Annotated in this window: 76 protein-coding genes, 1 tRNA gene and 2 rRNA genes (1 of these 79 running past the window's edge); 43 read left to right on the top strand and 36 right to left on the bottom strand. The window is 29.6% G+C overall.

Annotation, left to right across the window (positions count from 1 at the left end; all coding sequences use genetic code 11):
* Both EDL80_RS04465 and EDL80_RS04460 read left to right on the top strand, forming a co-directional pair.
* On the top strand, nt 1-3243 hold the 3' portion of the coding sequence (locus tag EDL80_RS04465) for a hypothetical protein (protein ID WP_158406975.1). 594 nt of this gene lie to the left of the window's left edge; 3243 of the gene's 3837 nt are visible here — the last part of the coding sequence; its start codon lies beyond the left edge, outside the window; its stop codon occupies nt 3241-3243.
* A gap of 1262 nt (nt 3244-4505) precedes the next feature.
* Entirely contained in the window at nt 4506-6719 is a 2214-nt protein-coding gene (locus tag EDL80_RS04460) for a hypothetical protein (protein WP_158406974.1), read from the top strand.
* Nucleotides 6720-8116: 1397 nt separating this feature from the next.
* Here EDL80_RS04460 and EDL80_RS04455 read toward each other — a convergent pair.
* Entirely contained in the window at nt 8117-9196 is a 1080-nt protein-coding gene (locus EDL80_RS04455; RefSeq protein ID WP_158406973.1) for a 5-(carboxyamino)imidazole ribonucleotide synthase, read from the bottom strand.
* A 1875-nt stretch (nt 9197-11071) separates the two neighbouring features.
* Between EDL80_RS04455 and apaG the strand changes: the two genes are divergently transcribed.
* Both apaG and acnA read left to right on the top strand, forming a co-directional pair.
* Nucleotides 11072-11476 (top strand): Co2+/Mg2+ efflux protein ApaG, encoded by a 405-nt coding sequence (gene apaG / locus EDL80_RS04450; RefSeq protein ID WP_158406972.1) that lies wholly within the window; start codon nt 11072-11074, stop codon nt 11474-11476.
* Nucleotides 11477-12154: 678 nt separating this feature from the next.
* A complete protein-coding gene (gene acnA, locus EDL80_RS04445) occupies nt 12155-14782 on the top strand; it encodes an aconitate hydratase AcnA (protein ID WP_158406971.1) in 2628 nt (875 codons plus the stop codon).
* A 399-nt stretch (nt 14783-15181) separates the two neighbouring features.
* On the opposite strand, the gene gatC is transcribed toward acnA, so the two are convergent.
* Together gatC and prs are read right to left on the bottom strand one after the other, a co-directional pair.
* On the bottom strand, nt 15182-15511 hold the full coding sequence (gene gatC, locus EDL80_RS04440) for an Asp-tRNA(Asn)/Glu-tRNA(Gln) amidotransferase subunit GatC (protein WP_410521731.1): 330 nt from the start codon (nt 15509-15511) through the stop codon (nt 15182-15184).
* A 2002-nt stretch (nt 15512-17513) separates the two neighbouring features.
* A complete protein-coding gene (gene prs, locus EDL80_RS04435) occupies nt 17514-18470 on the bottom strand; it encodes a ribose-phosphate diphosphokinase (RefSeq protein ID WP_158406969.1) in 957 nt (318 codons plus the stop codon).
* 124 nt (nt 18471-18594) lie between these two features.
* Here prs and EDL80_RS04430 point away from each other — a divergent pair, with 124 nt between their 5' ends.
* On the top strand, nt 18595-19644 hold the full coding sequence (locus EDL80_RS04430) for an Mrp/NBP35 family ATP-binding protein (RefSeq protein WP_158406968.1): 1050 nt from the start codon (nt 18595-18597) through the stop codon (nt 19642-19644).
* A gap of 1272 nt (nt 19645-20916) precedes the next feature.
* On the opposite strand, the gene dnaN is transcribed toward EDL80_RS04430, so the two are convergent.
* The 8 genes from dnaN to rplM form a co-directional block, all read right to left on the bottom strand.
* Entirely contained in the window at nt 20917-22044 is a 1128-nt protein-coding gene (gene dnaN / locus EDL80_RS04425) for a DNA polymerase III subunit beta (protein ID WP_158406967.1), read from the bottom strand.
* An 81-nt stretch (nt 22045-22125) separates the two neighbouring features.
* Complete coding sequence (locus EDL80_RS04420; RefSeq protein ID WP_158406966.1) at nt 22126-22743, bottom strand: ribonuclease D; 618 nt, start codon at nt 22741-22743, stop codon at nt 22126-22128.
* A gap of 71 nt (nt 22744-22814) precedes the next feature.
* Entirely contained in the window at nt 22815-23618 is an 804-nt protein-coding gene (locus EDL80_RS04415; protein WP_158406965.1) for a response regulator transcription factor, read from the bottom strand.
* Between the two features lie 376 nt (nt 23619-23994).
* Entirely contained in the window at nt 23995-24624 is a 630-nt protein-coding gene (locus EDL80_RS04410; protein ID WP_158406964.1) for an XRE family transcriptional regulator, read from the bottom strand.
* Between the two features lie 1307 nt (nt 24625-25931).
* Entirely contained in the window at nt 25932-26453 is a 522-nt protein-coding gene (gene ppa, locus EDL80_RS04405) for an inorganic diphosphatase (RefSeq protein ID WP_158406963.1), read from the bottom strand.
* Nucleotides 26454-26684: 231 nt separating this feature from the next.
* On the bottom strand, nt 26685-27728 hold the full coding sequence (gene argC, locus EDL80_RS04400; protein ID WP_158406962.1) for an N-acetyl-gamma-glutamyl-phosphate reductase: 1044 nt from the start codon (nt 27726-27728) through the stop codon (nt 26685-26687).
* A gap of 8 nt (nt 27729-27736) precedes the next feature.
* Nucleotides 27737-28198: a 30S ribosomal protein S9 gene (rpsI, locus tag EDL80_RS04395; protein ID WP_158406961.1), complete on the bottom strand. Its 462-nt coding sequence runs from the start codon at nt 28196-28198 to the stop codon at nt 27737-27739.
* The gene (gene rplM / locus EDL80_RS04390) at nt 28198-28662 is read right to left on the bottom strand and encodes a 50S ribosomal protein L13 (RefSeq protein WP_196492734.1); all 465 of its coding nucleotides are present in this window, start codon (nt 28660-28662) and stop codon (nt 28198-28200) included. The genes rpsI and rplM overlap by 1 nt, the downstream gene beginning before the upstream one ends.
* 1259 nt (nt 28663-29921) lie before the next feature.
* Here rplM and EDL80_RS04385 point away from each other — a divergent pair.
* Together EDL80_RS04385 and EDL80_RS04380 are read left to right on the top strand one after the other, a co-directional pair.
* The gene (locus tag EDL80_RS04385) at nt 29922-31127 is read left to right on the top strand and encodes a TolC family protein (protein ID WP_230957199.1); all 1206 of its coding nucleotides are present in this window, start codon (nt 29922-29924) and stop codon (nt 31125-31127) included.
* A gap of 20 nt (nt 31128-31147) precedes the next feature.
* The gene (locus tag EDL80_RS04380) at nt 31148-31858 is read left to right on the top strand and encodes a DUF2497 domain-containing protein (RefSeq protein WP_158406958.1); all 711 of its coding nucleotides are present in this window, start codon (nt 31148-31150) and stop codon (nt 31856-31858) included.
* 1017 nt (nt 31859-32875) lie between these two features.
* Here the strand turns inward: EDL80_RS04380 and yajC are convergent.
* Nucleotides 32876-33238, bottom strand: a complete 363-nt coding sequence (gene yajC, locus EDL80_RS04375) for a preprotein translocase subunit YajC (protein WP_230957198.1) — start codon at nt 33236-33238, stop codon at nt 32876-32878.
* Nucleotides 33239-35361: 2123 nt separating this feature from the next.
* Nucleotides 35362-36627 carry a phosphoribosylamine--glycine ligase gene (purD, locus tag EDL80_RS04370; protein ID WP_158406957.1) on the bottom strand — a complete coding sequence of 422 codons (1266 nt, stop codon included), beginning with the start codon at nt 36625-36627 and terminating at the stop codon, nt 35362-35364.
* 173 nt (nt 36628-36800) lie between these two features.
* On the opposite strand from purD, the gene EDL80_RS04365 reads away from it, so the two are divergent.
* On the top strand, nt 36801-37559 hold the full coding sequence (locus tag EDL80_RS04365) for an outer membrane protein assembly factor BamD (protein WP_158406956.1): 759 nt from the start codon (nt 36801-36803) through the stop codon (nt 37557-37559).
* 1033 nt (nt 37560-38592) lie between these two features.
* Here the strand turns inward: EDL80_RS04365 and cyoE are convergent.
* The 4 genes from cyoE to EDL80_RS04345 form a co-directional block, all read right to left on the bottom strand.
* On the bottom strand, nt 38593-39480 hold the full coding sequence (gene cyoE / locus EDL80_RS04360) for a heme o synthase (RefSeq protein WP_158406955.1): 888 nt from the start codon (nt 39478-39480) through the stop codon (nt 38593-38595).
* 2 nt (nt 39481-39482) lie between these two features.
* A complete protein-coding gene (gene ctaD / locus EDL80_RS04355) occupies nt 39483-41039 on the bottom strand; it encodes a cytochrome c oxidase subunit I (RefSeq protein WP_158406954.1) in 1557 nt (518 codons plus the stop codon).
* A gap of 8 nt (nt 41040-41047) precedes the next feature.
* Complete coding sequence (gene coxB, locus EDL80_RS04350) at nt 41048-41824, bottom strand: cytochrome c oxidase subunit II (RefSeq protein WP_158406953.1); 777 nt, start codon at nt 41822-41824, stop codon at nt 41048-41050.
* A 1126-nt stretch (nt 41825-42950) separates the two neighbouring features.
* Complete coding sequence (locus EDL80_RS04345; RefSeq protein ID WP_158406952.1) at nt 42951-44198, bottom strand: aspartate kinase; 1248 nt, start codon at nt 44196-44198, stop codon at nt 42951-42953.
* A 379-nt stretch (nt 44199-44577) separates the two neighbouring features.
* On the opposite strand from EDL80_RS04345, the gene metG reads away from it, so the two are divergent.
* Nucleotides 44578-46098, top strand: a complete 1521-nt coding sequence (metG, locus tag EDL80_RS04340; RefSeq protein WP_158406951.1) for a methionine--tRNA ligase — start codon at nt 44578-44580, stop codon at nt 46096-46098.
* 1403 nt (nt 46099-47501) lie between these two features.
* Here the strand turns inward: metG and ubiE are convergent.
* From ubiE to hslV, 3 genes are read right to left on the bottom strand one after another with little or no spacing between them, the layout of a single operon-like run.
* On the bottom strand, nt 47502-48194 hold the full coding sequence (ubiE, locus tag EDL80_RS04335; RefSeq protein ID WP_158406950.1) for a bifunctional demethylmenaquinone methyltransferase/2-methoxy-6-polyprenyl-1,4-benzoquinol methylase UbiE: 693 nt from the start codon (nt 48192-48194) through the stop codon (nt 47502-47504).
* A gap of 15 nt (nt 48195-48209) precedes the next feature.
* A complete protein-coding gene (gene hslU, locus EDL80_RS04330) occupies nt 48210-49694 on the bottom strand; it encodes an ATP-dependent protease ATPase subunit HslU (RefSeq protein ID WP_158406949.1) in 1485 nt (494 codons plus the stop codon).
* Between the two features lie 2 nt (nt 49695-49696).
* Entirely contained in the window at nt 49697-50266 is a 570-nt protein-coding gene (gene hslV / locus EDL80_RS04325) for an ATP-dependent protease subunit HslV (RefSeq protein WP_158406948.1), read from the bottom strand.
* A gap of 1198 nt (nt 50267-51464) precedes the next feature.
* Between hslV and rho the strand changes: the two genes are divergently transcribed.
* Nucleotides 51465-52844 carry a transcription termination factor Rho gene (rho, locus tag EDL80_RS04320; RefSeq protein WP_158406947.1) on the top strand — a complete coding sequence of 460 codons (1380 nt, stop codon included), beginning with the start codon at nt 51465-51467 and terminating at the stop codon, nt 52842-52844.
* 132 nt (nt 52845-52976) lie between these two features.
* Here the strand turns inward: rho and EDL80_RS04315 are convergent, their stop codons facing one another.
* Nucleotides 52977-53237, bottom strand: coding sequence for a J domain-containing protein (locus EDL80_RS04315; RefSeq protein ID WP_230957197.1), 261 nt, complete (start codon nt 53235-53237; stop codon nt 52977-52979).
* A 179-nt stretch (nt 53238-53416) separates the two neighbouring features.
* Here EDL80_RS04315 and EDL80_RS04310 point away from each other — a divergent pair, with 179 nt between their 5' ends.
* The gene (locus tag EDL80_RS04310) at nt 53417-53974 is read left to right on the top strand and encodes a NifU family protein (RefSeq protein ID WP_158406946.1); all 558 of its coding nucleotides are present in this window, start codon (nt 53417-53419) and stop codon (nt 53972-53974) included.
* A gap of 936 nt (nt 53975-54910) precedes the next feature.
* Here EDL80_RS04310 and EDL80_RS04305 read toward each other — a convergent pair.
* Nucleotides 54911-56308 carry a hypothetical protein gene (locus EDL80_RS04305; RefSeq protein WP_158406945.1) on the bottom strand — a complete coding sequence of 466 codons (1398 nt, stop codon included), beginning with the start codon at nt 56306-56308 and terminating at the stop codon, nt 54911-54913.
* Nucleotides 56309-56591: 283 nt separating this feature from the next.
* Between EDL80_RS04305 and thiS the strand changes: the two genes are divergently transcribed.
* Both thiS and EDL80_RS04295 read left to right on the top strand, forming a co-directional pair.
* Nucleotides 56592-56798, top strand: coding sequence for a sulfur carrier protein ThiS (gene thiS / locus EDL80_RS04300; RefSeq protein ID WP_158406944.1), 207 nt, complete (start codon nt 56592-56594; stop codon nt 56796-56798).
* A gap of 249 nt (nt 56799-57047) precedes the next feature.
* Nucleotides 57048-57833 carry a thiazole synthase gene (locus EDL80_RS04295; protein WP_158406943.1) on the top strand — a complete coding sequence of 262 codons (786 nt, stop codon included), beginning with the start codon at nt 57048-57050 and terminating at the stop codon, nt 57831-57833.
* 774 nt (nt 57834-58607) lie between these two features.
* Here EDL80_RS04295 and EDL80_RS05190 read toward each other — a convergent pair.
* Nucleotides 58608-58970, bottom strand: coding sequence for a DUF2628 domain-containing protein (locus EDL80_RS05190; protein WP_158406942.1), 363 nt, complete (start codon nt 58968-58970; stop codon nt 58608-58610).
* Between the two features lie 1517 nt (nt 58971-60487).
* Here EDL80_RS05190 and gltX point away from each other — a divergent pair.
* The 4 genes from gltX (at nt 60488) to rsmD (ending at nt 65295) form a co-directional block, all read left to right on the top strand.
* On the top strand, nt 60488-61819 hold the full coding sequence (gene gltX / locus EDL80_RS04285; RefSeq protein ID WP_158406941.1) for a glutamate--tRNA ligase: 1332 nt from the start codon (nt 60488-60490) through the stop codon (nt 61817-61819).
* 1219 nt (nt 61820-63038) lie between these two features.
* Nucleotides 63039-63114 (top strand) — tRNA-His (locus EDL80_RS04280).
* A 403-nt stretch (nt 63115-63517) separates the two neighbouring features.
* Nucleotides 63518-64732, top strand: a complete 1215-nt coding sequence (locus EDL80_RS04275) for a SurA N-terminal domain-containing protein (RefSeq protein ID WP_230957603.1) — start codon at nt 63518-63520, stop codon at nt 64730-64732.
* Nucleotides 64733-64737: 5 nt separating this feature from the next.
* Nucleotides 64738-65295, top strand: a complete 558-nt coding sequence (gene rsmD, locus EDL80_RS04270) for a 16S rRNA (guanine(966)-N(2))-methyltransferase RsmD (protein WP_158406939.1) — start codon at nt 64738-64740, stop codon at nt 65293-65295.
* A 1440-nt stretch (nt 65296-66735) separates the two neighbouring features.
* Here the strand turns inward: rsmD and EDL80_RS04265 are convergent.
* Nucleotides 66736-67650: an AEC family transporter gene (locus EDL80_RS04265; RefSeq protein ID WP_158406938.1), complete on the bottom strand. Its 915-nt coding sequence runs from the start codon at nt 67648-67650 to the stop codon at nt 66736-66738.
* Between the two features lie 1047 nt (nt 67651-68697).
* On the opposite strand from EDL80_RS04265, the gene EDL80_RS04260 reads away from it, so the two are divergent.
* The 5 genes from EDL80_RS04260 to EDL80_RS04240 all read left to right on the top strand — a co-directional run bounded on the left by EDL80_RS04260 (nt 68698) and on the right by EDL80_RS04240 (nt 71581).
* Entirely contained in the window at nt 68698-68997 is a 300-nt protein-coding gene (locus EDL80_RS04260) for a TrbC/VirB2 family protein (protein WP_158406937.1), read from the top strand.
* A 292-nt stretch (nt 68998-69289) separates the two neighbouring features.
* Entirely contained in the window at nt 69290-69664 is a 375-nt protein-coding gene (locus EDL80_RS04255; RefSeq protein WP_330998024.1) for a TrbC/VirB2 family protein, read from the top strand.
* A gap of 273 nt (nt 69665-69937) precedes the next feature.
* Nucleotides 69938-70294, top strand: a complete 357-nt coding sequence (locus EDL80_RS04250) for a TrbC/VirB2 family protein (protein WP_158406935.1) — start codon at nt 69938-69940, stop codon at nt 70292-70294.
* A gap of 313 nt (nt 70295-70607) precedes the next feature.
* Complete coding sequence (locus tag EDL80_RS04245) at nt 70608-70949, top strand: TrbC/VirB2 family protein (RefSeq protein WP_158406934.1); 342 nt, start codon at nt 70608-70610, stop codon at nt 70947-70949.
* 287 nt (nt 70950-71236) lie between these two features.
* Entirely contained in the window at nt 71237-71581 is a 345-nt protein-coding gene (locus tag EDL80_RS04240; RefSeq protein ID WP_330998023.1) for a TrbC/VirB2 family protein, read from the top strand.
* 600 nt (nt 71582-72181) lie between these two features.
* Here EDL80_RS04240 and EDL80_RS04235 read toward each other — a convergent pair.
* Complete coding sequence (locus EDL80_RS04235; RefSeq protein WP_158406932.1) at nt 72182-72475, bottom strand: ETC complex I subunit; 294 nt, start codon at nt 72473-72475, stop codon at nt 72182-72184.
* 65 nt (nt 72476-72540) lie between these two features.
* On the opposite strand from EDL80_RS04235, the gene xseB reads away from it, so the two are divergent.
* Together xseB and mtaB are read left to right on the top strand one after the other, a co-directional pair.
* The gene (xseB, locus tag EDL80_RS04230) at nt 72541-72729 is read left to right on the top strand and encodes an exodeoxyribonuclease VII small subunit (RefSeq protein ID WP_158406931.1); all 189 of its coding nucleotides are present in this window, start codon (nt 72541-72543) and stop codon (nt 72727-72729) included.
* Nucleotides 72730-74211: 1482 nt separating this feature from the next.
* Complete coding sequence (mtaB, locus tag EDL80_RS04225) at nt 74212-75447, top strand: tRNA (N(6)-L-threonylcarbamoyladenosine(37)-C(2))-methylthiotransferase MtaB (RefSeq protein WP_158406930.1); 1236 nt, start codon at nt 74212-74214, stop codon at nt 75445-75447.
* 477 nt (nt 75448-75924) lie between these two features.
* Here mtaB and trxA read toward each other — a convergent pair whose 3' ends face one another.
* The 4 genes from trxA to EDL80_RS04205 form a co-directional block, all read right to left on the bottom strand.
* Nucleotides 75925-76248: a thioredoxin gene (gene trxA / locus EDL80_RS04220; protein WP_158406929.1), complete on the bottom strand. Its 324-nt coding sequence runs from the start codon at nt 76246-76248 to the stop codon at nt 75925-75927.
* A 96-nt stretch (nt 76249-76344) separates the two neighbouring features.
* On the bottom strand, nt 76345-77121 hold the full coding sequence (locus EDL80_RS04215; protein ID WP_158406928.1) for a TrbG/VirB9 family P-type conjugative transfer protein: 777 nt from the start codon (nt 77119-77121) through the stop codon (nt 76345-76347).
* 896 nt (nt 77122-78017) lie between these two features.
* Nucleotides 78018-79001 (bottom strand): pyruvate dehydrogenase (acetyl-transferring) E1 component subunit alpha, encoded by a 984-nt coding sequence (gene pdhA, locus EDL80_RS04210; RefSeq protein ID WP_158406927.1) that lies wholly within the window; start codon nt 78999-79001, stop codon nt 78018-78020.
* A 213-nt stretch (nt 79002-79214) separates the two neighbouring features.
* Complete coding sequence (locus tag EDL80_RS04205) at nt 79215-80066, bottom strand: alpha/beta fold hydrolase (protein ID WP_230957602.1); 852 nt, start codon at nt 80064-80066, stop codon at nt 79215-79217.
* A gap of 285 nt (nt 80067-80351) precedes the next feature.
* Here EDL80_RS04205 and EDL80_RS04200 point away from each other — a divergent pair.
* Both EDL80_RS04200 and rrf read left to right on the top strand, forming a co-directional pair.
* A 23S ribosomal RNA gene (locus tag EDL80_RS04200) occupies nt 80352-83140 on the top strand.
* Nucleotides 83141-83209: 69 nt separating this feature from the next.
* Nucleotides 83210-83324: ribosomal RNA gene (rrf, locus tag EDL80_RS04195) — 5S ribosomal RNA — on the top strand.
* 1761 nt (nt 83325-85085) lie between these two features.
* On the opposite strand, the gene guaB is transcribed toward rrf, so the two are convergent.
* The 3 genes from guaB to rpmE form a co-directional block, all read right to left on the bottom strand.
* Nucleotides 85086-86543 carry an IMP dehydrogenase gene (gene guaB / locus EDL80_RS04190; protein ID WP_158406925.1) on the bottom strand — a complete coding sequence of 486 codons (1458 nt, stop codon included), beginning with the start codon at nt 86541-86543 and terminating at the stop codon, nt 85086-85088.
* A gap of 189 nt (nt 86544-86732) precedes the next feature.
* Nucleotides 86733-87524 carry an NAD kinase gene (locus EDL80_RS04185; RefSeq protein WP_158406924.1) on the bottom strand — a complete coding sequence of 264 codons (792 nt, stop codon included), beginning with the start codon at nt 87522-87524 and terminating at the stop codon, nt 86733-86735.
* 19 nt (nt 87525-87543) lie between these two features.
* Entirely contained in the window at nt 87544-87771 is a 228-nt protein-coding gene (gene rpmE / locus EDL80_RS04180) for a 50S ribosomal protein L31 (RefSeq protein WP_158406923.1), read from the bottom strand.
* Between the two features lie 163 nt (nt 87772-87934).
* On the opposite strand from rpmE, the gene fabD reads away from it, so the two are divergent.
* The 3 genes from fabD (at nt 87935) to EDL80_RS04165 (ending at nt 91026) form a co-directional block, all read left to right on the top strand.
* Complete coding sequence (fabD, locus tag EDL80_RS04175) at nt 87935-88897, top strand: ACP S-malonyltransferase (protein WP_158407101.1); 963 nt, start codon at nt 87935-87937, stop codon at nt 88895-88897.
* 246 nt (nt 88898-89143) lie between these two features.
* Complete coding sequence (gene tmk / locus EDL80_RS04170; protein WP_158406922.1) at nt 89144-89752, top strand: dTMP kinase; 609 nt, start codon at nt 89144-89146, stop codon at nt 89750-89752.
* A gap of 56 nt (nt 89753-89808) precedes the next feature.
* Nucleotides 89809-91026, top strand: a complete 1218-nt coding sequence (locus EDL80_RS04165) for an MFS transporter (RefSeq protein ID WP_230957195.1) — start codon at nt 89809-89811, stop codon at nt 91024-91026.
* Nucleotides 91027-91689: 663 nt separating this feature from the next.
* Here EDL80_RS04165 and EDL80_RS04160 read toward each other — a convergent pair.
* The gene (locus EDL80_RS04160; protein ID WP_158406920.1) at nt 91690-92331 is read right to left on the bottom strand and encodes a Tim44/TimA family putative adaptor protein; all 642 of its coding nucleotides are present in this window, start codon (nt 92329-92331) and stop codon (nt 91690-91692) included.
* A gap of 116 nt (nt 92332-92447) precedes the next feature.
* On the opposite strand from EDL80_RS04160, the gene secB reads away from it, so the two are divergent.
* Complete coding sequence (secB, locus tag EDL80_RS04155) at nt 92448-92975, top strand: protein-export chaperone SecB (RefSeq protein ID WP_158406919.1); 528 nt, start codon at nt 92448-92450, stop codon at nt 92973-92975.
* 68 nt (nt 92976-93043) lie between these two features.
* Complete coding sequence (locus tag EDL80_RS04150) at nt 93044-93781, top strand: DsbA family protein (RefSeq protein ID WP_158406918.1); 738 nt, start codon at nt 93044-93046, stop codon at nt 93779-93781.
* Nucleotides 93782-94729: 948 nt separating this feature from the next.
* On the opposite strand, the gene EDL80_RS04145 is transcribed toward EDL80_RS04150, so the two are convergent.
* The gene (locus EDL80_RS04145; RefSeq protein WP_158406917.1) at nt 94730-95995 is read right to left on the bottom strand and encodes a M16 family metallopeptidase; all 1266 of its coding nucleotides are present in this window, start codon (nt 95993-95995) and stop codon (nt 94730-94732) included.
* A 922-nt stretch (nt 95996-96917) separates the two neighbouring features.
* Between EDL80_RS04145 and EDL80_RS04140 the strand changes: the two genes are divergently transcribed.
* Nucleotides 96918-98321: an NAD(P)H-dependent flavin oxidoreductase gene (locus EDL80_RS04140; protein ID WP_158406916.1), complete on the top strand. Its 1404-nt coding sequence runs from the start codon at nt 96918-96920 to the stop codon at nt 98319-98321.
* Nucleotides 98322-98427: 106 nt separating this feature from the next.
* Here EDL80_RS04140 and EDL80_RS04135 read toward each other — a convergent pair whose 3' ends face one another.
* Nucleotides 98428-99036, bottom strand: a complete 609-nt coding sequence (locus EDL80_RS04135; RefSeq protein ID WP_158406915.1) for a riboflavin synthase — start codon at nt 99034-99036, stop codon at nt 98428-98430.
* A 1747-nt stretch (nt 99037-100783) separates the two neighbouring features.
* Between EDL80_RS04135 and EDL80_RS04130 the strand changes: the two genes are divergently transcribed.
* The 9 genes from EDL80_RS04130 (at nt 100784) to EDL80_RS04090 (ending at nt 112535) form a co-directional block, all read left to right on the top strand.
* A complete protein-coding gene (locus EDL80_RS04130) occupies nt 100784-101167 on the top strand; it encodes a hypothetical protein (protein ID WP_158406914.1) in 384 nt (127 codons plus the stop codon).
* A 304-nt stretch (nt 101168-101471) separates the two neighbouring features.
* The gene (locus EDL80_RS04125; RefSeq protein ID WP_158406913.1) at nt 101472-102053 is read left to right on the top strand and encodes a hypothetical protein; all 582 of its coding nucleotides are present in this window, start codon (nt 101472-101474) and stop codon (nt 102051-102053) included.
* 572 nt (nt 102054-102625) lie between these two features.
* The gene (locus tag EDL80_RS04120; protein ID WP_158406912.1) at nt 102626-102892 is read left to right on the top strand and encodes a hypothetical protein; all 267 of its coding nucleotides are present in this window, start codon (nt 102626-102628) and stop codon (nt 102890-102892) included.
* Entirely contained in the window at nt 102847-103065 is a 219-nt protein-coding gene (locus tag EDL80_RS04115; protein WP_158406911.1) for a hypothetical protein, read from the top strand. Before EDL80_RS04120 ends, EDL80_RS04115 begins: the two co-directional genes overlap by 46 nt.
* A gap of 624 nt (nt 103066-103689) precedes the next feature.
* Nucleotides 103690-104130 (top strand): hypothetical protein, encoded by a 441-nt coding sequence (locus EDL80_RS04110; protein ID WP_158406910.1) that lies wholly within the window; start codon nt 103690-103692, stop codon nt 104128-104130.
* A gap of 608 nt (nt 104131-104738) precedes the next feature.
* Complete coding sequence (locus EDL80_RS04105; protein ID WP_158406909.1) at nt 104739-105656, top strand: hypothetical protein; 918 nt, start codon at nt 104739-104741, stop codon at nt 105654-105656.
* 2123 nt (nt 105657-107779) lie between these two features.
* Nucleotides 107780-108376, top strand: coding sequence for a hypothetical protein (locus tag EDL80_RS04100; protein WP_158406908.1), 597 nt, complete (start codon nt 107780-107782; stop codon nt 108374-108376).
* Between the two features lie 1189 nt (nt 108377-109565).
* Complete coding sequence (locus EDL80_RS04095) at nt 109566-109943, top strand: hypothetical protein (RefSeq protein WP_158406907.1); 378 nt, start codon at nt 109566-109568, stop codon at nt 109941-109943.
* A gap of 1758 nt (nt 109944-111701) precedes the next feature.
* Nucleotides 111702-112535, top strand: coding sequence for a hypothetical protein (locus tag EDL80_RS04090; protein ID WP_158406906.1), 834 nt, complete (start codon nt 111702-111704; stop codon nt 112533-112535).
* Nucleotides 112536-113167: 632 nt separating this feature from the next.
* Here EDL80_RS04090 and EDL80_RS04085 read toward each other — a convergent pair.
* Complete coding sequence (locus EDL80_RS04085; protein ID WP_158406905.1) at nt 113168-113413, bottom strand: hypothetical protein; 246 nt, start codon at nt 113411-113413, stop codon at nt 113168-113170.
* A gap of 24 nt (nt 113414-113437) precedes the next feature.
* On the opposite strand from EDL80_RS04085, the gene EDL80_RS04080 reads away from it, so the two are divergent.
* Together EDL80_RS04080 and EDL80_RS05035 are read left to right on the top strand one after the other, a co-directional pair.
* Nucleotides 113438-114025 carry a hypothetical protein gene (locus EDL80_RS04080; RefSeq protein ID WP_158406904.1) on the top strand — a complete coding sequence of 196 codons (588 nt, stop codon included), beginning with the start codon at nt 113438-113440 and terminating at the stop codon, nt 114023-114025.
* A 792-nt stretch (nt 114026-114817) separates the two neighbouring features.
* On the top strand, nt 114818-115343 hold a 526-nt coding region (locus tag EDL80_RS05035), incomplete at its 3' end, for a hypothetical protein (RefSeq protein WP_196587315.1).

Here is a 115343-nt window from a genome sequence, read left to right as displayed (position 1 = left end):
GAGGAAATGGATTTAACAAAATTGCAAAGTACTATTGGTAAATCTGTTCAAATAGTAAAACCCAATGTTAGTGATAATTATGAGTTCACAATTAGTCAGAATAGTAGTACTGGAGCGGTTTCTTCTACTGCGCCCAGTCAAAGTAGTAGTACTGGAGTAGGTTCTTCTACTGCACTTAATCAGAGTAGTAATATACAGTGTTTAAGTGGGTTAGAATTTCCAGGAAAGTTATATTATATAAAGAAATACGATAAGACTATTGGAGGACATAGATATTTCTGGGTAAGATTAAATAAAAAAAAGTTAGTACGTCATATATATGATGAGGAAGCAAAGCGTTATTTCCCATGTGATGATATGTTTAGCTATGATCTTGATAATGTGAATATGGAATCTCTTGTAGCATCTATTGAATCTTATGGTGATTATTACGTAATTCGTAATAGAGACAATAAACGTGGTGGAAGTATAAAGCGAAGTTCATGTTACGATAGTGAATTGTATTTCTATGTGTCTGAGTACTCTAAAGAGATTGAGGATGATAAGGAGTGTATATTTGGAAAAGTAGAATATTTTTCTGATAATGGTAAAAAGATCAAGCATTGCGTATATAAATATACAAGTGATGATTTTCAAACTTTTGGGCTCAGAAAAAATGTCAGTGAATTACAGAATATAGATGGTTTTTTTGTTAAAGAAAAAGAATTGGATGGTTTAGTAGAAGGAAATTTATATTTTCAAGGAATGTGTGTAGATCAGTTCCCTAAGTATGATTATAATGTACAAAGGTATGCAAATGGTGATGTAGAAAAACAATATGTACATGAGATAGGTAAATATGATCAGTGTAATTTTATAAAAATTGAAGCTTGGGGTGGAGGACAAGCTGGTGATATAGAAGATAATAAAGTTTATAACGGTACTTCTGGCCATTATACTCTTGGAGTGTTGAAGGCTAGTGCAGTTACAGGTAATAAAAAATTGTTTATATATGTTGGTGAGGGTGGAAGATTTCCAGGGCAGTATGGGGAAGATACTGTAGTAGGATTATGTGATGAAGGTGATCCTACTAAATGTGATATAGCGCTTGTAGCGCGTGGGTGTACTACTGGTGCATGCGAGAAAAGACATTCTTTTATTGATGATAGTATTGTAGTGCATTATAGATCTGCTACTGGTATGAATTTTCCGAAAGTTGTGGATAATTTTAGGGAACATAATAAGTTTATTCCATGGGGTAGCTCATATGATTTTCGTGATGGTACTATGGGTTTGTCTCGTAAAGATTGTGTTGGGCCTGTTAATTCGTGGGAAAAAAATTACAGTAAGTATCCAGGTACTGGAGGATGTGCACGTATAGGTAAATCTATTCAACAGGGTACAGATGGTATGGTGAGGATAACATGTGAACAGTGGAAACATGATAAAAGTGATACTAATAAATATGCTTATTATAATGGAAAGTTGTGTAGAACTAAGGTTGGTCAGCAAGAATGTGTAAAAGGAGTTTGTGTTTATCCTTCATGTGATAGTCAGTCTACTAAGTTTCATAAACCTATTGTTATGTTTGGTGATAAAGATTTATGTAAAGTTATTACAGTAGAGGATAATAAACAACAGTTGCTAAAAAGTATTGAGTCTGCAAAAAGTAACGTCAATATATCATATATAAATATGCCGTATGGGTTAAATAAGAGTAATCAGTGGTGTTATACTCAATATGATACTAATGGGCCGCAAATGATATATACACAAAATCATGATCATTATTTGATTATTGAAGAAAATAAAGACCAACAGTTACCTGTCTTATCGTGTTATATGTATAAGAATGGTACACAACAGGATGATGGGTTATATAGGTGTTGTTATGGTACGAATGATAAAAATATTTGTTGGAAGATTTCTGGTCATAATGTGATAAAAATGTTTGATTATGGTAGTTTGCCACAAAAGAATAGAAAAGCTTTTAATGAAGGGATTACTGCTTTGTTAGGTAAATCACCAAATACAGGTGATAGAATGTATATTTATGATGATAGTAAAAAGCAACTTTGTAGAGTTGGGACATATACAAATCATCAAGAATGCATAAAAGAAGTTAATATTTATGTTTTACGTAGTGTTTATGATCGTGATAGTCAAGATGAGTGTTGTAAAGATGATGATAAATGTAAAAATAGTAAATATTGTGGACCTTTCCCTATAGTTTCTAAGGATAATGTAAGTAATACTATACAACAGAGTCAGAGTGAAAAGATGTTATCTTGTTATATGGATCAAGAAGATCATTCATTATATAACTGTTGTAGTGATGTAAAGCAGAATGGACCTGATAGTACTTGCTGGAAGGTGTTAGGTAGTGATATGCTAGAAATGTTTGATTATAATAATATTGTTAAGAAAATATTTGGTAATGGATTGAATACTGGAACGCTGCTGGAAGGAAGAAATATGGGTTATGTAGGAAGTCAGGGAGCTTTGATCTTATCATTTTCAAGTAGCTGGGTGTCGTCTAAAAAACAAGAATTAAGGTATGCTTATGATGTAGAAAAAAATACATTTTGTCTTGATATTGCAGATGATATGAAAAATAAGGGGTGTTTAAAATCTGTTTCTATATGTGCTAAATCTGATAGTACTGTTGATAAGTATAATAGCTATCAGTTATCTTGCATTTCCACTAATGAAAATAATAGTGAGCTAAATATGTCTATTAATAATGTAAAAGATTGGACAAGTGATACTTGTGGTTTTGTTAATAATAGTATAGAACAAAAAATAAAAGACTTGGAAAGTCGTACCTTACCAAAAGGTACAGAAAAAAATGCAGGTATTAGAGTTTCATGTAGAGTGAAAGATGGAAAGTGTTGTTATTCGAATCAAGGTGATAATAGTTTTAGGTTTGAATTGACTAGTGATAGTAGTACCAATAGTGAACATGAGATGTGTGTGACTGATGAAAACATTAGCTTGTCGTGTTATGGTACCAAACAACCATTAGAAACCCAACAGTCAAAAAATCGTTATACATATCGTTGTTGTTATATTGATCTTCAAAATACTAGTAACAAACAACATGTCTGTTGGTCAGTAGCTGAAGAGGACTTATGGAGAATATTAGGGTTTTATAATATGTCACCGGAGAACAGGAAGAAGTTGAAAGATGCGGACAAGGAAAATAGGAAGAAAAATTTAGTACTAAAGAAGAGTGTAGCAGATAATGGGAAGCCTCCTAGATAGTATTAGTAATGATGTACAAGTTTAGAAGTTAATAATTTTAGTATTTTGTATAGTGCGTAATATTAGAATAATAATATCCAACTTCTGTGTAGATACAAAAATCAAGGTTATGGTATATCAAAATTATAACTTTCTTATAGATGAGTTAATCTTATTGAACTGTAAATAAATATGATATTAGGGTACATGATTATCCCCTATAATGGTATGACAAATAGAAGTTCTATAATGAGAATTAGAAAAGTTAGTTATGTGAAATAATGTGAGTAAATATTTGAATGTTGTATTATAACAAAGAGTAGTTATAATTTTGACATGGTAATCTTTAATGATATTTTATATAAAGTCTGATATGTGGTTGATAAGTATTTAATGACTACCACAGTAAATTTTTAGATTATCAAACTACTAGTAAAATTAAATAAGTGGATGTGGGAATGCCTATATATTTTTTTAACATCTAATAAGTGTTACTAATTTTCTTAAGCTTTTTATACTTATTAATAAGGCATATCTATCATTTTTGTGGTAATTTATTGCATTTCGTACATGCAAATTATATCAAAGTTAGTTTATAACATATTTATCTCTTACTGACTTTATAGGCAGGTTGTATATTGTAAAAGTGACTTAGTTGTTCTATAGATTTTTTGTAACTATACATTAGATGTTCGAAAAAGTAATAATATTGTTTTAGTATATTTGTTAAATGATAATTGTACGTGTAATAAATTTCGTTTCTTGAATAATTTGCTCAATAAGAATCAATGTCTTGAAGTTTAAGTGATTAATTTATGATTTTTTATGATGACATGTCCAAGTGATTGAGATTTCTATGTATTTTAATTTCATATGCCTGCATTTTTTAGCAAATGCATTCCTGAATCCCATATTACAGTGTTGTATCAGTGTCAATGATGGGATTAATTACTATTACTGGATTATATATAATTTTTTTGTGTAAGGAATATATAAATAGTGCAGATTTTTACTCTGTAATGAAAAAATATATAAAAATCAGTAGGATATTCTCCTTATTGTTGTGTTTTTATTGGCATAACATGTGTTTGATATATGTTTATTATGAACAGATGAATGGTTTTATTGTTTTACTACTACGTATATTGATAATTACGTAAAAAATATTTTATTGTTAAAATAAAAAATAGTTAATTTATTTATAATATTTATTGCAAAATATAGTTAATATATTAAAAATTGTATCTTAAAATGTCTTATTCTCTCTATTGTAGATATATTTTATGCATAGATATAATTTTACTATTGTGAAAAATTTAATATGTTTGTTTATATTGTGTGTAAGTAGTTTTAGTATTTGTGTTTTTGCAGGTAGTTACAGTACAGATAGAGAAACAAGCTTAGGTGGTAGACATTTAAAATTTGCAGATAATGAAGTGACAATAGACGATTTGCCTTATCGGCTTAATATTAAAGTTGGGGAATGTAAAGGAACAGATGATGGGTTACAGAACTTTATTGTCTACATTGATGAAAGTAACTTTTTTCGCCCACAATTATGTATATGTAATGTAAATTCATGTCGTAATCTTCCGATGGAGTCAGATTGGCATTTGAGTTGTAACGATCATGTAATATGTAAGGCAATATCACGTAGAGCTTATCCTGTCCCATTTTGTCAGGGTATTCTTGAGGGAAAAGATATGGTTAGGTTTGTTCCTGTTGAATTCTTTAGTCAGACGTTTTTTAATCCAGGGATTAGGGTAATAGAATCCAGAAATGATAGTATATATAAGGATGAGGTTTTTATGTCTTATAATGATTTTGTGAGAAGAAACGGTCGTACTGAATTTACTGGAGATTTTTATGGTTTAAAGGCTTATATGGTTGATAATAATAAAATATGTATTGAAAATCCTCAAGATCCACGACCACCTAAATGTATTCCTATACCAGTATTAACTGCACTGACATTAAGTAAATATAAGTATAATCAGATGAAAGTTGAATTTATTGGAACAGCTCCATTAGAGGAATATGTTGTTAAGGATAATATTGGTTTTATTATAAAGCCTAAAATTAACCTTGATAATCATAAGTTTTATTTGGAAGAAAATTCAAAGAAAAAAGTATTTCCTGTAAAAGATGAGTCTATAGGTAGCAGAATCAAATATAAACGTGATGATAGGGTGAAAGTAAAGTGTATAGATAGTGTTGGTAGCTTTAATGCTATTTTTGGATATATTCTGAAAACTCGTGAAGATGAATATGATAGATATATATGGCTTAGACCATTGTACAGTAGAATGGTTCGTTATGTAAAAATTAAAAACAAGCAATATATTCAGTGTGCTGATTATGAATATGATTTAAAAGACAAGATGCAGAGTTTCTTAGATGAGATATTTATAAATGAGGATGGGTATTATTTTTTTGCTGGTGAACAAAATGCTGATATTAAATTGAACATGTATACAGAAGATAATCCATGTAATAACTTAAAGAACTCATTTTATTTATATCAAGATCATAAATTAAAGTTAAGGTATAAAAAATCGTGGGAATTTCCTCCTGAAGTTTTAACTCAGTATTATACTGAACATGGTAGATTTGATGCTGATGTCATAAGATTTTTTAATGCGGATAACAAAGAAGAACTTTCTTTAGACGTAAAATTACAAAATGATCTAGAACTGTTAGATTATTATTCCATGGGAATGTGTGTTGATGATTTTAAAACCACAATATATGCTGCGAAGACTAACACATCAAGTAGTAGTTCATTTTTAGGGAATAAACGGAAAATTACTCGTAACAAAGATGTAGATGTGTGGTTATCTCATCCTGAACTTACTGGTGTGTATAATGTACCTAATAAATGTGATTTTATTAAAGTGGAAATTTGGGGTGGGGGACAATCTGGTAAAATTGATGATGAAAATGGTGAGAGTAAAGCAGGGGAACCTGGTGAGTATGTTATGGGAATGTTTAAAATAAAAAAATCTGATCAATATTCTGTCAAAATACATTTTGATGTTAATCAAAATGTTAACATTGATCAGTCTATAGGATCAGATTCTATTATTGAATTTTGTAAACATAAAAAACGTGATGGTAAAGATACAGAAATATGTGAAGTAAAGTTAACAGCAAATGGTGGTGGTAAATTGTCTGATGATAAAGTAAAAAACATTATTAGTAATCATGCTGTTCATGATAGGAACATGCTTTATTATAGAATAGTTGATAATCATAGAAATCGAATTTCATATAATATCCCTGTTTATAAAAGAGTGAGACTTATTCCATATCAAAATTTTGTGCAAGACATTTTGTTTGAGGAACTTAGTGGTAATGAGTGTACATCTGGAAAGTTATTGGAGGAAAATACTAGTAAGTATTTTGGAGCAGGAGGATGTGCAAATTTCAGTACTCATTCTACTGAAGAAGGTGCAGGAGGCATGGTAAAAATTACCTGTGAAGATTGGTATAGTTAAGACATGTAGTAATTTTATATATGCATTAATAAATTTAATTTTAGTATTTGTATAACATAGTTTATGATGAGATATGTAAATATTCTGTGTGTATTATCTTCTATTGTTAATGTAGATTTATATTCATTTTATTCTTTCGTAACAAGCTTTTTTAATGTGTATATTTTGTATATAGTTAATAATGTAGTATTATTATGGATAAAATGAATATTGTTTTTAACTAGTTTTATTGTGTTTAGATACTTGTGATAGCTGATAAATTTTGAGTTGATAAGGCTTAAGTTATGTATATGTTGTGAACCCTATCTATTATTTAGCTATTTTTTATCTTATATGTAATGGTTTGTAGTGTTTAGGGTTTGCAGCAATTAATAAATTTAATAGTAAATAAACTTGTAAGTTCTGTATATGTTGTGAACCCTATCTAATTATTATGGTTATTTTTTATCTTACATGTGATAGTTTGTAGTGTTTAGGGTTTGTAGCAATTAATAAATTTAATAGTAAATAAACTTGTAAGTTCTGTATATGTTGTGCACCCTATCTATTGTTTTAGCTATTTTTTATCTTATATGTAATGATTTGTAGTGTTTAGGGTTTGTGGCAATTGATAAATTTAGTAGTGAATAAAGCTTGTAAGTTCTGTGTATGTTGTGAACCCTATCTATTAGCTATTTTTTATCTTATATGTGATGGTTTATGGCAATTGATAAATTTAATAGTGAATAAACTTGTAAGTTCTGTGTATGTTGTGAACCCTATCTATTATTATGGTTATTTTTTATCTTACATGTAATAGTTTGTAGTGTTTAGGGTTTGTGGCAATTGATAAATTTAATAGTGAATAAAGCTTGTAAGTTCTGTATATGTTGTGAACCCTATCTATTATTTAGCTATTTTTTATCTTGTATGTGATGGTTTGTAGTGTTTAGGGTTTGTGGTAATTAATAAGTTAATGGTTGATAGAATTTAAGTTGTTATTATGTATTGGGGTTTAATTTAATAGCAGTTGAGCTTATCTTGATTGTTTTGTAGACCAACTAGGTATAGCCTATTGTTTTGATATAAAATGATTTGTTGGTAATGTTTCTTTCAATGCTTAATGTATCTTATTGTTCTATTATGTGTATTACAGTAGGTGTTTAGGTTATTAGTTGAGATTATCCAATATGGTCAAGTAATCATACTAAGTAGCAAGTGTATTATATATGTTTTTATTGAAGTTTAATTTAATGATATGTGTAGTTCGGGTAAATGAATTATTGTCTCGGTGAAATACTGCAAGTCTAGTGTATGAAACTTAAAGACATATTATATTAGTGTTCTTCTAAGAAAATTTTATATTGATTGGTACAGTACAAATCAGTTGATTAGTTATACTAGTTAATGTCCTAAACTTAGTATTGCAGAATATTGATATGTCCCATTTTTCTGTTTTTACTAACTTTATTTTTTCCATAGATGTATATGCTCTCATTTACCTGAGTGTTATGTTGATAGTATTTGTGTACATCTTCTCCTAGTATGTTATGCATGGTACATGGAAATAATAGCCTTACTGGTTGTAAAGGTAATCCACAAATTGCTCTTACTAACTGTTCAAATTGGCTTATATTACAAGCATCTAAACTCCAATGTCCAGAATTGTGAGGACGTGGTGCTATTTCATTTACTATAAGTTCTTGAGTATCTGTAATAAAAAACTCTACTGCTAATATCCCAACTAAATTAAGTGATTCTGCAATTTTTTTTGCAAATTCTTGTGCTTTAATACGAATTCCTTGGTCGATCTGTGCTGGTACAGAAGATCTAACAAGAATACCATTATCGTGATGGTTTTCTGCAATAGGGAAAAATTCTGTTTCTCCATGTATATTCTTTGATATTATAATAGAAATTTCTTTATCAATATTGAGAAATTTTTCAAGAACATATGTTATTTCCCAGTCTATATTGGATAATTTATTTAAATCATCTTGTTCTTTTATTAGGTATTGCCCTTTTCCATCATATCCTAATTCTGCTGTTTTTAGTAATGTTGGGTATCCAAGTTCTAGTATGGCATGTATTAAATCGTCATAGCTATTAATTACAATAAAGTCTGTAGTTGTAATACCTAAGTTTTTTATGTGTTGTTTTTCTCGTATTCTGTTCTGTGAAATGTATAAAGCCTGTATACCAGGGTGAACTTGTGTTTTTTGTTGTAGGGTATTTATAATACTACTTGAAATATTTTCGAATTCTAAAGTTGCTACGTTTATACTTGATGCAAATTCGAGTAGTTCTGCTGTGTTAGTGTGGTTATCTAATATAGTTATATGATTTGTGACTTGTGCTGATGGATTATCAGGATTGTCTGTTAATAAATGAGTTCTATACCCCAATTTTGTTGCAGCTGCAGATATCATTTTTCCAAGCTGTCCACCACCTAAGATTCCAATAGTTGAACCAGGGGGTATATATGAATTGTATGGCATAGATAGTAATTTTTTGTAATAACTAAGGTAATGATAATCTCGCGATAAAAAGTAAGTCAATTAAATAATGAAAGAGCAATTTAATATTTATTGAGAATATTAGTTATTATTGATGCCATAACTGTGTTTGGTTTGTGTAACTATAGATATTTGTAATTTTTGGATATATAGCTCTAAAATATTTTAGACTTAAAGTATAATAAGTTGCTTTATGAGTATTACTGATAATTTCTCAAGCTTTGTATGCTTGTTAATAGGGCAGACATGCTATTTTAATAGCGATTGCTACTTTTAGTATATACAAGATTATACCAAAGTTAGATTTATAACGTATTTATTTCTTAATAACTTTTGTCTAATGCTATGATCATAGTATTTGTTATTAAATTTAGTAAGAAAACTTTAATATAAAATATGGATTAATGGAAAACATATTTAGTATTTATTAGAGATGCTAATCATTATTGATGCCATAACTGTGTTTAGTTTGTGTAACTATAGGTATTTGTAATTTTTGGATGTATAGCTCTAAAGTATTTTAGACTTAAAGTATAATAAGTTGCTTTATGAGTATTACTGATAATTTCTCAAGCTTTGTATGCTTGTTAATAGGGCAGACATGCTATTTTAATAGCGATTGCTACTTTTAGTATATACAAGATTATACCAAAGTTAGATTTATAACATATTTATTTCTTAATGACTTTTGTCTAATGCTACGATCATAGTATTTGTTATTAAATTTAGTAAGAAAACTTTAACATGAAATATGGATTAATGAAGGATAATATATTTATTTAGTTGGAATACTCATCATTACTGTTTTTTCAACTGTATTTGATTTGTGTCACTATAAATATTTATACTTTCTCAGTCTGTGTCTCTAATATGTTATAATGGATAGACTGTAAAATATAATCAACTATCTACTGTGATAGCAATAATGTTGTTAAGATTTGTAACATGTCTTTGATATGAAAAATAAATTAATGAAGTTATAAGTATAGAGCAAGTCGTATATATAGTTGTAGAAGTGAGTGCTGAGTATATTGTGTAGTAGGCAATATACAATACAAGTACTTTAAATTATCAATGTTATAAAGTTTTGCTATATTGGGTATTTTATCAATTAATAGCTGAAGTATTTATTATTAAGAGAATGCCAAATATCAGTGGTAGATTTATATTTTGGTTCCATTATGATATAAGTATCATTCTTGAATATCTACATATAAGTTCTAAGAAGTAAATTAAAAAATATGTATATGATTCTCGGATGATTAAGAATTGTGGTAGTTTAGTAGAAAGTGATAAATTTAAACATTTTATAAATGTTATAGTTGGTTATTGTTAATACCATCTGTTTTCATTAGTGTTGTGCATGTTATTTTCTAATTATTACATGCTATAGTCTAAAATTATATTAATGTATACAATGCTATTGATGTGGCTGTCTGGATATATAGTATTGTGATATCACTAGTAATTCTAACTAGAGGATTAATTAATTGTTAAATAATACTAAAACATAATTAATAATGAATTAAGGATAATTACAGATTTATTGGCATTCTACTGTATTATGTTTTCTAATTACTTAATTTTATTTAAAGTTCCAATATTTAGTAAATGGTATGGTAATGTTTTAAGCTTAATAATAACCTTACTTGAGTAAGAAAATTAATTTACAATATGGCATCCATATTTTATAAGTATACTAAAGGGTGATATATCTAATATGGCCTTTTTGAAAATAAGTTAATTACTGAAAGGGTGATTTTATTGTTAATTGTTGGCTTATGGAATTCGAGTATTATTGTATATTGATGTATAAGTAAAATTAGTGTATCATCTTCATGTGACTAAGGGTTATTTATGACGCTGCAATATTATAGTATGACAAAACTTATTGAAGTTAAGGTTGTCCCAAGTTATTTGGAAGAGCAGTCAGCTCCTCATGAGAATTGTTATATATGGTTGTATAATATTAGGGTGAAAAATAAAAGTGCTTCTACTGTCCAACTATTGAGACGGAGCTGGAAGATTATTGATTCTACTGGTATTATTAATGAAGTAACAGGACTTGGTGTAATAGGTAAACAACCGGTTTTAAAACCTGGTGAATTTTTTGAGTATACTAGTGGAGCATACTTAAGTACTCCATCTGGTATGATGCATGGAGAGTATCAGTTTATGGACGAGGATGCTGCGCAGATTTTTTATGTGAATATACCTATGTTCTCTCTTGATAGTCCATATGTTAATACAAAACCACATTGAGCCTTAATGAAATAGGGCTTTCTATACTTACTTTTTATTTAACGGATAATTTAGTTAAAGAAGTGCTCGGGCTATTTACTAATTTATCTACCGGGTTAGATCAATGTTTAAGTGAAAATATTGTAAGTATTATTTATAGATATTACTATTATGAATTATATTATTGTCTATAAAGCATAATAATACTCATTAATTAGACATGAATTATTATTTTACGAGTTAATTTATATTGATGCTTGATTGTAAAATTATATTATTAAATGAATTAATTATGCGTTTTGTAAAAGCTGGCTTTATCAATAGTGGTATATGTTATTAAAAAGTGATATACATTATAATATTTAATGAGAAGTTTATAATACTATTAGGAGTATTAATCAAATCAATTATATTTTTTTGTACTAGTAGTGTATTTTCTAAATAAGTGTATATAATGTTTAAGGACAAATCTTGTAAGTGTTTCAATTGTGAAATTGTAGAATTGTTAGGAATATTAAACTTGTGAGTTTTCGTAATAAATTTAAGTTATAAAAGCTTAGTAAGTATGCTGTTAATTCTTTATAGGAAGTTATTAAGAACACTTTAATTTAAGAATTTGGTGATATATACTTAATGGTACTATTGGTATTCATGTATTAGTTATTTTAGATGAAAAGTTAAGTTATTGGAGTTTATAGCGTGGGATTTTTAAATTCTCTGAATTCACAGCAAAAATTAAATGTTGGTAAAAATTGTTATGAGTATTTTAGTATTAGAGTTGCATCTGAAGAGTTAGGTATTAATATTAGAAAATTACCATATTCACTTAAAGTACTGTTTGAAAATTTATTACGTAATGAAAATGGATTTAGTGTTAAAATTGAAGACATAAAAAAATTAGCTAAATGTGCTGATGAACATATAAATTATGAAATCAATTTTACACCTGCTCGAGTATTAATGCAGGATTTTACAGGTGTCCCTGCAGTGGTTGATTTAGCTGCAATGCGTGATTACGTAAAGGAAAATGGTGGTAATCCGGCTATAATTAATCCTAAAGTACCAGTTGATTTAATTATAGATCATTCAATTCAGGTTGATTCATATGGAACAGATAGTTCTTTTGATAAAAATGTTTCCATAGAAATGCAGAGAAATTTGGAAAGGTATAAATTTTTAAAATGGGGACAATATGCATTTAAGAATTTTCGTGTTGTACCTCCTGGAGCTGGTATTTGTCATCAGGTAAATTTAGAATATCTTGCTAAAGTTATATGGAATGATGGTAATTTAGTTTATCCTGATACTTTAGTTGGTACTGACAGTCATACTACTATGATTAATGGATTGTCCGTGTTAGGATGGGGTGTAGGAGGAATAGAGGCTGAAGCAGTCATGTTAGGTCAACCGATTACTATGTTGATTCCTGAAGTTATAGGGTTTAAGCTGGTAGGTAAGTTGTTGGAAGGTGTTACTGCAACTGATATGGTATTGACAATTACTAATATCTTGAGAAGTAAAGGTGTTGTAGGAAAATTTGTTGAGTTTTTTGGTGAAGGTTTAGATAATTTATCTATTGCTGATAGAGCAACTGTAGCGAATATGTCTCCTGAATATGGAGCTACATGTGGGTTTTTTCCAATAGATCATAAAACCTTAGAATACTTAGATATAACAGGACGTGACTTATCTCTTATAGATTTAGTAGAATCTTATGCTAAAGAACAATATTTATGGCATACTAAAGAGGAGCTAAGATATGATGATGAGATAGAATTTGATTTAAGTGAGGTACAACCTGTATTAGCTGGTCCGAAAAGACCTCAAGATAAGATTTTTCTTTCTCAAGTGAAAACAACATTAACAAGTTTAGGCGTAAAATCAACTAAAACTAATGAATCAGCAAAACATTTAAAGAATGGTGATGTAGTTATTGCTGCAATAACTAGTTGTACTAATACATCAAATCCAAATGTAATGATTGCGGCAGGACTTGTTGCACGTAAAGCTAATATGTTGAATTTAAAATCTAAACCATGGGTAAAGACTTCATTAGCTCCTGGTTCGCAAGTTGTAACAGAATATCTGGTCAAATCAGGATTACAAAAGCATTTGGATGCTCTTGGATTTTATTTAGTTGGATATGGATGTACTACTTGTATTGGAAACTCTGGTGCATTGGCTGCTCATATTGAAGAAGATATTAAATCTAATGATTTATTAGTTGCAGCAGTTTTATCTGGTAATCGTAATTTTGAGGGAAGAATACATCCATGTGTGCGAGCTAACTTTTTAGCATCTCCTCCACTTGTTGTAGCTTATGCTTTAGCTGGTACTGTTGATATAGATCTTACTTCTGATCCTATAGCTGTTGATGATAATGGTAACAATATTTATTTATCAGACATTTGGCCATCTAATGATGAAATTAATCAAGTGATACAGAGTACTATTGATAAGCAAGTGTTTACTAAGCGATATAAAAATATATTTAATGGAGGAAAATATTGGGAAGATTTGAAATATGTTGAGAGCGATATATATGAGTGGGATGTAGATAGTACGTACATACAAAATCCAACGTATTTTAAAAATTTGTCTTCTAGGTTAGATAATGGTGATGAGGTTAATATCAATAATGCAAATATTTTGGCATTGTTAGGTGATAGTGTTACTACTGATCATATTTCTCCTGCAGGTAATATTGCTTTACATAGTCCAGCTGGTAAGTTTTTATTGCAAAATAATGTTATGGTAGAAGATTTCAATTCTTACGGATCAAGGAGAGGAAATCATCATGTCATGACACGAGGTACTTTTGCTAATATTCGTGTGCGTAATGAGATGGTGCATAGTGAAGGTGGTTTAACTAGATATGTTCCTACTGGTGAAGAGATGTCAATTTTTGATGCATCACAACTTTATCAGCAAAATAATGTACCTTTGGTTGTTGTTGCGGGTAAGGAATATGGTAGTGGATCGAGTAGAGATTGGGCTGCTAAAGGTACTTTTTTTCTGAATGTTAAAGCTATTATAGCAGAAAGTTTTGAACGTATACATAGGTCGAATCTTGTTGGTATGGGAGTGTTACCATTAACATTTAAGGATGGGTGTACTAGGAAGACATTAAATTTAGTAGGTGATGAAGTCATCACGATTACTGGTAAAGTGGGTATAAATCAAGAGTTAAAATGTGTTATTTTTAGAAAAAATAGCACTAGTCAGAGTATTGATGTAGTTTGTAATCTTAATACTGCTATTGAAGTTGAATATTTTAAAAGTGGTGGTGTATTGCAGTATGTACTTATGAAAATGATAGCAAATTAAATAAATATTTGACGTTATAAGTACAAGAAAATTCTATCACTTATGGAACTAGTGATATAATGCAAAAGTAGTACATTAATGTTTTAGGTATTGTATTTTACATAATTATCTATTAGGTAAATTATGAAAAGTTTAGTCCATTGTATTTTAAGTGTTAATGATTCATTGGGAAGAAGTGCATTTTTGTATAAAGAAATGAGCGAAATGTAATGTCTTGATATTGCTCATCGTTAATATTATTCTTACGTAAAATAGCGTATGGTTAATTCGACTATAGTTAAGTAGGATAATATTCTGTGATATTGATTTGCAATGTTGTACTTACCTGACTGAAAATTATCTTCATTTTGGAGTTTTAGAACTGTAATAATTTATTGGTGAAATATTTTTTGTACGTTATTACTCAATTACTTTTGGTACAACGAAAAAATCTTGTTCTTGCTTAGGAGAGTTAGAAAGTACGGTATCCTTTATATTTCCATCATTAATAATATCCTGACGTAAAGGTAATGTATGACTGATGCCACCGTGGCTCATTGGGATAATATTTTCTGTATCAACTTGTGATATTGTATTGATCCAACTTAATACAGATTCTAATTCTTTTATATAGTAGCCTACCTCGTCATCACTGAGTTTTATTTTTACTAACTTTGCAACTTGTAACAGGTCATCTTTTGTTATCCTTTTTTGCTGTAAGTTATTATTCTTATCCTGGTTATTTATCAATTTCTTCCTTATTATTAAGTTGACAGTAGATGCTATAGTATATAGTTACTTGAAAATTTATCAATGGATAAAATTTGAATTCTTAATGTGTTATATAAATTGTAATGTATGATAAAAGTTAATCTTGAAATTATTTGAATATACAGTACTTTATTCTTACTTGTCTGTTTTGATTATTGTTGATTTTGTGGTTTGTTTATCAATTCTAATGTGTAGGTAATATTGGTATATATGTGTTTATTAATTAATCTATGTGATTAATTATAGATTGAGTCTATATAAACCAAGTTTGCATTTATAATGTAAATATGGGTAATTATGAAATAGCTATTATAGTACTTAATTGTTAAGGTATTTAATTATCTTTGTCTATTATATAGCTGTGTAATTATTTAAATTTATTAGTAGTAGAGGTTGATAAAGTTTTATTCTTTGAAGATAGAAGATTTTATGTTTGTTTTTGAGTAGGATATTAGTTTGGATATTTAGTTAGTTGTGTTGTATTTTATACCTCATAATACATAACTCACAAATGTAGTATCTATTAATTTATTTATTAGTGTATGCTAGGAAATAAAGTTATATATTAACCTTATGCTATACCAAACTTGCAATGTAAATTTTTATTACGTGTGTTGCTTGTCTGTTCTTGAAGTGATTTCTTATTAGGTCATTTTTGGACTGTTAAGTTAGTGATATGACGCATAATTATCAGTATATTACAATTGAAATGTTAGTATTATCTCATTATTAAAATAGAGAAGATTTTTTTTATTATGCTGACTATTCAATATATATCTTAATTTTATTGTATTGTGCTAGGAAAGCTTGTCATTTTTTGTATAGTTAGATAAGTGTTAAGATCCTAGTTCAATTATTCCGGAAATGTTAAACTGGTTGTTTATCATTACAATTAATCTCTCATGTCCTAAATGATAGATTTAACAATTATTTCAACCTGATATATTAGTTATTGAAGGTTATATAGATGTATTTCATGGTAGATATTTTTTATATTCCTTCTAGATTATAGATTTGTCTCTTATATACTAATGGCAAATTTAGCAGAGTTATACAACCTTATATATTGACTAGTTGATTATATAGTCATGAAGGTTATAGAGATGTATTTCATTAATGGGTATTTTTTATGTTCCTTCTAGATTATAGATTTGTCTCTTATATACTAATGGCAAATTTAGCAGAGTTATACAACCTTATATATTGATTAGTTGATTATATAGTCATGAAGGTTATAGAGATGTATTTCATTAATAGGTATTTTTTATGTTCCTTCTAGATTATAGATTTGTCTCTTATATACTAATGGCAAATTTAGCAGAGTTATACAACCTTATATATTGATTAGTTGATTATATAGTCATGAAGGTTATAGAGATGTATTTCATTAATAGGTATTTTTTATATTCCTTCTAGATTATAGATTTGTCTCTTATATACTAATGGCAAATTTAGCAGAGTTATACAACCTTATATATTGATTAGTTGATTATATAGTCATGAAGGTTATAGAGATGTATTTCATTAATAGGTATTTTTTATACTCCTTCTAGATTATAGATTTGTCTCTTATATACTAATGGCAAATTTAGCAGAGTTATACAACCTTATATATTGATTAGTTGATTATATAGTCATGAAGGTTATAGAGATGTATTTCATGATAGATATTTTTTATGTTCCTTCTAGATTATAGATTTGTCTCTTATATACTAATGGCAAATTTAACAGAGTTAAACAACCTTATTATTGACTAGTTGATTATATAGTCATTGAAGGTTATAGAGATGTATTGCATTGATAAATATTTTTACTATACTCTTCTAGATGATAAATTTATATCTTATGTCCTGAAATAAGAGATGTTATATAATTATTAAACTTTGTGTATTTTAGGGTTATTATTCTTGGGATAGGAACCTGGCTTACTTTTATAAACAATACATTTCTTATTAAATATGGTGTTTTTTCAGTCTATTGATTAATTAGATAGAGTATATAGTATGTAATTACTGATAAATTTATCTATAGATAACACTTTAACTTTTTGGGTATTAATAAAACAATGATTTATTGTGTCAGTTATGGTAAGTGTAGTTAATTGTGAATTAGCTATTTTGTCTAATGCATTGCCGGATAATACCCCATGTGTAATATATGCACTAACTTGTAAGGCTCCATTGTTTTTTAATGCTAATGCTGCGTTGCATAACGTGCCACCTGAATCGACTATGTCATCTACTATTATGCATTCCTTATTTGCTACGTTACCAATTATATTCATAACTTCAGATACACCGGGTTTGGTGCGATGTTTGTCTATTATTGCTATTTGAATTTCATTATTTAAATTGTACTGTTGTGCTAGTGTATGTGCAAAAGCTCTAGTTCTATTTAACGCTCCATAATCAGGTGATACAATAACTAGGTTATCTGTGGTACATTTTTGAATAATAGCATCTATAAAAATACTATTGGCACTTAAATTGGTAATATCTGTATCAAAGAAGCCAATAAGTTGATTTGAATGTAAATCAATAAATGTAATGTTGTTAGCATTGGTTGTTTGTAGTACATTAGCGATAACTTTAGCGCTTAATGCAGATACCATGTTGCTGTTACCTGATATTCTGTACATTATTCTATCTTGTCTAGTATAACAACAGTATGGGATTATTAGTGTAATTTTATTTGGGGATAATGCTCTTTTTAGTGCATCGATTAATAACAATAATTCTAATAAACTATCATGTGCTGGGGAAGTTATGCTATGTAGTAGTATTATATGTTTGTTCTTATTACCTTGAATTTCTTCTACTTCTACATTTAATTCTTGATCTGCAAATCTTGAAGTATGTGATTGAATGAGTCTTATATGTGTTAGCTCTGATATTCTTTTTGCTAAGTCAGTATTATGTATACCAGCAGATATTAACATTAGATAAGTTGCTCTAATTATATAAAAACGTGCATCGTGATAATATGTAATAGTGTAGAAAAAGTAAATAGGTATTTTTTATAGTATTATGATATCATAGAATAGTCTTTATTAAAGGAGAATAGTGATAAATCAGAATGATATATTAAATGTATTGTCAAAAGTTGTAGATCAGCGTAGCAATAAAAATATTGTGGAGCTTGGTTTAGTTTCTTCAGTATTAATTGATGGTAATAACATTACTTGTATTTTAAATTTAGTCGATGAATATCATGTTGTACAACGAGATATAATTGAAAAGCAATGTAAAGATGCTATTAGTCTTATTGCAAATGTCGAGTATGTAAAGATTATTCTTACTAGTACACGTACTGCTAATAAACCACGTCAAGGTGATCCTGTAAGTAAAATGTCTATTCGTGATGTCAAAAATGTAATACTTGTATCTTCTGGTAAGGGTGGAGTTGGAAAATCTACAATTGCTTTGAATATAGCGTTTGCTTTACTACGTAAAAAGTATAAGACAGCATTACTTGATCTTGATATTTATGGTCCATCCATACCACATATGCTAGGAGTTGCAGATGGTACGAATCCTGAGATAGATAGTTGTAATAGAATAATACCGATTGTTAGATATGGTCTTAAAAGCATGTCTATTGGATATCTTACTAGTAAGAAGGATGCTGCTATTTGGCGTGGTCCTATGGTGAGTAAGGCGATATATAGTTTAATATTAAATACAGCATGGGGAGAATTAGATTATTTAATTGTAGATACTCCTCCTGGTACAGGTGATGTTCATATTACCTTTTCTAGTAAATTTGATATTACTGGTATTATTGTAGTATCTACCCCACAGGAGTTAGCTATTATTGATGCAGTAAAAATGTGTGATATGATGAATAAGATGAAGGTTGGTATTATTGGTGTAATAGAAAATATGAGTTATTTTGTTGATACTACTTCTGGTAATAAGACTTATATCTTTGGTAAGCAAGGTGTACGTACTATGGCAGATACGTTAGATGTCAATCTTTTAGGGGAAGTACCAATATATCCTCAAATATGTAATACTGCAGAGTTAGGTAATCCTTTGATGCTTGGTCGTGAAATATGTGAGATTTATGATAGTATTACTAATAATATGTTGTGTATTATCAATGGTGTATAGTAGTATAATATTTTTTGTTAACAAATTTAAATTTTCTTAAGTATAAAAAAACGATGTTATTATATTTAGGTGAAGATATAAGTCAATGTGTGTTATACTTAACTGCTCTATAAGGTATAGTCGCGAGTTTTGCAAAATAATGAGTATTATAGGTAAGTATGATAACTTTGTTTATATTGTGTATATGATCGCTTTGAGGCAGTATGTATAAACACCGTATAGTAACACTGTGTAGAATAAGTATTGTTGGATAAAGTCATAACTCTACTTAGTGTTGTGTGTAAGATGACTTTCGGGGCAGTATATGTAAACAACGTGTAGTCATACTGTGTAGAATTAAGTGTTATTGGATAAAGTCATAACTCTACTTAGTGTTGTGTATACAATGACTTTCAGGAAGGTATATGTAAGCAATGTGTAATCATACTGTGAGAATAAGTATTATTGGATAAATGTCATAACTCTACTTAATATTGTGTATACGATAACTTTCAGGGCAGTATATGTAAACAACGTGTAGTCATACTATGTAGAATTAAGTGCTATTGGATAAAGTCATAACTCTACTTAGTGTTGTGTATACGATGGCTTTAAGGCAGTATGTATAAGCATAGTATAGTCGCACTGTGTAGAAAATATAAGTATTATAAAATCTGTTTGTGTTATAATATATCTAGTAATTCTAAAAAAAATGTGTATCACTTTATACATAATGTTTTTTAAGAAAAGCTATTATAGGGTAAAGCAATATTTTCCTATTGGTTATACGATTCTGTATATGTGATATGTGAGATGAAAAATGTAGTTTGAATCCTATTTTTGTATATGGGTGGTGTACAAGTATGAGTCAAAAATATGAAACTTGCTTGCTGCTGACTTTCAAATACACAATAAGTGATTTTTAGGAATTTAATGAAAAACAAAGAATATTATTGCTGATTGAACATTAATGGTATTCATGTATAGAGTCCATATAAAAGTATTTAGACTTTTATTACTGATATTCTTTGGGTGATATGATACATGACTTTTTGGTAAAAAGAATCCCATATTTATGAGTAAAGTATTCTATATAATATTATTTTAATGAAACTAATTTCAGTTATATGTTTTATAGTTTTGCTACCTTTTATGTTTACAACAGAATTATTAATGGCTGATATCAGTTGTAATGACTGAACTACTATATTAGTGAGAGTTGATTAATGTATTTTATAATGTAACAACATTACCATTGTAATTTTGCTAATAGAGAAAAAATATCTATACTGATTATATCCTCATTGGCATGATAATGTACATAGCATCATCGTTACTCTGTTCTTGTATTAATATGGCAGTGTTTGCATCATGAAAAGATAAGTGACATTTTCCTTTAATACAACATAATGCTTCCATTAAATACCTTGCATTAAGACCAATAGTGACTTCAGATGCAGAGTAAGTATCAATTTCTAGCTCTTCTCTTGCATCTCCTTGATCCGAAGATGCTGCACTAAGTATTAATTTATTATCAATAAACTTTAACTTGATTACTTTGACTTTATCGAAAACAACAACAGATACCCTATCTATTGCATTTGATAATATTTCAGATTCAATAACTACATTTTTATCATGGGATTTTGGTATTATTGAATTGTAGTTTGGAAAAATACCATCTATAACTTTGGATATTAGAATATATTCTTTGTACTCAAAACAGATCTTTCTGTCAGATAGACTAATCGATATTAAATCATTTCCGTTACCATGACCTATTATTTTTAGAATTTCATTTACTGTCTTTTTGGGAACTATGATGCCAAAATCCGATAAAATATTTTCTGTTTTATTTAGTTTAGCTAAGGATAGCCTATGCCCATCTGTAGCAGCGCAACATAGGACTCCATCGGACGTGTGTACATATACTCCATTTAAATTAAACCTACTTTCTTCTGCAGAGATTGCAAATTTAGTTTTGCCAAAAAGATTAACTAACTCAGATACTTGTAAAGTAAACTTATTTTGTAGTTCATTGTTTTCAATTACAGGAAATTTTTCTATGTCAACAACAGGTAAGAAAAATTCTGTACGACTGCATTCTATGGTGAGTCTTCCATCTTTGCCAATAGTAAACTTAATTTCAAAGTCATTAGGTAATTTTCGCACGATATCATAAAGAAGTTGAGCAGAGACCACTATAATTCCATCGGCTAAAACATTAGCACTAATTGAAGCGACAATTGAAATATCAAGGTCTGTAGATGTTAAGCTAATTTTCTGGTTGCATGCCTCAATCCTAACACAAGATAATACAACAATACTATGACGTTTTTCTACAATACTGTTGATATAAGACAATGCCTGCAAAAGTTTGTCTTTGCCAACACAGAAACTTAATGTAGCATTACCAATCATATTTTTGTTAATACACAGATATTGAAGTGTTATACAGATTAAACACTCACAAGTCAAGTATGCCTATCTTATTTATAATAATTAAGATGCATGACTGAATATATCAACATTATCCCAACCTAATAAGTCTAACTGGACTCGTGTAGGAAGAAACTCGAAGCAGGATTTTGCTAGTTCTTGCTTATTCTCACGTTGTAACATGGTGTCAAGTTTGCTTTTTAATGCGTGTAGGTGCATAACATCTGATGCGGCATAATTTAACTGTTCAGATGTTAGGGTTTCTTTCCCCCAATCTGATGACTGTTGTACTTTGTTCAGTTTTATACCTAATAACTCATTACAGAGCTCTTTTAAACCATGATGATCTGTGTATGTTCTAGCTAGTTTGGAAGCTATTTTAGTACAATAACATGGTATAGCCCATACGCCAAGGTAATAGCGTATTGCAGTAATATCAAAGCGAGCAAAATGAAAAATTTTGGTTATACTTAGGTCAGATAAAATTCTCTTCAAATTAGATGCCTGATATTCAGTTGAAGGAAACTTAACCAAGTGCACATTACCATTACCTTCAGATATCTGTACTAAACACAATCTATCCCGCCTACATACTAGGCCCATAGTTTCCGTATCAACGGCAACAGTGCCGCTAAATTCTAACCCGTCAGGTAAGTCATAATCATGTACAAAGATAGACACAATCCCCCCACATATAGGCGTATAACATCATATAGTTATTGTATCACGTATCAAAAACCTCTCAACTTATATTATGCTTCCTCAACATACTTTTTATCGATTTCCTGTCCATAAACCATATCATTGTTTGGTCCATTGTTCCATCTGTATCCTTCTTCTCCTCTATTATCATCATTTTCGTCATCATCAACGCATTCTTTTAAGACATAACCGCGTCCCCACACAGTTTCTATATAGTTCTTGCCGTTGTTAGCAACTTTAAGCTTTTTACGTAACTTGCACATGAAAACGTCAATGATTTTGTCATCTGATGGTTCATCTAGTTCCCTATATAGATGGGACAGAAACATTTCTTTTGTAAGAACAGTTCCTAGTCTAGAAGACAATAACTCTATCATTCCATATTCTTTTTTAGTCAGGTGCACTATTTCACCATTACATTCGACACATTTGTGGTCAAGATTGATAGCGATGTTACCAACGCGCACTATTGACTCAGGGTGTCCTCTGGTGCGACGTACAATAGCCTTGATTCTTGCAAGTAATTCGCTTTTGTGAAAAGGTTTTGTCACATAGTCATCTGCTCCATAGTACAAGCCTTTAACTTTATGTGATACTGATGAAATACATGACAATATGAGAACAGGAACTTTAATACCAGATTCACGTAGTTTTACTAGAATGTCGTATCCATCTATTTTACCAGGGAAATGTATATCTAATATAACTATATCATAGTCATCATTCTTTGGAATGATGCTACCATAACAATCTTGGGCAGAAGTCATAGTTTCACAAAAATGTCCTTCTGAAGATAAAGAAGCTTCTACTGCTTTTGCGCATGCAATATCATCTTCTATTAATAATATACGCATAAATACCTCTAAAAATCCAATAATCCATAATTTAAATATATAAAGCACTTAGCCTAATCTAAAGACATAATCAACCTATAACAACTAAATATTTCATCAAAAGTTAATACATAGTGTTACTATGCTGTTCAAGTATAATAGTAAATTACATGTAATATACTTTGCGTGTGTTGCATATATAACACAAATTACACTCAAGACTATTAGAGATATTATAGTAAATACACCTAATTTTTCTTAATCGGTAAAATATTCTACTGATTATACATAAACACAAGTTAATACTTTATTAATAATAAAAATAATAATTACAATAACTATTATATATTAATAAGCACACATACACTAATATAAAAATTTCAATATGTTGTATATTTCACACTGATCTGGCATACCAAATGATTCTACCTAGTATTTCCATATCTTCTAAATGACATTCATACGAGGAATACTTTTTATTGTCAGAAACGACATGTAACTTAATTTTTTGGCTATCTTTTAAATATTCTAGTCTTCTAATGGAAATTCCTACTGAGTCTACAATGACAAATAAACCTGCAGGATGAGGAATTTTATCGCTTATATCTACCAAAACGATGTCTTGATTCATTAATGTTGGGATCATACTATCTCCTTTTACGTAGTATATGCGTAGGTCTTTCATATTAGGAGTCAGGTTAATATTTGAAGAAAGATATAAATTGACATCTCCAGAAGATGAGATCTTACCATTCTCTAATTCCAAATTGTATACAGGTAATATGTTGGTATTACCTTGTCCACAAATGTAAGTATCATCACTAATTAAATAAGATAATGATACATTTAATACTTTTGCTATTGCCATTAATTTCTTAGATGTTGGATTGGTTGATTTACCACTCAATATGTCATATACGAAAGATTTGCCAACTTCAGCCCTATGAGCAAGTTCACGTGCATTTATTCCCATTTTATCCATTTGATGTTTCATTCTAGTAACGATTATACTATTATTTGTTTTCATAAATTCCTCTTATAGTTAATATTTATACATTTTTGTACAGTTTAAAGTGCATAAACTCAAGTAATAATTGAACAGTTCATTCACGATGACACCAAATTATCAAATTATTAGCTATAAGAACCGTATAAAATACAATTATAATATAAAAAGTCTTTGTTATGCATCTAATGGTTGTAGGAGTTGAATTAGAAATGATACAGAATGAAATTTATGTGTATAATAATCTAATGTTAAAAAATTATATCAATACTATAAACACAATGCTTTATGATAGTAAAATGGTTAATGATTAATTGGGGAATATTATAAGTTATGTTGTAGTACTAAGATAATAAATTATATACCATATTCAATATTTCACATTAATTCATATCTATGCTAATGCAGTATTTTGTAACAATATTAATAATATGTTAGACATATTATGTACCACATTATGATAGTAGAAAATTAATTATGTGCTACGTTGAGGTTTCATATGAGTGCATATCTGTGCTAATGCAGTATTTTGTGATGATAAAATAATATGTTGGGCATATTATGTACCACATTATGATAGTAGAAAACTGATTGTGTGCTACGTTGAGGTTTCATATGAGTACATATCTATGCCAATGCAGTATTTTGTGACGATAAAATAATATGTTGGGCATATTATGTACTACATTATGATAGTAGAAAACTGATTGTGTGCTACGTTGAGGTTTCATATGAGTACATATCTATGCCAATGCAGTATTTTGTGACGATAAAATAATATGTTGGGCATATTATGTACTACATTATGATAGTAGAAAACTGATTGTGTGCTACGTTGAGGTTTCATATGAGTACATATCTATGCCAATGCAGTATTTTGTGACAATAAAATAATATGTTAGACATATTATGTACCACATTATGATAGTAGAAAACTGATTGTGTGCTACGTTGAGGTTTCATATGAGTACATATCTATGCTAATGCAGTATTTTGTTATAATAAAATGATGTGTTAAGCCTGTTATAGGCCACATGTAATACTGAATAATTGACTGTGTGTGCATATTTTAATCTAAATGTCCGCCTGTAATTAATACAATGCGTTGTGATAGTAAAAGTTTAGCAAGAATATTTATCATCTGTAATATGATGCTAAATAGGGTAACTATGAACCCTATGTAAAAACATTCCAAACCTGACTATACATGTAATAAACGAGCATAATTATATAGTTTATTTGTATTATCGACTAAAAATACGAAGCTTTAGGATGTATTCTACAAAATAGCATCATATGGAACTATAAAATAGTTGTTTGTATCCTTATTATTTAGTAAGCAGGGCATTTACTATGAATGCTTCTGCAGCACTAATGTCTTTCCATCCCTCTACTGATACGAACTTATCTGCTTCTAACTTTTTATAAAATGTAAAAAAATGAGATATTGAATTTAGGAATGATGTTGGAAAATCTGTGTAATTTTGTATGGTAGAGTAATACTGGTCTACTTTGCTAATAGGGACAGCTAATACTTTGACATCTTCTCCACCTTCATCATGCATAACTAATACTCCTACTGGTCTTGCACAAATTAATGCTCCAGGTGTTATTGGAAATCTAGAAGTAACAAGAACATCAACTGGATCACCATCTCCAGCACAGGTGTGAGGAATGAAGCCATAATTGCATGGATAGTACATAGAAGTGGGTAGGAATCTATCTACACAAAGTAAGTTTTTCTTTTTATCAAATTCATATTTCACTGGATAGGAATTCTGACTAATTTCAATAATAACGTTTATTTCTTTAGGTGCATTATTACCACTAGTGACATTATCTAAATTCATAATTAATCTCTTAATACAATATAAAATGATACCAAAGTTATAAAATACTCTAGTATAAAGAGCAAGTATTGTATAGTATTGTGACTCTTATACTTCACATGTACCTGTTTGAGTGTGAAATGTCTTAAGTATATAGTATCTTTTGTTAAGATGATATAAAAATTTTTGTGCTGTATAAGTACATGCTCATAATGATATTGTGTGTTTTAAGCTTCTAACATAAAAGGCATATTATAAGTATGGCACATTCAATAATGCAGTAGTTTCATCACAGGACATCATAACATTAAAGTTTTGTACTGCTTGACCAGATGCTCCTTTGAGTAAGTTATCTATATTACAAACTATTATGACTGTATTGGGTGTTCTTCCTGGAAAAACTCCTATGTAGCAATAATTTGTTCCTACAACAGATTTTGTTGTTATGGCTTTTTCCTCGTTAATATGAACAAACTTAGAATCTTTATAAAAAACTAGTAATGCTTCTCGTATATCAACTGGTGAAACACCTTCTTCTAATTCAAGGTATATAGTAGATAACATGCCCCGTTTTATTGGGATAAGATTAGGAACAAACTGTACATTGATATTCTCCTGACATGCTGCAAAACAAAGCTCCTGTTCTATTTCTGGTATATGTCTATGTTTTGAAATATTGTATAACTTCATAATGTCATGAATTTCGCAAAAAAGTTTCTTTTGATCAACAGATCTACCAGCACCACTAACGCCTGATTTTGCATCAATTATTATATTCTGATTTTTTACTAAACGGAGTCTTAATAATGGGAACAATGGAATCAATGCAGAAGTAGCATAGCATCCAGGGCAAGCAATAAAATGTGACTTTTTAATATCTTCCCAGTATATTTCTGTTAACCCATATACAAAGTTTTGTATCAAGTCTGGACAACAATGTGATCCATACCATTCTTTGTATATATCAATATCTTTAATTCTAAAATCGGCTGCTAAATCTATAATAACTTTACCTTCGCTGTAAATCTTTTTTACAATTTCATTTGATTGTCCGTGAGGTAAACATAAGAATATCACATCCACTTTAGATAAATCAATGGAAGAGAAACATGATATGCTAACTGGTATACTTTCTTTTAGAAGATGATCATAATGGGAAGACAATAAACCCCCAACAGACTGGGTAGCACATAGATACTTTATTTTGACCATAGGATGCAAAAGCAGTAACCGTACTAGCTCTATTCCAACATAACCTGTAGCTCCAACTACAGCAACTGATACCTGATAACTCATGTTGGAGATTATCTCTTAGAAAATTGACAACTTTTCCTAGCTTTGTGTTGACCGTATTTTTTACGTTCTACAACACGTGAATCTCTGGTCAAGAAACCACCAGCCCTTAGAGTAGGATGAAGGGCAGGATTAATATCAGCTAATGCTTTACTAATTCCGTGAGCTACAGCTCCAGCTTGCCCTGAAACTCCACCACCTTTTACAGTTGCAGTAACATTGTAACAGCCAGATGTTGATGTAGCAATAAACGGATTATAAACCTTTCTACATAAAGTATTTTTTTTAAAATACTTAAAAATATCCATACCATTTACGGTAACGTTACCTTTTCCCACTGCTAACCATACACGTGCAACAGCTTCTTTCCTTTTACCTGTTCCATAAGCACGTCCACGGGCATCTACTTTCATACTTTTAGGTTGATTATCCTCATGTTGATAATCAGGTGATATATCAGGATTGCTGTCCATTATTTCCTCTTATTATTTTTAATGTTAAGTGACAAAAAATCTAATTGAATAGGTTGCTGAGCATTATGCTTATGTTCTGGTCCTGAATATATGTACAGATTTTTTAAGCGACGACGTGCCATTGGACCAGTACTGAGCATACGGCACACTGCCATTTTAATTATACGTTCTGGATGCTGTCTTAAAAATAAATCAGCTGGGGTACAACTCTTTATTCCCCCAGGATAACCAGTGTGTCTGTAATAAACTTTACGCTTTAACTTGTTGCCTGTAAATTGTACCTTTTCTGCATTGATGATAATTACATTATCTCCACAGTCCATGTGGGGAGTGTATTCTGGTTTGTTCTTACCACGTAACACAGTTGCAACAAAAGCAGCCAACCTACCAACTACTGCTCCACTTGCATCTATTACAACCCAGCGTTTACTTATTTGACTTGCTTTTAAAGAAAAGGTCTCCATATACATCCATTATTAATAAGCTTTCATGATACTAAGACAGTACTTTATTGTCAATAAAAACTCACTAAGTATTTACCCCTTAAATATAGTGATTGCATTATCAAGTTATCTGAATATTATATAGTTAAGATGATGTATGTATTGTGTAGTCTTAGTAAAAGTTTACTTTCTTGCATAGTATCATTGATGTATGCAATTGATTTTACGTATTAGCTTATTGATAATAGATCTAAAACTTGTGTATCATATCATCAACAAGGACCTATTAAACAATGTGTTTCGATATGCTGTATAAGTAATTATTTATTTCTATTAGATTATACGTGATATGTTTTCAAAAATTTTTAGTGTTTTTAGTATAGCAACAATATTAGCTAATATTCTTATAGTATTATATGACAGCTTTTTAACTGGTTTATTCTCTAGTTCTAATTTTAAAAATCTATTATGTGACTATATCTGTTCTATTTAATGTAAGTACATCAGTTTTAGTATTGTATTGGAAGTGTGTTACTGTATAGTTGTAGTATTATATAAGTATTTAAATTGTTTTTTTTATAATCTTAGTTTGTATTAGAATCTTAATACATTAAATATAGTAATTAGCATTAATTTATATATTAACCACGGCTATTGTGATTGATATACTCTGAGTTTTTTTTTTGACACTTTGGTTGATTGTTATAAATGGGTATCTAAGGGATTTGTATTTTTTGTGTGAATAGGAATTATTGATAATTTTTATATTTGTGATGGTAGTGAATCGTGTAAGGTTGGTAAAAGATCAATTTGCTCGAAGTTTATAAATGTTTTAATAATGTCAATATATGTGTCCTTAATTGATTATCTGATGTCGGATTATAAATAATAATACGGTATATAATCTAAAGTGCATATTGTAATATCTAATGCCAGTATTATGAGTAATGAGATGTACTTAAATGTGTTGTTATTTAATTTGTTAGTTCAAGTTTTTCTAAGTAGTAGAAGTTCGCAATTTGTTTTTACTCAGAACAAAATCGCATAGTTGTACTTTATGATAGTACAACTCTAGTACAAAGTAATTTTCCAGTTATCCCTAAACATATAACTATTATATAGTGTTATATCATTAAAATTGCACTTAATGCTTGCTAATGAAAATTAATTACAGTTTAATCGTTGTCAGTATAATTTTTTTGCATAATACTAGAAATATTTAACTTATTAGATTTTATATGTATAAAACTTATTGTAGCCTGATACTAATTATCATATTAATGATGCTATCTACTAGCAGTTATTGTGTTGAACTAGATCAAGCACTACATGCAGCACTAGCCAATAATCCTAGTATAAAAGCAAAATTTTATAGTACTTTAGAAAACAGGCAAAAAATTAAACTGAATAGTATGTCAAAATTTTTGCCATTGGTTGTATATTCATATAGTACACGTTTACCTGATATATCGTCAAGTAATAGCACAAAAAATATGAGTGTTAGTGTAACACAGCAAGTATTTAACGGTGGGGCTGATGCGGCTGCTTTTCAGCAGGCTAAATATTTAACGAGTATTGAGGAAATTAATTTTTTATTAGAAAAGCAGAATATTCTACTTAATGCTGTAAAAGCCTACATGAAAGTTTTAACAACAGCTGAAGTTTATAAACTGACTCAGCATACTGAAAAGGTGTTAACTGAACATTTAGTAGCTACAGAGAAAAGGTTTGCTTTAGCAGAAGTGACAAAAACGGATGTATCACAAGCAACTGCCAGGTTATCAGCGGCAAGGTCGGAATCTATTAAGGCTTATGGAAATATGAAAACTGCGGAAGCTAATTATGTGCATACAATAGGAGAGTTGCCTGTTGATTTGCATGATCCTGTTGTACCTGTGTTACCAACATCATTAGAAGAAGCTTTAGAAATTGCTCAACGAAATAATCTTTCTTTACAAATATCTAATAATGGATATAAAGCAGCTAAGCAAGGTGTATTGATAGCACTTGGGCATTTGCTACCATCTGTTAGTATATCTGCTGTTACTTCTTATACAGAGCATAATGTTTTTAATAAGAATCTTAATAAAACTGAGGATGTTTTTGAAGTTAAGATGTCATTACCTATTTTTCAACAGGGACTTAATCTTGGGGCAGTAACACAATCTGAACTTGCAGTAAAGCAGAAGAGATATGCATATTATGAAGCATTGAATGCGATAAAAGAATCTATTATTTCAAATTGGGAAGGCATTTACACAACTAATTCTATGTTACAGGCTGCACAGGATCATGTAAAATATACAGAAGTTGTATTATCAGGGATTAAAAAAGAAGCTGAATTAAACTTAAGGACAGTTTTAGATGTGCTGGATGCAGAAGAAGAATTGTTAAAAGCAAAGGTGAATTTAGTTAATGTACAAAGTAATGTTATTATCAATAGATATAATTTGCTTGCCTTAATTGGACAATTGAATATTAATTAATTATTTAATATGATAAATTTATGAGTGATACTAATAATTTTCAGTCCCTTAAAGACGTAATTGCGAACATAAGAAAAGTCATGTCTAGCAATGATGCAACGGATGTTATTACTGAGCAACAGGATGCTAATAATGAGATACTGGATTTGGAAGATCCAGAAAACGTTGTAGAATTAAACAATATACAGTGTGCACGTAATACATTAAGTGGAATAAATCAAACATTTCAAGCTATGGCTGATTTTTCAGCAACAGTGCCTATAAGTCCAGTAGCTCAAATCAGCATCAAGCCTGATATTGAGGTAGCAGTAACAAAAGAGAAAATCTACCCTGATCAGCTTTCTAGTATTAATCAGTTTATATCCATAGAGCAGTCATCTCAAGAACGTAGATTAACGACAAAGCATACTCTATCAGATGGGTTGTCAAAGATTGAGGGTACTACTACGTCGTCAGAAATTAAAGAAATACATCATAAGAACAGTTTACTGTCTCCTGAAAGTGTTTTTGCAAGCAGCGAGGAGATAAAAAAGTTAATTACGCAAATACATCATTATACAGCACCGCCTAGTGTTACTACTCAAAATAAAAGTCCTACTATAGAGGAATTAGTGATAAATATACTGAAACCAGAACTATCTTCATGGCTTAACAATAATCTGCAAAAAATTGTGCAAGATATTGTTGAACAAGAAATTAAGCATATAGTAAAAAAGTCAAATCAAGGTTAACTTTGAATAAGCAATATGTTGATTTCTTTTCTACTATTGTGCATGAAGTAGTGAAGTTAAAAGTGTAGTATGTAAAAAAAGCTCGTTAGTATTGTGCTATTATATAACGAGAAGTAATTGTGAGTATTTAGTTTTTGTAATGATATTAAGATTTTTAAGTATAATTAAGTGGTATATGTACAGTGCTTATTATATAAAGTTGGTATTTTTTGTATAGGCTATTAATTATGTATATGTTAAACTTACTATGTGTAAAAAGTCAGCTAGTTTTATAGCAGTTTTTAGTATTACATAATATGTTATTTGAGAGATAGTAGCATGATATTGATTGTGACGTATGGTAGAAGAAAATATTCTTAAGGGTTCAATAGTTTATTAATTTATGTAGGTGTGTTAGTTTTTGTTGATTAGTGTACAACATAAATTGCGTAATGTTTTAATAATAAATACGCAGTATTAAAGTTGATTAGTTGAACAAGTGTTTTCGAAAAAATTCTTTTCATAGTTATTTAGACAGATATGTCATTAATATTTCACAATCAAAATAATATATTGTTTTGTATACTGGTTAGTAGATTTTTTTGTTCTTTTTTAGAATATAGTAATTAATTGTTTAATTATTTTTACTTAGTATTTTAGCCTATATCTTAGGTATAAAAATAAATTAATTATGCAAATTCAAAAGACTATCTTACAAAGAGATTGGTGTTAGTAGTAAATCTGCTGTATATTCTAAAAATAAATAATTTTATGCTGTAAAACTATCTGTAAGGTATACCATTTGTATTATTTTAGTAATAAGATAATAATGGTATTGTTATTCAAAATATTATCAGTAGGGCAAGAGAACTGTACTTTTGATTATATAGTACATATATGATATGAGCCTGGTACTGAATTTTATGATCTTTTAGTCCTTAGTTATATATTAAGAAGAATAAGCTTATATATACTCTTATAACTGATGAAGATTAATGATACTGCACAAAAAAACAGAATAAGTGAAATTAATAGAAGTTACTTAGGAGAATCTTCCTGGACAGAAGCAGGCTTATTGTTTTTATCTAATACTTCAGAAATTGATGACTTAAGCACCTTGAGTTCTACACCATCTGATACTTCGACAAAAAAGCATCCACCTGTTGTATCAACCTTAGTAACTACACCAAATATACTATTAGAGACAACAACCTTATCACCTTTTTTGATGCTTTCTAATAGCTTATTATGTTCTCTAATCTTCTTCTGCTGGGGTCTTATAATAAAAAAATAGAACACACCAAAGATTAATACTAAAGGAACTAAACCTGCAATTGAACTTCCAACTCCTGAAGCGGGTGATGCTGTTGTTGCTGCAAAAACTTCAGAAATAATTGACATGTCCATGACCATTTGCAAGAAATATAGCATTAACTATAATTGTAAAGGTGTAGATTGTCAATTGCCAATTTGGTTCAAAGTTATCTCATGTGATATATTATTATGGTGTTTTTTAAATAAGTAACGTGGATGTGTATGGGTTTAAAAATAGCCATAATAGCGTATTAATATCACTGTTGCGGTTTATATGGTGTATGCTGTGATTAAGTAGGGTAATGTTTTTTTTGAATAAATAATGTAAGTGTGAATAGCTTATAAGCATGGTCTGGGGTTATTTACAGTATAACTACTATGATTTATGTAGTGTATGCTGTAATTAGGTAGGGTAATGTTTTTTTGAATAGATAATGTAAGTGTGAATAGCTTATAAGCATAATCTGGGGTTATTTACAGTATAACTACTATGATTTATGTAGTGTGTGCTGTAATTAGGTAGGGTAATGTTTTTTTGAATAGATAATGTAAGTGTGAATAGCTTATAAGCATAATCTGGGGTTATTTGCGGTATAACTACTATGATTTATGTAGTGTGTGCTGTGATTAAGTGGGGTAATGTTTTTTTTGAATAAATAATGTAAGTGTGAATAGCTTATAAGCATGGTCTGGGGTTATTTACAGTATAACTACTATGATTTATGTAGTGTATGCTGTGATTAAGTAGGGTAATGTTTTTTTTGAATAAATAATGTAAGTGTGAATAACTTATAAGCATGGTCTGGGGGTTGTTTACAGTATCACTCTGTAATTTCTGTAGTGTATGTGCTGTAGTTAGGTGAAGGGGAGATGTTTTGTAAATAAGTAATATAAATGTATATAGATTATGAAAACAACTATGGTAGGGTTACATTATCAATGTTGTGTTTTGTATGGTGTGTATGCTGTAATTAGGTAAAACAATGTAGTGTTATTGTTGTTTAGTAGAATAATACCATGCTAAGAATTTATGTGTTTAGGTTACAACAATAATATTAATAATTACCTTTATACTAAATAATTATATAGCTGTCTATTATACTTAAGTAGAGTAAAAATAATAAGTTAGTAGTAATTATAGTAGATGGAGATTGTTTATAAAATATAACGTAATCAGATCAAAAATCTAAGTATATATGTTATGAATATTAAATGTATATCTGTGGATATCTAAGTATTTTTTAATGCATGTGTTGAAGATTATATCCTATTTATTATGTATGCAGGAGTTATTGTAGTGTTACTAGGAAATCTGGAATTTTTAGTATGTTTTATATAAGATTGATATGATAGATATGCTATATTATATAGACCTGTATCTTAGTGAGTCTATAATAAAAAACATTTATAATTTGTTCCCCATTAAATAACTATGCAAGGAATTTTCACATCTATACTATTGTACTGATTATGTTATCATGATGTGAGTGTAGTAATAATATTGTGTGTTATAGTTCAATAAGAAAGAAGAACTTGAATATTGTAGTATTCTAATGTAGATCTATGTTAAGTTATTTGTGATAGTATTGTTACTTTAAGTCATAATACTATCCTGTATATCAGAATCTAAAGTTAGTATGTATGTTTGTTATTGTGAATATAGTTAGTAACTGTTTGCTGCATGTATTATGTAAATCCATAAAAAAGTATTTTGTACTGGCATATAATGCTACATTAATACGTAATGTTATTGAGCAGGTATTTACTCAGGAATTCTAATTACAGAAAATTGTATTACTAATGTCTTGGATAAATACAATAAATAAAAGTTATAATTTAGCTGTTAGTATTGTTTGAGTGCGATATTTAAATAGATTAATTATGTGTTACCTTATATCATGCATATGTGATAATACCTGGCAATTATCTCTGTTATGGTTTTATCATATTGCGTTCATCTATAATACTGATGACTATGTTGTAATAGAGAAAAATTTGATCTACAAGAAACTGTATGTTAATGTCTGTCAATACATACAATCGATAAAACTAATAATTTGTTGATATTTTTAATGTGTCATGTCTAATGACATTACTAAATTAGAGTTATACATTATTATAAATACAACATAACACCATTATATGGTTATCCGTAAAACATTACTATATTGTAGTTATGCTAATATAAATTTATATAAATGGATAACACTTTATAATGCACATGAACCTATATCGTATCTATATATTCCATCTGGCCAATCTAATAAGTCTAAAGCTGCATATGCTTGATGCTTTGCACTAGCCAGATTATCACCTTGTGCTACAATATTGAGTACTCTTCCACCATCTGATACCCAATTATTTCCATCTTTTTTTGTTCCTGCATGTAACAGTTGGATGTTAGGTAACTTCTCAATTTCATCTATTCCTTTAATTATGGAGTTTTTCTTATATTCACCTGGATATCCGCGACTAGCGACTACTACACATAAAGCGGCTTTTTTGTTTAATTCTACAGATTCATTACTTAGTTTTCCTTTTGCTGTAAGTGATAGAAGCTTTAAAAGATCAGAATTTAAACGTGGTAATATTGATTGTGTTTCAGGGTCACCAAAACGAACATTGTACTCAAGTAACTTGGGTTCATTTTTTTTAATTATTATACCGGCAAATAATAAACCTCTGAATTGTATGTTCATGTTGAACATTGCTTTTATAGTTGGATATATTATCTTTTGAATTATTATGTACTCCATTTCTTGTGTGATAATATTTGGTTTAGAATAAGATCCCATACCACCAGTATTAGGTCCCTTATTATTGTCTCCTATAGTCTTGTAATCTTGTGCAACTCCTAATATTACTGGATTAGATCCGTCAACTAATGTAAAGAAACTGATTTCTTTTCCTTCAAGAAATTCTTCAATAATTACAGCATGCCCTGCTTCTCCAAATTTATTATTTAATAACATTGCATCTACAGTATTATAAGCTTCTTCATGTGTATGACATATTACTGTTCCTTTGCCTTGTGCAAGTCCATCTGCTTTTATTACTAAAGGTAATTTTTGCTTATCAATAAACTTATATGCTGGTCCTACATCAATGAAATAACCATATTTTGCCGTAGGTATACCATACCTTATACATAATTCTTTTGTAAACCCTTTTGAGGATTCAAGACGTGCTGCGGCCTTAGATGGGCCAAATACCAGTATGCCTTCTTCTGTTAATGCATCTGATAAACCATTAATTAAAGCCATCTCTGGCCCTATAACTACTAAGTCAATTTTTTCTTTCTTGCATATTTGAATTACTTCTATGGTATTGCTGATGTCTACATCTATTATATCTGCTAGATTACCCATTCCTTCACGTCCTGGGGCAATAAATAGCTTGTTTAATAGTGTGGATTTGCGAATGCTATGTAACATTGCATGCTCACGTCCACCGGAACCAATTACCAACACATTCATTAGCATGCTCCTTTAGTTTATGTGTACTTGTGAATTCTAGTATCAATCTTCTGCTTGTCAATAATATTATATGTCTTACTATGCAAGAGTATACGTAAAAATTGCTTGTGTCAGATAGATCTTTATGTTTCAATAAGTTTTTAATTTTTATATTTATTCATAGGTGATTAATTATGTATCACTTTAAGGTTTTTAGTAATGTGTTATTTCTAATAGGGTTTTTATTTGTTGTAAATTGTGCTTTCTTAAATAAGGAATATTCTGTAGCACCTGTTGAAAATAGGACAGCAGATGGGATATATGAAAGTGCTTTAAAAAAGTCTAGTGAAAAACAGTATAAGGATGCATTAACAGATCTTGAGGAAATAGATAGCTTATATCCATTTTCTCCAGTTGCAATTAAAGCTCGTATTATGATGTCCTTTTTAAACTATGAATTAAGAAATTATGCACGTTCTGCAACTTATGCAGAAGATTATATCAATTTGTATCCTGATGGTGAGGATATAGATTTTGCGTACTATTTACGTATTATGGCAAATTACATGCAAATCAATGATGTAGAGCGTGATCAAAGTGCTGCATATAAGGTTTCAGAGTTATTAGAAGAATTTATACATTTATTCCCTAATTCTCAGTATTTGGCAGAGGTGAATTTAAGGTTAAATATGGTTAACGAACATATTGCTGCTAAGGAATTTTCAGTGGGTAAGTTTTATTTACAACGTGGAGAATATGTTGCTGCTATTAGAAGGTTTAGTACTATCTTAAAACGCTATAAAGATACAAAATATTTTCCAGAAAGTGTATATAGAACTGCCGAGGCATACTTATCTCTAGGAGATAAAGATGCTTATAGTAAATATATGTCTTTGTTAAAAGAATGTTGTGCGAATAGTGATTGGTATACCTTATCACAGGATCGCCTATAGAAAGTAATTTATACATGGTGTAGTCTTAGTCTGTATCAGTAAAGTATATAAATGAGTACATTGTATAATAATTGTTTTTTACTATTTGCAGCTTGTACTTTAGTATGTTGCTGTTGTATTGTGAATAGTTTGATATTTAGTTTCAGTTTTTGTTTTGAGCTTGCTTTATATCTTATGGCAATGTAATAACTCTTAATAATGTCATTTATATAGTATTGGGAATTATTAGGTGATAGATACTAGAGCGATCATATTTATGTATTTTGTAATTTGTATGATGTAATGTTGACTTATGTAATTAGGTTTATATGGGTAATTATATAAAGTAGTAAAAACTTAGGGTGATCATATTTATGTATTTTATCATTTGTATGATGTAATGTTGACTTGTGTAATTAGATTTATATGGATAATTATATAAAGTAGTAAAAACTTAGGGTGATCATATTTATGTATTTTGTCATTTGTGTTATGTAATGTTAACTTGTGTAATTAGGTTTATATGGGTAATTATATAAAGTAGTAAAAACTTAGGGTGATCATATTTATGTATTTTATCATTTGTATGATGTAATGTTGGTTTGTATAGTTGGTTTATATGGGTAATTATATAGGTTAATAAATACTGAAGTTATCATATTTATGTATTTTGTCATTTGTGTTATGTAATGTTGACTTGTGTAATTAAGTTGATATGGATAATTATTAAGTTTATAAATACTAGGCTATCAAATTCATGTATTTTTTGTATTAGTATCATGTTTTTAAACATGAATATATGTTATCTAAGGTTCTTTCAGGATTGGTTAAGTAGTATTACTCTATAGTTTTGGATTTTTCAAAATAGAATTGATTATTTTATATTTTGTTTTGGCGTTCTTGGTATGATGTGCGTGTAATTATATATGCTATAAGAAAACATTAACAGATAAAATATGCTTTTATTTGTGTTATACATGGTTTTGAGTGAATTATTTGTTTGACATGTATTTATGTTCAAATTTTTCTATTTTGTGTGATAGCAATATATGCTTTAAAAGCTGGAGAGTATTATGCAAGTAAATAGAATAAAAAGATAGGCAATTGAATAGGTAAACATTGCTCTATAATGACAAGGGATATTGTATTTAAATACCTTAAAGGCTTGTACTACAAACGTTAACCCAAGTGGTATTGCTGTAATTTCATATAATAAGGCATCTTTTAGAAAAAATCCTGGCAATAGGGTTATTGGAAACATAAGCATACTATATACTAGTATGTGAAGTTTAGTAGTAAATATTCCATGTGTGACAGGTAACATTGGTATTTTTGCTTTTTCGTATTCTTGGTAGTTTAATAATGATAATGCCCAGAAGTGTGGGGGAGTCCACATGAAAATAATCAAAAATAATACTAAACTTTCTATGGAGATAGATCCAGTAACAGAAGTCCATCCGATAATAGGAGGTAATGCTCCAGAAGCTCCTCCTATTACTATGTTTTGTGGTGTTCTTCTTTTGAGATACATTGTATACACACAAATATAAAATCCAATACTAATTGCTAGGAGAATTCCTGATATGTAGTTTACTGCTATCATCATTACTGTTACTGAAATGAATGATAAAACTAATCCAACTTCAATTGCACTAGTTTTGGAAATTTTACCGGCAGGTATAGGGCGTGTTTTTGTTCTTGTCATTAGTGCATCTATATCGCTGTCATACCACATATTTATTGCACCAGCGGCTCCGGATCCTAATGCTATACATAAAGTACTAATTATAGCGATTAGTGGGTGAATAGTACCTGGGGCAATGACTATTCCTGTAATTCCTGTAAGTACTACAAGATACATGATTTTTGGTTTAAGTAAATGCCAGTAATCTGATATCTCATTTATTAGTGGTAACTTAATAGTACTGGATTGTGTCTCCATTTTTAATCAACCTTCGGTATTTGTTCGAAAGTATGAAAAGGTGCTGGTGATGGTATTGTCCATTCTAAAGTATCTCCTCCCCATGGATTACTGGGAGCTGCTTTTCCTCTTGTCAAAGTATGAATGATTATGTAGATAAAGAATAGTGCGGATAAGAATGACATTCCAGCACCTATAGATGAAATATAGTTCCATGGTATAAATGCATCTGGATAATCTGGAATCCGTCTTGGCATACCAGATATTCCTAAGAAGTGTTGTGGTAGGAATGTAACATTGGTTGAAATAAAAGTTAACCAGAAATGTATTTTACCTAAGCACTCATTGTATTGTTTGCCTGATATCTTGCTTATCCAGTAATAGAATGCAGCAAAGGCTGCGAATAATGCTGCAATTGACATTACATAATGAAAATGTCCAACCACATAATACGTATCATGTAATGCTTTATCAATACCACCATGTGAAATCACAATTCCAGTTACTCCACCTATAACAAATACAAAAATGAAGCCTATTGAAAAGAGCATAGGAGTCTTAAATTCTATTTGTCCGCCCCACATAGTTGCGATCCAGCTGAATACTTTTACTCCAGTTAAAACACCTATTAACATTGTGGTTACACTAAAATATGTTACTATTTCTGCACTGAGCCCTACAGTGAACATATGATGAGCCCATACTACTGCTCCAACGGCTGCAATACCTACTAGTGCTAAGACCATTCCTAGATATCCAAAAACTGCTTTATGTGAAAAGGTTGATACAACTTGACTGATAATACCGAATGCTGGAAATATGATGATATATACTTCTGGATGCCCAAAAAACCAAAATAGGTGCTGGAAGAGTAGAGGATCTCCACCACCGGCCGGATCAAAAAAGCTTGTTCCAAAATTTCTGTCTGTTAGAAGCATTGTAACTGCTCCACCAAGAACTGGGATTGTAACAATTAGCATAAAAGATGTGAGTAATACAGTCCAAACAAATAATGGCATTTTTAAGAGTGTCATACCAGGAGCGCGCATATTGAATATTGTTACTATAAAATTAATTGCACCAATAATTGATGAAGCTCCAGCAACATGAACTGCGAATATTGCTACGTCTACAGCTGCACTTGGATGAGAATTTATATATGATAATGGTGGATATAGAGTCCAACCTGTACCTGCGCCTTCTCCTATAAATACGGAGGTGCATAGTAAGATTAGTGATGATACTAGTAACCAGAAACTCACGTTATTAAGGCGAGGAAAGGCCATATCCGGGGCTCCTATAAGTAATGGTACAAACCAATTACCAAAACCTCCAGTTAAAGCAGGCATAATCATGAAAAATACCATAATTAATGCATGACCTGTCACTATAACATTATACAATTGGTAGTTATTATCTAGTACATTGATGTGTGCAAGCTGTAGCCTTAATATGAGAGAAAAAAGACCTCCTACAATGCCACCTATGATAGAAAAAATTATATATAATGTACCTATATCTTTATGATTTGTCGAAAATAACCAACGTTTTATCCCGTGTGGTATGTGTTCATTACTCATGTATACCTCTATAGCTCACGCATCTTCTCTTGTATCCATTTATCAAATTGCTCTTTTTCAACAGCAACAATTACTATAGGCATAAACCCGTGTAACCTACCGCAAAGTTCTGAGCACTGACCATAATAAGTTCCTGGAGTTTTAATGTTAAACCATGCCTCGTTTAATCTGCCTGGAACTGCATCAACTTTAATCCCTAGTGCTGGTACAGCCCAACTGTGTATCACATCTGCACTTGTAACTTGTAATAAAATATTTGTATTAATGGGCACAATTACTCTATTGTCAACTTCAAGCAAACGTAATTCTCCAGCTTGTAGACTACTTGATTCTTTCATGTAGCTTTCAAAAGAAAAATTTTTATGATCTGGATAAATGTATCCCCAGTACCATTGGTACCCAACTGCTTTGAGTGTCATTTCTATGTTAGGAATTTTTTGTTCATGTCTAATGAGTTTGACATTACTTATAGTGAGAAACCCTACGACTATTAAGGGAATCAATGTCCACAGTATCTCTAAAGTAGCATTATGAGAATTTTTTGTATTAAATACTACTTTTTCGCCTGGTCTTTTGCGAAATCTAATAATAACATATGTCATTATTACGAAAACTATTAGTGTAATTACTGACATGACAAGCATAACAAAGTTATGTGACTTAATTATAGCTTCCATTATATCTGTTACAGGAGTTTGAAACCCCATTTGCCATGGTACGGGAGATGACGCAGATGCGCTAAAAGAAATAAATGTACAGAAAAAAAAGATAATAAGTCTTAACATAATACTACATTATTAATCGTTTTATCTTTATCATTTTGATCGTAAAAATGCAATAATTTTATACTACTTTGTTTGTTTCGGAATGTTTTTAATGTCATGTAATATTAAGTTTATGATAAAATAAATACTATAATACTTATAAAGTTTATTTTAACCCTAATTAATTAATATACCTTATACTGATTTAGTCAAGATAGTTAAGTTAATTATACTAACATTGTAAACTTAATCTGTAAAAAAACACATAATTTAAATACTTTTATTTAATAATTACTAATAGTAAATCATTGGATTGCTTGCTAAATATACAATGATTATACCAGATGTTTCATAATGTTGGTGAAATGTATATGAAGTGTAAATCATATATTCTACTATTTTCATAATTATTATTTATCAGTATTAATAGTCATATTATCATGATTATTGTAACTACTATATTTAAAATATAGTGAGAGTATTACATAAACTCCATATTATAAGCTATAAATGCATAATAGTATGTAATGTGTTTATGTTAACACTACTAATCAGATTACATAAATATTGTTAGCTTATTGTATGTATAATATAATGTAGATAAAATTCGGCTTTAGTCTTGAATATGAACTACACTTTACGCACTATTATAATGACATATATTCAGTGTTAACGTAAATTTAAAACTAGAATTTGAATACCGTAGGATAATTTATGATACTTACCTGATTCTGATGAGCTAATTTTGATATTGTATATAATTCCTGTGTTTTTAATTAATGATACTATTATTTGTGTTGATAGAATGTTATTGATGTATTTATTGAGCATGTGAGAGTATAACAATAATATTTTTTAATGTTCATATGTATCTGTATAGCATAAATATAATCAAACTTTAATTTTAAGTATAATACCATACACTATCTACTATTGTGGTTACGAGTATATTCAATAATCATTAGATCTATATAGTTTGTTTTTTTATCTTTAAATTAGTCTAAACCTAGTTAAATTTGGATTAGGATTTGAAATACCATAGTAATTTGTGCTTGTTTAATTCCAAGAAGATAATTTGTAGTGTGTAATATTATAAGTTTATTTCTGTTAAAACTACTGGCTAAAAGTAAGGATATTAAGGATATTTTTAACTTGTTGTGTGTAGGTTTGATTCTGCATCAAGTTCAAAACTAGAATGTAAATATTTTGTAGCTAGTTGGCCATCTTTTCTTGGTACCAATACGCTAATTTTGATTTCTGAAGTAGTTACTGCTAATATCGTGATATTATTCGATGTAAGTGTATGGAACATTTTATATGCTATGCCAGGATGGGAAATCATGCCAACACCAATTATAGAAACTTTTACAACATCTGGATTGATTATTAACTCCTCATACATGATTTCATCTTTTATTTTTATCAGTAATGTTTCTGTTATAGGTAAATCTTCTTCTGGTATTGTGAAAGTTATATCATTTGCGTTATTATCCATGTTCTGAATAATCATATCAACGTTTATATTGTTTTCTGCTATTATACTAAATAATGTGGTAATTCCAAATGATGCCTTGACTTTTTTTAAGGTTATACTTGCTGTATTACTATTGTATGTGATACCAGTAATTAACTGACTTTCCATGTTAATTTCTCCTTTTTTACATAATATTGTTCCTTTGGTAGGATTAAATGTAGATAGTATATGTAGTTTTATTTGATATTTCATTGCTAGTTCTACTGAACGTACCTGTAGTACTTTAGCTCCAAGAGAAGCCATTTCTATCATTTCATCATATGCGATGTAGTCTAATTTACGTGCTTTTGGTATTATGTTAGGATCTGATGTATATATTCCATCTATATCTGTGTATATATAACATAGATCTATTCCTAAAGCTGCAGCTATAGCGACTGCTGAAGTATCTGATCCTCCTCTACCTAATGTTGTAACTCTGTTTTCTTTATGCATTCCTTGAAACCCAGCAATGATAGCAACGTCATTGTTAACTAAAAAGTTTTTTAAAGCAGAAGTATTAATATCCATGATCCTTGCTTTAGCGTGATCATCAGTTGTGACTATAGGTAATTGCCATCCTAGCCATGACTGGGCTTTAATACCTGTTTTTTGTAAGGCTAATGATAACATACCACAAGAAATTTGTTCTCCAGATGAAATAATCAAGTCATATTCTGATAGTTCATGATAAGATGTTACGTCGGAAATTTGTTTTATCTGGGAAATAATATTATCAGTAAATTTGCCCATAGCAGATACTATTACTACTACCTTATAGTTATTACTAACATCTTGTTTAATTATTTTTGCTACTTGATTAATACAATCAATATTTTGGAGGGAAGTACCACCAAATTTTTTGACTAAAATATTGCTCATTTCTGTGTGCTAGAAATATGTTGTCGATCTTAAATATAAGGGATTTTTTATATGTTGCAAAGTTGTAATGTTAATAAAGTAAGATTCATGTGATATTTATAGAGTGCAGCTAAAATGACATTTTTGAGAATTTAATGCATTTGGTATATCATTTTTTATGAATTGTTGTTTTATTCTAAGTCTTATAACGTTTGTATACCTATTATCGTAATTTAATGTATATTACTTATAATGTTTTATTCCAACGTTAATTTGTAAACATATTTGAGTATGATGTATTTGGTGTATAGACTCCATGTTATATTTATTCTTATATGAGTGTATGTTGTATGTCATTATGTGGTATATTAGTTTTGTTCAAAGGTGACAAATTTGTTTTATGAAAAGTATATATATTACTACGCCTATTTATTATGTTAATGATGTTCCACATATAGGACATGTCTATACAACTTTAATATCTGATATTATTGCAAGATTTAAACGTCTTGATGGATATAATGTGAAATTTGTAACTGGTACTGATGAGCATGGGCAAAAGATAGAAAAAGCAGCTCAGAAAGCTAATAAGTCGTTGATTGAATTTACAGATAATGCAAGTGCTGTTTTTAGATCTTTAGCAGATGTTATGACCTTTAGCTACGATGATTTTATTCGTACAACAGAAGCAAGACATAAAAAGGCAGTTAAAGCGCTGTGGACCTGTTTATATGATTATGGGGAAATATACTTAGGTAATTATTCTGGATGGTATGCAATTAGGGATGAAACTTTTTATCAAGAAAAAGAGTTGATTGATGGTAAAGCTCCTACTGGAGCCGAGGTAGAGTGGGTAGAAGAGCCTAGTTATTTTTTTCGATTATCTCGTTTCCAAGAAAGATTATTGGATTTTTATGAGCAAAATCCAGATTTTATTGTTCCTAAATATCGTTATAATGAAGTTGTATCTTTTGTGAAGTCTGGATTGAAAGATATTTCTATATCACGGCAGAATATTTCTTGGGGAATAAATGTACCAAACGATGATCATCACGTAATTTATGTGTGGATTGATGCATTGACGAACTACCTGACGGTTCTTGGATTTCCTGACGTTAATAGTAAGGAATATCAAGATTATTGGTTAGATGAAAATAATTCGATTATTCAAGTAGTAGGGAAAGATATATTAAGGTTTCATGCAATATATTGGCCCGCAATGTTAATGGCTGCTAAGTTGCCATTACCTAAAAAAATTCTGGCACATGGATGGTGGACTAATACGGGACAGAAAATCTCTAAATCATTAGGAAATGTTATTAATCCTTTTGAATTAATTGAAGAATTTGGTGTTGATCAAATAAGGTACTTTTTGATTAAAGAAATGCCAGTAGGTAATGATGGTGACTATAAGAGAAGTAGTGTTATTAATTGTATAAATTGTGAGTTAGCAAATAATATTGGTAACTTAGTACAAAGGACTGTTTCACTATTACATAAAGAGTGTAGTGGAATTGTGCCAGAGGTTAGTAGTACTTTGTTTAAGGATGAAGATGCTTTGCCTAATTATGAGAAAATTTTAGAGAGTGCTAGAATCTGTATTGATCAGTGTAATCTTAATGGTGTGATACATATTATAGAACAATTGTCATCTATAGCAAATGAGTATATTACATTTAGAGCTCCATGGAAATTGTCTAAAACTGATCCTATAGTTATGCAAGCTGTTTTATATAAGTTACTTGAGTACATAAGATGTATTGGATTACTGTTACAACCTATAATGCCATCTTTATCTGCTAAAATACTAGATCAGATTTCATTACAAATATCTAAACGTAGTTTTAGTGATTTTGCTATACCTATAGATGTAGGAATAATTTTACCAAAACCCGAACCTATTATTGCAAAAATCTTGTGACTTGATTACTAATTATAAATACGTATTCTTAATAATATTGCTATCTTATTTGTAATACTAAACGTGTTTATAAATATAATAGTTTACTAATGTCATAATGTTTGCAATCTATTGTGTTTAAAAGGTTGGCATATTGTTTCAGGTATTTCCATACCTTATATTTGAATCTAACTTATTTGACAGTAGTGTTGCAGTATGTAGAATCAATGCAGTATTTGAGAATACAAGTTCTGTTAATTAAGTATGTCAGTAGTAGTTGGATAAAAATGTAGTGTTAAATTATGTAACATTTTGAATAGTAAATGTAATAATATGTTAATGTAGATATTAATAGTTTGGCATATATTATGTTATTTTGGTCTGCTTTATACGAAGAGTTAATTTTCTGCAAGATAGTGTAAATATGTGATTGTGATAGTGATATTTTTCATATAATTATATTAAAATTATTGTATAACTCATTAATAAAAAATACTAAGCTAAATTATCATAAGGTATTGTATTTATGGGGAAATAATATATCTGAGAAGAACTTAATTAAATGAATTCTGGGAGAAATTGTTATTCAAGTTTTGAAAAGTCTTGTAACTAGGATAGGTAATTATGTATTACTGCAAAGGTTTAATATGGTATTTTTATAAAATGATCTATGAAGTAATACTTGTGATGTTGGAGATGTATAAGTTCTGATTGTATAATAGGCGTACATTTTGTGAAAGTATGTATAGCTGGAGTAGGTATATTGTGTATTACTGCAAAGGTTTAATATGGTATTTTTATAAAATGATCTATGAAGTAATACTTGTGATGTTGAAGATGTGTTAGTTCTGATTGTATAATAGGCATACATTTTGTGAAAGTATGTATAGCTGGAGTAGGTATATTGTGTATTACTGCAAAGGTTTAATATGGTATTTTGATAAAATAATCTATGAAGTAATACTTGTGATGTTGGAGATGTGTTAGCTCTGATTGTATAATAGGCATACATTTTGTGAAAGTATGTATAGCTGGAGTAGGTATATTGTGTATTACTGCAAAGGTTTAATATGGTATTTTGATAAAATAATCTATGAAGTAATACTTGTGATGTTGGAGATGTGTTAGTTCTGATTGTATAATAGGCATACATTTTGTGAAAGTATGTATAGCTGGAGTAGGTATATTGTGTATTACTGCAAAGGTTTAATATGGTATTTTGATAAAATAATCTATGAAGTAATACTTGTGATGTTGGAGATGTGTTAGTTCTGATTGTATTATAGATATATATTTACTTTGTTAATACGTAAGACTGTTTTGTTTGAAATGTGATTCATGTTTGATTTAAGTACTGTAAATGATTAAACTTATAAAAAAACTAGATTGTTAATGTATGTATTCTGAAATAATATGAGTTGGTGCTATGTTTTCCATGCAGTATATAGTGTAACTATGCCGAAACATAAATTTCTATATTTTGTGTGAATGAAATTTGAATTTTGTATTTCTTGTATAAAATCATCTTGATATGGAAAGGTTTTTATACTATCTACTAGGTATTGATATGAGGCTCTATCTTTTGCTACTAGTTCTCCAATGTTGGGAATAATTTTGAATGAATAGAAGTTATATAACGTGTAGAGAAAATGATCTTCTTTTAAAGGAGAGAATTCTAAGCATATAAATTTACCTCCAGGTTTGAGAACTCTATATGCCTCATTTAATGCCAGCTGTCTATTGGAAACATTACGTATACCAAAAGAGATAGTGTAGTAATCAAATGTATTATCATAAAATGGAAGCTGTTCTGCGTTACCACAGGTCCATTTTAAATTTAATATGTTTGTATTTATAGCGTTGTCTCTTCCACAATTTAACATGTTGATGTTGACATCGCATACAACAATATCTACATTTTTTCTATGTTTTGCAACTTTTATTGCTATGTCTCCAGTCCCAGATGCTACATCAAGCAAGTTACCACTGTTAATGCTTTGAATTACTTGATCTTTCCATAACCTATGAAGGCCAAAACTCATTATATCATTCATTATATCATAGCGTGATGCTACTGAAGTAAATACCTGATGTACAAACTTTGACTTTTCCTGCATTGATATATTGTGTACTTATAGTATAAACTTTGACAAATCTAGCTGTTTTGAAATGTTTTCAAGTTTTTTCTTTACATACTCACTATCTATGACGTATGTTTTGCCACTATTTTCTGTTGCAGTGTAACTGATATCTTCCATTAACTTTTCTAGAATAGTATGTAGTCTTCTTGCTCCAATGTTTTCAACTTCTCTGTTAACCGTAGATGCAATATCGGCAATGGTTGATACTCCTTCATCAGTAAAATCAATAGTAATGTTTTCAGTCTTCATTAATGCACAATACTGCTTCAGTAAACTTGATTCTGGTTCTGTTAGAATTCTGATTAGATCATCTTTACTAAGTGGTTTAAGTTCTACTCTAATAGGAAGACGTCCTTGCAATTCAGGTAGCAAATCAGAAGGTTTAGCTAGATGAAAAGCACCAGATGCTATGAACAAGATGTGATCGGTTGTAATAGTGCCATATTTTGTAGTAACACTTGTGCCTTCGAGTAATGGTAGTAGATCTCTTTGTACTCCTTCTCTGTTGACTTCTCCTCTGATTTCAGTACGGGCTGCAATTTTATCTATTTCATCTAGAAAGACAATTCCATCGTTGCTTGCAAGTTGAAGTGCTTCTTTGACAATTTTGTCTTCGTCAATTAACTTTTCACTTTCTTCATTGATTAGTAATTCTCTTGCTTCTTTTACTGTAACTTTCACAGTTTTAAGTTGTTTATTATTTCCTAGCATTTTGTGAACAATTTCACTTATATTCATTACTCCAACTTGCCCACCTGGTATGTTTGGAACATCTATTGGTGGAACTGGACTTTTACTTTCTTTAATTGAGATAGAAATTTCAGAATTTTCAAACTCTCCATTTTTTAGTTTTTCTTGAAAGATAGTTTTAGTTTCTTGACTTGCATCTGCTCCAATTAATGCATCTAAGATTATACCCTCTGATAAATCTTTAGCTTTTTTTTCTACGATCTTACGGAATCTTTCTTTTACTAAATTAATAGCTACATCAACTAAATCTCGGATTATAGAATCTACATCTCTTCCTACATAACCAATCTCAGTAAACTTGGTAGCTTCTACTTTTATAAAAGGTGCTTTTGCGAGTTTTGCTAATCTACGAGCTATTTCTGTCTTTCCAACACCTGTGTGTCCTATCATTAAAATATTTTTTGGAATGATATCTTCTCTTAATGGTTCAGGCACTCTATTACGACGCCAGCGGTTTCTTAAGGCAATAGCTACAGCGCGTTTTGCATCTGCCTGTCCTATGATAAATCTATCTAACTCTTGTGTAATTTGTTGTGGAGTTAACTCTTGTGGACTATTATCATTAAAGTTTATTTCATCTTCTTGTGCTGTTGTATTATTAACATTTGAAAGATCTTGTATTGAAAGATCTTGTATAACTTCCTGTGTGCTTGTATCATTTGTAGTGGGTGCTGTATCGTCTAGTCCATCATTAAAATTAAATTTATTATCTGGTGTAAGAAACATTTTTAATCCTCTATTTTTTCCATAATGATATTGTTATTTGTATAGATACATATTTCAGCAGCTATACTCATTGCAGTAGTGACTATATATTCTAAAGTCATATTTTGAGCAAATTTTTCATTGGATTCACATAGAGCTTTTGCTGCTGCCAATGCATAATTTCCTCCTGAACCGATAGCTGCAATACCGTTTTCTGGTTCCAACACATCACCATTACCTGAGATTACTAGGGATACAGACTTGTCAGCTACAATCATCATTGCTTCTAATCTCCGTAAGTACCTATCCATTCTCCAATCTTTTGCTAATTCTACACATGCACGAAGTAGTTGTCCAGGATGCTTTTCTAGTTTGCTTTCTAGTCTTTCAAAAAGAGTAAATGCATCTGCTGTTGCACCTGCAAATCCTGTAATGACAGTGTCATTAGCTAAACGTTTTACTTTTTTTGCTGAATTTTTTATTACGGTGTGTCCTAATGAAACTTGTCCATCTCCTGCAACAATTACATTGTTATTTCTACGTATGCATAGAATAGTAGTACCATACATTTTACTATTGTCTCTGTGTTCCATTTATTTAAGCTCCTATTGATATATAGTTTATAGTCTGACAACCCTTTTGTATATGTATAGTTTCATTCATATTGTCTAGAAAGTAAATTTCAAATACATAACTATATATGTATACAATTTTATACCTTAAATTTGTATACTATGATTAACAGTCATATACAGCATTTCTTATTATTAATAATTATACCAGAAATACTTGAATTTAAGACTTTATGATATTTTAATAATTATGAATCATGGTTTACTTGTAACAGAATAATGATGTTCTGACAAACAATTTTGTTAGTATAAAGAAAATATTTAGTATATTTTTCTGATAAAATTTATGGGTTTTTGTAATTGGTAAGTTGTTAGTAATCACCTGTCCTTTCAATTAGTGTTGTTTTTGTAATTCATAATATAACAAATATTTATTGTATTTTAATTTTAAAGTACTTAGTTTTCTAAGTAGTTAAGAGATATTGTATTGTTAACTAGAATGTTTTGATATATAACATTACAAGCGAGGAATGTTTTATATGATGTTCTTTGTGTTGTTCTGGTTGTATATGTGTGTTACATTTACTAATGTTTAACTTATATGTAGTGGTGAATATGTGTTTTATAGTCTTATAATTTATAATTATGATTATGTAAGTCACTAACATTTTGCTTTTTAGTAGTATGTAGCAGCAAAAAAGTTTTTTGTTTGTCCGTTTTTAAATGTTGTGTATAATAAAAAAATCAGGTATGAAATCTATATTGCAGTAATCAGTACATACATTGGGTTTGTTTTCCTGTGTATGTGTCATGTGTTTTGTAAGTATGTGTGTTAATTTAAGATAGTCGATCTAATGATTATTAGAGTGTACATTGGTATTTTCTAGTATTGCTTATTACTGTAGTTAACTAAGTAGTCTGCTTTTATTTAGTGTCTGTAAATAGCAAATTATATAAATATAAATATCGTTGAGGTTATGAGTGTTTTATATGTTGTCAAAATAAAAAAATATGCTAGTTTAGTAATTATATTCTGTGGATACAGGTTTTCATTGTTTAGACATCTGCAGTGGGGAATTTGTCTTACTAATTGATCTGTTAAAAAGTGCTAAGTTTGTTAGTTTTGATGTGTGGATCTAATAGTTCATTGATGTATAAAATGTATAACTGGTCAATGTTCGTAAAATCAGCTTATTTTAAGTGTAAATAGAGAGTTGTTATGTTGGAATCAGAAGATGTTCTTTTAGCAAAAGAAGAAGATAAGGTAGTAGATGTACAAGTTGTAGAGGAAGAAGAGAATGTACCAGGGAATAGGGAAGCAGAAGGTAAAGTACTAGATTTAAGTGAATTAAAAAAGAGAAGTATAGAAGATCTGTTAAAAATAGCAGAAGACCTGGGTGTAGTAAGTAATGGAAGAATGCTAAAACAGGAAATAATCTTTCATTTGATGAAAAAGGTAGTGAATGATGGAGGATCTGCAATAGGTGGAGGGGTAGTAGAAATATTATCTGATGGTTTTGGATTTTTAAGATCTCCTGAAGCAAATTATGCTGCAAGTAGTGATGACGTATATATTTCAGCAGGACAAATAAAAAAGTTTAACTTAAGAACTGGTGATATAGTAAGTGGAGAAATTAGAGCTCCAAGTGAGAAAGAAAGATACTTTACATTAGTAAAAGCACATAGCATTAACTTTACTGATATGGGTAAGTTACAAAGGTATGTACACTTTGATGATTTAATACCGTTATATCCGGAAGAAAGAATATTATTAGAGTGTAATGATCCTATTAGCTTAAGCAAGAAAGATATAAGCATGAGAGTGATAGATATAGTTGCACCATTAGGTAAGGGACAGAGAGCACTGATAGTTGCTCCACCAAGGGCTGGTAAAACAATAATATTACAACAAATAGCGCATTCAATATCTGTGAATCATCCGGATATTGAGTTAATAGTGTTACTAATAGGTGAAAGGCCAGAGGAAGTAACTGATATGTGTAGATCAGTAAAAGGTGAAGTAGTTAGTTCAACATTTGATGAACCTGGATATAGACATGTACAGCTTGCGGAGATTGTAATAGAGAAAGCAAAGAGGATGGTAGAGCATAGGAAGAATGTAGTAATATTATTAGATTCAATTACAAGATTAGCAAGAGCGTATAACTCTGTAATACCATCATCTGGTAAAGTGTTGACAGGAGGTGTAGATTCCAATGCGTTACAAAGACCAAAAAGATTTTTTGGTGCAGCAAGGAATATAGAGAATGGAGGATCATTAACAATAATAGCAACTGCATTAATTGAGACTGGATCGAAGATGGATGAAGTAATCTTTGAGGAATTTAAAGGTACTGGGAATTGTGAAATAATATTGGATAGGAAGATATCGGATAAAAGAGTATACCCTGCAATAGACATTTCGAAATCTGGTACAAGGAAAGAAGATATGTTAATAGATCATGTTTGTCTAAAGAAGGTATGGTTATTAAGAAGGTTACTATCATCAATGGGAGCTGTAGAAGCGATGGAATTTCTGAGGGATAAGTTATCAATAACGAAAGATAATAATGAGTTTTTTGACATGATGAATAGTTAAGTATAGTTAAAAAATGTTTTTTAATGTTATTGAAGATCATATGTTTTTCGTTTTTGTGTATTAATGCTATTAATCTTATTGTTGCTGTATAAACAATATAGCACTTGTCAGTTATGTAATGTTGATATGTGATTATTGTTTTAATAGTGTATCACGTGCTTCGTTTAATTTTTGGGCTAAGTAAGGAGACCCACCTCTATCAGGATGCATGGATTTCATTAGTTTGTGATATGCTGCGTTTATTTGTTCATGGGTTACATTGTTCTTTAATCCTAGTATCTCAAGTGCTTCTTGTCTTGATAATTTACTACTACTACCTGTATTTCCTGTGTTGGTATAGGCATTTGTTTCGCTTATGATTCTATTGAGAGTAGAAGTGATAATTTCACTCATGCTTATAATGCTATTTCTTTTTAATAATAGGAATATGAAGAGTATAACAACCGGTAATACAAATATGGCGCCTATTATACAGAATATGACTAAAAAAATAAACCACATACAAATGACTTGATTTAAGTAAGGTATATCCATATTATCAAGTAAAAGAACTTTTTTGTAAATGGTTTATTATGTTTATACAAATTGAAGACACTCCAAATCCTAATACTCTAAAGTTTATACCAGGAGTTTCTGTGAATAATGGCAAAATTAGTGAGTTTACTGATAGTGTAACAGCTGGAGGGTCGCCTTTTGCTAGAGCACTTTTTGAGATTGAACATGTAGTGAGTGTATTTTTCGGAGGTGATTTTGTATCAGTTACAAAATCTAGTGATATTGAATGGGACATTTTAAAGCCAGAAGTATTAACTGTAATTATGGATTTTTTAACACTTAATCCAGATGATTCAGTTGAAGGTGATGATGATGGAGATTCAAAAGAGTTTTTTGATGTTAAGGATGCTGAGATAGTTACTAAGATTAAGGAACTAATAGATAATTATATTAAGCCAGCTGTAGCACAAGATGGCGGAGATATAAAATTTAAAGGATACAGTAATGGTGTTGTATTTGTAAAGTTAAGAGGTGCATGTTCAGGTTGTCCAAGTGCATCTATTACTTTAAAGGAAGGTATATATAATATGCTGACTTATTATCTACCAGATATACAGAATGTTGAAAGTGTATAATTACAAAAAATAAGCTATTATACTTGTTGAGATTAAATATCAGTGCTAATTCTATTACAATGTTATATTACATGCTAAGCATATGGTGTTTGTATTTTTTATTGTTAAAAAGATCGAATATTATTTGTATAATTCCAGCAATGATATTAGAAGTTTATTCTGTAGTGTATTTTAGAATTGCTATTTGTAATATAACATATGTTTTTATATTTATAACTGTTGGTTAAGTGACATACTATATCTAGTTTTGCAATGATCTGATATATAGTAGTGTTTTAATAGAACTGTTATATTGATAGTATTATGGCGCAAAAGACTTTTTATAAGTTTTGTATATTATTGAGAATATGTGTTTTTCTCATTAATTTAGTCTCTTAATTTTTTATTGAATATGTAATGAGGTAGATTTGTAATACTGATAGGGAAGTTTAATATATTTTTAATGAAGTGTATATTGACTTGTTATAACTTATTAAAATTTAGTATATATTTTTTAATCCATAGTAGAATAAACATCGTAATGTTAGTAAATTATTTGAATAATAAAGAGCACTATATTTATATTGCTCAGGATGTGTATTATGTATTAGTTTAATTATTATTATGATGAAATTTAATTTCAAGGTTGTTATTGATAAAATTTATAATGTTGGAATCTGAAAATAAAACTAGTGCTGTGTTACTAGAACTTATATGTTTAAAATGTGTGTTTATTATTATTCAATCTTGTTAGACTATTGAATTTTTAATTATGCTTTAGTGAAATAATATAAAAGGATTATTTAAAAGTAGCGAAGTATATCAATAAGCGATTCTACAAATTTTCTACATTGTTATGAATAATTCAATCTTACTTTAATATGTAGCAATTGTTTGAATTAATAGGTCATAGCATGTCATTATATAACATAATATACCTATGTTGTGATAAATTGATTAGCTAATGTTATTGGGGTTGAACAATATTTGAGTTGAAGATCCAGGTGTTGCTTCAGTAGAAGTTAAATATGCTGATACTGCTTGATGTTTTTGTCTATTATGCTGAACTAATTTTTTCATTTGGTTTGTTAATGATTTAGTTGTTTTTTTAAAAAAATATTTATTCTTACGTATAATCTTTTTTGTTTTAGATAGTATATTCGGTTTTTTAAATATGTGATTGTTTGGTATATAAGTATGTAATTCTGAAGGGAATTGTTGTGTTGTTGTGTTGTTAGATGGACGCATAGCATATTGTTTCATGTGTGTAATAAAATCTTGAGTTGTAATAATCTTATTATCAGCAGATGTTTCCATCTTTTTGAGTTCACTTATTAGTTTTATAGTGCTGGTACGTTTCTTAAATAATGTGATAGTGTTTTTAATGTCTGGTAATTGCTCAAAAAAGAAAACAGTATCTCCATAAGCTATACTTTTTGTAAATGTCGATCTTAGATGTTTTAGTGTGGTCAGTTCTTGTTGTAATCTTGGTATTACTGTTAGAGTAATTATAATCTGTTTTATCCTGTTTATAATAGAATACCATGGGTATTGGTATAATGTGAATTTATATACCTGATTATACTCAATATTTACTTTAATGCTTGTTGTTTTAATTTTATCGTATATTGTGTGAACAATATGTTGTGTTGCAAACAATTTTAGAACAGATTGTGTGTTAATTGGTTCTGCTTGCATTATGTCTCTATATATTTTTTTTAACTCGGTAGATATTGGTGTATTAGGATATTGAGTAATGTAAATAGATTTTTTAATAACTCCATGAAATGCTAATAATAAAGAGATATTATCATTTTGTATGACTGCCCCAATTGTTTTCATTGTATTTATTGTATGATTAGTTATGCTGTGCATATTTTTTGCAGTATTGTTAAAACGTATTTTTATTTCTTGTCTGATATTTGTGCTGTGTAATTTCTTTATAAATTTTGTATAAATATTGTGTTTTAACTGATTGATGTATTGATTATCTAATCTTGCTCGTGTAAACATTTTGTCTAATGTTTGATCCAGTATTTTATCAATAATGTAGTTTTCTTTTGGAAATAATGGTATGTCTCTTAGGGTGTTGTATATTAATTCTTGATACCATAGTTTTAGTAGTGTTAAGGACTGCTTTATATTTTCTGTACTTTGTATTTTTTCATATAACGCATTAGTATAGTGTTGTATTAGAAAGTAATAACGATAATACTCTTGATCAGTGAAGGGTTTACAAGTTTGTGAAAGTAGTGGTATTAACGCAAGTGGTGTTGTATTTGATATGTGTAATAATTGCTGTCTGAATTTTATATGCGGTAAGGAGTTATATGATCTATAAAAGTGAGTTTGCATTGTTATAATACTAATTTTATCATAAATTATGTTGTAAATTAACCAATGTTCCTGTAGGTATTATATCTATTCTAGCATAAAATTAATATTTTATTAAGTATTTTTAATAATTTTTATATAAAATAATAAGCATTAAGATATTGGATAATATGTAAGTGGTATTATAAAATTGTGTATGTAAATGTAAGTTTGTAGAATAGATGTGACAGATATAATTTAGATTACTTTATGTATAAGATGTAAGAGTCGACTTTTGTATTTTAATTAATGTGGAGGTAAGGTATTGATTACTATTATAGTTAATAAGGAAGAAAAAATATTTCAAAATGGATTAACATTATTTGATATTTTAAACTTATGTGGTTATGATAGTGGTGTTCCATTTGCTGTTGCAGTGAATAAGAAATTAGTAGTACGTGGTCAATATAGTAACACTTGTTTGAATAATGGTGATGTTATAGATATAGTTTATCCTATGCAAGGTGGATAAGTTATTTTTTTATATTCTGTTGAGTGAGTTGATATCTAAACATATTGAAATCTTTTTTGTGAATAAGTTTTGATGTATTACATTAAATATCTATGTTTGCTATAATGAGATATAGCTGTGTCATCTTCTAAGGCATATTAATATATGAAAATCGATATTATGGTTTGTATAATAAAAATGTGGAATAATAGTGAAATGTCTTTGTATTGATAGTAATTGATAATAAATGTTGCAGAATAAGGAAAAGGTATGTTGGATTTATATGGGACTTTATTAGAAAGTAGGTTGTTATTAGGTTCTGCTATGTACCCATCTCCCGATATTTTATGTCAGTCTATTAAATATTCAGGTACTGAGGTGGTTACAGTATCTTTATCAAGACAAATGCCATCTAAAAATGGTGGTACTGATTTTTGGGATATAATAAAAAAAAGTGGATGTCATATTCTTCCTAATACTGCTGGGTGTTGTACAGTGAATGATGCTGTACTTATGGCACAAATGGCAAGAGAGATTTTTGAAACTAAGTGGATTAAATTAGAAGTTGTAGGTGATGAATATACATTATATCCAGATATGGTATTGTTATGTGAAGCGGTTAAGGAATTAATCAATCAAGGATTCGAAGTTTTTCCTTATTGTACAGATGATGTAGTTATCTGTAAAAAGTTAGTAGATTATGGATGTCGTGTACTAATGCCAGGGGCTGCGCCTATAGGATCTGGGTATGGGATATTAAATATGTATAATTTGAAATTATTGAGGAATAGGTTTGAGGATATTATTCTTATAGTAGATGCTGGTATAGGTAGACCATCAGATGCTACTATAGTGATGGAATATGGTTTTGATGCTGTGCTTGTTAATACTGCGATTGCAAAATCTCTTGTACCACAAGATATGTCACGTGCTTTTAAACATGCTGTAGAAGCAGGACATATAGCTTATAATTCTGGAATTGTGCCTAAGAGAAATTTTGCAGTATCAAGTACACCATTACTGGATACGCCTTTTTGGTATCACAGTTCAGATTAATAATGATGAGAATTGATCATTATCTTTACTCTATCTTGTGGCCTTAACTTTGTAGTAATTAGGTGTCCTACGCAGATATTACATTACATGTTCTGTATTCATTTTTTAGTTTTGTGAAGTATTAACTTGTGTGGGATTTGGTATATAAGGAATATATATTTGATAATGTATTAGTACATCTTGGTTGTAGTTGAGAATAAATAATAACCTAAAGAACCTTTGTTTTATAATTTTAAGCTTTACAGTAATTAGGTTTTCTACGCAGATATTACATTACATGTTCTGTATTCATTTTTTAATTTTGTGTGTGTAACTTGTATGAGATTTTGTATATAAAAAGTACATACTTGATGACTTATTAACACATCTTGGTTATAGTTGAGAATAAATAATAACCTAAAGAACCTTTGTTTTATAATTTTAAGCTTTACAGTAATTAGGTGTCCTACACAGATATTGCGTTACATATTTTATATTCATTTTTTAATTTTGTGAAGTATTAGCTTGTGTGGGATTTGGTATATAAGGAATATATATTTGATAATGTATTAGTACATCTTGGTTATAGTTGAGAATAAATAATAACCTAAAGAACCTTTGTTTTATAATTTTAAGCTTTACAGTAATTAGGTTTTCTACGCAGATATTACACTACATATTTTATATTCATTTTTTAATTTTGTGTGTGTAACTTGTATGAGATTTTGTATATAAAAAGTACATACTTGATGACTTATTAACGCATCTTGGTCATAGTTAAGAATAAATAATAACCTAAAAAAAGCCTTTGTCTTGTAATTTGAGCTTTGCATCTATCAAATTTTCTGCAAATATTACGTTACATATTCTATATCCCATTCTTTTTAATTTTGTACGGTACCAACTAGAATAAGATGTAGCCATGTAAAGAGCGTATACTAAATTAAGTAGTAAATAAGTAAAATTACTAATACAATGTAAGTAAGAATACATAGTATATGTTCCAGTAAATACACATAGTGATATTAATGACATAAACCATAACTTATTGTATAAAGTAAAGAAAATTGTGAATATGAATGCCATAGGTGAAAACCCATCCTGAACGAAAATTAAAGAGTCTTTCTTTGGATGTTTGTATATTATAAAGGAATGCATAATGTAATTATGTATTTGCTATTGTATAGTGTAATAATATGATTAAAACTAAGTTTAGTAAATAAAAAGTATAATATCTTTTGTTATGTAGATGTATATATGTCTATAAAGATAACATTAATAATACAAGTTACGTATTCTTTATATGTATCTAGTGTACAAGTATGATTTAACAGAATGTAGTTCTGTTATTTTTTCTTACTGTTTTAATTATATATCAAATAATAAATTGTGTGGTATGCTTCACGTTTGATGATTAAGCAAAAATTATATTTTATGATAACGATTTAAACAAATTAATAAGGTTTGTGCAAAACGTTTCTGGATATTAAATCGGTGTATATAAAGTTCTAAAACTAGAACAATTGTAGTTATTTTATACTAATTATGGATGAGATTATGTTTTAGGTCATGTTTGTATTGTATAACAAATTAAATATACTTGTAGAGGGAAAACCTATATAAGATTGATTATTTGTATATTATCATATGTGTATATAATATCATAGTTAGTACTAAAACTGTCCATTGTAAGACACTGACTTGATAGGATATTAAATTTTGAGTTGGTACTTTGTAATTAGTAAATTAAAAAAAATCTACGTAAAGGTGATTATTTGTATGTTATCACATATATACCTGGATCTGTTATAATATCATGATCAATGCTAAAGCTGTATCCCATAGGATCACTTACTTAGTAAAATCTTAAGTTTTGAGTTAATACTTTGTGATTAGTAAATTGAAAGAAAAAATCTACGTAAAGGTGATTATTTATGTGTTATCACTATATACTTGGATCTGTTATAATATAATATCATGATCAATGCTAAAGCTGTATCCCATAGGATCACTTACTTAGTAAAATCTTAAGTTTTGAGTTAATACTTTGTGATTAGTAAACTGAAAGAAAAAATCTACGTAAAGGTGATTATTTATATGTTATCACTATATACCTGGATCTGTTATAATATCATGATCAATGCTAAAGCTGTATCCCATAGGATCACTTACTTAGTAAAATCTTAAGTTTTGAGTTAATACTTTGTGATTAGTAAATTGAAAGAAAAAATCTACGTAAAGGTGATTATTTATGTGTTATCACTATATACCTGGATCTGTTATAATATCATGATCAATGCTAAAGCTGTATCCCATAGGATCACTTACTTAGTAAAATCTTAAGTTTTGAGTTAATACTTTGTAATTAATAAATTGAAAGAAAAAATCTACGTAAAGGTGATTATTTATGTTTTTCACATATATACCTAGATCTGTTATAATCATGATCAATACTAACGCTGTGTATTATAGGACACTGACTTAATAAAATTATGGAATGTTAGATTAATGCTTGAGAGGTGAGTTAAATAGGATTTTTGCATTATCATTGTAGATATATTGTGTTTGTTGAGTGCTGAATGTTGTTACCCTATGCTTTAGGTATGCATCAATGGTACTTGAAAATAATTCTTAATGTAGCACAATAGTAAGGTTTGCTTAAGGGGATCTTAATTATGATGACGCGTTTTGCTCCAAGTCCAACAGGTTATTTGCATGTTGGTAATGTAAGAACTGCTTTGATATGTTGGTTATATACTCGTAGTAAAAAAGGTAAGCTGTTACTTAGGTTTGATGATACTGATCTTCAAAGATCAAGTGATGAATATAAAAGTGAGATTGCAAATGACCTAAAGTGGTTACATATAGATTGGGATTCTGAAATTAAACAATCTTCTAGATTTGACCGTTATGATGAAGTATTTGATTACCTGTTAAAGGAAGAATTAGTATACCCTTGCTATGAAAGTAAAGAAGAACTAGATTTTAAACGAAAGATGCAGCTAAAACTAGGACTACCACCTATTTATGATAGAAGTGCACTTAGGTTAACACAGGAAGAAAAGAATCAATATTTTGGACAGGCTGTGTATTTTAGATTTAAGATTGATCAGAATCGATTAATAAGTTGGTATGATGAAGTGCGTGGGAATGTGTCATTTAACCCCGAAAATATTAGTGATCCAATTGTGAAAAGGGCAGATGGCACGTATACCTATATGTTACCATCTGTAATAGATGATATAGATTTTAATATCACTCATATTATTCGTGGAGAGGATCATATAAGTAATACTGCAGTACAAATACAAATGTTTCATGCTTTAAAGGCTAGTATTCCTGTATTTTCACATTTATCTCTTTTATATTGTAATGATAGTAAGATATCAAAAAGAGTTGGTGGTTTTAGTGTAAAAGATTTGCAATCTTATGAATTGGAACCTATGGCTATTAATAGTTATTTTGCGAAAATAGGTACCTCTGATCCAATAATTGTGCACACGAAGATGCAGGATTTGATTGATGCTTTTGATATCACAAAGTTTAGTCAAGCGCCTACTCAATTTAATATAGATGATATAGTCAAATTAAATCCTAAGGTGTTGCACAAGATGTCATTTTCAGATGTTGAAAGTAGGTTACGCGATTTAAATGTAACTTCTCCAGATTTATGGTATTTCATCTCTGGAAATGTAGAAAAGTTTTCAGATGTTAAAAAATGGATGGAAATTTGTAGTCAGAATATTGTACCGGTGATTAATAAATCTGATAAAGATTTTATAAAGATGGCTTTAAGTGTATTTCCTGAGGGAGAAATTAATCATGATACTTGGAAAATGTGGATAACTAATATTAAAAGGGAAACTGATCGTAAACCTAAGGATATATTCCTTCCTTTAAGATTGGTATTAACTGGATTGTCTACTGGTCCGGAGCTTGCAAAATTGTTGCCTTTACTTGGTAAAACAGAAATTGTTCGTAGGCTTAGTTATTCTGACATATGCTAAGCTTTGTTTATCAGTTATGGAAAAGTTAAATGTAGCTTACTAGTGTGTGTATTAACTTTACAGTACTTGTGTATATAGATCTATTAAATTATTGTTTTTTTGATGCAATGTAAGCATATACAGGTTACTTGTGATATGTTCAGTAGATGATGTTTGTTATCTGAGAATACAATAATCAAGTATTTTATTGATGTCTTGTAACATTTTATTTAGATGTTTATTGATCTCGAATTTGCAAAATTGTTAGTTCATACTTAAAGAGAAATATTAGGTGATTGAATTTATAATGGATGAATTTTTAGAAATTGATTTCTTTCATATGTAAACAATTGCACACATTCATTTAGTTTAGAGTGTGATCTATCATACATAGTTATTTTCTAATGTTAAATGTATTTAATGTTATTCTTCTGATAGGTTTAAAATAATAGTGTATTTTACAGGATTGCATACACAGAGGTATTTAATTGATATAAGTTATTACTAATTTAGTGTTTATAAATCGTATGTGATTTTGATCAAGAAATGATTTATCTATTACTATGTGATATATTATGTAAGTATTTTCATAATTGGATTAGTTTCTTGTTATATTTTGTTGTAAGCTATTATTTGTTAGTTGGTTTGCATTACGCTAATTATTATTAATATACTTATGATGAATTCACTATTGTATGAGATTTTATTGTGTGTGCATTTTGTCTATTAATATAGTTAATGTTAATATGTTTAATAGATTTTGAATATGTTATTATTAATGAGTATTCTGATTTGTTGTTGGTGTTTTATGATAACGCACTCTATTAACTATAGTGTATCTCATGTGTGATAGTGATTATGTGAAAAAATGAATGGGATATAGAATTCAATTATGTAGTAAGTATTTTGCAATTCTTACCTATAGCTACCTAGTACGTAAAAAATTATGCTTTGATAAGTTGATTGACAGATAACACTTATGAGTAAGTAATTATGCATTTTTTAATTTGTGGATTAAATTCTTGTTAGTTAAGATAACATATAAATATTTTTTATTAGTTGATATATTTATAGGGTTATTTATTATTGAATCGATAGTGTTAGTTTGATTATTGTCATTAGATTTATTATCTTAGTTTTACGGTTTTGGTTTATACATATAAAATTGTGTAGTAAATCAGTGTTGAATTTGTATTTTTGTTGTGGTAGAAATACTGAGTCATTTATTACTTAAAATATGGCGGATGTAGCTCAGTTGGTAGAGCATCAGTTTGTGGCACTGACGGTCGCCAGTTCGATCCTGGTCATTCGCCCCATTTTTATTGAGTATTTTCACAGTTTTTGTATCAATAGATATTGATATATAAATATCCTTTGGGCGATATAATCTATTTTCATCTTCCTTAGTGTTAGTTTATGGAATTTTATGAGGTTTAGGTTATTAGTTTTATTGAGTATAAAAGATATTTTTTTGATAAATGATGTGCTTATGTGTATTTTTGTGAGTGGCTATTATTATTTTTTAAGTAGTACTTAATGTGTATTTAATATGTGAGTCTGTTATATTTGGATATTAAAAATCTGCTTTTATCTGTTTTTTTATTTTTGGTATCGTATTTGGAAGTAGTTTTGGGTATTGTGTTTGTATATTTTTATAGTGGTGAAAGAATTTTTGACATTACTGTATTTTTATATAATAGTTAGTAAGAGGACTTGTTAATGATAATTCATATGCGTAATCATACAATAGGGTTGTTTTTTTTATTGTTGATATTCTATTGTACTAATGCTTTTGCCAATGTAAAAATAGTAGCTACGGTTAATGGTGAATTAATTTCTAGCCTAGATTTAGAAAAACGTGTTGCTATAAATAAATTCTTTTACAATCTTAGTGATGATACATCTGAGAAGGTAGCATTGGATTCTCTTATTGATGAATATATATGGAAACAAGAGGCTGAGAAACTTAAGATAACTGTAAGTGAACAGGAAGTTCTAGCAGCTGTTAACCAGTTGTTTGTTATGAGAGGTTCTAACCACAAAGGGAATAACAGTAATGATTTTAAATCTTATGTTGAACAGCAAGGATTAGATTATGATATGTTAATACAGCATATAAAGTCTAAATTAATGTGGAATAAAATCTTAATGCTAAAGGTTGTGCCTTATATTAATGTTAGTAATAAAGAAATTGTAGATAGCCAAGAGAGTATTCTATCTCCTAACGGATTGGATATATTTGCTCATATTCAAGAGGTTGTATTGCCAGTGAATATGAATGATGATCATGTCACTAATAATGTGATTAATGATTTACGTGATGGGGTAAATATTGAGAATATTAAAAATCGTGTAAAAGGATCATTATTTGAAGAAATTAGTGTTAATGTTCAGGATATTGATGTAGTATTAGCTAACCAGTTGCTTAATGCTAAGGTTGGCGATGTAATTGGTCCTGTTAAAACCGAGTATGGTAACTTAATTATAAAATTACTTGACAAATTTGAGATAGGTAAAGAATTTGCAAATAGCGATGTAGATCTATGGCAAATATACTTGGGTGCTCAAGAAAGTAAAAAGTATTTTGATCAGGTTAGTGTACTAAAAACTAAAGCTAAGTGTGAGAATTTTCATAATCTTGCGGTTGAACTTGGTTTGCCTGCTCCATCAAGTTTTGTCACAAAGGTAAAAGACTTATCTGTGAAAATACAGAACAAATTACAATCTCTTAATGTTGGTGGTATAGTAGAAGTTCCTAATGGTGATGCTGTAAATATCATTATGTTATGTAATGTGACAAAAGGTAAAGCTGGTGATTCTGTTAGTGATATTAACATGATTAAGCAAAAGCTATATATGGAAAAGTTAGAAATGCAAAGTGAATACTTATTGTCTACTATGAAGAAGAATTCTTTAATTGAAAAATATAATTAGTTGTTATGTTACGTATTACATCTGGAAAATATCGGGGACGTAAAATATTTTCTGATAAGTTTTTAGATGCTCGTCCTGCTATGTCTATAGTCAGAGAATCAGTTTTTAATATCATCTCATCTCGTATGAGCATTCAAGGCAGTAAGGTGCTTGATTTATTTTGTGGTAGTGGTTCGTTATCTTTTGAGGCATTATCTAGAGGTGCAGCAAGTGCTCTATTAGTTGATATTAACCATTATAATTTACGTTTGGTTAAACAAACATCTGAGTATCTTGGTTTAATAGATAATGTTGTATTAATGTGTTGTGATGTAGAAAGATTATCTATCGCAAATGATCAATATGATATTGTTTTTGTTGATCCTCCATATAATAATCCTATGTTAGTTGATATCACTCTTAATATTCTCATTAATTTCAATTGGGTTAGGAATAATAGTATGATTATGGTGCGAGTAAATAAAAAGACATCTGTTGTTTTTCCAGCAGGATATCATATATTAGTTGAGCGTACTTATGGAACTTCTAAGGTAATCATGTTACAGTGTAGTAAAGAAGCGTAGTATTTTGCATATTAAGCTATTTGTTTATTAGGATGGGGTGATTATTAGTAATGGAGAACTTACTCTTATTAACCAAACTTCATATATCATTAGGGTAAATGTTGTTGTCTTAAATTGCTAGTAATTTTGTAAAAAATGTTATTGTTGGATTGTAACTTATACTATGGATATTAGCTGTAATGATTGTGAAAAGGTTTTTCTATATGTTAGTTGTAATTGAGTAGTAATAATTCAAGTTTGTTGATTTTAAAATTATAGGCAATACATTTTAATGGTTTTATACGGAAGTGTATTTTTGTCATAGTTGTCATGTTAGTTACTATAACATTAACTGTAGAATGAAGGGTACAGCTATGTAATTTGTTGTTGTAGATTCAAAGTAATAATTTATTTAGCTTTGGAGTTATAGATGATAGTTTGTTGCCTATATAGATGTGATATATTATGAAGGAGTTGATTAATTGTAGTTTAACTAATGTTTTATAGGAAAGGGAGTATTTGTTATAAAAAGAACATAATATAGATTTTCTTACCGTTAGGGTATAGCAATTAGTGTGAAGTAGTTATTATATATTGTAAATATAATATGTAATGAATATATAATGATGACCTAACTAGTGTGTTATAAATAGGCAACATATCTAGTTATACAAATATAATTATAAATTTTCCTAAAGTTAAAATATCTAGAACTGATTACATATTATAAAGCTTAATTTACAATTGTGAATATTGGTATATTTGTGAAGATATGACAATAAGTTAACTAGTATGTTGTAAAAGTAATGTACCTTAGTGATAAGAATATCATTATGAATTTTTCTACTATATGAAGTGTTTTAAGTCAATTGTAGGGTGATTATGTGTTATGAAACTTGTTTATAATTGTGATTGTTGGTATGTAATAAGGTGTCACAATAACTTGACTAGTGTGCTGTAAAAGTAATGTAACCTTAGTGATAAGAATATCATTATGAGTTTTTCTACTATATGAAGTGTTTGAAGTTAATTGTAGGGTGATTGTATGTTATGAAACTTATTTGCAGTTGTAATTGTGGTATGTAGTAAGATGTTACAATAACTTAGCCAGTGTGTTGTAAAAACAGTATGTTTGGTTATAATACCCACTATTGAAGTATCTAAAGTCAATTGTAGAGTGATTATATTGATAAAATTTATCTGAAACTATGGTGATTAGTGTGTAATGAGCATAATAAATTGCTATAAGTTTTTACTGTAAATTGGTAAATAGCATACTTGATGATATAAGTAAGAATTATTAATATTACTTTGAAAGTATGTCTAACTGCTTAATAAACTGTGTTTAGACTACAGTTTGAAAATGAAATGCTTACTTTTTATTTCAGGAACATTAATTGCATTGAATATGATGCACGTATTAACATTTGTATTGCATTAATTATTATGTGTGATTCTTATTTATGATAATAATAATGAAATCATCATAGGCACGTAAAATAGTCCTATAATTGTGTTGATTAACAACATAAGTGCTATCTTATCTGGGTTATTGTTTAATATTGTTGCTAATATTATACTGGTACCTGACATTGGAACTATTGCTATGAGTATTAATGCTCTATATATGTCATTATCATATAATTGAAAGGTCAACTTATCTATTATGATGTATCCAATCACTAAGGCAGGCCAGAGTATGTATTTTATGATTACAGCTAATGAAATTAGTTTCCAGTCTATACTTAAATTCTTGATGTTTGCAACTGCTACACCAAGTAGCATCATTCCTAATATAACATAAGTACCTCTGATATTCACTGCAAAATCAGATAGAAAAGTTGGAATAGTTATATGGAAGTAACTACAGGATAATGCGGCAATAGCAGCATAAACTGCCGGTAATGTAATTAGTTTGATCAAGCATTTTTTGGTGGTATATATTCCTTGTGTTGCAAGATAAAAACCAAAGCTATTTTCGAATATTAACATTCCTACATAGCAGAATAGATATATTGATACTGTATTATCGTCAAACATTGCAAGGGCTAGTGGTAGGCCAAAAAAACCCATACTTGAGCTTCCAGAACTGAATGCTAGAATGTTTCTTGTATTATCTCGAAAAACGAATGCAGATGTGTAATATACTATAGTTGACATGATACAGCATATCAGACATGTTAAAAATGGTAATGATAAAATTTCTGGGTTAATGTGTACTTGGGATATACCAAAAAATATGACAAGCGGTCCTACAATGTAAAACAATAGTTTTGCTATGCTAGGACTGTCTATCTTTAAGAGTTTCCCTGAAATAAAGCCTAGCAATACTGTTATGTATACAGGTAAGATCTTAAGTAGTAGGACTAAGAACATAATTTTTTAATGTGATATTATATTGATGGGATACTGTATCATAAATATGAATTGCTTTACAACTATAGAATTGTGAAAAATATATCTATAAAATAAAAATTTAATAATTGAAAAGGATATAGTACTTAATTTATTAAGATTTGATATTGAGATAATGTGTTGAGTGAATATTAAATCTATACATAGTGTGTTATATAATTAAATTAATTGATGTTCAATAAACATGCATTATTGTAGTAGGATATTGCTAAAACTATTTCTGGATATTATAAATTTTTTCACAGTAATATGTATTATATCTATGAAATAGATTATTGGTAGGATGAATAATAACGCGTCTTAGTGATATGATATTTTTAATATTACTATAAATCTATAAATATCGTATTCAAACATATTACTGTGTGTCAAGTCATGAATAATATAGCATTTACAGCTAAAACTGACGTTATTGTACTTTATTACGATAATCATCTGTCTAGCATGTTACTATAATTAATATGGTTTATGTTAATGTAATAGTAATGAAGTATTTAATTATACTTGTTTTACATTACAGTTATAGCCTTTTGTTATGTCTTTGATACTGTTAATTTTGGAATGAATGTGAGCTTATAGACCATTTGAATTACTGGTTATGGAAGAAAGAACGTATATTATAATGTAACTGAAAGTACTGAGATAGATGTTGTTATTAGTTAGTTGAGATCGGTCATTGAATATGTGTGTACAATTTATTAAGTAAAATACTATGGCTTCTTACTGATGTTATTATATGAGTTAGTGTAGTAAGTTCTTTTTCTTAGTGGGATATTGTGTAGGTTAATATGTTGACGTATATATACTAAGCATATCTTCGTACTTGAGAGAATATGATGTTTATATAGAATATTTGATGTAATCAAACACTCAGAATTTATTAATCAATGAATGATAAATAGATGTAAAGATTATTATGAATTTTTCATGGAGTGTGTATGAAAAGGGTCTTATTGGTATTTTTTATAATGCTGGGGTTTGTAAGTAATTTATCTGCTGCTGGTGCAAATGCCCAAAGTGCTGGGGGGGGGGGTGAATGGCTCAGATGATACGGTAACTACAGTTATATGTAATGTTATAGGTTTTGTTCAGAAACTTGGTTTACCAATTATGACAGGAGTAATATTGGGCTCAAGTATAATGGCAATATTTGGTAAACTGCCATGGCCAGCGATAGTAATGCTTGTTGTATTTACAGCAATATTTTTTGGTGCTGGTAAGTTGATGACTAAATTTGCCAAAGGGGCCGGAGTGACTGGTGCTACCAATGGAAATGAAGATGTTTGCACACAAAAAAATAATAAGTAGCAATATCCTCTTTTATGGTAAATATGTCAAAGATTTCTCAAATATATTTTAAGTTTTTTAGCATTTAAGTTAGTTAGTTTTAATTTCCTGGTTTGTAATAAGATGTGCATTAGTGATATTACTTGGTGATAATGATAAATGGGTGTGTAATTTTATATACTAATGATATCTTTTTAGCTTAATAAAACATGGTACTTATACAAAGTATTTAGTGTAATCATATATTCAGAATTTATTAATTAGTAGGTGGTAATAGATGTAGGATTATATGTGAATTTATGTATGGAGTTGTGTGATTAAGGTTTTGTTGGTGTTTTTTATAATGCTAGAGTTTATAGGAAATGTATCATTAGCAAATGTTACAGTGACAACAGCAAATGCAAATTCTGAGGAGGATACTGTAACTAAAGTTATATGTAATGTTATCAATTTTGTACAAGGACTGGGTTTGCCAATTATGACAGGAGTGATATTGGGTTCAAGTATAATGGCAATATTTGGTAAACTACCATGGCCAGCAATAGTAATGCTTGTTGTATTTACAGCGATATTTTTTGGAGCTGGTAAAATAATGGTTAAATTTGCTAACGGAGTTGGGGCAGGTGGTAAAGAGTGTACAAGTCCAGCTCCTGCAGCAGCAAAAGTAATAGTTGCGTCTTTACAATAAATAATTATAAAAGTATGTGAAATAGTTTTCTATGTTTACATACGGGTTATATTGTGTTTTTTATTGATAATGTTGTAAATGTTCTATTAGTAGGGTTCTATTATCAGTAAAATTCATTTAGGGTGAATTATTTGTATTGATGTGCATATAGGTAATATTCTTAAATTAAGATTGGTAGTGTCTGTATAATGGTTTGTATATAGATTATGGTACTGTTAAAGAGAATCGTAATATATTAGTGAGAGTTTACCTTGTTGTATGATGGTAGTATATATGGTTAAAATTTTTTTCATGTTTCTTATAATTGTTGTAGGTTTTATAGGTAATATGTCTAATGCTAATGGTCAACAACAGGCAGCTGCGGAAAAGGATACAGTAACTACAGTCATATGTAATGTTATAGGTTTTGTTCAGAAACTTGGTTTACCAATTATGACGGGAGTGATATTGGGTTCGAGTATCATGGCAATATTTGGTAAGTTACCATGGCCAGCAATAGTGATGCTTGTTGTATTTACGGCAATATTTTTTGGGGCTGGTAAGTTGATGACTAAATTTGCTAAAGGAGTTGGGGTTCCTGGTACTAATGGTACAGGCAGTACCCAAACAGATGTTTGTTCATCAACATAAGGTAAATAATAATAGCTTTTTTTGTGATCAATATTTCAAAAACTTATCAAGTATGTTTGAAGCTTTTTAACATTTAAGTTTTAGTGAGTGTTGATTTTCTTGTGTGTGAGATATATTACTAACATTGTTTTATAGCTTTGGTTAATGTTACTTAAAGGTAAGTAAGTGTATAGTTTTATGTACTAACATATCCTTTTAACTTAATAGAACATGGTATTTATATAAAGTATTTAGTGTAATCAAATATTTAGGATTTATTTATCAATAGATAGTAATAGGTAAAGATTATTATGAGTTTATTCATGAGGGATGTATGATAAGGGTTTTTTTGGTATTTTTTATCATTCTAGGATTTATAGGTAATGTGTCTGCTGCTAATGGAAGCAACGCAGCAGCAGGGGGGGGGGAGAATAATGATACTGTAACTAAAGTCATATGTAATGTTATCAATTTTGTGCAAGGATTGGGTTTGCCAATTATGACAGGAGTGATATTGGGTTCGAGTATCATGGCAATATTTGGTAAACTGCCATGGCCAGCAATAGTAATGCTTGTTGTGTTTACAGCAATATTTTTTGGAGCTGGTAAAATAATGGCTAAATTTGCTGAAGGATCTGGAGTTACTGGTAGTGAATGTAATAGTCCAAAAAAGTAAAAGTGGTCATTATGTTTTTGTGATTTTAAGTTAGTTAGGTTTAATTTCCTAATTTATAATAAGGTATGCATTAGTGGTATTACTTGGTGACGATGATGAATATTGCTTAGAAGTAAATGAATGTATAGTTTTATGTATTGATATATCCTTTTAACTTAATAAAACATGGTACTTATATAAAGTATTTGGTGTAGTCATATGTTCAGGATTTATTAATTAGTAGGTGGTAATAGATGTAGGACTATATATAAATTTATGCATGGAGTTGTAAGATTAAGGTTTTATTGGTGTTTTTTATAATACTAGGATTTACAGGTAATGTATCCTTAGCGAGTGTTAAAGTAGCAGTGGCAGCAGAGGCGGCAAAATCTGAGGAGGATACAGTAACTAAAGTTATATGTAATGTTATAGGTTTTGTCCAAACGCTGGGTTTACCAATTATGACAGGAGTGATATTGGGTTCGAGTATCATGGCAATATTTGGTAAACTGCCATGGCCAGCAATAGTAATGCTTGTTGTATTTACGGCAATATTTTTTGGTGCTGGTAAGTTGATGACTAAATTTGCTAAAGGAGTTGGAGTGACTGGTAATGGTAGTACTCAAGAACAAGATGTTTGTAAAAAACAATAACAAAGATATAATAACCTGTTTTTGTGATCAATATTTCACAAGTTTATCGAGTATATGTTTGAGGTTTTTTTAGCATTTAAGTTTTAGTCAGTATTGATTTTCTTGTCTGTAAGATGTGTTAGTTACATTATTTTGTGGTTTTTAGTGTTGCTGAGAGTAGGTTAGTATGTAAGTTTTTGTATTGATCTGCCTTGCTGTTTTATAGGATGTGACATTTATATAAAGTATTTTTAAGAATATTCATGATTTATTGGTTTGTGTATAGTAATAATTGTAGGGTATTACACTTTATATGATAATAGCATGTGTTATGTATGTTACTTATTTCTTATGTTGCTAGGTTTTGTAAAGTTATCTCTGTAAAATTTAGTATCTATAAGATTGGGATATCTGTGTATATAGCCTGTATGACTACGTTGTAATTAGGGTATTACTGTATGGATAGGATATATACTTAAGTATTAAAGCAATTGTTAAAGTAAAACATAACTTTTGAAAATTAAGGTATACTTTAGTTGTTCTGAATTAAGTGTTTATTGTATATTAATTAACTGACGAACTCTAAAATATAATGCATATGTGGCTAACATTATGTATTTTTTATATTCCCCTGAGTCTTGTGAAATTATCAGCATAGGATTTTGGAGTAATAGTGCGCTGATGTTCCTGTAAAATTATGTACCTGATGTTATGTGTGGTTGCATATTTTATAGCTTGTTCTCTTGTTGGAAAAAACAAACATACTTGCTGTCTTGTGTCACAAGAACCAGTCCATTTCATTAATGGTTCTATATATTGACTACTTGATGGTGCAAATTCTAATTTCCATGATCTAGATTTGTTGTTTCCAGATTGCATGACACTCTTAGCTGGTCGATATATTTTTGCATACATGTTGATACTTGTTCTTCTATAAAAAAGTTGTTACGTTATATAATGTATATACTAAATAATAATTTATGTCTATTAATGATGAGTATACTTTTGAAACTGCTATAGAACAGTTAGAGTGTATAGTGAAAGAACTGGAGTCTGGAGAAGTAAGTTTGGCTAGGAGTGTTGAGCTATATAGTCGTGGTAAAGAATTGTATGAATACTGTAATAAAGTTATTGAAGATATAGAACTCAAAATTGAAATCAGAGAATAGGTGATGATACCTTTTCATAGGTAATTTATTAGGGAAAATGTAGTTTTATGTTTTTTACATCTATGTCGTGAATATATTTGGTGTAATCAGCTTAAGTGTATTGAGAAATTTGTATTCTGAGGAAGTAGTAGGATATTTTTATTAACAGTATTATGTATTGGGAATTATGTTGTTCTATATAATGTAATCTAATAGTATTATTTACTAGTGATTATGTTGTAAAAGATATGTATAATACTTTCACATGCTTATATGATAATTGAGTAATTTGTGGGTTAAAAGATAGGTGGATAGGGTTTTATGGATCACTATTCAAATATGTTGTTAACCTAAATTTGACATGTTAACGAAATAGCAATCTGTTTATATGATGAGTATTCTTTAATTATATTGAATGTTTTTCTTGTAGAATTATTGATATTAAGGACTGTGTCATTATTATGCAAAAAGTATTGTCAAAAATGGTAGTTATTAAATATCAGTCTGTATTTTACTTTATATCTTGTATTCAAAAATTATAAGATCAAAACAAACTGTAAGCTTAATAAATCAGTATTATTCTGCTTAGAAAAGTGTAAATGTAAAGTAGTAAACGGTATATATTTTGTATTGATAATTTATATATACAGCCAGCTTAAATTTATGTACAATGATATTATAAACGGTAAATAGACAGCCTTTTAATAAGGATATAGGTGATCTATGCATATGAAGATTAATCTACCACAAAGTCATCAAGTGCAACCATTACTATTTTTAATGGTATCAATACCATAAATTATATAATGATGGGTGTACAATGATCTTTTAGTGGGAATGAAAAATAATAGTTTATATGTATATAATTGAATCCAAGATGATAAGGTCACCATTGTTTTTTATTATTTAAGTGTCGAAGATATAAGAGGTTTTATAGTAACAGATAGAAAATTTTTTTACATGAATATGGAGTAGTAGTTTATGTATATGTAATTGAATGTAAAAAATAATATGAAGCAATTGTTTTTGTTATGTCAGTTGGAATAATATCGAAAGTCATATAAGACCTAGTAATAGGTACAATGGTCTTATGGTAGGAAATACAAGGTAGTTATGTTATCTATCAATAAGCATTTAACATGTAAAAAAATGCAAAGTACTATGGGTACCGGGGTAATATCCTATACTTAAAACAAAATGGTTAGTAATTAAGTTCCGTACTAAATTGTGCTTATTAGATCGCTTTTGATATTGTAGTAAACATATAAATGAATCAAATGGTGAATTTTTATTAAAATTGTATGGTTTATATCTAGTGAATTGTAAAAGTATGATAGTAACTATTATAATGATTATTATAAGATTTATATAGTTTTATTAGCAATTAACAAGATGGGTTCAACAAGGATAGAAAGAAATAGTTTTAAGCAAATTAATTTAAGGGGTATGATATTTTTATTCAGTATTTAATGTACATGATAACTTTATGGTTAAAAAATTATAATGAGTGAAGTAATTACTTTTGGGTGCAGATTAAATTTTTATGAAAGTGAGGTTATAAAAAATAATTTAAAAAAAGCAAAATTAAATGATGTTGTTGTTGTTCATACTTGTTCTGTTACTAGTCAAGCAGAACGTCAGGTACAAGCAAAAATACGTAAGCTTTATAATGATAATACTAATGTAAAAATAATTGTTGCAGGATGTGCTGCTCAATTGAATCCAGAAGTCTATATGAAAATGCCAGGGGTGATTAAAGTACTAGGAAATGAGGATAAGCTTAAATATGAGAGCTATATTACCAATGATAAAGTTATTGTAGGAGATATAGATAGTTCAAAAGCAGTTATAAGGGATCCAATAGCACAGTTTTCAGGTAAATCTCGAGCGTTGATTGAAATACAAAATGGATGCAATCATGAGTGTACTTTTTGTGTAATCACTAAAGCAAGGGGGAATAATCGCTCGTTGCATATTGAAGATATTATTAGTCAGGTAAAGGATTGTGTTAATAATGGGTATAATGAAGTTGTTTTTACAGGTGTTGATATTAGTGATTTTGGTGTAGATATTTATGGTCAGCGTGTACTGGGTGTAATGATAAAAAGAGTATTGGATGCTGTACCTAAGCTACGTAGATTAAGATTATCATCTATAGATGTTGCAGAAATAGAAGATGATCTCATCGATATTATTGGAAGTGAACCCAGATTTATGCCGCATTTGCATTTAAGTTTACAGTCTGGGAATAATTTAATCCTTAAACGAATGAAACGTCGACATAATAGGGATCAGGTGCTCGAATTTTGTAATAGAGTAAGTGGTATTAGAAAAGATGTAGTGTTTGGTGCAGATATTATTGTTGGATTTCCTACAGAAACTGACGATATGTTTAATGATACAGTTAGCTTGATAGAAGAAGCAAATATTTCATATCTGCATATTTTCCCATATTCAATAAGAGAAGGTACTCCAGCTGCTAGAATGCCACAAGTCTTACCGGAAGTTAAAAAAAAACGTACAAAATGTTTATGTGAAATTGCTGAAAAAAGGTTACACAGTTTTTATAATACTCTATTACATACAAAACAGAGTATAGTTGTTGAAAAAGAAGGAACTGGTAGAGCAGAAAATTTTGCTTTGGTGAAGTTTTTTAATCAAAATGTTCAGTTACAAAGTGTTGTTGAGGTGGTAATAAAAAAAGTAGAACGTAATTATTTAATTGCTGAGGTTATATAAAGTATTATCATTCTCACCTTAAGTAATATTGGTTATGTATTTTACAGATATTCTCTAATGTTATAGATAAGTTTGTTGTTGTGTGTGTTATGTACTTTCGATTATTAATGTTTTTATTATTTTTAGTGTTTGATGTACTCTAATATGAAAAAACCTACTTGCTTTTGTATTTTTTATCAAAAAGCTATTTCTGTGTTGCTATATAATCTTAGGAATATGGTAATTTTGAAGTAATAAATATTCCTACTGTTTTTTTTGGTAAGTGTTGAGACGTTTTCATGGTAGTTTTGTAATGATTAGTATATTAATATTTTGTTGTTTTTAAAATGTTTCTGTATTGCAAAGTTTGAGAATAATATTCTACCGCATTTTTTAAGTAAAATGTGTGCTAAACTATTACATATTGTATACCAAAAAACAAAAATAACATTAGTGTTACAATGTTTACTTGTTTCGACAGAGATATAAAATATTTGATTAGCTTATATGATTGTTTATTTCAAGAATGATTCTAGAAATATCAGCTCCAATAACTTGTGCTAATTTTTTTCCATTTTTAAACATAAGTATTGTAGGGACTGCACTAACACCATATTGAATAGCAACATCCTGGTTATTGTCAATGCTTAACTTATAAATTTTGATTTTATCAACATACTGATGAGCTAACTTTTCTAGTTGAGGTTCTAAACTTTTACAAGGTCCGCACCATGGGGCCCAGAAATCTACCAAAATCAAAATATCTTCCTGACAAGACACTACTTTATCCTGAAAGTTACTATCTTCAATCTGCTCAATCATTATATTGATACCATATAATTAAGTATAAACTTGCCATATATTGTAAAGTAGTTATAAATTATAGCAAGGACAATAATAAAAAATAGCTACTTTTCTCTAACGTCTCCTTTTCTTATGCTTGTTATTAAATACGCATACTGTATCTGAGCCGTAACGTAAAGTAAATGCGTCACTCACCCGCTCAATGATTACATAGTCACCAGATACCCGAAAATTAATTAGCGACTCATATCCTTCTGAATCTACAGTAAATATAGAAGGTAGGTCTGCATTAATATGTGCAAATTGCATATAAGTAAATTGATTGTCATCAAAAATTTTCAGAGGAACTATCCTTTGACTGCCTCTATTATGTGAAACTAGATAATCAAAATTTAAACCTTTTTTTGCAGTTTCAATATCAGTTAAATCTGGTATACCAGTTTGATTGGTTGGAAATACCATACCTGAACTATCTGGTGTGAAATTTTCAGTAGCAGAATATAAAAACCTTACTTCATAAGCTAATCTAGGATCATCAAGTCCTGTAGCTTCATCTGCAAGAAATTCAAAATAATATACTCGTTTATTTGTGATGATTGTTGCATTGGTGTTTGCTTTGTCTGCAACAGGTTTAATAAACAGTCGATTACCTTTTGGAATTAACTGCCATCCAGTTGAGTCACCCATGGATATTGTATCTATGTTTTCTCCTTCTTCGAATAATATGCTGGATTGGTACCCATAGAATCCTACGTATTGGTGAATTGCATGAGGATTGTAAGTTATAACTTTAATGTGGTCATCTTCAGCTATGGTACGTACTTCCTGTTTTGCAAAACAAATGTTACTGCTGAGTAGAACCAAAATAAAAATTACTGCTAAATTTTTCATTGTGTGCTTTCATAAGATACATAACTTTTTATTCTAACACTAATATTATAACTTGCAACAACTCCATACAGATTTAGTATAAATGTTTTTATTGGTTCTTAGTGTTGAATAGTGGAATAAATACAATGTTTTTTTATTCTTACCGTATTTAAGTGTTGTAAGTTTTTATTTGCGTAATGCATAAGGTAATTTTATGTTGCTGAAAAGAGTGTGTCTATAAAAATGTTATTTCTTAGATTGAAGCTGTAATTAATCATAGAAGTAAGAGGAGTAATGGATGATATCATCTGTTTTGATCAATATCCAAGAATTATATGTCTTTGTTAATGTAATAATGTATATGAATGGCTTATATTCTTGAAGAGAATATGTCTATAAAAATGTTATTTCTTAGATTGAAGCTGTAATTAATCATGGAAGTAAGAGGAGTAATAGATGATATGATCTGTTTTGATCAATATTCAAGAATGGTATGTCTTTGTTAATGTAATAATGTATATGAATGGCTTATATTCTTGAAGAGAATATGTCTATGAAAATGTTATTTCTTAGATTGAAGCTGTAATTAATCATAGAAATAGAAGGGATAATAGATGATACTATTTGTTCTTATTAGTGTTCAGAATGGTATACTTTATGAATGTAATAATATATACAGATACTTTATATTATTAAGGAGAGCATATTCATAAAAAATATTACTTCTTAACTATGTTGGCTACACAAGTAAGGTGCAATTATTAGTATTGTCTGTCCTTATCAAAGTTCAAGGATTATGTATAAGTAGTTTTGTTTGTAAATAGTGTGTGTACATGTTATTGGCTCTTATTAGTTATTTTTAATTTTTATTATATGATTATGGTTTGATAATTAAAGTATACCTTGTATGTTTCAAACTATACTTTATATATATCAGTGTATAACGAATTTATTTCTGGTTCACTGCTGTTCTGAGAGAATTCTACTGACTCTTTTACTATATTCCGAATTTCTTTATCATATTTATTACAGTCATCTTCAGATATAATATTATTAGAGATCATATAATTTTTTAGGTTTGTTAGAGGATCTTTCTCTTCTTTGACTTTTTCTACTTCTTCTTTTGATCTATATTTTGCTGGATCTGACATAGAATGTCCTCTGTAACGATAGGTCTTCATTTCTAGTAGTATAGGACCATTTTGTTTTCTACAGTGGGTTGCTGCATCAGTTGCGGCTTTGATTACAGCGAATAAGTCCATTCCATCTATTTGATATCCTGGTATGCCAAAGCTTTCTCCTTTCTTGTATAGGTCTGTAATATAAGATGATCTAGATACCGGTGTACCCATAGCATATTCATTATTTTCAATTACATATACTACTGGTAATTTCCATAGTGCAGCCATGTTGAATGCTTCATATACTTGTCCTTGGTTAGCTGCTCCATCTCCAAAACATGTGAAAACTACATTATTATTTTTTTTATATTTATTAGCTAATGCAATACCTGTCCCTATAGGTACTTGTGCTCCTACAATGCCATGTCCACCAAAAAACTTTTTTTCTATGTTGAACATATGCATGGAACCACCTTTTCCTCCTGAGCATCCAGTACTTTTACCCATAAGTTCTGCCATTACATATTTTGGATCGGTTCCAGCAGAAAGCATGAAACCGTGATCTCTATAGCTAGTAATGATAGAATCTCCTTCTATAGTTGAACGTTGTATACCTACTGCTACTGCTTCTTGACCTATATATAAGTGACAAAATCCTCCTATAAGGCCCATTCCATATAATTGTCCAGATTTTTCTTCGAACCTACGTATTAACAACATATCATAATAACAATTTATTAGTTGTTCATTTGTCAATTTGTATAAATGTCTTGTTGTCATGTATTACCTAAATTGATATGCTTAGTTTTTGTGGTATACTACCCACTATTTTAAAATAATTTTATAATCCAATATTGAGATATTGCTAACTTATTTATTAGTATATCGCAATAATTAAATTTTCAGTCTAATGTAACTAATAATAATATACTAACTTACTTAGCTATAAAACGGCATTAGATTAATATTTATAATATCTTTTAATAGTAGCAATTATGTTAATAACCAGTTTTGTATATCATGTATTTGATAATTTTCCATGAGTGCTGGTGCATGGCCTATATTTGGATATTCTATGACATTGATGTTTTGTTTTGATGCAATCATTTGATTGAGTATAGGCCTTGTTAATATATTTGATATTGTTCCGCGTATTACTAATATTTTGCTGTGTATCTTTTCCCATACATCCCATATATCCATATTTTCCATACTGCTGATTTCTTCACTAAATGCAGTACCTATTTTTGGATCTGCTGCTAGTATATATGTATTATCAGAATTTTGTATTATACTGTGTTTAACTAGATGCTGCCAATGTTGTTCTTGAGTTATTCCAAAATTATATAATAATTTTTTTATATATAATTCTGCGTCGTTTATAGTATTAAATGTTGGATTAATATTAATATTTTGATCGATTTTTTTTAAAGAATTTATATTTATGAATGGTCCAATATCATTAATGACCAGTTTATCGATTAAATTTGGGAAATATGCTGATAAATACATTCCTATTATACCTCCCATAGAGGTTCCTATAAAATCAACTTGATCAATTTTTAAATGTTTTAGTAAATATACTATACTTTTACAGTAGGTAGAATAGTTATATAGTTTGTAGTTGTTTAGCCATGAGCTCTTTCCTCTTCCTACTATATCTGGACATATTACTTTATAGTAGGTAGATAAGGCAGTTGCTAAGTAGTCAAAGTCCCTACAGTTTCTTGTTATTCCATGAACGCATATTAAGTATTTTGTACTGCTACTATTAAAATAAGAATAATTCATAGTGAATTTTTCTTGAAACTGATTTATATCTAATGTATGAAATAGCATGTTCATGTTATATCAGGTCTGTAAATTATATTACTTATATATAATGGTAATTGGTTTTAACAAATAGATATTAAAAAAAATAAAAATAAATGTTGACATAGGGTACATATATGGTTAAAACTTGTATCTCATGAGTTACATAATGTTTGTTTTACGTAACTCTGTTGGTTGACAAGTAAGCAAAAAGGTTAATAAAATGGTAAGGTTGGTGATAATTAATCATCAATCTAATTCAATTTAGCTAAAAGTATAAATTAATAATGCAGTTTTAGTACTGCATATACAGCAAATGAGTAAATAACAAAGAGCATTTGATGGATGCCTTGGCGTTAAGAGGCGATGAAAGACGTGGTAGGCTGCGATAAGCTGCGGGGAATTGTCAGACGAATTTTGATCCGCAGATTTCTGAATGGGGAAACCCAATCAATTTATTGATTATTGTATACTGAATCCATAGGTATGCAAGGCAAACCTAGTGAACTGAAATATCTAAGTAGCTAGAGGAAAGGAAATCAAAATGAGACTCCGTTAGTAGTGACGAGCGAATGCGGACCAGGCCAGTGGTCTATAACTAAAAATTAGAATACTTTGGAAAGAGTAGCCATAGGTGGTGATAGCCCAGTATAAGTAAAAGTGTTATAGATCCTTGAGTAGGGCGGGACACGTGAAATCCTGTTTGAAGATGGGGGGACCATCCTCCAAGCCTAAGTACTCCTTAACGACCGATAGTGAACAAGTACCGTGAGGGAAAGGTGAAAAGAACCCCGGGAGGGGAGTGAAATAGACCCTGAAATCAAATGCTTACAAACAGTTGGAGCCTTATGTTTATTTTGAGAGCAATCTTAAAATATGTATTAGGGTGACAGCGTACCTTTTGCATAATGGGTCAGCGAGTTAATCTATTAAGCAAGCTTAAGCCGCTAGGTGTAGGCACAGCGAAAGCGAGTCTGAATAGGGCGTTTAGTTTAATGGATTAGACCCGAAACCAAGTGATCTAACCATGGCCAGGTTGAAGATGTAGTAAAGTACATTGGAGGACCGAACCTGTTACTGTTGCAATAGTATTGGATGAGTTGTGGTTAGGGGTGAAAGGCCAATCAAACTTGGAAATAGCTGGTTCTCCGCGAAATCTATTGAGGTAGAGCGTTGTACTATATACTTTTGGGGGTAGAGCACTGAATGGACTAGGGAGACTCATCCTCTTACCAAATCCAATCAAACTCCGAATACCAATAAGTAGTTATACAGCAGACACACTATGGGTGCTAAGTCCGTGGTGGAAAGGGAAACAGCCCAGATCGCCGTCTAAGGTCCCGAAATTGTGGCTAAGTGTGGAAGGAAGTGAGAAGACCAATACAGCTAGTAGGTTGGCTTAGAAGCAGCCATCCTTTAAAGAAAGCGTAACAGCTCACTTGTCTAAACAAGTCTTCTTGCGCCGAAGATGTAACGGGGCTCAAGCCATATACCGAAGACGCGAATTCCTAATGTAAATTAGGTCTGGTAGCGGAGCGTTTTGTAAGCCTGTGAAGGTGATCCGTGAGGATTGCTGGAGGTATCAAAAGTGAGAATGCTGACATGAGTAGCGTGAAAGAGTGTGAAAGCCACTCTCGCCGAAAACCTAAGGTTTCCTGTGTTAAGTCAATCTGCGCAGGGTTAGTCGGATCCTAAGGCGAGGCCGTAAAGGAGTAGTCGATGGAAATCAGGTTAATATTCCTGAACCTTTTAAGCGTGACGGATTTTGTGTTAGTGTAAGCCTTATTGGATTGGCTTATGCTTTAAAAAGATCCCAGGAAATAGCGCTTAAATTTATAAGTCCGTACCGTAAACCGACACTGGTAGGTGGGTAGAGTATACTAAGGCGATTGAGAAAACGATGTTGAAGGAACTCGGCAAATTACACCTGTAACTTAGGGAGAAGGGTGGCCTGTGCGTGGGCAACCATGTGTAGGTGGCACAAAATAGGGGGTAGCGACTGTTTACTAAAAACACAGGACTCTGCAAACACGTAAGTGGAAGTATAGGGTCTGACGCCTGCCCGGTGCTGGAAGGTTAACATGAGGGGTGCAAGCTCCGATTCGAAGCCCCAGTAAACGGCGGCCGTAAAACTGACGGTCCTAAGGTAGCGAAATTCCTTGTCGGGTAAGTTCCGACCCGCACGAATGGCGTAACGATTTCCCCACTGTCTCCAACATCGACTCAGCGAAATTGAATTCCCCGTGCTGATGCGGGGTACCCGCGGGTAGACGAAGAGACCCCGTGCACCTTTACTATAGCTTTACATTGATATTAGAAATGTGATGTGCAGGATAAGTGGGAAACTTTGAAGCTAGGGCGCCAGCTTTAGTGGAGTTGTCCTTGAGATACCACTCTTCACATGTTTGATATCTAACTATGCCCCATGAGCTGGGGTTAGGACATTGTATGGTGGGTAGTTTGACTGGGGCGGTCGCCTCCTAAAGAGTAACGGAGGCGTGCGATGGTAAGCTAGAGCTGGTCAGAAATCAGCTTTTATAGTACAATGGCATAAGCTTGCCTGACTGCAAGGTCGACAGACCGAGCAGAGACGAAAGTCGGTCATAGTGATCCGGTGATTCCGAGTGGAAGGGTCATCGCTCAACGGATAAAAGGTACGCCGGGGATAACAGGCTTATGGTGTCTAAGAGTTCATATCGACGACACCGTTTGGCACCTCGATGTCGACTCATCACATCCTGGGGCTGAAGTAGGTCCCAAGGGTTCGGCTGTTCGCCGATTAAAGTGATACGTGAGTTGGGTTTAGAACGTCGTGAGACAGTTCGGTTTCTATCTTCCGTGGGCGTTTGGAAATTTGAGAGGATCTGACTCTAGTACGAGAGGACCGAGTTGGACATACCTCTGGTGTACCAGTTGTTGTGCCAACAGCATCGCTGGGTAGCTAAGTATGGATAGGATAATTACTGAAAGCATCTAAGTAAGAAACCTTCCTTGAGATTAGATTTCCCCATTAGGGCCGTGAGAGACTATCACGTTGATAGGCTGGGTGTGTAAGTATGGTAACATATGTAGCTAACCAGTACTAATAGCCCGATTGATTTACTTAATTTGTAATTATATGTAGTATTAAAACTGCAGCTTGTCTTTTTGCTTATTTTGTCTTATAGTTTAATTGGGTTGGTGGTAATAGCAGAAGTGGTACACCCAGCTACATTTCGAACCTGGAAGTTAAGCCTTCTAGCGCTTATGGTACTTTGTCTTAAGGCATGGGAGAGTAGGTCGCTGCCACCCTTATTAAGCTATAAGTTTTGTATGATTCTTCTTGTATTATAGACTTTCTTATTTCTTTTCCTTTATGGTATTTCTTGGCTTTGCTTTAGCTTATGATTTTCAGGTTTTATGATAATAATTAATAATACTCTGTTTTTTTGTAGTATATCACTTATGTAGTGTTTTTAATTACTAAGTAACCTTTTATTTTAAAAATAATAATTTAATTAAGCAGGGGTTTAGTATTATTGTTGGTTGTTGTGGGTTTGTATGTAGTGACTATGACTATTTTACGTAATTTATGGTTAGTTCATTGTAAATAATAATACTTATTAAAAAATTATGCATGGTTTTTTAATAATATGTGAGTCTAACAAATGGTTTAATGTTATGTATTTTATGTTACAGAAGCTATTGAATTTTTATCTAAATACTATATTCAAATTTAGCTAAAATATGGTGACAAATTATATGCTTATAGGTTTATGCTATTGGTGAATTTTTAACATTTTAAATGATCATTTAAAGGATGTATAGGATAAAAGTTTATTTTTTTATGATACAGGTTTTAAAGTAAATTATATCAATTTCTTATACTATGGTAATTTTTTTAATATTTATGATAGTTACTTATATTTAGATGAGTTGATTTTCCTGATACGAAGTATAAGGTTTTTTGTGGGTATTGTAGTACTTTAAATAATGAAGCTACCGTTTACTTTTGTGTAGTTCTATTGGTTTTTTATTTAATTAGCACTGAATTTTTTTGTGTGCAGTATTATAAGTATTCTAAGTAAATTGTTGAACGTTTTTTTATCTATTAATTTATCTACTGTTGTAAGTTATAAATATTATAGATTGTAAGAAACGGTAGTATACTTGATTTGCTAGATATAAAGGTTTATCTTGTAATAAGTTTACCTGAATTTTAACTCAAAGCTGCTTGTTAGTTAATTATATAACTGTATAAAAGTATTTAAAATTAATAGTTATTATATCTTGAATACTTATAAGATGCTCAAAAATAGTTGTTTATAAAAGTGAAGTTTATATATATAGTGAATAAAAATTTTGGGTATAAGTAACCTATTTGTAAGGGAATTATTCTGAGACATAATTATAATTGTTAGATTGTTGTACTATTTTATTGGTGATAAAGTATCTAGTAAGTAATAAAAAAGCATGATTCAATGTGTTATAGTATGTATTAATGGTCGTATATTATTGATAATAAGTACATAATTTAAGCTACTGCTTAGTCATGTACTATTAAGGTAGTGTTGAAATTTTATGTAATTTTCTTATTATAGTAGATTTTTGCATATGTGATTGAATACTTGAAAATCATGTTTATATTTTTTTGAATAGGAAAGTTATATTAGTAACTGGTCTTTATGTAGGATAACTATGAGTTCTTTATTATTATTGGCTTGTTTATCACAAGAATAATTCTTTTTTAATTGCTAGTTATATCATATTAGTTAAAAGTTGTGTTTTTGCATTCTTATGTGGTTTGTTATATATAAGATTAAGATGATAGAGAGTTTATGGTATGTTACTTATGGTTTGCAATTTAGATTGGTAATCAATATTTATGATAAGTAAGTATTATCTTGTTGAATTATATAAAATGAAAGCTCGTGCCTGGTACTTTGTTTAATTTGATATGAAAATTGTAGGTAGTAGATTAAGTCTAATTTGCTTATCAAGTATATTGTTAAAATCCTGAAATGGCATACTTATTAATCTTGTATAGTATTTGTTGTTAAAAATTATACATTCCTATGCAATGGGATCATAGTTTGATACTTCTTGAGTAATAATTACATCATGAACATGACTTTCACGTAATCCAGCTGATGTTATACTGGTAAATTTGCAGTTTTTCTTCATTTCGCAAATATTGCGATTACCTGTATATCCCATTGCAGATCTTAGCCCACCGATTAATTGATGTATTACTCCAGAAATTGGACCTTTTAAAGGTACTCTTCCTTCTATTCCTTCTGGAATAAATTTGTGGTTGTTATCTTGAAAATATCGACTTGCTGAGCCACGTTTCATTGCTCCAAGTGATCCCATTCCTCTATAGGACTTATATGCACGTCCGTTATATATTATAATTTCTCCTGGACTTTCATCTGTTCCAGCAAAAATTGAACCTATCATTACAACATCTGCTCCTGCTGCTATAGATTTTGCTATATCGCCAGAGTATTTAATACCGCCGTCTGCTATAATTCTGATTTTTTTATTTTTACAAGCATTGACTACGTTTCTTATTGCAGAAAATTGTGGTACACCAACACCAGTGACAATACGTGTTGTACAAATTGATCCTGGTCCTATACCTACTTTTATTGCATCGACTCCTGCTTCAATTAATGCTAATGCTCCTTCTCCTGTGGCTACATTACCTCCTACCACTTGGGCATGTGGAAAGAGTGTTTTTATTTCTTTTACGGTTGTTAAAACTCGCTCGGAATGTCCATGTGCTGTGTCGACTATTATTATATCTGCATCTTCAGCAAGTAGTGCTTCAGCTCTTTCAATTCCATCCTTCTCTCCTGTGCCTACTGCTGCTGCTACTCTTAGTCTTGCGCCATTGTCCTTGCATGAGTTTGGAAACTTGTTAAATTTTTCTATGTCCTTAACTGTAATTAGGCCAACACAGCAATAATTATGGTCTACGACAATTAGTCTTTCTTTTCTGTATTTCTGTAATAGCTTTATTGCTTCATATCGTTCTATACCTTCTGGCACTGTTATAAGATGGTCTTTAGTCATTATATCTGACACCTTGCAGTCTTTATTTTCAACAAATCTTACATCACGGTTTGTTAAGATTCCTACCAGGCGTTTACCATTATCTGTTTTTGTGACTACTGGTATTCCAGAATAATTATATTTCTTCATTATTGATAACGCTACTGCTAGACTATCATCAGGAGATACTGCAATTGGGTTATATACTATCCAACTTTCGTGTTTCTTTACTTTTCTTACTTCAAGTAATTGCTGATCTGTAGGAAAATTTTTGTGTATACATCCAATACCACCATGTTGTGCTAATGCTATTGCTAAATTTGCTTCTGTTACTGTATCCATTGCTGCGGAAATAATGGGAATTTTAAGCTCTATTTCATCTGTAATGTATGTTGTGACGTTTGTATCTATGGGTAATACATCTGATGCTGCGGGTACAATTAGTATGTCATCAAAAGCGTAAGAAAGTTCCACTTTTTTCCTATAAAAGGTTTTATAGAGTATATTAATTTTTTATTGCTCATGCAATAACATTACTGGATATAATATTTCTAAATTGATTAATTTATTAGTAATTCTTTTTAATTTATATCTTTATTAGGTAACTGTCTAGTATTGAAAATATTATTGTTTATTTTTATATTGTAAGGACTATATTATTTACTAGTAGGAAAACTGCTCATTAATAATTCTTTCCTCTAGGTTATGTCCTTCATCAAATAATAGTGTAATAGTTACATTACTATCTTTTTTTATTTTGATATTTTGAATATTATGAAAGTTCGTATAATCTGCGACTGCTGATACAGATCGTACTGTTGGATTAATTACATCTATTTCAATTGTAATGGAATCTGTAAGTATAGCTCCGCGCCAACGCCTAGGTCGAAATGAGTTAATTGCAGTTAAAGAAATAACATTGGAATTTAAAGGTAATATTGAGCCACCTGCAGAAAAGTTATAAGCTGTACTGCCGGCTGGTGTAGAAACTAGAATACCATCGGATACTAGTTTTTCCATGACTAACTTATCATTAATTTTTATTTGTAAATTTGTGGCCTGATGTGTGCTGCGGAATAGAGATACTTCATTTATGGCTGTACTTTCATGTTGATATTGATGTATATCAGTTGCTACCATATTTAATGTTGCTAACTGTGTTGGTATTGCTTTGTTGATCCGATCTATGAGATTATGTTCTGAATAATGGTTCAATAAAAAACCAACAGTGCCGTAATTTATCCCATATACCGGAATATTACTACGTTTGCTGATCACATAGCTGTGCAAACTGTGAAGTAATAAGCCATCTCCTCCTATTACCACAAGCAAATCAATAGGAATGCTGTTATTTTCTTTAACATTTATTAAGTTATAGTGCTTCTCCATCATAAGAGCTACACTTGTATCAAAAGCATCAGTGAAAATGTATCCAATGTTTTGATATTTGCTCATACTTCTATAATAAATGGACTTATAAATCTAGGTCACCGAACTTACTTAGGAACTTTGCGGCTTTGCTATTTTTTTTACTGGTTGCTCTTAAGCTTGGATTCCATGCTGGATGATTAAAACAATCACTTTCTAAATGAATTTTTATCATCTCATCTTTCTTTCCAAGAGTAGATTTCATGACTCTTTCTTCTCCATTAGTAAATACAGTGAGAATATCGTAAGTTTCTGGATGTATTCCTTTCCTCATTACTTGAACCTTTTAAAATTCTATAAACACATTTGAAAACTATTACCTTTAGCATTTATATATGCAGCTGTCAATGATATTGTTTATGTTATATAAATTCATTTTGACTAATTGATAATAACAGAGTACTATAAAAAGATTAGTAACCAAAGTGCTTAAATGGATGATTTTGATGTTTCCTGGACAAGGGTCTCAATTTGTGTCTATGGGAAAAAACATATACGATAATTTTGCTGTTGCACGATATGTTTTCCATGAGGTGGATGATATCCTTAATAAAAAATTATCTAAGATCATGTTTGAAGGTTCAATTGAAGAATTGACTTCAACTGATAATGCTCAATTAGCACTTATGGTGGCTTCTATTGCTACGTTGCGTGCAGTAGAGTATGTGCTGGGAACTCCAGTACATTTATTTAATCAGGTAAAATATATGGCTGGGCATTCGCTAGGAGAATGTGTAGCACTATGTGCATCTGGAGCGTTAACATTATCTGAAGTTACACAGCTTTTACTTGTAAGAAGTCAGGCTATGTATGATGCAGTACCTCTTGGATATGGAGGGATGTGTGCTTTAATAGGTGGTACTCTAGAAGATGTAGAAAAAGTTGTAAAAGTTGCACAAGAATATGGAGTTTGTGAAATAGCAAATGATAATTGTGAAGGACAAGTTGTTGTTAGTGGTGTTAGTGAAGTACTTCAACGGTTGCCGGATTTGATTAAGGGTACTAATATAAAGAAGGCTATCAAACTACAAGTTAGTGGACCGTTTCACTCATCATTAATGAGTTCTGCATATGAAAAATTACAGCAGTTTCTTGAAAGCATTGAAATTAGGATGCCACTAGTGGACATTGTATCTAATGTTTCTGCAAGAGAATATACTGATTGTATTATGATAAAAGATCTGATAGCAAAGCAAGTAGTTAGTAAAGTACGATGGCGTGAGAGTATCTTGTATATGGTAAGACAAGGATGTACAAGCTTTGTTGAGATTGGGCCTGGTACTGTATTATCAGGTTTAATGAAGAGAATTCATACAAGTGTCTCAACAGTTAGTGTTAATACTGCTGATTCTATAGATCTATTAATGCGACATCTTACAGCAGAATGTGTTAAGGCATAAGCCTGATTTTATAGTTAACAGGGTTTCTTTCTGTTGATATCTTTGTAGTTTTTCCGATTACATCCTATGTTTTTCATGTGCTTTTGCAATATTGCAATGCATGTGTCATATGATTATGCTCTTTAGTTTTAGTAAGTATTAGTACTAAAGCTTTCTGGGGTGTTGTTATTGGTGCAGCAGTGTTATTTCTTTCATGTTGTTAAATATGAATAGTGTGTTTTTGCTGAGTTTATATAGGAGTTTATTATGTTTATTACTTTTGAAGGAATAGATGGTTCAGGTAAAACCACTCAATCAAGGCTACTAACTGACTACTTATCAGGAGTATATGGTGTTGATAATGTTTTATTGACTAGAGAACCTGGTGGGACTTTTTTTACTGAGTCGGTACGTAATTTGTTATTTAGTACTAAGAATGTGGATAAGTTATCAGAATTATTGTTTTTTATTGCTATGCGTAGGGAACATTTTATGAAAGTGATTAAACCTGCGTTGATTGAGAAGAAAATAGTAATTTGTGATAGATTTGTTGATTCTACGATTGCATATCAGGGTTATGGTCATGGAATTGATTGTAAGTTAATTGAAGGGTTAAATGACTTAGTGGTTGATATTTACCCAAATATTACGTTTGTTCTTGATTCTGATATTAATCAATCTATTTCTAGGGCTAATCGTAATGGATATGAATTTGTTGATTTGGAATTTTATTCTCGAGTGAGAGAAGGATTTCATGATATTGTAAAAAAAAATCAACACCGTTGTTATCTAATTACTAATGTAGATGCAACGAAGAATATTAATGAAATAAGTGCTATATATTTGAAGACGATAAAAATATTGCAAGCAACATAAAATAAATATAGCATCTAAAATTTATTTTTTAAGTAATTTATGAGTAGGAGGTTATTTTGAATAGGAAATTTTTTATATGGTCTTTAGTTTCAATATTCTATGCATATCAGTATGTATTAAGGGTTATGCCTAATGCCATTTCTTCTATATGTATAGTAAAGTTTAATATTAATAATGTAGCATTTGGCCAATTTTTAGGTTTATATTACATTGGATATACTATGGCCCATATTCCTATAGGGTTCTTTCTGGATAAATATGGACCTAAGGTAATACTATCAGTATGTGCTGTTTTAACGGTTGTTGGATTAGTTCCTTTAGTAATATCAGATGTATGGTTATTTGTACAAATTGGTAGGATAATTAGTGGAATAGGATCTGCTGGAGCTGCTTTAGGAATTTTTAAGATTGCTAGTATGTACTATAATGAGAAATTTGCAAAAATGGTAGGTTTCTCTATTATCATAGGACTATTGGGTGCTATGTATGGTGGACTTCCAGTATTGTCTTTGTTAGATAAGTTTGGCTGGGAACATTTATTTATTGGATTTATTGGTATAGGGCTTCTATTAGCACTGTTATTATATGTATTTATTTTGCCGTATAATGGTTCTTCCAGTGAGTCAGGTAATGTTTGTAAGAAACTTAAGTTAGTATTATTGAATAAATATATTATAATCATAAGTTTACTTGCTGGGTTTATGATAGGACCTTTAGAAGGTTTTGCTGATGGTTGGGCTTCATCTTTCTTAAGGACAGTAAGTAATGTAAGTCAAGAATCAGCAGCTTTATTGCCATCTATGATATTTTTTGGTGTGTGTTTTGGTGCATTTGGATTGCCATATATGTTAGAGAAGTCATTTAATAGTTATAATCTTCTCATATTATCTGCTGTAGCTATGCTTGGTGCTTTTGGTTTGATGTTTATTGCTAGTTCTAGTGTGGTACTGGTGTTGATATCATTTTTTGTTTTGGGGTTCTTTTCTGCATATCAGATTATAGCGACTGATCAGATATTACGTTGTGTTGACAGTAGTATAGTGGCGCTAACTAGTGCTGTGAACAATATGATAGTCATGGGATTTGGTTATTTCTTTCATACTGCTATATCTTATGTGTTGGATTTATCATGGGATGGAAAAATTGTTGATTCAGTACCAGTATACGATAAGACTTTAATGTTAAATTCTATGTTATGCATACCTTTTGGACTGTTGATAGGATTATTAGGGTTTTCATATTTAAAATATCAGGATAGAAAGCGTGTGACATAGGAACATTTTAAACATATATATCTACTTTGAGTAGATATATATGTTGTGTTTGGGCATAACATATTCGTTATATAATATAATGCTATAAATTATATTTCTACGTAACTGATCTATTTATTTTGTAATGTCATCTATATGATTAAAATAATTTTTCTTCTTTACTAGATGTAAATGTTATAATTCACTTTGTTATATGTTTTGGCTATTTGTTATCGTCAAAATAGTATTACAATTGTAAAAAAATGTATAATTGTTCTTTTCAAAATGACTTTTTAAAAATTGCTATGTATAGCATGCAAATATTCTATATGATTGTGCATTAATTAATTTACTTAGTAGTAATGGTGTTCTAAATATTATTTCATCTATGTTTAGGATAAATAATCTTGATTGTGCAGGATACGTGAGAATTAATAGTACAGTGACTTATTGCTATATGTGATTATGGTTGATTAGATTTCTGATGATTATTTAATAACTTTGATAGGTTGTCTATTGTGCTTAGATAGCATTGTTTTATGTATTATTCTTAAATATTACAACCAATCTTGATATTATTCATAAATTTTATATTTACTTAATATAAAAATGATATTTTGTAAAAGACTATATGTAAGTTTGCCTATCAGAAAGAAGACTTGATTATGCATTCTGATCCAAATTCTATACAGATTCAATGGAACTTAGATACCACTTTTTACTTGTAAGAAGTGATATATCTTTTCTAAATGTCCATATGTCTTCGATCTTATTGATTTTTGATGTACTGCCTTGTAAAATATTACCTTCTTGGTCTTTTACAAAGTTTATTTGTTCACTGATAAACTTTAGTGTAATGTATACAATATTTCCTGATATGTCTAGCTTAATTATTTTATGATATACTACGGATACGATTACATCCTCATGTATATGGCCGACTTGTTTTCGGTATTCTATCTCTTCTAAGAATGAGTTATACACGTTTTTATCAAGTAGTGATGATAAAACTTGTGTATTTTCTTCATTTAAAGCTTTAATGATAATATCAAATGCTTTCATTGATCCATCCATAAAATATTTTAGGGAAAATTCCCGGTCTTTCCTTTTTATGGTATTAATGATGGATTTATCATTATCGCTGCAGGATTCCATAATTGATTCTATATCGATGTCGGTGTAATCGTGACTATGATCTTCTTGTATTAAAATACTTACAGGTTGGACGTGATTATTTGGTTGTAATCCTGAAGTTCTTCCAAGAGAGTTATATAGACGAAAAAAAATGAATGCTGCTACAAATGCATATATTGCTAATTCAACCATATAATCCTAATTTTTATTGACAAAAGTGCATACTACGTATACTTAACTAATATTATAGCTTAGTGTACGTTAATCAATAATTAATTACATTATTTTTACTTTGGAGCTCATGTAGTATGTCATATAAATTAGACGTTAAGGCGCAGTATATTAAGGACCTTTCTTTTGAAAATCCAAATTCTCCACAGATTTTTGTTATGATGAATAAGGCTGCACCTGATATTAATATTTCTGTTAATGTTAGTTCTATTAGTCTTCCAATTAAAGTAGATGATCAAAAAGATAAAGATAATGCCAATAGTCTATCTTCTTCTCTATATGAGGTTACATTACAAGTTAATGCAGAAGCTCGTGTTCAAAATACTGTAGCATTTATTTGTGAAATTAAATATTGTGGTGTGTTTGCTATAAAAAGTAATACTGAAAATAGTGAAGTTGATTTAAGTCAACAAGAAATAAAAGATATGTTATTGGTCACTGCTCCAAGTATTTTATTCCCATTTGTTAGAGAGCTCATTGCTAGAGCTACTTCTTCAAGTGGTTTCCCACCTCTTATGCTTGATATAGTTGATTTTAAAACTATGTATGAAAATCAACTTAAGCAAGGTGCTGGGCAAAATGATAATGATACTTCCATAAATTAATGTTTTAGGATTACTGGTGTACTTGATTTGTATAAATATTTTATATATGGATATGGGTTTTTTGTCTTATGAGGTTATTGGTAATAGGTAAGCTGTTTTGTATTTTGATTGCAGTGTTTTATTGTGGTGCTGCATTTTGTGATGGTGTTAATGTTCAAGAAAGCCAGCATAAATTTTACTCTGATACTTTAGTTAAAATTAGTGATGATATTTCTCCTAAAGAATTGTTAACATTGTTACCTAATGACCGATTCCTAGGTAATACGAAAGCTCCAGTAGTAATGATAGAGTATGCATCTTTCTCGTGTATGCATTGTGCACATTTTGCGTTAAATATATTTCCAGTGTTAGAAAGTAAGTATATTAAGGAAGGCAAGTTATTATACATTTTTCGGAATTTTCCTCTAGATTATGTATCACTGAAGGCTGCTATGTTGGGTACGTGCTATGATACTGCTAGTAGTTTCTTTACATATAATAAAGCTGTATTCAGTTCTATAGAGGCATTAGTCACTAATTATAGGGATTTAGGGGTATTATCTAATATTGCAAAAATTAGTAATATTAGTGAGGAAAGATTTAACAAGTGTGTTAATGATGAAGATATTATGAACTATATTATTCAGGAAAAATTTGTTGCAAGTAGAAAATTACAGGTAAATGCTACGCCTGTATTTTTTATTAATGGGAAGAAGTATGATAAAGCACATGATGTTGAAAGTTTTTCTGAGACAATTAATGAACTAATTATGTTACATCCTAATTATTCATTATCTAATGGTAATCCACATGATGATGTTCACTAAATCTATCTTGTATGTATGATTCTATAATACTGTTATTGTAATGTGCATATTAAATGTATACTTAACTTAATGAATAGGGGAAGGTTGACTTTTTAATACTTCTGTACTTAATCTAGTAGTGTAATTCTGTTTCTTAGCATGGTTTACTAACCTTGTTTTCTTATTGTTTTGTGTGTTTGAAGTAATTGTACAATTATATCAGATAATACAAATTTGTAGGTTAAGGATTATTATAATATTGTTAGTTTAGTGTATTTTTATCACTGTATTCACCATATACACTGGTTTAGTACTTAAACTTTTGTTGTGGAACAGGTGTCGGATTTTCTGTATTTATAAGGGTTTCGTTCCAACCTGGAATGTCTATAGGACAAACCAAACTATTGTCAAATTATGATGCTTAATTTTTTATACTATACAGAAAATTAAAGTTTCAATATGTATAACACTTTAATAATTTATTATACTATACTTTTATTCTATTACTAACCAATGCACTGTACAATTATAACATAACTTAATGTGTACACTGAAATATATGTGATTAACGACCTACTTTATCTTGATGATTAATTTTATAGATCGCGAAAAAAATAATAATGTACTTTTTTTATCTTTAATTATATTCATATGGAATTTAAATAATATGCTATGCAGCAATGTTTGTTGTATTGTCTATTAAAATTATGAATATCCTAGATTATATTTTATGGATTTTCCTAAATAATTGACTATGTTGTTATTTATTAGAGTATTTACAACTTTGAAAATTAATAAATTATATTCATATAGCTGTGTAATATTTTGTTATTAAAGAATATAATAAGTTTTTTTGAAAAATATATGAATTACTGTTTTTATATATCACTAACATTACTCATAATTATTGTATAGTTAGAGTGTAATAATTCAAGGATATTACAGGTATTATTGTTATATGCTACTTTTTTATATATGAAACATTTGTGTTATGTCTTTGTAAGAAGGTAGAGTTTCAATTTGTCCTATTGCTGCTAGTGTTATTTTGTTATTACTGCATAGTAATTTATTAATGCAGTTAAGAATATCTTCAATAGTGATGTTTGAAATCTTCTCTAGTAATTCTTCTTTTGTAATGTAACGGTTATAATGTGAGTAATAATATCCTAATGCTTCTGCACGTGCAGTTGTGCTTTCCCGTGACATTAATATTTCAGATGTTAACTTATCTTTTGCTCTTGTTACTTCATTCTCTTCTAGATTTGTATGAATGTTTTGTACCTCAGTGGCAATGGTATTTAGTAATTTTGGTAAGTTATTTTTATCTGTTGCTGTGTATATTGAAAAAATTCCATTATCACTGTAGCTTGAGTTAAAAGATGAAATACTATAAACTAATCCTAGTTGTTCTCTAATTTTTTGAAACAGGCGTGATGACATACCGTTACCTAGTATTGAATCGAGAATCTGTATTGTATAAAATTGATCATCTTTATACGAAACACTAGGGAATCCTATTACTATATGTACTTGTTCTAAATCTCTTACTTCTCTATATTCACCGCTTACGTAAACAGACTTATTCATACTTTTAGGTATGGATCTTGTCATTTTAGCAAAATACTGAGTAGCTAAATCTACTACTTCATTATGTGTAATATTACCAGCTACTGACAATAGCATGTTACTAGCATGATAATGTTCTTGCATATATGTACGTAGGTCTTCTTTAGAGAGATTGCTTACTGATTCTGGCGTCCCTAAAATAGATTTACCGAATATTTGGTTAGGATAAGCAGCTTCTATGTATTTGTCAAAAATTATACTAGTAGGGGAATCATTGGTTTGGTATATCTCCTGTAAAACCACACCTTTTTCCCTATCTATTTCTTCTTGAGGAAATTGTGAATTCAGTATTATATCTGCGAGTACTTCTATAGCTATTTTTATATCTCTTTTCAATATTTTTACATGATATACAGTGTGCTCTCTATCCGTATGTGCATTAAAATTACCTCCTATATTGTCAAAAGTCTGTGCTATATCAAGTGCTGTACGAGTTTTAGTGCCTTTAAAAGCCATATGTTCTAGGAAGTGCGAAATACCAGTTATATTTGTATTTTCATATCTACTCCCAACATTAACCCAAATGTTTATAGAGACAGATTCCACGTAAGGCATAGTATCAGTGATTATGGTAAAACTGTTATTTAATTGTGTAATATTTGGCAACATAGTTTTGCTGAGGAATTAATGTGTTAAGTTTATATTTTGAATGACATTACTGCAACAAATAATTAAATATTATGTTTAAATGGTGTTATATTGGTAGGAATTCTTAAAAAAATATCAAAATAGCTATAGAAGTACTCGCAGATATAATACTGAATTCACAATTTCCTCAAGAAGGAATGAGCGAAGAAAAATGTGTATTCTCTCACTATGACGTGTGATAGGTAGTAGTTGAGCTATGGGTTTTTCTGCATAGTATTAAATAACTTTAATTGCGACTACATTGCATATGTTTATAAGCAATTTTATAGGTTTTTGTTATAAGCATATATAGTAATGTTTGATGTAAATTAACTATAAAAGCTATAGTAAGATTAGTATACAAATTATATAAATTCTCATACTTTACATTTTTTTTATTATATTAAGAGATTTGTGTTTTTCTTGAATTAATTTGTATACCATTATTAATAAGTATGAGAGCATTTAGTTGCACAGTGAGTTGTAAAATTTTTATAGTATAGTATTTAAGTATCATAGTATTATTATCTATATTGCTTAGTGTTAAATAGTAGTTTTACTGTAAAATAGGGAGCTGTATAATTTATTCTGTTTTTAATTTTTATTGATCTGCAACTCATTGTACGTAATTGTATTAGTTAATAGTTATCTAATGATAATCATGATTACTGAGTATATTTATAAAGTAGTTGTAAAAAATCTATGCAATATTTGTAAGAAATTTGTTTCTGGTATTTGTATGTATACATGTTCCATTCATTGAGTAATTATGTGAGATAAACTTAAATTTAAGATTTACTATATTGATTATGATCTTGTTAGTTTGAAAAAAAAATGATAAAAATAACTACTTAAATTTTATTAATAATAAGTAGTATCACTGTTAATTGATTAAGGGTTTGGTTTGCGTAAAAAAATTAAGAAGGTGTTAATTTCTGGTAAAAGTGTCTGGCCAATAATAGAAGGTGGTAAAGGTATACGTATAAGTGATGGTAAAACAGCTGGTGCTTTTGCTGCTGCATCTGCTGTTGGTACATTTTCTGGGGCATGTGCTAAATTGGTGGATAATAACGGAGAATATGTACCTTTGATATATCGTGGTAAGACTAGACTAGAGCGTCATGATGAGTTAGTAAAATATAGTATTGATGCAGCGGTGAGTCAGGCTAAAGTAGCACATGATATATCTACAGGATTAGGCCGAATACACATGAATATATTATGGGAAATGGGAGGTGCTCAAAAAATACTTCATGGTGTACTCGAAAAAGCAAGAGGTTTAATTCATGGTATTACTTGTGGAGCTGGAATGCCGTATAAGCTAGCTGAAATAGCTTCCCAATATCAAGTGTATTACTATCCTATTGTTTCATCTGCTAGAGCATTTAAAATCCTATGGCAAAGGTCTTATCAGAAGTTTTCTAAGGTACTTCTTGGTGGTGTGGTATATGAAGATCCTTGGTTAGCTGGTGGACATAACGGTCTTAGTAATAGCGAGTCGCCTAATGAACCTCAAGGGCCTTTTGAACGAGTTGCAGCAATTCGTGAGTATATGAATGAAATAGGATTGTCTGATGTAGTACTAATTATGGCAGGTGGTGTATGGCATTTAAAAGATTGGGAATCATGGTTTGATAATAATTTGATTGGTCCTATAGCATTTCAGTTTGGAACAAGACCTTTGTTAACACAGGAAAGTCCTATATCTGCTGCATGGAAAAAAAAATTAATGTCTTTGAAACCTGGGGATGTATTTTTAAATAAATTTAGTCCAACAGGATTTTATTCTTCTGCTGTTAAAAATGAGTTTATCAAGGAATTGCAAGAACGTAATGCACGTCAAATTGTATTTGAAGAGCAAATCAGTGAACGATGTAGTGTTGAACTTTCTATTGGTCGTAGAGGTAGAAAAGTGTATGTTCATCCAGATGATAAAAAACTATCAGAAACATGGATGTCTATGGGTTATACAGATACTTTAAAGACACCGGATAATACTTTAATATTTGTTACTGAAAGTAAATCACGGAGCATAAGAGAAGATCAAATAAATTGTATGGGATGTTTGAGTCATTGTAGGTTTAGTAATTGGAAAGACTATGGGGATTATAATACTGGGATTAAGCCAGATGCTCGTAGTTTTTGTATTCAGAAAACGTTGCAAAATATTATTGCTGGAGTAGATCATGAGCATGAACTTATGTTTTCTGGGCACAATGCTTATAAATTTGTAGAAGATGAATTCTATAAAGATGGTTATATTCCTACGATTAAAGAGCTTGTTGAAAGAATTTTAACAGGGTATTAGTTTTTTTACAAAAATTAATAATGTAATTTTTATATACGTGTAAAATTAGCATAATGGATAGCATGAGTCCTAGGTTTTACATACATGTATAGTAAAGAGATCATGATTATAGTATTGAATTATATTGATATAATTTTTCTATATGTTTTGCAATCATATCTACTTCTATGTTAACTATATCATTTACTTTACTGTATTGGAAAATAGTGTTGTTCCAAGTATATGGTATGATATTTACAGAAAATGTATTATCAACGATAGTGTTTACAGTCAATGATACTCCATTTATACTTATTGAGCCTTTTATGATAATATATTTTAATAGTGGTTCTTGTATCTGAAATATTATGTTATGAGAACTATTGATGTGAGTAATTGTTGTTATAACTCCTGTGCTATCTACATGCCCTTGTACAAAGTGTCCATCTAAACGGTCATTCATTTTTAAGGGTAGTTCTAAATTAATTTTTGTGCCTTTTTCCCAATATGTAGTATTAGTTACAGATAGTGTGGCTTGTGAAATATCAGCTGAAAAGTATTCATTGTGTAATTGTACTACGCTTAAGCATATGCCAGAACATGCTACTGAACTTCCTAGTTGTATTTTACTTAGGAAACTTGTGTTATGTGGTTTAATGAAAACTTTTGTATCACGTTCTTTACTATGATCTATACCAATAATGGTACCTATATCCTCTATAATACCTTTAAACATTCCTGTATATAATTTGTTGAACAGTTAGTCTATTTGATTGGGTAGAAATGTCAAATTTTTTCTAATGTTTAAATTTATATTAATAATTTTTATTGGTAGTGTTTACTCAAATTAAGAGTGTATTTTTCATAATAGATAGTATTTCGTATCGTATTATTATATAGCTATGCTAGTGTTTTATAGATTATTTATATATGTTCTGGAAATTATAATTATATAATATGTAAATTAGCAATATATGTGTTTGTAGCAGTGTTTATTATGTTTTGTTTTATAGCTTTTGAATCAACTGTGGTATTCAACCAATAATCCTGCCAACCTGTAGGTATTTTAATACAAGAATACAACAATTATGATGATACTGGTATTATGTGTGATAAAAGTATCAGTTATTATCAAAGTAACTATTAGTTATATGTAATTTCTGGGGTATATCATGATACATAGTTGATTTTTTCTATTATGCAAGTTTACGAATTAATATTAAAACTATAGATAGTAAGTTATTAAGTATATATCCAAGTAGATCAATGGGAATTTTTTTACATTATGTTAGTCTACGTAAAGATTTACATGGATTTTGGAGACGTTGAGTCAAAAATGGTAAGTATAGTGATAAAGCTGATTTGTGGATATTCAAACTTATACAAGCTATTGTACTTGTAATAATTGTATGTTGCTGGTACTGCCTCTTCTTTTTATGGTGTATTTATATGAAAAGGATTGTAAAAAAGAAAAGAAATGGTTAAACATTCAGAAATATCCTTGAACTTTTCCATTTTGTAGATCTATAAGAGAAAGATTGTAGTTTTTTGATTCAGATAATTATAGTAATGACAGTGACTTTTCAGATACAGCTCCAGAATTATCACCTTATGTACTATTACTATGTCGAAACTGAGTAAAGTCTTGAAGGATTTTTATGAATTTAGAGGTGGCATATTCCAAGCTATAGTAGTGCTAACAGATGTTGGGGTATGATTCATGTGTATTTTTAAACATCCTATATAAGGTTTGTATAAGGTGTTGTCTATACAATTATCCTTATTATATTATCGCCAATATTACTGTATATTTATGTTTTAAAGGGACTCAATGAGAAGACATAAGACATTTTGTATCTGGAGATTCTAGTAATGCATTTTTTAGAATTAGAAAACAATCCCTTACTACAGCTATATACGGTGGTAGTGTTAGTCAATATTATACAGATGGTTCTGGTATAAATAGTGTTTATTGTAAATACTATTGTAGGGTATTGGCTGAAGAATTCATCATTATATCATTAAAAGTTATTGTGAGTTTGAGTGATATCCTGCTCGAAGATTTTTATGTTACATTCTCAATGTCTCTGGTATGTGAACTATGATATTTATGTCGTATAGTGATACCTTCAAAGCACTTTTATGTGTAAATTTATCAAATAACTAGTTTTTTTATGTAAGATATTTGAGAATTCAGTGATTCTTGTTATTGATATGGTATAGCTTATCCAAAATTATAGATATATTTTGAGGGATAACTACTATTATGGTTTTTTATATCATGTGCTATTTATGTTAGTTTGTTAAACGTGTGTTAGAATGTGTTGTTATTTTTCTGTGATTTATAAAGTTAATTATTGCTATCGGATACCTCATTAACTACATATATTTTGATGTATATATTAAGTTGTATTATTAATTTCTTGTTGTGAAATGTATTGATGTGTGGTAGAATGTTAACGTGTAACTAATTACTTTATGTTATGTTTTATGATGGAAATAAGATATACCGTCCTATAGGAGAAGAAGTAGAATATGTAGAGGAACGTTCATATATAACGGAAAGCCATAATAGTCAATATGTACAGGGTACGCAGGAAGTAGGTGTAAATAGTAGTATGGAAGCTAGTAATGAAAAAAAAGTATTAAAACCTGAACCTAAACCTGAAATAGACCCTAATGCTCCCTATGGGAAATTCATGGGGGCAGCTTTTTTGTCTGGCAATCCGATCTTAAAGGGAATACAAATTATAATGTGTTGTCTGCTTTTCGTACTACTATTCCCTATAGTTTTTGTAGTGGAAGCAATACGTATGTGTTGTTGTTGTGTAGTTGACGATATAGAAGAGGACGGCGTAAAAGATTGACTCTGTATTCCAAAAAGACGTGAGCATAAAGTGTAGCGGTGGGCCTAGTAGACATATAGATATAAGTGGTACTGAAACTGGTAGTATATGTAGTTGCTGCAGCAGTTACTATAGTACAGTTGATTAAACATATGTTTATGATGTAATAATTAATTTTATATGATCTATCAAATTAATTACTATAATCAAGTTATCCATTAACTACGCATATTTTTGTATATATTAAATTATGTATAGCTTATTATTGCAAAATATGTTGATTTATGGTAACGTAGATAAATGGCTTGTTAAATATTAAGTTATTATGTCTCCCAATCCAACAGACTCAAGTTCAGATTCAGATATATCCTCAGGTGAGCGTACAACTGAAAAATTACAAGTACCTATAAAAAAAAAGGTAAGAAAGAAAAGACTACAAAGACAGAACGCAATGCATGAAGAAATGCAGCCCTTAACAGGTTCGCAAGATGGCAATGTTAGTGCAGAGTCGTCGGGTAAGGCTTCTAGTGAGGAAGTACAAAGTACTAAACAGAAAAATACTTATGATAGTTCTACAGATCCATTTTTGGGAACTCCTTATCTGTTCGATAATATTGCATTAAGGATAGTACAAGATATGTTCTGTTTAATAATTTTGCTGCTATTATTGCCAGTAATAATGCTTGTATCGATTTTTAATAAGTGTTTTAAGTGTTTACCTGAAAAAGTAAATCAAGGAGGAGAGGAGCTGGAAGTAAGGGACATGGGATATGTAAGAGTAGCAGCATCCTCTAGTCAAAACTCTGGTGGTACTGATAGTGATCATAATTGTGATGCCCAAGACCCTTCTTCACAGTTAGTAGATGGTACTTCTAGTGGTTGTAACAATGGGCGTTCTGTACCTTAATTATTGATTGTATTGATAAATTATGTAGTTAAAATATTAACCGTAAAGTTTATTTGTGTAGGCGTTAGATAATATTGATATAAGGGTTTTAGTGGTATTTTCTACTTAAAAATTTATGTTATTACTAAGTAAGACTTTCATATCACGTTTTTAAATTTTTATACTATGATGGTTGTAATTTTGCATCCTTTATGATCTGATATTTTTGTGATGTGTAATCGCTGAATAACAGATTTTTTTGATTAGGGATAAGTACAAAGTGTTTTAATGTTTATTATAATGCCATTTGTTGGAATAGTTAAAATTCAAAAGCAATTATATGTTGTTAGAATAAGGCAGTAACGTGGTTTTTTTATATCATGTGCTACATTATTTGTGTTAGCTTGTTAAACATGTGTTCGAGTGTATTATTATTTTTTCTGTGATTTATAAAGTTAATTATTACTATCAAGTACCTCATTAACCACATATTTTTGGTGTATAATATTAGTTATATTGTTAATTCTTTGTTGTAAAATGTATTGGTGCATGGTAAAATACAAAGTGTAAGTAATTATTAAGTGTTATGCATTATGCCGAACGATCAAGAAGAAAAACCACTAACAGATTTACACAAAAATCAGAGTCGCAAAGGTCGAAGTAACAAAACATATGGTGAATTTTTTGGAATTCCTTATATCTCTAATAATATTATAGTAAAGGTAGTGCAGGCTGTGCTTATTGTTGTACTTTTGCTGCTTGTATTTTTTCCAATATACATAGTGACGACCTGGTGGGGTGGTGTTGTTCTTGTATGTCTGCAAAACACGATGATCAAGAATCAGGAATACATCCAGTAAATAATGCAGATCAGGTGTCTAGTAGTAGTGATCCGAGTGGTCCAGGTGGTAGTACATCTGTTACAATCTTGAGCAATTCATCTGAAATAAAACAGGATTCTAACTCTGGTGGCGACACAGGTAGTGATGGTCGTAATAATGAAGGGTCTCCTAATACGCAATTATGCTGTTGAGATCCTTGTTATTGTAGCGATATCAGTGTCTCTTCTGTATCTTAATTATTATCAATTTTTATTGTATATGTATAAAATCACTTAGTTAGGTGTTACTTGTAAAATTCGCTAGTATATTGTACTTAAACATTAGGAGGATATTCTTGAAAGCTTTCATTTATACTGCTATTTAATTTTATATTGTAGATGAAAAAGGTTCTCGTGTTACGTCCTTAAGTTTTGTTCTATGCTAGCTGTAGTATTTATGTTCTCTATGACATCTTTGAGTATTTTTGTAATGTGATTTGCTGAGCGGCTAGTTTTTTTGACTAGGTATAAGTGTCAAGTATTTTATGATGCCATTTGTTGGTGTAGTTAGCACTTATTCAAAAATAATGATATGTTGTTGAAGTTAGGTGTATAAATAACATGGTTTTTATACTATATGCTGTATTATGATATATTAATTTATTAAGCATGTGTTTAAATGTGTTCTTTCCTATGGTCTATAAAATTGATTATTATATCGAATAATTTAAACTATATATGTTTTAGTGTATATATAGGTTATCTTGTTAACTTTCTGTTGCTAGGCCTGCTATTTTAATAATATAATACAACATAGTGGTTATCTATGTTGTGTGTATGCTAATAAAGTTAAGGCAATTTATAGAAAAGCAAATTAGGGTTTTGTCTATAAAATTGAGTCAGTGTCAAGGGAGCATAGAGCAAGGTCCAGAGGATTATCCAGGTGGCATGTACTTAGGGTTGCATATATTACATCATCCTATAATAGCCTGTATTCAAGTTACGTTTTTAATGATAATATTTGTTGTATTGTTGCCTGTAATTTTGCTTTTTTACTCTATATTATTAATTAAAGATATGTGTTGCTCTGCGGGTACTACATGTTATGGAGGTGTTAATAGTTATTTTGTTGATGTTGAGGCTTGTAATGAGGTAAAAATGTGTAGTGAAAATATATTTGTTAAGAATCAGAATTCTGTTGTTCAGTCGGGTAATAGTGAGTTATCTTGTTCTCAAGTTTATGTAAGTATAGAAGGTATGGGTAATATACTTTGTTAGTAGTTAGTTATTATACTGTATTCCGATTGTAGTATTTGTAGGTAGTATACTTGTTAAAATGTTAGATAAGAATATTTAGTGATATGGCTGTACTACACTTGGCACTATTTAAACATTTGTGGCTGACTTTTTTATTTTATATACTATAAAGGAATGTTTATTATATAAATTTAGTCAAGACCTTATATTAGGTTTTAAGTTCTAGTTTATTATGGTTGTGGTATCTAGATTCTTGTTATTTTTAATCATCTTTATTTTTTAAATAGCAGGTGTATTTAATTAAGTTTGGAAGTATCATATTTTCTCCGATACTTGAAATGTATTATAGTTTCTATTGGTAGGAAGCCTTTACTTAAGTTCGGGATGTCTTTTTAAGAGTGTATGGTAAATAGTATTTTGTATTATATACTATAAACTATGATATATTACTCTTAAATACATATTTGACGTTATATCATTATTTTTTGCAATGTATTAATTATTGTGTAGTTTATGAGTCATTATATATACTTTTAATATATATACTAGGTAGGTCCTTAATCTTTTTATTGTATAATCTCTAAATTTCTGGTAACATGAAAATGTGTTTACTAATAAGTGTTGTGTATATGTCATTAAAGTCAAAAACGTATGTTAATCTCAGCAATGCTATTCGCTACAACAAGAAAGTTCTTAAAGATCTGTTAGAGGGTAAAAAAGAAGTTGGCGTAGATCTAGTTTCTGAGGGGTCAGAAAGTGTTAAACAAAGTAAATTGCAACGTGCAAAGGACATATTGCTAAAGTCTCTAGCATATTTTGTATGTGGTATTGTATTTCTTTTGTTATTTCCAGTATTGCTTTTTGTTTGTGGTATGATTGTTATTTATGACTCTATATTCCATGCTAAAAAAGAACCTGAAAAGTACAAACTTAAGTCAATACTTGATGTTCTTGATAAGGATAAGGGAGATGTTCATGATCCATTATTTTATGTTGCAAGATCTATGTATGCACTAGTTAGCGGAGATCTCGCTCCATTAGATCCTGAAGAGCTAAACATTCCTTCCAATCATCCTTTTGCGGACGTTTTCTTATCTTTGGATGAGAGACTTGTTTCTATGCAATATGTGGAACTATGTGGGAATAAAATACGGGAAATATTACGGAATACGAAAGACCCACAATATACTAGTGAGGCTGCTATAGCGATCAATTCGATCTTGGGTCTTGCTATGTGTGGTCTACACTGTGGTATTACGGGTATAAACCTCACAAAATTTTTTAAGGTATGTGCTGAGCATCCGGACCTTGAGAAAAAAATTTGTCCGTTAGGTTTAGGAGGAGTAAATCTAGAGAAAACGGAGAAAAATATAAAAGGTGTAAATATAAGTTCTGGCGAACTTAGTCAAAATCAATATAAAGGTGAGCATGATTTAGATTTAAGAGATGCACTACCCAATGATGATAGGACTCCAGATGAATTAATTTTGGGTAATGGTGGAGCATTAGTACATGATCTTATGCAAGGTATAAGGTTGGTAGGTTGATATTTTAGCATGTTATGCATTAAGTATAGGTAATTTTGATTATTAATATTCCTGTTAGGTTTTCTATAATATTTTGCAAATTTACAAGATTAGATTTGTATTGTATTGTCTCTAGAAGTTACTTGGTGATTTATTATTAAAAATATGATTAACAATATACTGTGAATATTCAAGGAATAGGTATATGTTAAATTATAGTTAAATAATAGGTGTTCATTCGTTAAGGTAAGTGTTTTTTGTTAAGTTTAAGTAACCTAGAGATAGGGTAATGTGAATTATGTTATGATAGTAATATAATTTAGGCTTAGCATTTGACCTGCTTTAATAAAGTAACTTGAGTGGTAATATGTTTTTGTATTGGTAGGAAGTAACATATAGAGTTATTGAGCTTAATAGTATATCTGAAATTTTAAATGATATACTACTAATGTCTGGTAGTTTTATACAGAAATACTGTTATTCTATGGGTCCTCTAAATCAGAATTTGGAATTCTACTAGTTTATTAGTGTATTATATAGCGAAGGAAAAAATCAATAAGATAAAAAGGTTATGTAAGTATTAAGTTGTATACTTAATGTATATAAAAATAATCATATAATGTACTTTTATGATGTTATGTGTAAGGTATAGTATTGAAAAATGATGCTACATTGAGTGTACAGTTTTCATCGTATTTATATTATACAAACAATTAAAAAAAATACTAGCATTGTACCTATAGTTGTAGAAATTATGATTTTTGATGGATTTTGCTGATTACTCTAATATTTTAATGATCTTATATTATTAGTTGATCTAAGAATGCTATAGAATTAAATCTATCGTTGTTATTATTGGGTATAAAAGCTGTTGTTAAATAGTAATGTTCTTAGGTGATATCAAAACTTTTCGATTAATATGATTAGTATACGTTAGATTATTATATTTTTTTCGAATGTTAGTTTTATTATTTTATAACACTGCCTTTAAGTATCATGTTCTTATTATATTGTGTGTAAGTTTCTATTGTCATTAGGTAATATATGTTGGTATTATCCCTGTAAGGTAAGAAGTGGGAGAATTTTATACTAAAGTTCTTAAGGTGTAAAAGGGATATAAATACAAGACTATGCTTGTTATAGTCTGTGTAGTATGTAGGATAGATTAAATTGCTAACATTTTAGATAAAGAGCTTCCCTTAGTAAAGGAATAAGTATTTTTGCAGTAAAGAATATATAGTATATAAGCAATTTGGATTATTTTATATGTAGTAGTTCTATAAGCTAAATTGTGTGTAGTATTAAATAGTGAGAATTGCTGATTATTGCTTAAGGAACGTATGGCATATAGTAAAATTAACGCTAAATGTAATAATTGGTCTGTATACCAAAATTAGTTGCTAAGTTTATAGAGGGCGATGCTACTTGTAATACAAATGTGTCTCTCTGTAAACAAGAAATATGTATGATTTTATCTTCTTAAAATATCAAGATGTGGATTATTATGTGGTTGTTTTTTATTCGATAATACTTAATTATTGTATGCATTATATGACAATCTTTATGCTACTTAATTGTGCTGTAATAAGTAATGGATGTAGTTAATTTACTGCAGTTTGCTATATGGGTTAAGAGAATCAGCATAGTTTGTGCTGATTCTGATTTGTATAACAGACTATATATGTCATCTTACTAGTTAAAAGTATACATCTACTACTATGATAAGTGGTGTTTTTGTTTTTTATTACATTTACCTGTAGGCTGGTTATATATTTTATATATGTTATTAGTGATATTTGTTAATGTAACTGTTGTGTTTAGGTATAGAGTATATAAAAAGAAGTAGTGAAAATATAGTTTTGGTGTATAATAAACATTATATTATCTACTTAATGGTGTATATATATTAAGTGACTTATTAATATATGTGAGTGCCAGGTGTTTTTCAAGGTTATGCTTATCTATTATGTATGCTGTTAAAGGTTATATGGGGTTTTTATAGTATAGTAGTTTAGCATTGTGCTTGTGTTTTGGTAGTATTAAGCCTCAATTCTTGTGGTTTATGTTCATAGTAATAATGCTTGTATTTAAGAATGTGTACATGTTGTTTAGCATTAAACTGCTTTTATTAATGGTAAGTTTGTATGACAATATTGGGTTCAAGATATAGTGGTGGTTTGGCAAGAGAGCTGCTTTATAATCCATTAATATGGATATGTGCGTGTTATGCTGACCATCCTCTGCTAGGTACATTAATCATGATATTCTTTTTTGTACTTATTGTAATGTACCTCTTAGTATTATTTTTTGCTTTTATATTTGATGTGTGCTGCAACATATACGACAAAATAAAGTCACGTAGGCAAAATCCTATGAATGGAGTACAACAACAAGATCAGAATTATAATGATGGTTTTCAAGGTTGGAGTAATAAGTCTGTAGATCCTAGTGCACCTCCTTATGAGGGTTATAGTACAGAGTTTGTTCAGCCTAGTGCACCTCCTTGTGAGGGATCTTGTTATCAATCTACTACGGGTACTGATATGCATGGTGGAGCTGATGTGACTAATTGGCCTGTAATGCATATTGATGAAAGTGAAAATCCATCTTCTAATGTCGATAGTATTGCTATATATCCTGGAATTCATGTCCGTGGTAATGTCCAGATTTGTAACAAAAATTTACACCTCGATCCTCCACCACCTTATCATGAGGTAGTATGTAATGGTTATTATGTATAGTATTATTTCTTCTTATTAAATTATTTGTATTAATGTAAATGATAGTTCTTGTATGTTACAAATGTTATTCTGTATAAATGGTGGGGGTACCTTTGTTCAGAGTGCATAGGTTAGTATGTGAGTATTTTTGCTATAAGGTTTATTTATAATGTCATATGTTATGTTTCTATATTAAAATAGTAAGTTTTAGTAATGTATAGTGAGTAAGTATCTGGTTATACCTATTGTATGATATGCAATCATTAATTTTATTGTATTTAAATGCATGAATATATAGGAGTAAATGATTGTAGTATAAGTTTTGTTCAAAATATGTCAATTGATGTGGTGTTATATATTACGAACAATTTATTGGTCAGTAATTTTATTATATTTAAGTACATGAATATATAGGAGTAAATGATTGTAGTATAAGTTTTGCTCAAAATATGTCGGTTAATGTGGTGTTATATATCACAAACAATTTATTGGTCAATAATTTTATTATATTTAAGTACATGAGTATGCAGGGGTAAATGATTGTGGTGTAAGTTTTGCTCAAAATATGTCGATTGGTGTGGTGTTATATATCACAAACAATTTATTTGTCAGTAATTTTATTATATTTCAGTACATGAGTATACAGGAGTAAATGATTGTAGTATAAGTTTTGCTCAAAATATGTCGATTAATGTGGTGTTGTATATCACAAACAATTTATTGGTCAGTATTTTATATTGAACTGTATTTCTAGTAGCCTTTCTTGGTAGGTATTCTATAATTTTTTATGTACGTGACTTAGAGTTTATATTGTATTGCAAATGTATTAGGTGTTTTTGTGAAGCAATATAGTTAGAGTGATAATACTACAGGATATATATCTGTATTGCCAACTTTTCCTTCCAAAAGTTTTATGTCTTAGTTGTTCTGAATATTATTAATGTACAATATTTATTTTTAATAATTATATTGCTATTAGATGATATGACTTTTTAATGCTTATTTTATAAATCTTAAATTTCTGTTGGAGTGTGTTTATTCAGGATGTAAGCATCGATAGATCAATAATGATGTTTTTAGATTACTGTATAATTGGATAATTCGTAGGTGGAAATATATTTATTTTTTTATACAAATTAATTTTTATGAGTTAAAATACTAATAGTATTACTTTAATTATTTTAACCTTGGTTAAGAGAGGTGTACCTGTATGTTAAGTAACCATAAGAATAAATCTGCTAAAGAAGACGAAACAAACAAGGGTTGGAAGTGGAAATATTGTAAAAAAATAATAAAAAATAATCCATGCATTATGTGTAGCAGTGATTGTAGTGGTGGTGGTGATAATCCTATGGTTGTGGCTCTTCTTGTAATACTGATAGCAGTATTTGCGCTTTATTTATTTGTATTATTAGGAGCTTTTATCTGGGATGTTGTGTCTAACTTATGTGATAAATATAAAATTACACCTTTAAAGTCTACTGATGATTGCCTAAAACCATCTAGCTTCAAATGTAATCCAAAATTATTGTCACCATCGTCTTATGCTGCAATAACTGTTCCTGTATCTTGTGATGTGTGTTCATAGCTTTAATATCGCTCAAAATAAAATTATCTAGAAAAACATGCTACATGATTATTCTTAAAGTAATATTGTTAGTATTTATTAATATAGGAGTTATTGAGTTAAATTTATTAAATTTTAGTGCTTCTAATTATTTTGTTATATAGGTATATGTTAATAATATTACTTAGGAGTATAGAAATTAGGTATTAATAAATTTAATATATAATATTTCTCTGAGTACAAAGTAAAGTTGTTCAATTTATATGCTGTGTTTTGTCATATTAATGAAGTGTGTTGGTATTTTTTAGTTAAAGTACTAATGATATATACTGTACTATAATTCTAGAGTTAATCTTCTAGAGTAAGTGATTATATAATTCTAATAATGAGTTTTATGTTTTGTATACATTAAATTTTTTAATAAATTATGTAATTATTAATTTATAAATATGAAATATATAACAATGGGGTAGTTAGTAGTATATGAAATGTTATTAATAGAATATCATATTGCAAATGTATGATGCTTTTGATTGTAATATTTCAAACTATTATGTGTATGAAAAACAGTGTTTAATATTAGTACAGTTGGTGTATATAGAGTTATGTGTATAAAATATTTATTCAGTTATATTCGTGTCATCTGATTAAGATTCACATCTCTTAGATCAGTATACTTTCCAATAGTAAAATATAAAGTCTAGTTATATTCTAGGTTAAGTTTTGATATGGTGATTAATTACTATATTATACATATATGTTATGAGATATATAAGTAATATGTCTTAAAAATCACATGTATGTTATAATAGCTCTACATTATTGGAAAGTATACTGATCTAAGAGATGTGAATCTTAATATGAGTTATAAAAAATGTAGAAGTTAGAGTTTATGATACTTTAAAATTCTGTTTTTAAATGCATAAATGCCAATGTATTTAGGTTACTAAGTGTTAATGTCAGAATCTGGCTTATTAACATTTTAGTTACATTTCTCTTAATTTAAAAATGATTATTAAGTGTATAAAAAGCTAATTTATAGCGTATTTAATGAAGTTGAGTTAAAAAATAGAATAAGTTTATTTTAACTTATATTAGTGATGTTATATATATGTGTTAACTTGTCATTTTGGTTATTGTAGTAAATTTTAGTAGAAGTGTATATAAAGTATATTTAGTAAGTAGGGTCATTCAGTGATCATTCAGTAAGAGTCTGACTAATTCTGTTGATAAAGGTTTAGAAATTGTGGAGATTAATATTTTTTATACATTGATTAAACATTGATAGGTAGGGTTATACTAATTATTTGGTATATGAAAAACTATGGAAATTTGTGGATGATAAGTTATGAAATAGGATGATTAAATTGTAGGATAATAAGAATTACCTGATTTTAGTAATTAGGAAGTTTAAGTGTGAGTGTTTTAATGTGTTAATTACACTTTTATAAACAGGATTGTACTAATTATTTGATATATAAAAAATTGTGGAAATTTGTGAATTATAAGTTATGAAATAGGATGATTAAATTATAGGATAATAGGAATCATCTGATTGTACTAATTAGACGTTTTAAAGTGACAAGGTTGATGTTTTGGTGCATTCGCTACATTACTATAGACAAGATTTTATTCATTACTTGATGTATGAAAACTATAGAAATTTGTAAATTTTATCAGAATGTTTTTCAGTATGTTACTGACTAAGTGATCAGTAGCATGTTGTTTTTTGTTAAAGCACTTCTTATAATAGTAATGTGTGTTAGTTTGGTGTAGCCTATGATAAAAGAAGTATTGGGGTTTTTATATCTTGTAGTTGAAGCTGTTACTAATTTTGCTGTGAATACTAGGGCAAGGGTTAACTCTATAGATGTTAGGGCTAATGCTACTGAGTTGATGAATGGTGTAGCAAATGAATTGCAAAATGTTACTGGTGTTTTAACTAATTCTTCATTAACCTATAATGCTACAGATGTAAATGGTATATTGCAAAATACTACTGTGACTCCTAATAGCCCAGTAGCTTATAATGCTACAGGTGTAGGTGATATATTGCAAAGTACTACTATGATTCCTAATAGCTCATTGTATCATGTTACAAGTGTCAATAATGTTGTTGATCACTCTAGCAGCTATGTGCAATATTATATACTGTGCTTTGTGGGGTTTGTAGTTATATTTCTAGCATGTCTTATAAGATTATGTGTTAGTAATGGACTTTGTAGTAGGATAAACCGTACTGGACGTGTTAGTAGTGGTTATATTTATGATGAGCCAGATAGTGGATGCGGAACTAGTATTGAGAGTAATATGAATTCTATGGAGAATGAGGACTATGTATTTGTTTATAATCCTGAATACATGAATAGCAATAATATGGATGAAGGTGATAATTCATTTTCTATGGAATTTGCGTTTCAAGGTATTAATTGTGAGCCTTTTGATGATATAAGTACTGCAGAGACTGTATGTTCTGCTGATTTCAGGTATTCAAGTGAGAGTGATGAAAACAATAGCGATGAAGAGTTTGATAAACAGGGGGAAGATGCAGAAGGTATGCTTCAAAGCGTAAGAGTTGTATCTTCAACTAGCATTAATGAAACTAGACTATAGGTTTGTAATGGAGATAATAGTGCTGTTTAAAATATAAGCTGTGTCGTAAATGTTTATAACTTTCACATAATTATTACAATCTAACTAGTCATTTAATAAAGAATATACTCAAGAATATCCTAGAAAAATTTACAAATTTCTGTAGTTTTTTATATATCAAGTAATAAGGGAAACTTTGTCTATAGAGTATAATGTGGTAGTAAGTTAGTAATGTAGATAATAATAAATAGTATTACGATAGAATATTATTGTCAAAATTGTTAAATAATTATATCTGATAATTATTAGGCTGGGGTATCGTAGCTTTTATTTTAGCAATTAAAACATTACTTGATTGTATTGTGTATATTATAAATTTGATTTATAGAAGAAATTTCCTTGGGTGTTAGTATTTAGTGTTTGATATCAGAGTTAACTATAATAATGTAAATAATTCTATGAGATTGTGGATATAATTAATAGACTATTTTTTACTTATAGGGACTATAAGTTCTTAGCCTAGTGTTCATTGTTTCTAATCTCTTATTATTTTAAGGATATATACTTTTGTGTACTTACAGTATTTTTATTGTAGTTTTATTTGTCTGTTGATTTATTGTACCTGTACTGTAGAATAAATCGTACATATGTTTCTATTGTGGTGTTATGCTTTTTAGTGATTTACTACATGCGATATTAGGTGCTTTTAGAATTGTTGTTAATGCTGCTGTTAGTGCAGTACTACGTAATAATACTATTATACAGCCTGTAGGTAATGTATCTGAAGAAATAGGTAATATTTCATCTGATGTATTGCCTAATACATCTGTTCCTTTTTCACCTACTGTTGTTACTAATTCTTTCTCAAGGAATAGTACTACTGTATTGAACGAGAACAATGATAAACGTATTGTATCCGTTGTGTGTATGTCCGTACTATTTATTATTTTTTTTTTTTATGGCCTCAGCTATTTCGGAGAGGTAATCGTCCTATATATCGTCGTGATAGCGGATATGGTGATAGTATTAATGAAACTGAGTGTGATGAGCCGGAGGGTCATGTTAATCAAGCGATTATAGTGAATAACGTAAGTTATGAACAGGAGGTAGTTGAGGATTATAAACCGTGGCCTAGTACGGGTATGCCAGATTATGATAGTATAATGTATTCAAGTTGTAGTAGTTTGAGATATTCAAGTGAAAGTGAAATAGAAGATAGTGTAAATAGTAATAATGAAGATGATATATTTGTGAATGGTGATTTACAAGTTGTTGAAAAAAATATAGGAGGGGGGGGGGGAGAAGTATGGAATAATATAACCACTGTAGAAAATAATGGTAATATAAATGGTCTACCTGAGATTGACAATTTACAAAATGTTGAAAAAGCCATTAATATTACAAATAACGAATCTCAAGAGGAAGAAGATGAAATACCGCTTAAGTTAATGGGTGTCACTGTTATACGTACAAGTGGTGGTAATAGTGTTATTTATGAAACTCGATTATAGTAGAAGAGTTTTTTAATATTAATTGTAGTTTATGATATCAATTACTGGAGGTACATTTGTAATCGTAAAGATATTTTCATGATTATTAATTAATATTATATGTTGTATTTAATTATCGGTTACTTACTAACCTCATTATACAGTATACATAGATTACTTTATTATACTAGGCATCTTAAATTTTATGCCTATAGTATGGGAGTTATTGAGATAATTCATGTTAGTCAGGATGTTTTTACTGTTTGATTTTAATAATATAAGTTATTCATAGTTTTGGATATTTAATAATTTTGATTGATCTTAAGTTAAAAACCATATATATGACATAAAATTTGTACAAATAAATGATACTTAATAAAAGTGTTTTACTATTTAAAGTGTAAGTAATTGTAATAATATAAGTTGTTCATAGTTTTGGATATTTAATAATTTTGATTGATCTTAAGTTAAAAACCATATATATGACATAAAATTTGTACAAATAAATGATACTTAATAAAAGTGTTTTACTATTTAAAGTGTAAGTAATTGTAGTAACAAAGTTGTATCATAGTTCTAAATATGATCAATAATGTTATTATTTATTAACTTTTGTATAATTGTTGTGGCTAATATTTTGTTTTTATAACCCATAAGGTATGGTATGGATTACTCAATGTAGAAATTGTCTAGTTGCTTGTTGTTTTAAAAGTACATAATTTTACAATATACTATTGTATGGTTTTGGTTGTTTACTGACTTATTAATACCACTTTTAGTAGTATAGAATATGTGTGTTATTTGGTATAGATTATGCGTCGTTTACTTTTCATGAGTGTAATACAGAGTATTTTAGCTCGGATTATTGGTAATATAACGACAAGTAGCTCTGTTAATACAACCAGTGAATCATCAGAGAATAATAGTACAATGGTTAATAGTACTACTAGTACTCTGCTTGTGAGTGCATTTACATCTTTTGTTAATACTACAATTACTAACTTATTGGGGTTTAATACTACGGGAGTGAATAGTACTGATATCCCATTGAACGCATCATTACCTTCATTAGAGTATGACTCTACAGATAGGAATAGTACTACTACTGATAGTGGTATGAAAATATTTGCATATGTCGCTGTTACTGGAGTTAGTCTAGCTATTTTTGTTTATTTGATGTATATGCTGTATAGTAATAAAGAATATTCCTTGTGTAGTAAGATATTTAAAAATTGTTGTTATGAAGATGACAATGGGAATGATAGGGATGATATTGAAAGTGGTTATGCAGGAAGTATATCTAGGAGACGTAATAGGCCGCGTATTCATATTTTTAATA

This window comes from Ehrlichia ruminantium (genome assembly GCF_009728835.1).
Classification (GTDB): Bacteria; Pseudomonadota; Alphaproteobacteria; order Rickettsiales; family Anaplasmataceae; genus Ehrlichia; species Ehrlichia ruminantium_B.
This window is presented reverse-complemented; position numbering and strand designations above follow the sequence as displayed.

What these genes read in the sequence shown, in the direction of transcription:
- ppa (WP_158406963.1), bottom strand. Translation starts at nt 26,453, where the DNA reads ATGAATTTAGATAATGTCACTAGTGGTAATAATGCACCTAAAGAAATA.
- EDL80_RS04305 (WP_158406945.1), bottom strand. Translation starts at nt 56,308, where the DNA reads ATGCAAACTCACTTTTATAGATCATATAACTCCTTACCGCATATAAAA.
- tmk (WP_158406922.1), top strand. Translation starts at nt 89,144, where the DNA reads ATGTTTATTACTTTTGAAGGAATAGATGGTTCAGGTAAAACCACTCAA.
- EDL80_RS04415 (WP_158406965.1), bottom strand. Translation starts at nt 23,618, where the DNA reads ATGCGTATATTATTAATAGAAGATGATATTGCATGCGCAAAAGCAGTA.
- EDL80_RS04310 (WP_158406946.1), top strand. Translation starts at nt 53,417, where the DNA reads ATGTTTATACAAATTGAAGACACTCCAAATCCTAATACTCTAAAGTTT.
- EDL80_RS04365 (WP_158406956.1), top strand. Translation starts at nt 36,801, where the DNA reads ATGTATCACTTTAAGGTTTTTAGTAATGTGTTATTTCTAATAGGGTTT.
- EDL80_RS04295 (WP_158406943.1), top strand. Translation starts at nt 57,048, where the DNA reads ATGTTGGATTTATATGGGACTTTATTAGAAAGTAGGTTGTTATTAGGT.
- EDL80_RS04125 (WP_158406913.1), top strand. Translation starts at nt 101,472, where the DNA reads ATGTCTCCCAATCCAACAGACTCAAGTTCAGATTCAGATATATCCTCA.
- EDL80_RS04100 (WP_158406908.1), top strand. Translation starts at nt 107,780, where the DNA reads ATGACAATATTGGGTTCAAGATATAGTGGTGGTTTGGCAAGAGAGCTG.
- metG (WP_158406951.1), top strand. Translation starts at nt 44,578, where the DNA reads ATGAAAAGTATATATATTACTACGCCTATTTATTATGTTAATGATGTT.
- EDL80_RS04120 (WP_158406912.1), top strand. Translation starts at nt 102,626, where the DNA reads ATGCCGAACGATCAAGAAGAAAAACCACTAACAGATTTACACAAAAAT.
- EDL80_RS04460 (WP_158406974.1), top strand. Translation starts at nt 4,506, where the DNA reads ATGCATAGATATAATTTTACTATTGTGAAAAATTTAATATGTTTGTTT.
- EDL80_RS04345 (WP_158406952.1), bottom strand. Translation starts at nt 44,198, where the DNA reads ATGAGCAATATTTTAGTCAAAAAATTTGGTGGTACTTCCCTCCAAAAT.
- hslU (WP_158406949.1), bottom strand. Translation starts at nt 49,694, where the DNA reads ATGTTTCTTACACCAGATAATAAATTTAATTTTAATGATGGACTAGAC.
- EDL80_RS04315 (WP_230957197.1), bottom strand. Translation starts at nt 53,237, where the DNA reads ATGAGTGAAATTATCACTTCTACTCTCAATAGAATCATAAGCGAAACA.
- EDL80_RS04185 (WP_158406924.1), bottom strand. Translation starts at nt 87,524, where the DNA reads ATGAGCAAATATCAAAACATTGGATACATTTTCACTGATGCTTTTGAT.
- purD (WP_158406957.1), bottom strand. Translation starts at nt 36,627, where the DNA reads ATGAATGTGTTGGTAATTGGTTCCGGTGGACGTGAGCATGCAATGTTA.
- gltX (WP_158406941.1), top strand. Translation starts at nt 60,488, where the DNA reads ATGATGACGCGTTTTGCTCCAAGTCCAACAGGTTATTTGCATGTTGGT.
- EDL80_RS04380 (WP_158406958.1), top strand. Translation starts at nt 31,148, where the DNA reads ATGAGTGATACTAATAATTTTCAGTCCCTTAAAGACGTAATTGCGAAC.
- EDL80_RS04235 (WP_158406932.1), bottom strand. Translation starts at nt 72,475, where the DNA reads ATGTATGCAAAAATATATCGACCAGCTAAGAGTGTCATGCAATCTGGA.
- EDL80_RS04130 (WP_158406914.1), top strand. Translation starts at nt 100,784, where the DNA reads ATGTTTTATGATGGAAATAAGATATACCGTCCTATAGGAGAAGAAGTA.
- dnaN (WP_158406967.1), bottom strand. Translation starts at nt 22,044, where the DNA reads ATGATTGGTAATGCTACATTAAGTTTCTGTGTTGGCAAAGACAAACTT.
- pdhA (WP_158406927.1), bottom strand. Translation starts at nt 79,001, where the DNA reads ATGACAACAAGACATTTATACAAATTGACAAATGAACAACTAATAAAT.
- EDL80_RS04385 (WP_230957199.1), top strand. Translation starts at nt 29,922, where the DNA reads ATGATGCTATCTACTAGCAGTTATTGTGTTGAACTAGATCAAGCACTA.
- rsmD (WP_158406939.1), top strand. Translation starts at nt 64,738, where the DNA reads ATGTTACGTATTACATCTGGAAAATATCGGGGACGTAAAATATTTTCT.
- trxA (WP_158406929.1), bottom strand. Translation starts at nt 76,248, where the DNA reads ATGATTGAGCAGATTGAAGATAGTAACTTTCAGGATAAAGTAGTGTCT.
- EDL80_RS04110 (WP_158406910.1), top strand. Translation starts at nt 103,690, where the DNA reads ATGCTAATAAAGTTAAGGCAATTTATAGAAAAGCAAATTAGGGTTTTG.
- prs (WP_158406969.1), bottom strand. Translation starts at nt 18,470, where the DNA reads ATGTTAATATCTGCTGGTATACATAATACTGACTTAGCAAAAAGAATA.
- EDL80_RS04150 (WP_158406918.1), top strand. Translation starts at nt 93,044, where the DNA reads ATGAGGTTATTGGTAATAGGTAAGCTGTTTTGTATTTTGATTGCAGTG.
- EDL80_RS04245 (WP_158406934.1), top strand. Translation starts at nt 70,608, where the DNA reads ATGATAAGGGTTTTTTTGGTATTTTTTATCATTCTAGGATTTATAGGT.
- EDL80_RS04265 (WP_158406938.1), bottom strand. Translation starts at nt 67,650, where the DNA reads ATGTTCTTAGTCCTACTACTTAAGATCTTACCTGTATACATAACAGTA.
- mtaB (WP_158406930.1), top strand. Translation starts at nt 74,212, where the DNA reads ATGAGTGAAGTAATTACTTTTGGGTGCAGATTAAATTTTTATGAAAGT.
- hslV (WP_158406948.1), bottom strand. Translation starts at nt 50,266, where the DNA reads ATGGAACACAGAGACAATAGTAAAATGTATGGTACTACTATTCTATGC.
- EDL80_RS04215 (WP_158406928.1), bottom strand. Translation starts at nt 77,121, where the DNA reads ATGAAAAATTTAGCAGTAATTTTTATTTTGGTTCTACTCAGCAGTAAC.
- EDL80_RS04135 (WP_158406915.1), bottom strand. Translation starts at nt 99,036, where the DNA reads ATGTTTAAAGGTATTATAGAGGATATAGGTACCATTATTGGTATAGAT.
- rplM (WP_196492734.1), bottom strand. Translation starts at nt 28,662, where the DNA reads ATGGAGACCTTTTCTTTAAAAGCAAGTCAAATAAGTAAACGCTGGGTT.
- EDL80_RS05190 (WP_158406942.1), bottom strand. Translation starts at nt 58,970, where the DNA reads ATGCATTCCTTTATAATATACAAACATCCAAAGAAAGACTCTTTAATT.
- EDL80_RS04115 (WP_158406911.1), top strand. Translation starts at nt 102,847, where the DNA reads ATGTCTGCAAAACACGATGATCAAGAATCAGGAATACATCCAGTAAAT.
- EDL80_RS04205 (WP_230957602.1), bottom strand. Translation starts at nt 80,066, where the DNA reads ATGAACATGCTATTTCATACATTAGATATAAATCAGTTTCAAGAAAAA.
- EDL80_RS04105 (WP_158406909.1), top strand. Translation starts at nt 104,739, where the DNA reads ATGTCATTAAAGTCAAAAACGTATGTTAATCTCAGCAATGCTATTCGC.
- argC (WP_158406962.1), bottom strand. Translation starts at nt 27,728, where the DNA reads ATGAGTTATCAGGTATCAGTTGCTGTAGTTGGAGCTACAGGTTATGTT.
- EDL80_RS04095 (WP_158406907.1), top strand. Translation starts at nt 109,566, where the DNA reads ATGTTAAGTAACCATAAGAATAAATCTGCTAAAGAAGACGAAACAAAC.
- EDL80_RS04260 (WP_158406937.1), top strand. Translation starts at nt 68,698, where the DNA reads ATGCCCAAAGTGCTGGGGGGGGGGGTGAATGGCTCAGATGATACGGTA.
- EDL80_RS04455 (WP_158406973.1), bottom strand. Translation starts at nt 9,196, where the DNA reads ATGCCATACAATTCATATATACCCCCTGGTTCAACTATTGGAATCTTA.
- EDL80_RS04090 (WP_158406906.1), top strand. Translation starts at nt 111,702, where the DNA reads ATGATAAAAGAAGTATTGGGGTTTTTATATCTTGTAGTTGAAGCTGTT.
- xseB (WP_158406931.1), top strand. Translation starts at nt 72,541, where the DNA reads ATGTCTATTAATGATGAGTATACTTTTGAAACTGCTATAGAACAGTTA.
- coxB (WP_158406953.1), bottom strand. Translation starts at nt 41,824, where the DNA reads ATGTTAAGACTTATTATCTTTTTTTTCTGTACATTTATTTCTTTTAGC.
- EDL80_RS04250 (WP_158406935.1), top strand. Translation starts at nt 69,938, where the DNA reads ATGGTTAAAATTTTTTTCATGTTTCTTATAATTGTTGTAGGTTTTATA.
- EDL80_RS04275 (WP_230957603.1), top strand. Translation starts at nt 63,518, where the DNA reads ATGATAATTCATATGCGTAATCATACAATAGGGTTGTTTTTTTTATTG.
- ctaD (WP_158406954.1), bottom strand. Translation starts at nt 41,039, where the DNA reads ATGAGTAATGAACACATACCACACGGGATAAAACGTTGGTTATTTTCG.
- ubiE (WP_158406950.1), bottom strand. Translation starts at nt 48,194, where the DNA reads ATGCAGGAAAAGTCAAAGTTTGTACATCAGGTATTTACTTCAGTAGCA.
- EDL80_RS04160 (WP_158406920.1), bottom strand. Translation starts at nt 92,331, where the DNA reads ATGGTTGAATTAGCAATATATGCATTTGTAGCAGCATTCATTTTTTTT.
- yajC (WP_230957198.1), bottom strand. Translation starts at nt 33,238, where the DNA reads ATGTCAATTATTTCTGAAGTTTTTGCAGCAACAACAGCATCACCCGCT.
- EDL80_RS04410 (WP_158406964.1), bottom strand. Translation starts at nt 24,624, where the DNA reads ATGAAAACAAATAATAGTATAATCGTTACTAGAATGAAACATCAAATG.
- rpmE (WP_158406923.1), bottom strand. Translation starts at nt 87,771, where the DNA reads ATGAGGAAAGGAATACATCCAGAAACTTACGATATTCTCACTGTATTT.
- rho (WP_158406947.1), top strand. Translation starts at nt 51,465, where the DNA reads ATGTTGGAATCAGAAGATGTTCTTTTAGCAAAAGAAGAAGATAAGGTA.
- EDL80_RS04145 (WP_158406917.1), bottom strand. Translation starts at nt 95,995, where the DNA reads ATGTTGCCAAATATTACACAATTAAATAACAGTTTTACCATAATCACT.
- cyoE (WP_158406955.1), bottom strand. Translation starts at nt 39,480, where the DNA reads ATGGAGACACAATCCAGTACTATTAAGTTACCACTAATAAATGAGATA.
- apaG (WP_158406972.1), top strand. Translation starts at nt 11,072, where the DNA reads ATGACGCTGCAATATTATAGTATGACAAAACTTATTGAAGTTAAGGTT.
- fabD (WP_158407101.1), top strand. Translation starts at nt 87,935, where the DNA reads ATGATTTTGATGTTTCCTGGACAAGGGTCTCAATTTGTGTCTATGGGA.
- rpsI (WP_158406961.1), bottom strand. Translation starts at nt 28,198, where the DNA reads ATGGACAGCAATCCTGATATATCACCTGATTATCAACATGAGGATAAT.
- secB (WP_158406919.1), top strand. Translation starts at nt 92,448, where the DNA reads ATGTCATATAAATTAGACGTTAAGGCGCAGTATATTAAGGACCTTTCT.